This window comes from Rhodococcus sp. NCIMB 12038, assembly GCF_002165735.1.
GTDB lineage: Bacteria > Actinomycetota > Actinomycetes > Mycobacteriales > Mycobacteriaceae > Rhodococcus_F.
On the sequence record NZ_NHML01000012.1, the window covers coordinates 113,029 to 228,371 of the forward strand.

Annotated in this window: 89 protein-coding genes (2 of these 89 only partly in view); 19 read left to right on the forward strand and 70 right to left on the reverse strand. The window is 68.0% G+C overall.

Annotated features, from left to right (window positions below):
- From CA951_RS19705 to ddaH, 8 genes are all read right to left on the reverse strand, one after another.
- Window positions 1-33, reverse strand: partial view of a hypothetical protein gene (locus tag CA951_RS19705; protein WP_087558445.1) — the 5' portion only. It extends 186 nt beyond the left edge of the window; the window shows 33 of its 219 coding nt (coding positions 1-33); it begins with the start codon at window positions 31-33; its stop codon lies beyond the left edge, outside the window.
- Complete coding sequence (locus CA951_RS19710; protein ID WP_256973997.1) at window positions 30-2,183, reverse strand: hypothetical protein; 2,154 nt, start codon at window positions 2,181-2,183, stop codon at window positions 30-32. The genes CA951_RS19705 and CA951_RS19710 overlap by 4 nt, the downstream gene beginning before the upstream one ends.
- Window positions 2,180-2,488, reverse strand: coding sequence for a type VII secretion target (locus CA951_RS19715; protein ID WP_087558447.1), 309 nt, complete (start codon window positions 2,486-2,488; stop codon window positions 2,180-2,182). The genes CA951_RS19710 and CA951_RS19715 overlap by 4 nt, the downstream gene beginning before the upstream one ends.
- Before the next feature lie 86 nt (window positions 2,489-2,574).
- Window positions 2,575-3,912: a phosphoglucosamine mutase gene (glmM, locus tag CA951_RS19720; protein WP_087558448.1), complete on the reverse strand. Its 1,338-nt coding sequence runs from the start codon at window positions 3,910-3,912 to the stop codon at window positions 2,575-2,577.
- A gap of 137 nt (window positions 3,913-4,049) precedes the next feature.
- Entirely contained in the window at window positions 4,050-4,586 is a 537-nt protein-coding gene (gene rpsI, locus CA951_RS19725; protein ID WP_043825651.1) for a 30S ribosomal protein S9, read from the reverse strand.
- Window positions 4,583-5,026 (reverse strand): 50S ribosomal protein L13, encoded by a 444-nt coding sequence (gene rplM / locus CA951_RS19730; RefSeq protein WP_005239728.1) that lies wholly within the window; start codon window positions 5,024-5,026, stop codon window positions 4,583-4,585. Before rplM ends, rpsI begins: the two co-directional genes overlap by 4 nt.
- Before the next feature lie 168 nt (window positions 5,027-5,194).
- The gene (gene rocD, locus CA951_RS44360; RefSeq protein WP_087558449.1) at window positions 5,195-6,421 is read right to left on the reverse strand and encodes an ornithine--oxo-acid transaminase; all 1,227 of its coding nucleotides are present in this window, start codon (window positions 6,419-6,421) and stop codon (window positions 5,195-5,197) included.
- 6 nt (window positions 6,422-6,427) lie between these two features.
- Window positions 6,428-7,342, reverse strand: coding sequence for a dimethylargininase (ddaH, locus tag CA951_RS44365; protein WP_087558555.1), 915 nt, complete (start codon window positions 7,340-7,342; stop codon window positions 6,428-6,430).
- A gap of 81 nt (window positions 7,343-7,423) precedes the next feature.
- On the opposite strand from ddaH, the gene CA951_RS19745 reads away from it, so the two are divergent.
- On the forward strand, window positions 7,424-7,876 hold the full coding sequence (locus CA951_RS19745; protein WP_087558450.1) for an Lrp/AsnC family transcriptional regulator: 453 nt from the start codon (window positions 7,424-7,426) through the stop codon (window positions 7,874-7,876).
- A 77-nt stretch (window positions 7,877-7,953) separates the two neighbouring features.
- Here CA951_RS19745 and CA951_RS19750 read toward each other — a convergent pair whose 3' ends face one another.
- From CA951_RS19750 to eccCa, 4 genes are all read right to left on the reverse strand, one after another.
- Entirely contained in the window at window positions 7,954-8,235 is a 282-nt protein-coding gene (locus CA951_RS19750) for a WXG100 family type VII secretion target (RefSeq protein WP_087558451.1), read from the reverse strand.
- 43 nt (window positions 8,236-8,278) lie between these two features.
- Complete coding sequence (locus tag CA951_RS19755; protein WP_015889935.1) at window positions 8,279-8,596, reverse strand: WXG100 family type VII secretion target; 318 nt, start codon at window positions 8,594-8,596, stop codon at window positions 8,279-8,281.
- A 132-nt stretch (window positions 8,597-8,728) separates the two neighbouring features.
- Window positions 8,729-10,135 carry a type VII secretion-associated protein gene (locus tag CA951_RS19760; protein WP_256973998.1) on the reverse strand — a complete coding sequence of 469 codons (1,407 nt, stop codon included), beginning with the start codon at window positions 10,133-10,135 and terminating at the stop codon, window positions 8,729-8,731.
- Window positions 10,117-14,118: a type VII secretion protein EccCa gene (gene eccCa, locus CA951_RS19765; protein WP_087558453.1), complete on the reverse strand. Its 4,002-nt coding sequence runs from the start codon at window positions 14,116-14,118 to the stop codon at window positions 10,117-10,119. The genes CA951_RS19760 and eccCa overlap by 19 nt, the downstream gene beginning before the upstream one ends.
- Before the next feature lie 294 nt (window positions 14,119-14,412).
- Here eccCa and eccD point away from each other — a divergent pair, with 294 nt between their 5' ends.
- Both eccD and mycP read left to right on the forward strand, forming a co-directional pair.
- Window positions 14,413-15,885: a type VII secretion integral membrane protein EccD gene (gene eccD / locus CA951_RS19770; RefSeq protein ID WP_087558556.1), complete on the forward strand. Its 1,473-nt coding sequence runs from the start codon at window positions 14,413-14,415 to the stop codon at window positions 15,883-15,885.
- Window positions 15,882-17,273, forward strand: coding sequence for a type VII secretion-associated serine protease mycosin (mycP, locus tag CA951_RS19775; protein ID WP_087558454.1), 1,392 nt, complete (start codon window positions 15,882-15,884; stop codon window positions 17,271-17,273). Before eccD ends, mycP begins: the two co-directional genes overlap by 4 nt.
- A 66-nt stretch (window positions 17,274-17,339) precedes the next feature.
- Here the strand turns inward: mycP and eccB are convergent, their stop codons facing one another.
- Complete coding sequence (gene eccB / locus CA951_RS19780) at window positions 17,340-18,848, reverse strand: type VII secretion protein EccB (protein WP_087558455.1); 1,509 nt, start codon at window positions 18,846-18,848, stop codon at window positions 17,340-17,342.
- A gap of 112 nt (window positions 18,849-18,960) precedes the next feature.
- On the opposite strand from eccB, the gene eccE reads away from it, so the two are divergent.
- The gene (gene eccE, locus CA951_RS19785) at window positions 18,961-20,610 is read left to right on the forward strand and encodes a type VII secretion protein EccE (protein WP_087558456.1); all 1,650 of its coding nucleotides are present in this window, start codon (window positions 18,961-18,963) and stop codon (window positions 20,608-20,610) included.
- Here eccE and CA951_RS19790 read toward each other — a convergent pair.
- The 9 genes from CA951_RS19790 to infA all read right to left on the reverse strand — a co-directional run bounded on the left by CA951_RS19790 (window position 20,607) and on the right by infA (window position 25,955).
- Window positions 20,607-21,173 (reverse strand): NADPH-dependent FMN reductase, encoded by a 567-nt coding sequence (locus tag CA951_RS19790; RefSeq protein WP_087558457.1) that lies wholly within the window; start codon window positions 21,171-21,173, stop codon window positions 20,607-20,609. The genes eccE and CA951_RS19790 overlap by 4 nt on opposite strands.
- A gap of 49 nt (window positions 21,174-21,222) precedes the next feature.
- A complete protein-coding gene (gene truA / locus CA951_RS19795) occupies window positions 21,223-22,116 on the reverse strand; it encodes a tRNA pseudouridine(38-40) synthase TruA (RefSeq protein WP_179220249.1) in 894 nt (297 codons plus the stop codon).
- Between the two features lie 5 nt (window positions 22,117-22,121).
- Window positions 22,122-22,691, reverse strand: coding sequence for a 50S ribosomal protein L17 (gene rplQ, locus CA951_RS19800; RefSeq protein ID WP_087558459.1), 570 nt, complete (start codon window positions 22,689-22,691; stop codon window positions 22,122-22,124).
- Window positions 22,692-22,718: 27 nt separating this feature from the next.
- The gene (locus CA951_RS19805; protein WP_037244707.1) at window positions 22,719-23,780 is read right to left on the reverse strand and encodes a DNA-directed RNA polymerase subunit alpha; all 1,062 of its coding nucleotides are present in this window, start codon (window positions 23,778-23,780) and stop codon (window positions 22,719-22,721) included.
- Window positions 23,781-23,896: 116 nt separating this feature from the next.
- Entirely contained in the window at window positions 23,897-24,502 is a 606-nt protein-coding gene (gene rpsD / locus CA951_RS19810) for a 30S ribosomal protein S4 (RefSeq protein ID WP_005239683.1), read from the reverse strand.
- A gap of 22 nt (window positions 24,503-24,524) precedes the next feature.
- On the reverse strand, window positions 24,525-24,938 hold the full coding sequence (rpsK, locus tag CA951_RS19815) for a 30S ribosomal protein S11 (RefSeq protein WP_005239680.1): 414 nt from the start codon (window positions 24,936-24,938) through the stop codon (window positions 24,525-24,527).
- Window positions 24,938-25,312, reverse strand: a complete 375-nt coding sequence (gene rpsM, locus CA951_RS19820) for a 30S ribosomal protein S13 (RefSeq protein ID WP_005239677.1) — start codon at window positions 25,310-25,312, stop codon at window positions 24,938-24,940. Before rpsM ends, rpsK begins: the two co-directional genes overlap by 1 nt.
- A gap of 221 nt (window positions 25,313-25,533) precedes the next feature.
- A complete protein-coding gene (gene rpmJ, locus CA951_RS19825; RefSeq protein ID WP_003938068.1) occupies window positions 25,534-25,647 on the reverse strand; it encodes a 50S ribosomal protein L36 in 114 nt (37 codons plus the stop codon).
- An 86-nt stretch (window positions 25,648-25,733) separates the two neighbouring features.
- Window positions 25,734-25,955, reverse strand: a complete 222-nt coding sequence (gene infA, locus CA951_RS19830) for a translation initiation factor IF-1 (protein WP_003418601.1) — start codon at window positions 25,953-25,955, stop codon at window positions 25,734-25,736.
- 267 nt (window positions 25,956-26,222) lie between these two features.
- On the opposite strand from infA, the gene dtd reads away from it, so the two are divergent.
- Window positions 26,223-26,660, forward strand: a complete 438-nt coding sequence (dtd, locus tag CA951_RS19835) for a D-aminoacyl-tRNA deacylase (protein ID WP_072945822.1) — start codon at window positions 26,223-26,225, stop codon at window positions 26,658-26,660.
- 20 nt (window positions 26,661-26,680) lie between these two features.
- Here the strand turns inward: dtd and map are convergent, their stop codons facing one another.
- The 24 genes from map to rpsJ form a co-directional block, all read right to left on the reverse strand.
- The gene (map, locus tag CA951_RS19840) at window positions 26,681-27,478 is read right to left on the reverse strand and encodes a type I methionyl aminopeptidase (protein WP_072945709.1); all 798 of its coding nucleotides are present in this window, start codon (window positions 27,476-27,478) and stop codon (window positions 26,681-26,683) included.
- Entirely contained in the window at window positions 27,478-28,023 is a 546-nt protein-coding gene (locus CA951_RS19845; RefSeq protein WP_072945707.1) for an adenylate kinase, read from the reverse strand. The genes map and CA951_RS19845 overlap by 1 nt, the downstream gene beginning before the upstream one ends.
- Window positions 28,020-29,333 carry a preprotein translocase subunit SecY gene (gene secY / locus CA951_RS19850; RefSeq protein WP_087558460.1) on the reverse strand — a complete coding sequence of 438 codons (1,314 nt, stop codon included), beginning with the start codon at window positions 29,331-29,333 and terminating at the stop codon, window positions 28,020-28,022. Before secY ends, CA951_RS19845 begins: the two co-directional genes overlap by 4 nt.
- A gap of 191 nt (window positions 29,334-29,524) precedes the next feature.
- The gene (rplO, locus tag CA951_RS19855; RefSeq protein WP_005239667.1) at window positions 29,525-29,968 is read right to left on the reverse strand and encodes a 50S ribosomal protein L15; all 444 of its coding nucleotides are present in this window, start codon (window positions 29,966-29,968) and stop codon (window positions 29,525-29,527) included.
- A 2-nt stretch (window positions 29,969-29,970) separates the two neighbouring features.
- On the reverse strand, window positions 29,971-30,150 hold the full coding sequence (gene rpmD / locus CA951_RS19860) for a 50S ribosomal protein L30 (protein ID WP_005253859.1): 180 nt from the start codon (window positions 30,148-30,150) through the stop codon (window positions 29,971-29,973).
- Window positions 30,150-30,806, reverse strand: a complete 657-nt coding sequence (rpsE, locus tag CA951_RS19865) for a 30S ribosomal protein S5 (protein ID WP_072945703.1) — start codon at window positions 30,804-30,806, stop codon at window positions 30,150-30,152. The genes rpmD and rpsE overlap by 1 nt, the downstream gene beginning before the upstream one ends.
- 37 nt (window positions 30,807-30,843) lie before the next feature.
- Entirely contained in the window at window positions 30,844-31,251 is a 408-nt protein-coding gene (gene rplR, locus CA951_RS19870) for a 50S ribosomal protein L18 (protein ID WP_015889921.1), read from the reverse strand.
- A 1-nt stretch (window position 31,252) separates the two neighbouring features.
- On the reverse strand, window positions 31,253-31,792 hold the full coding sequence (gene rplF / locus CA951_RS19875) for a 50S ribosomal protein L6 (RefSeq protein ID WP_087558461.1): 540 nt from the start codon (window positions 31,790-31,792) through the stop codon (window positions 31,253-31,255).
- A 14-nt stretch (window positions 31,793-31,806) separates the two neighbouring features.
- On the reverse strand, window positions 31,807-32,205 hold the full coding sequence (gene rpsH, locus CA951_RS19880) for a 30S ribosomal protein S8 (RefSeq protein ID WP_005239657.1): 399 nt from the start codon (window positions 32,203-32,205) through the stop codon (window positions 31,807-31,809).
- A gap of 153 nt (window positions 32,206-32,358) precedes the next feature.
- Entirely contained in the window at window positions 32,359-32,544 is a 186-nt protein-coding gene (locus tag CA951_RS19885; protein WP_005239644.1) for a type Z 30S ribosomal protein S14, read from the reverse strand.
- Window positions 32,545-32,548: 4 nt separating this feature from the next.
- Window positions 32,549-33,115: a 50S ribosomal protein L5 gene (gene rplE / locus CA951_RS19890; protein WP_005239642.1), complete on the reverse strand. Its 567-nt coding sequence runs from the start codon at window positions 33,113-33,115 to the stop codon at window positions 32,549-32,551.
- A gap of 1 nt (window position 33,116) precedes the next feature.
- Window positions 33,117-33,434: a 50S ribosomal protein L24 gene (gene rplX, locus CA951_RS19895; protein ID WP_005239640.1), complete on the reverse strand. Its 318-nt coding sequence runs from the start codon at window positions 33,432-33,434 to the stop codon at window positions 33,117-33,119.
- A complete protein-coding gene (gene rplN, locus CA951_RS19900) occupies window positions 33,434-33,802 on the reverse strand; it encodes a 50S ribosomal protein L14 (protein WP_005239639.1) in 369 nt (122 codons plus the stop codon). Before rplN ends, rplX begins: the two co-directional genes overlap by 1 nt.
- Window positions 33,803-33,972: 170 nt before the next feature.
- The gene (gene rpsQ / locus CA951_RS19905) at window positions 33,973-34,254 is read right to left on the reverse strand and encodes a 30S ribosomal protein S17 (RefSeq protein WP_005239638.1); all 282 of its coding nucleotides are present in this window, start codon (window positions 34,252-34,254) and stop codon (window positions 33,973-33,975) included.
- Window positions 34,251-34,487 carry a 50S ribosomal protein L29 gene (gene rpmC / locus CA951_RS19910; protein WP_005239637.1) on the reverse strand — a complete coding sequence of 79 codons (237 nt, stop codon included), beginning with the start codon at window positions 34,485-34,487 and terminating at the stop codon, window positions 34,251-34,253. The genes rpsQ and rpmC overlap by 4 nt, the downstream gene beginning before the upstream one ends.
- Window positions 34,487-34,903, reverse strand: a complete 417-nt coding sequence (gene rplP, locus CA951_RS19915) for a 50S ribosomal protein L16 (protein ID WP_005239636.1) — start codon at window positions 34,901-34,903, stop codon at window positions 34,487-34,489. The genes rpmC and rplP overlap by 1 nt, the downstream gene beginning before the upstream one ends.
- A 3-nt stretch (window positions 34,904-34,906) precedes the next feature.
- Entirely contained in the window at window positions 34,907-35,713 is an 807-nt protein-coding gene (gene rpsC, locus CA951_RS19920; protein WP_005239635.1) for a 30S ribosomal protein S3, read from the reverse strand.
- The gene (rplV, locus tag CA951_RS19925; protein ID WP_005239634.1) at window positions 35,713-36,117 is read right to left on the reverse strand and encodes a 50S ribosomal protein L22; all 405 of its coding nucleotides are present in this window, start codon (window positions 36,115-36,117) and stop codon (window positions 35,713-35,715) included. Before rplV ends, rpsC begins: the two co-directional genes overlap by 1 nt.
- Window positions 36,114-36,395, reverse strand: coding sequence for a 30S ribosomal protein S19 (rpsS, locus tag CA951_RS19930; protein ID WP_003940820.1), 282 nt, complete (start codon window positions 36,393-36,395; stop codon window positions 36,114-36,116). Before rpsS ends, rplV begins: the two co-directional genes overlap by 4 nt.
- 13 nt (window positions 36,396-36,408) lie before the next feature.
- The gene (rplB, locus tag CA951_RS19935) at window positions 36,409-37,245 is read right to left on the reverse strand and encodes a 50S ribosomal protein L2 (RefSeq protein ID WP_015889918.1); all 837 of its coding nucleotides are present in this window, start codon (window positions 37,243-37,245) and stop codon (window positions 36,409-36,411) included.
- A 39-nt stretch (window positions 37,246-37,284) separates the two neighbouring features.
- On the reverse strand, window positions 37,285-37,590 hold the full coding sequence (gene rplW / locus CA951_RS19940; protein ID WP_005239632.1) for a 50S ribosomal protein L23: 306 nt from the start codon (window positions 37,588-37,590) through the stop codon (window positions 37,285-37,287).
- Window positions 37,587-38,276, reverse strand: a complete 690-nt coding sequence (rplD, locus tag CA951_RS19945; protein ID WP_087558462.1) for a 50S ribosomal protein L4 — start codon at window positions 38,274-38,276, stop codon at window positions 37,587-37,589. Before rplD ends, rplW begins: the two co-directional genes overlap by 4 nt.
- Entirely contained in the window at window positions 38,273-38,929 is a 657-nt protein-coding gene (rplC, locus tag CA951_RS19950; protein WP_087558463.1) for a 50S ribosomal protein L3, read from the reverse strand. Before rplC ends, rplD begins: the two co-directional genes overlap by 4 nt.
- 20 nt (window positions 38,930-38,949) lie before the next feature.
- Window positions 38,950-39,255, reverse strand: coding sequence for a 30S ribosomal protein S10 (rpsJ, locus tag CA951_RS19955; RefSeq protein WP_003938093.1), 306 nt, complete (start codon window positions 39,253-39,255; stop codon window positions 38,950-38,952).
- 465 nt (window positions 39,256-39,720) lie between these two features.
- On the opposite strand from rpsJ, the gene CA951_RS19960 reads away from it, so the two are divergent.
- The 4 genes from CA951_RS19960 (at window position 39,721) to CA951_RS19975 (ending at window position 43,171) form a co-directional block, all read left to right on the forward strand.
- A complete protein-coding gene (locus CA951_RS19960; RefSeq protein ID WP_087558464.1) occupies window positions 39,721-40,197 on the forward strand; it encodes a hotdog fold domain-containing protein in 477 nt (158 codons plus the stop codon).
- A 348-nt stretch (window positions 40,198-40,545) separates the two neighbouring features.
- Window positions 40,546-41,514 carry an ATP-binding cassette domain-containing protein gene (locus tag CA951_RS19965; protein ID WP_087558465.1) on the forward strand — a complete coding sequence of 323 codons (969 nt, stop codon included), beginning with the start codon at window positions 40,546-40,548 and terminating at the stop codon, window positions 41,512-41,514.
- Window positions 41,511-42,326, forward strand: a complete 816-nt coding sequence (locus tag CA951_RS19970; protein WP_087558466.1) for an ABC transporter permease — start codon at window positions 41,511-41,513, stop codon at window positions 42,324-42,326. The genes CA951_RS19965 and CA951_RS19970 overlap by 4 nt, the downstream gene beginning before the upstream one ends.
- Window positions 42,323-43,171 (forward strand): ABC transporter permease, encoded by an 849-nt coding sequence (locus CA951_RS19975; protein WP_087558467.1) that lies wholly within the window; start codon window positions 42,323-42,325, stop codon window positions 43,169-43,171. The genes CA951_RS19970 and CA951_RS19975 overlap by 4 nt, the downstream gene beginning before the upstream one ends.
- Before the next feature lie 54 nt (window positions 43,172-43,225).
- Here the strand turns inward: CA951_RS19975 and CA951_RS19980 are convergent, their stop codons facing one another.
- The 10 genes from CA951_RS19980 to CA951_RS20025 all read right to left on the reverse strand — a co-directional run bounded on the left by CA951_RS19980 (window position 43,226) and on the right by CA951_RS20025 (window position 53,912).
- Window positions 43,226-44,413, reverse strand: coding sequence for an MlaD family protein (locus tag CA951_RS19980; RefSeq protein ID WP_087558468.1), 1,188 nt, complete (start codon window positions 44,411-44,413; stop codon window positions 43,226-43,228).
- Window positions 44,410-45,459, reverse strand: a complete 1,050-nt coding sequence (locus CA951_RS19985) for an MCE family protein (protein ID WP_087558469.1) — start codon at window positions 45,457-45,459, stop codon at window positions 44,410-44,412. Before CA951_RS19985 ends, CA951_RS19980 begins: the two co-directional genes overlap by 4 nt.
- On the reverse strand, window positions 45,456-46,547 hold the full coding sequence (locus tag CA951_RS19990; RefSeq protein WP_256973999.1) for an MCE family protein: 1,092 nt from the start codon (window positions 46,545-46,547) through the stop codon (window positions 45,456-45,458). Before CA951_RS19990 ends, CA951_RS19985 begins: the two co-directional genes overlap by 4 nt.
- A complete protein-coding gene (locus CA951_RS19995) occupies window positions 46,544-47,584 on the reverse strand; it encodes an MCE family protein (protein WP_087558471.1) in 1,041 nt (346 codons plus the stop codon). The genes CA951_RS19990 and CA951_RS19995 overlap by 4 nt, the downstream gene beginning before the upstream one ends.
- Complete coding sequence (locus CA951_RS20000; RefSeq protein ID WP_087558472.1) at window positions 47,581-48,600, reverse strand: MCE family protein; 1,020 nt, start codon at window positions 48,598-48,600, stop codon at window positions 47,581-47,583. The genes CA951_RS19995 and CA951_RS20000 overlap by 4 nt, the downstream gene beginning before the upstream one ends.
- Window positions 48,597-49,598: an MCE family protein gene (locus CA951_RS20005; protein WP_256974000.1), complete on the reverse strand. Its 1,002-nt coding sequence runs from the start codon at window positions 49,596-49,598 to the stop codon at window positions 48,597-48,599. Before CA951_RS20005 ends, CA951_RS20000 begins: the two co-directional genes overlap by 4 nt.
- 50 nt (window positions 49,599-49,648) lie before the next feature.
- Entirely contained in the window at window positions 49,649-50,509 is an 861-nt protein-coding gene (locus tag CA951_RS20010) for an ABC transporter permease (protein WP_087558474.1), read from the reverse strand.
- Entirely contained in the window at window positions 50,509-51,318 is an 810-nt protein-coding gene (locus CA951_RS20015; protein WP_087558475.1) for an ABC transporter permease, read from the reverse strand. Before CA951_RS20015 ends, CA951_RS20010 begins: the two co-directional genes overlap by 1 nt.
- A gap of 66 nt (window positions 51,319-51,384) precedes the next feature.
- Window positions 51,385-52,977 (reverse strand): fatty-acid--CoA ligase FadD5, encoded by a 1,593-nt coding sequence (gene fadD5 / locus CA951_RS20020; protein ID WP_087558476.1) that lies wholly within the window; start codon window positions 52,975-52,977, stop codon window positions 51,385-51,387.
- 116 nt (window positions 52,978-53,093) lie between these two features.
- On the reverse strand, window positions 53,094-53,912 hold the full coding sequence (locus CA951_RS20025) for an enoyl-CoA hydratase (protein ID WP_087558477.1): 819 nt from the start codon (window positions 53,910-53,912) through the stop codon (window positions 53,094-53,096).
- A gap of 274 nt (window positions 53,913-54,186) precedes the next feature.
- On the opposite strand from CA951_RS20025, the gene CA951_RS20030 reads away from it, so the two are divergent.
- Complete coding sequence (locus CA951_RS20030; RefSeq protein WP_087558478.1) at window positions 54,187-55,425, forward strand: TetR/AcrR family transcriptional regulator; 1,239 nt, start codon at window positions 54,187-54,189, stop codon at window positions 55,423-55,425.
- A gap of 109 nt (window positions 55,426-55,534) precedes the next feature.
- On the opposite strand, the gene CA951_RS20035 is transcribed toward CA951_RS20030, so the two are convergent.
- The gene (locus tag CA951_RS20035) at window positions 55,535-56,449 is read right to left on the reverse strand and encodes an oxygenase MpaB family protein (RefSeq protein WP_087558479.1); all 915 of its coding nucleotides are present in this window, start codon (window positions 56,447-56,449) and stop codon (window positions 55,535-55,537) included.
- Between the two features lie 18 nt (window positions 56,450-56,467).
- Window positions 56,468-58,000 (reverse strand): aldehyde dehydrogenase family protein, encoded by a 1,533-nt coding sequence (locus tag CA951_RS20040; RefSeq protein WP_087558480.1) that lies wholly within the window; start codon window positions 57,998-58,000, stop codon window positions 56,468-56,470.
- 157 nt (window positions 58,001-58,157) lie between these two features.
- On the opposite strand from CA951_RS20040, the gene CA951_RS20045 reads away from it, so the two are divergent.
- Both CA951_RS20045 and CA951_RS20050 read left to right on the forward strand, forming a co-directional pair.
- Window positions 58,158-59,300 carry an acyl-CoA dehydrogenase family protein gene (locus tag CA951_RS20045; protein ID WP_087558481.1) on the forward strand — a complete coding sequence of 381 codons (1,143 nt, stop codon included), beginning with the start codon at window positions 58,158-58,160 and terminating at the stop codon, window positions 59,298-59,300.
- A 47-nt stretch (window positions 59,301-59,347) separates the two neighbouring features.
- Window positions 59,348-60,043 (forward strand): GntR family transcriptional regulator, encoded by a 696-nt coding sequence (locus CA951_RS20050; protein ID WP_087558482.1) that lies wholly within the window; start codon window positions 59,348-59,350, stop codon window positions 60,041-60,043.
- A 27-nt stretch (window positions 60,044-60,070) separates the two neighbouring features.
- Here CA951_RS20050 and CA951_RS20055 read toward each other — a convergent pair whose 3' ends face one another.
- A complete protein-coding gene (locus CA951_RS20055; protein WP_087558483.1) occupies window positions 60,071-61,006 on the reverse strand; it encodes a triacylglycerol lipase in 936 nt (311 codons plus the stop codon).
- Window positions 61,007-61,238: 232 nt separating this feature from the next.
- Between CA951_RS20055 and CA951_RS20060 the strand changes: the two genes are divergently transcribed.
- From CA951_RS20060 to CA951_RS20080, 5 genes are all read left to right on the forward strand, one after another.
- Window positions 61,239-61,688, forward strand: coding sequence for a chorismate mutase family protein (locus CA951_RS20060; RefSeq protein ID WP_087558484.1), 450 nt, complete (start codon window positions 61,239-61,241; stop codon window positions 61,686-61,688).
- On the forward strand, window positions 61,688-63,760 hold the full coding sequence (gene pabB / locus CA951_RS20065) for an aminodeoxychorismate synthase component I (protein WP_087558485.1): 2,073 nt from the start codon (window positions 61,688-61,690) through the stop codon (window positions 63,758-63,760). Before CA951_RS20060 ends, pabB begins: the two co-directional genes overlap by 1 nt.
- Complete coding sequence (locus CA951_RS20070; protein ID WP_087558486.1) at window positions 63,757-64,677, forward strand: prephenate dehydrogenase/arogenate dehydrogenase family protein; 921 nt, start codon at window positions 63,757-63,759, stop codon at window positions 64,675-64,677. The genes pabB and CA951_RS20070 overlap by 4 nt, the downstream gene beginning before the upstream one ends.
- A complete protein-coding gene (locus CA951_RS20075) occupies window positions 64,674-65,633 on the forward strand; it encodes a diiron oxygenase (RefSeq protein ID WP_087558487.1) in 960 nt (319 codons plus the stop codon). The genes CA951_RS20070 and CA951_RS20075 overlap by 4 nt, the downstream gene beginning before the upstream one ends.
- Before the next feature lie 139 nt (window positions 65,634-65,772).
- Window positions 65,773-66,708, forward strand: a complete 936-nt coding sequence (locus tag CA951_RS20080; protein WP_087558488.1) for an RNA polymerase sigma-70 factor — start codon at window positions 65,773-65,775, stop codon at window positions 66,706-66,708.
- Window positions 66,709-66,779: 71 nt separating this feature from the next.
- Here CA951_RS20080 and CA951_RS20085 read toward each other — a convergent pair whose 3' ends face one another.
- The 7 genes from CA951_RS20085 to CA951_RS20120 all read right to left on the reverse strand — a co-directional run bounded on the left by CA951_RS20085 (window position 66,780) and on the right by CA951_RS20120 (window position 109,994).
- On the reverse strand, window positions 66,780-100,577 hold the full coding sequence (locus tag CA951_RS20085) for a non-ribosomal peptide synthase/polyketide synthase (protein WP_373414047.1): 33,798 nt from the start codon (window positions 100,575-100,577) through the stop codon (window positions 66,780-66,782).
- A 1,303-nt stretch (window positions 100,578-101,880) separates the two neighbouring features.
- A complete protein-coding gene (locus CA951_RS20095) occupies window positions 101,881-103,821 on the reverse strand; it encodes an acetoacetate--CoA ligase (protein WP_087558490.1) in 1,941 nt (646 codons plus the stop codon).
- Window positions 103,822-103,881: 60 nt separating this feature from the next.
- A complete protein-coding gene (locus tag CA951_RS20100) occupies window positions 103,882-104,715 on the reverse strand; it encodes a CoA ester lyase (protein WP_087558491.1) in 834 nt (277 codons plus the stop codon).
- The gene (locus tag CA951_RS20105; protein WP_087558492.1) at window positions 104,712-105,227 is read right to left on the reverse strand and encodes a MaoC family dehydratase; all 516 of its coding nucleotides are present in this window, start codon (window positions 105,225-105,227) and stop codon (window positions 104,712-104,714) included. Before CA951_RS20105 ends, CA951_RS20100 begins: the two co-directional genes overlap by 4 nt.
- Window positions 105,224-106,384, reverse strand: coding sequence for an acyl-CoA dehydrogenase family protein (locus CA951_RS20110; RefSeq protein WP_072945639.1), 1,161 nt, complete (start codon window positions 106,382-106,384; stop codon window positions 105,224-105,226). Before CA951_RS20110 ends, CA951_RS20105 begins: the two co-directional genes overlap by 4 nt.
- A complete protein-coding gene (locus CA951_RS20115) occupies window positions 106,381-108,390 on the reverse strand; it encodes an acetyl/propionyl/methylcrotonyl-CoA carboxylase subunit alpha (protein WP_087558493.1) in 2,010 nt (669 codons plus the stop codon). The genes CA951_RS20110 and CA951_RS20115 overlap by 4 nt, the downstream gene beginning before the upstream one ends.
- A 14-nt stretch (window positions 108,391-108,404) precedes the next feature.
- A complete protein-coding gene (locus CA951_RS20120; protein WP_087558494.1) occupies window positions 108,405-109,994 on the reverse strand; it encodes a carboxyl transferase domain-containing protein in 1,590 nt (529 codons plus the stop codon).
- Window positions 109,995-110,140: 146 nt separating this feature from the next.
- Here CA951_RS20120 and CA951_RS20125 point away from each other — a divergent pair, with 146 nt between their 5' ends.
- Window positions 110,141-110,758, forward strand: coding sequence for a TetR/AcrR family transcriptional regulator (locus CA951_RS20125; protein WP_373414049.1), 618 nt, complete (start codon window positions 110,141-110,143; stop codon window positions 110,756-110,758).
- A 49-nt stretch (window positions 110,759-110,807) separates the two neighbouring features.
- On the opposite strand, the gene CA951_RS20130 is transcribed toward CA951_RS20125, so the two are convergent.
- The 3 genes from CA951_RS20130 to CA951_RS20140 all read right to left on the reverse strand — a co-directional run bounded on the left by CA951_RS20130 (window position 110,808) and on the right by CA951_RS20140 (window position 113,051).
- Window positions 110,808-111,077: a GlsB/YeaQ/YmgE family stress response membrane protein gene (locus tag CA951_RS20130; protein WP_072945630.1), complete on the reverse strand. Its 270-nt coding sequence runs from the start codon at window positions 111,075-111,077 to the stop codon at window positions 110,808-110,810.
- A gap of 148 nt (window positions 111,078-111,225) precedes the next feature.
- Entirely contained in the window at window positions 111,226-111,852 is a 627-nt protein-coding gene (locus tag CA951_RS20135; RefSeq protein WP_087558496.1) for a response regulator transcription factor, read from the reverse strand.
- The gene (locus CA951_RS20140) at window positions 111,849-113,051 is read right to left on the reverse strand and encodes a sensor histidine kinase (RefSeq protein ID WP_087558558.1); all 1,203 of its coding nucleotides are present in this window, start codon (window positions 113,049-113,051) and stop codon (window positions 111,849-111,851) included. The genes CA951_RS20135 and CA951_RS20140 overlap by 4 nt, the downstream gene beginning before the upstream one ends.
- Before the next feature lie 164 nt (window positions 113,052-113,215).
- Between CA951_RS20140 and CA951_RS20145 the strand changes: the two genes are divergently transcribed.
- Complete coding sequence (locus CA951_RS20145) at window positions 113,216-113,794, forward strand: heme-binding protein (protein WP_087558497.1); 579 nt, start codon at window positions 113,216-113,218, stop codon at window positions 113,792-113,794.
- A 35-nt stretch (window positions 113,795-113,829) separates the two neighbouring features.
- Here CA951_RS20145 and CA951_RS20150 read toward each other — a convergent pair whose 3' ends face one another.
- Window positions 113,830-115,343, reverse strand: the 3' portion of a protein-coding gene (locus tag CA951_RS20150; RefSeq protein ID WP_087558498.1) for an AMP-binding protein. Its footprint extends 124 nt past the window's final position; the window shows 1,514 of its 1,638 coding nt (coding positions 125-1,638); its start codon lies off the right edge, out of view; the stop codon is at window positions 113,830-113,832.

A 115,343-nucleotide genomic window follows, 5' to 3' on the forward strand; every position in this document is an offset into this window, starting at 1 on the left:
TTGTGCCCGCAACTGGGCGGCGCGGTGGCTCACAGCGGACCGGCCTCGGCCAGCTCGGCGCCGCTGTCGAGTCCGGCGACCGGTCCGGTCGCGAGTTCGGGTACAGACGGCGGCTCCTGCGGTGGTGCCGGTTCATGGGGCACCGCGGGGGCAGGTTCCTCCTGCAAGGTCACGACCTGCGGTGGCGGGACGGTCGCGGCGTCCCCGGCAGGTACGGGCGCCGGTGCGTCCTCGCGGTTCGGCACGGCGTCCCCGGCAGGCGGCCCGTCTTCGCTGGTCGTTGCCGATGGGTCCTCTGCTCCAGCGTCGACGTGCGATTCCGGGTCTGGCTCGGCGGGCGCGCAGTCGGCACCGCCGGGGTCTCCGTCGCCGGCAGCGGTTTCGGCGAGGATCTGCGGCAGGCCGTCCGGTCCGATCTCGACCCCGAACCTGGCTGTCCCGCCCTGTCCGTCGCTCATCTCGAGATGAATCCCCTGCCCGTCCGCATCGACGGCGATCGTCCACGATTTTCCGTCGAGGTCCAGTTCGAGACTCTTGCCGTGAGCAGGCTCGCCTTCGTCCGCACGCGGATCGTCGACTTCGTCACGGAGGTCGTCGGGGGTGCCGTCCTCGTCGGCCCGGTCGGTGAGGCCCGAGAGGGTGTCCTCGATCAACGGGCGGAGGATCGACCCGAGATCCTCCAGACCGCCCGAAAGGCCTTGACGCATAAGATCACCCAGTCCGGCAAGGTTTCCCGTGCCCGGGACAGCGCCCGGCGCCGGCACGAGCGACCCGGGAATCCCGGGCATCGCGGGCACGACCGGGGCAGTAGTCATGGGCGCCGTGGCAGTCGGAGGTGCCACGGACGCCGGCGGTGCGGCCCCGATCGGAGCCGCGGCGAGTGGCGGTGCGGCGGCGAGTGGTGGTGCGGCGGCCGCCGGACTGGTGGTCGCGTCGCCGCCACCGGATCGAGGCGGGAGGTACGCGGGGCCGTCGTTCGCGGGCGCCGCGGCCGGTCCGGTCGGCGCGGCAGGTGCGGGAGCAGGTCCCGGTGCGGCGGTCGGAACGGTGCCGGCGTTCTGCACCTCGGGTGCACTCGGTGCGGGCGCCGGTTCGGGGGTGTCTTCGGGACGGAATCCGGGCGGAACCTCGATCGACCGCGCCTCGGTGACGACGGCGTCGTAGGCGGCGTGCACCGCTTCGGCGCAGTCCGCGCAGGCGGCGGTGAACTCCTGCTGCTTCTCCTCGTACACGCGCCGGAAGTTCGCGTCGAGCCAGTCCTTGGTGATTCCGGCGGCCCGCCGCACCACGTCGTCGCGGTCGAGGTGGCGGAGGGCACCGGCGCCCCCATCCTTGTACAGGCCGTTCACGTGCCGGTAGTCGTCGTCGGCGAGTTCGGGGAACCAGTAGGACGCGTCTTCCATGCAATCCTTCGCGACGGAATTGTCGCCGTCCTTGCCCTCGGCGTAGATCTGCGCGAGGACGTCGATCTGCGCGGCGCTGTAGCCCCCGACCGTCGGCTGGTGCAACGACACCACCTTGTACGCCTTGTTCGTCACGGCGGCGCTCAGGGTGAGGTTCGCTTCGAACAGCACCTCGGCGAGGTCGCGGAGCCGATCGACGGTGGCGGCGGACTCGACGTTCCGGCGGTCGGCGGCGTCGATCGCGGCGGCGGCGGCGATTCCGCTCCACCCGGTTCGCACCGCGGTGACGCATTTCTCGTTGTCGTCGAGTTCCGTGCGGGCCGCGTCGACGCTGCGTCCGAGGGTGTCGACGTCGCGGGCGAGCGCGTGCAGGCGCATCCCCCGCTCGGCGTCGAACCGCACGTAGTAGTCGGTGAGTTCGAGGGATTCGTATCCCAGTCTTCTTGCGGCGGGCAGGAACAACTCGAAGAATTCGAGTCCGCGAGCGCCGAGATCGAGCATGTCCTCGGGATCGTTGAGCGAATCCGGGCGCAGGTGCTCGCCCAGCGCGAGCCGGGATGCGTTGGCGGCCTGGGTGTCGCTGCCCTGCTCGAGCAGTGTCGTGTACCGCTGGTCGGCGGACGGCGTCCGGTCGCGTGTGCCGAGTCCGTACTCGTCGAAGTACGGCTGCCACGACGGCTTGTCTTCCTCCCGGGAGGCGGCCCACGCCTGGAGGAGTTGCTCCTTGAATTCGCGGCTCAGGTTCGGGTCTTCGATCAGCGTTCTGGGATCGGTGGTCACCACTGCACCCCGTTGATGTCGGCGGCCACGTCCGCATCCGTTCCGGAGTAGCGCGCCGCGGCGGCCCGGAACGCGTGACCGAACGATTCCGCGTCCGCGGCCCACTGCTCGAGCGCGACCCCGACGACACCGAGGGCATCGCGCACCGCGTCACCTTTCGCGGTGTAGTCGCGGCCCGCCTGCGCCCCGGCGAATTCCAGCCGGCCTGTCTCGACGGCCTGATGTCGCAGGACCTCCGCCGACCGCAGCAGCCTGGTGCCCGCGTCCGTCACCACCGCGACGTCCACCTCGAGTCCCTCGCCCATTGCCCCACCCTCTCTTCGCGACCTACTGCATTAGACGCGACAGCGCACCGATCGGTTCCCCCGGCCGATCGGTGCGCTGTGTCCGTTCACACGGAGGCGACGGTGCCCGCCAGTTCGTCGGCGAGCTTACGGGCCACTTCGAGATCGGAAGCCTCGACCATCACCCGCACGAGTTGCTCGGTGCCGGACGGCCGCAGGAGCACCCGGCCGTTCTCGCCGAGGCTGCGCTCCGCGGCCAGCACCGCGTCGAGCACGACCGGGGAGGCGGCGACGGCACGTTTGTCGGCGACCTTCACGTTGATCAGGACCTGCGGGAGCGTCGTCATCGCCGACGCCAGTTCCGCGATCGGCTGCCCGGTTTCCGCCATCCGGCCCATCAGCCGCAGTCCGGTCAGCACTCCGTCGCCGGTAGTGCCGAAGGCGGGGAACACGACGTGCCCGGACTGTTCGCCGCCCAGGCTGAAGCCGCCGGATCGCAGTCCCTCGAGGACGTAGCGATCACCGACCGCCGTCGTGACCAGCGAAATTCCTGCCTCGCGCATGGCGATGTGCAGGCCGAGATTGCTCATGACGGTCGCGACGAGGGTGTCGTCCACCAGTTCGCCTGCATCGCGCATGGCGAGGGCGAGCACGGTCATGATGGCGTCGCCGTCGATGAGGGAACCGCCCGCGTCGACGGCAAGGCATCGATCGGCGTCCCCGTCGTGCGCGAGACCCAGGTCGGCGCCGTGCTGGACGACGGCCTTCTGCAGGCCCTCGAGGTGCGTCGACCCGCAGTTCTCGTTGATGTTGAGCCCGTCGGGTTCGGCGTTGATCGCGACGACGGTGGCACCGGCGGCCCGGTAGGCGGCGGGTGCGACGTCCGACGCCGCGCCGTGCGCACAGTCCACCACGACGGTCAGTCCGTCGAGGCGGTTCGGGAGCGCGGTGGTCAGGTGCTGCAGGTACCGGTCCGCGGCGTCCGGCACCGTGCGGACACGTCCGATCCCGGCCCCGGTCGGCGCCCGCCGCGTCGCGGTGCCGGTGGCGACGGATTCGATCCGGTCTTCCACCTCGTCGTCGAGTTTGTGTCCGCCCGCCGCGAAGATCTTGATGCCGTTGTCGGGCATCGGATTGTGCGAGGCGGAGATCATGACACCGAGAGCCGCGTCCAACTCCGCGGTCAGGAACGCCACCGCGGGTGTCGGCAGCACCCCGACGTTCAGGACGTCGACACCGGCAGACGTCAGGCCCGCGACGACCGCCGCCTCGAGCATTTCGCCGCTGGCTCTCGGGTCACGGCCGACCACGGCCGTCTTGCGTCCGCCCGAACCCGGCGACGCCAGCACCGTCGCGGCGGCGGAGGCCACCTGCAACGCCAACTCGGCGGTCAGCTCGGTATTCGCGAGACCACGAACCCCATCCGTCCCGAACAATCGACCCATAGACCAGACCCCTCGCACCTAGAAAACCCATTACATCTCGGATAAAGCACGAGAGCAGGCGTCCGGTAACGATGGACGCCTGCTCTCGGGAAGAACAGGTGCCGAAGCCGACCCCGGAGGGCGGCTTCGGCGACACATCAGCGCTTCGAGTACTGAGATGCCTTGCGGGCCTTCTTCAGGCCGTACTTCTTGCGCTCGACGGCGCGGGCGTCACGCGTGAGGAAGCCGGCACTCTTCAGAGCCGGACGGTCCTCGGGGGTGACCTCGATGAGCGCGCGGGCGATGGCGAGACGCAGTGCGCCGGCCTGTCCGGACGGTCCGCCACCGTGCAGCAGCGCCACGATGTCGAAGGACTCGGCACGCTCGACCGTGACCAGCGGAGCCTTGATCAGCTGCTGGTGCACCTTGTTCGGGAAGTAGTCCTCGATGGTGCGGCCGTTGAGCTTGAAGTCGCCCGAACCGGGGGTCAGACGGACGCGGACAACCGCTTCCTTACGACGACCGACGGTCTGGATAGGGCGATCGATTACAATCGGGGCCTGCGGCGCAGCAGCGGCCTCGATGTCCTCGGCGACCTCGGGCTCTTCGACGGACACGTACTCGTCCGCCGCGACCTCGACAACCTCGGTGATCTCTTCGGGGTTGGACACGTTCTGCTCCTCCGGCGCCGTCACTGGGCCACCTGCTTGATCTCGAATGGCACCGGCTGCTGCGCGGCGTGGGGGTGGTTCGGGCCCGCGTAGACCTTCAGCTTGCTGCTGATGGCGCGACCCAGCTTGTTCTTGGGGAGCATGCCGACGATGGCCTTCTCCACGAGGCGGTCGGGGTTCTTGTCGAGAACCTCACCGACGGAGCGGGACTTCAGACCACCGGGGTGTCCGGAGTGGTGGTAGAGGAACTTGCCCTCGCGCTTGTTGCCGCTGATCGCGACCTTCTCGGCGTTGATGATGACGACGAAGTCGCCGCCGTCAACGTGCGGTGCAAAGGTGGGCTTGTGCTTGCCGCGCAGCAAGTTGGCTGCCTGGACGGCAAGGCGGCCGAGCACCACGTCAGTGGCGTCGATGACGTGCCACGTGCGGGTCACATCTCCGGCCTTCGGGGTGTACGTAGACACAGAACTTCCTCGTCTTGTTCAATCCGCTGCTGGCCATTGCGTATCGTCGAGCGATTCCCGGCGGCCAGTTGAGACCCGAGAACCGCCAGCCACTGCGACACGGAGACGCAGCGGCGCACGGCACGCCAACGGAGAACAATACCGGTCAGGGCGCCCCAGGGTCAAAACTCACTCGGCGAGCGCATCGGCGAGCTGTTCGACCGCCCACGTCAGCTCGTCGCGTTCGATCACCAGCGGCGGGGCGATGCGGATCGTGCCCTCGTGCGCGTCCTTCGCGAGGACCCGGCGCGCCAGGAGTCTTTCACAAATCGTGCGGGCGGCCGGCATACCGTCGGCGAGTTGGACGCCGGCCCACAGGCCGCGCCCCCGCACCTCCGACACGTGCTCGGGCGGCAACTGCGACAGCATCTCGTGCAGGTAGGCGCCCAGTTCACGGCTCCGCTGCTGATATTCGCCCGTCTCGAGCAGATCCACCACCGCACTGCCCACCGCGCAGGCGAGCGGGTTGCCCCCGAACGTGCTGCCGTGCTGCCCGGGGCCGATCGCCGCCATCACCGGCCAGTCGGCGACGACGGCGGAGACCGGCATCAGGCCGCCGCCGAGAGCCTTGCCCAGCACATACACGTCGGGGGTCACGTTCTCGTGGTCGCACGCGAACGTCTCGCCCGTCCGCCCGAGCCCGCTCTGGATCTCGTCGGCGATCATCAGGATTCCGCGCCGGGTGCAGATGTCCCGAACCGCCGCGAGGTAGCCCGAGGGCGGCACCAGGACTCCGGCCTCGCCCTGGATCGGCTCGAGGAGCACAGCCACCGTGTTCTCGGTGATCGCGGCCTCGAGCGCGTCCGCGTTCCCGTATTCGACGGACGCGAACCCTGCCGGGTACGGACCGAACCCCGTGTACGCGTCCGGATCGGACGAGAACCCGACGATCGAGATGGTGCGGCCGTGGAAGTTCCCGGCGCACGTGATCACCTCGGCGCGCCCCGGCGGCACACCCTTGACGTCATACCCCCACTTGCGGGCCAGTTTCAGCGCGGTTTCGACGGCCTCGGCGCCCGTGTTCATGGGCAGCACCGCTTCCTTGCGGCACAGCCGGCTCAGGTCCTCGCAGAAGGACGCGAAACGGTCGTGCTGGAAGGCGCGGCTGGTCAGGGTGAGCCGGCCGAGTTGTTCGCGCGCCACCCGCACGAGCGCGGGGTGTGCGTGGCCGAAGTTGAGCGCCGAGTATCCGGCGAGAACGTCCAGGTAGTCGACGCCGTCGATTCCCTTCACCCACGCGCCTGCACCCGATTCGATCACCACAGGAAGCGGCGAGTAGTTGTGGGCGCTGTGCTCCTCGGCCCTGCTCAGCTGCTCACGCGTGGCATCCGACACGGAAACGGCACCGTCCGACATTGCTGGTCACCCCTGACTTTCGTCCCGGATCCCGCGGAACCCGCGGAGCTCCAAAGTGCTGCACTTGATTCCGCCACCGGATTTGAGGAACTCCGAATAGTCGACCGGAACGGGCTCGTACCCGCGGTCCGACAACTGTTCGGCGAGGTGTGAAGCCTGCACGGGCAACACCACATTGGCGCCGTCGCTGACCAGGTTGAGTCCGAGCCAGTCGGTGTCCGTCTCCGCCGCGATCACCGCATCGGGGAACATCCGCTCGAGAACTGCGCGACTGTCGGGCGAAAACGCGGCGGGCAGGTACGCGATGGTGCTGTCGTCGAGCACGCCCAGCGCCGTGTTGAGGTGGTAGTAGCGGGGATTCACCAGGTTCAGGGTGATCACCGGACGACCGAGGTGCGCCGACGCCTCGGCGTGCGACCGTGGGTCGGACCGGAACCCCGTTCCGGCCAGGATCACGTCGCCGACGACGAGGAAGTCGCCCTCCCCCTCGTTGACGTACCGCGGCAGGGTGGGCCTGATCAGCCCGTTGTCCCGAAACCACCGGAACACGTGTTCAGCCTCGGCGCGACGCTCGGCGGTCCGGTACCGGGCGCCGAGAGCGACGCCGTCGACGACGAGTCCGCTGTCGGTGACGAACACCATGTCCGGGAGCCCCTCGACGGGATCGATCGTCAGCACCGCGTGGCCGAGTCGCCGGTAGGTGTCCGCCAGTGCACACCACTGCGACATCGCACGGTCCCGGTCCACGGGTTCGCCGGGGCGCATCCAGTCGTTGATGGCGTAGACGACGTCGAAATACGTGGGCGGGCACATCAGGTACGTCCGCGGGTGCGCCCGGCGGACGGCGCGGACGGCGTCGCCCGGCGCTACCGCCGGATCCTCGTACGGGTTCTCGGACTCGATACCAGCAGTGGGCGCCATCTCCACTCCCCCTCGATCGGTGTCGGTGACATCAGTATCCACCCACCAAAAGGCCTGATCAATGCGCTAGCGTTCCATCACATGGATGATTCGTTGCGTCTGGACGGGCTCGATCGGCGGATCGTTGCGCGTCTGGAGCGCAATGCACGGTCCAGCTTTGCCACGATCGGCGCCGAGGTCGGGCTGTCCGCACCCGCGGTGAAGCGTCGGGTCGATCGACTGGTCGAGTCCGGAGTGATCACCGGATTCCATGCGGTGCTCGATCCCCGCGCCCTCGGCCAGGGCGTCGAGGTGTTCGTCGAGTTGTACTGCAGCGGTCGCACGTCGGCCGTCGAGATCGCGCGGATCGTGTCCCGCCACACCGAAGTCCAGGAGGCGTACACCGTCACCGGCGACGCCAACGCCCTGCTCCGCGTCCGCACCACCGACACCGCGCACCTCGAACGAACGCTGGAGAACCTGCGGTCGGAGCCGGCCGTCCTCCAGACCAAGAGCAGTGTCGTCCTCAGCCGCCTGCTTCCGCCCGCCGACTGATTTCCCCACCAACCGCCGAGACGACAGTGCCCCAGCAACCGTGAATTGCTGGGGCACTCGGGTGTGTCACGCGAAGATCAGAGCCACGCCGTGGCGTTCCGGTCTTCCGCAGTCTGCATGTCGATGGCGCCGTCCTGGACGACCTTCGAGATCGTCTGCAGGACCTGGAGCAGATCCTCGTGAGAGCTGTCCCACTTGGCCTGCACAGCCTGGTAGTTGTCCCGCGCACCGCTCTCCCACTGCGACACGAGGCCGTTCACGTAGCCCTTGAGCTCGTCGTGAGTCTCGCGCAGCTTCGCTTCGTTCGACTTGATGTCGGCCGCCAGCGCCTGCAACTCGGCAAATCCGTACTTCAACATTCGGTGCTCCCCTCGAGCTTCGTAACTGTTCTCGGTGCCGGCGCTAGATGTCGAGCGATCCCGAGGCTCCCGCCGAATGGATCGCATCCTGGTTGGCCTGCTCGGCGGCGTCGTAACCCTTGCCGTTCTCGCGGATCTTCACCGCAATCTCGTCCAGCGACTCCTGCATACGGCGCGAAGCATCTCCGTACCGTGCCATCAGGTTCATGAACGCCGTCTGCGCGCCACCCTGCCACGCCGACGACGACTCCTCGCAACGGCCCTTGAGGCTGTTGATCGTGCCCTGCAGCTGGCTGTTCACCGTCTGCACGTGATTGGCCGCGACCTCCATCTGGCCGACATCGGTAACAACTCCCGCCATGTGTGACTCCTTCTGCTCTCGGTGCGGCGGCCCCCACTGGACTGCCCGAATTCACCCCTACACAAGATTGGACGCGTCATCCGCCCAATCGGTTCCACCTCAGTGGAAGATTTTTCGGCGAAGACAACGGGGTCACTGGACGATCATCAGCGACCGCACGACGTCTTCGCACACGCTCGCGATCGATTCCCATTCCTCGGCCAGGAACTGGCAGCCGACGCTCACCTGGAGGTCGCGTTCGACGAGTACGTGCCATCGCACGGCGGAGCTTTCGTCGGGGAACTCGCTGTACGCGATGCCGGGTCGGCCTCCGAACACGACGTCGCGCTCGAGTTCGCCGAACAGTTCGGGCCGGCCGCGCTGCGCAATCTTCGACGCGAGCGTCGCCGCCACCTCGTCGTATCCGGAACCTTCTCGAACCGCGTTCTGCGTGATGATGATTCGCCGGTCGGCTCCACCCGCCGGCACCAACTCCAGCCGGGGCACGGAGGAGGTCGACGCGCCGGGCGCCCGCTCCTTCCATCCGCTCGGCAGCGTCACGCGAATGCCTCCCACTTCGAGGTCCGCGTCGGCCGTGGTGGTGGTCGGCACCGCGGACCGGGTGAGCGTCGGGGTCGGAGCCGCGGGGGCCGCGCTCGCGTCGAGTGCGCGGACCGTTTCGGTGCCCGCATCGGGCTCCCGAAGTGTGAAGACGAGGACTGCTCCGAAGACCACCGCCAGCACCGCAGCCACCGCGAGGAATGTGGGCCGCACGTTCCGCCGATAGCCGCGATCCGATCCCTGCAGTGCCGGCTCGAGCCAGTTCGCCTGCGGTACAGCCATCGTCGGCGGCGCTTCATCGACGTCGACCACGCCGGCGGCGAGGGCCCGGGCAATCTCTTCGCCGGTGACGATCCGGACTTCGGTGTTCGGGGACGCCACCGCCGTCACGGCGTCCCGCATCGATGCGCGCTCCTGCGAATCTCCGACTCCCGTCAGGATCAGTCCGTCGACAGGGCGATCACCGCATGCCCGCGCGCCGAGTTCCACGATCGCCGCAGCCCATTCGTCGATCCCCTCGTCGGCGCAGAGCGTCGGGTCGTGCTCGCATGCGACGACCCGGTATCCGCCGACCTCGCCGACCACGTAACTGGCCGTGGCTCCCATGGTTCGGCTTTCGAGCACCAGCCATCGACCACCGGAAGAAGCGACACTCTCGGCCGCCGCGACAGCGACCGGAACCAGCACCGCGTCGGCGGCAATTCGCGAACCCGCGGCGGCGAGCACGTCCCGACGCGCGGAACCCCACTCCGTCGGGTGCGACAGTACCGCCGTCGCGACCGGCGACGCCTCCCCCGCACCACCGATCACAGACCGGAACACCGCGGTCAGTGCGTCGGACACCGCGAGAACACCACCGTCGACATCGACGTACTCGTCGTCGACGAAGCAGAGCGGCGTCGTCTCGTGGACCGCCCGCGTCACGCCCCGCACGCAGGACCACATGCCGGATTCAGTGAGATGAATCGCGACCGACGACATCACAGCGGGGGCATCCACGCGAGCTGGATCAGGCCGGTACCCGCACGGTTGACCAGCGTTCCGCGTCCTGGAGGCATCGCGCTCGGACGAACGGTGCCGATGAGATTGCCTTCCTCCCGGTTGCCGCTCATCACGAGGCCCGTGGATTGCAGATCGCGCAGGCGTGCGATGACCGGTTCGTACATCGCCCGTGCCGCACCGCCGGAGCGGCGCGCGATGATCAGGTGGAATCCGATGTCACGGGCGTGCGGCAGGAATTCGACGATCGCGGAGACGGGGTTGCCGCTCGAGGTCACGACGAGGTCGTAGTCGTCGAGGACGACGAAGATTTCGGGCCCCGACCACCAGGACCGGTCGCGCTGCTGCTGACGGCTGAAACCGGGGCCCGGCATGCGCTCCTTCAGTAGGAACGCGAGGTCCCTCATGTTCGTCCCCAGCACGTCCTCGGACGGTGCGTACGAGGCGAGGTGCTCCGTTTCGACGACACCGAGCATCGTGCGCCGGTAGTCGCCGAGAATGATCTTCGCCTGTTTGCTCGTGTTCGACGCCATGATGCCCTGGCAGATGTTCCGCAGGAGCGTCGTCTTACCGCATTCGGTGTCGCCGAACACCAGGAAGTGCGGCTGTTCGGCGAAGTTCAGGAACGTCGGAGCCAATTCGGCCTCGTCGAGGCCGATCGGAATCTGCAGACATGCCTGCGCGGGATCGAGGTAGGAGGGCCACCCGCCGGCGGCGTGAAGGAGGTCTTCGCGGGCGATCTGTGCCGGCAGCATGCGCACTGCCGGAGCGGGCCGGCCGTGCGTCGCAGCGGCGACGGCCGACACCGCGTGCGCCACCCCGGTTGCCAGGTCGGTCGGATCCGAGTTCCCGTCGAACCTCGGCAACCCGACCAGCAGGTGCAGGCTGTCGCGGGTCATGCCGCGTCCGGGCCTGCCTTCCGGAACGAGTGCCGCGGTCTTGCGACCGAGGTCGGAATCCGAGGGGTCACCGAGCCGCAGCTCGATGCGCGTGCCGAGCTGATCCTTGAGTGCGGGCCGGACCTCGCCCCATCGTGAAGCGGTGAGGACGACGTGCACGCCGTACGACAAGCCCTGGGACGCAAGGTTGGTGACCTGCTGTTCGAGAGCCTCGAAATCCTGACGGATGCTGCCGAACCCGTCGATCACCAGGAACACATCGCCGAACGGGTCCTGCGCGACCCCCGCGGCCGGGCCGCCGCTACCGGGGTCGGAGGCACGCAGACGGCGGAACTCCGCCATCGACTCGACTCCGAGGTCGCGGAAACGCTCCTCGCGTTGACGCACGATGGTGTTCATCTCGGCGATGGTGCGCCGCACCCGGTCCACGTCGAGGCGGTTGGCGACCGAGCCGACGTGCGGCAGTCCCGACAGTCCGGCGAGCGTGCCGCCACCGAAGTCGAGGCAGTAGAACTGCACCTGCTCCGCGGAATGGGTGGCGGCCAGCGACGTGATGAGTGTGCGGATGGCAGTGGACTTGCCCGACTGCGGTCCACCCACCACGGCCATGTTGCCGGTGGAGCCGGACAGGTCCACGACGAGCGGGTCGCGCCGCTGGTCGTAGGGCCTGTCGATGATCCCGATCGGTGCACGCAGCGAGCTCAGTGCGGGAACCGGTTCGGTGAGCACGGACCTCGGCAGCATCTGGTCGAGGGTCGGCGCGGCGTCGAGGGGCCGCAGCCACACCTCGTGGGCGCGCGGTCCGCGGTCCTTGATCCGTTCGACCACGACGTCGATGGTGGTGCGGGTTTCCGCAGCCTCCTCGGTCAGGTGGAGTGACTGTGGTTCGTCGAGGTTCTCGACGACGTCGACGGCGACGGGTGCGGCCGTGAAAATCTTCGGCCGCAGCTCGACCGCCGCCTCACCCGGCCGCCGCACGTTGTCGACCCGACTGCCCTCGTAGGTGCCGGACACGTACGAGGCCTGGAAGCGGACGATCTCCGCGGAATCGCATTTGAGGTATCCGGCGCCCGGGGTCGCGGGCAGGTGATAGGCATCCGGCACACCGAGCACGGTGCGCGATTCGTTGGCCGAGAACGTCTTGAGGCCGATCCGGTACGACAGGTGGCTGTCGAGGCCTCGCAGTTTGCCCTCTTCGAGCCTCTGACTCGCCAGAAGCAGGTGAATGTGCAGCGAGCGGCCGAGCCTGCCGATGGCGACGAAGAGGTCCGCGAACTCGGGCTGCTGACTGAGCAGTTCGGAGAATTCGTCGACGACGATGAACAGTGCGGGCAGCGGGTCGAGGTCGGCACCGGCCTGGCGGGCCTTCTCGTATTCGGTGACGTTCGCGAAGTTCCCGGAGGAGCGCAGGAGTTCCTGGCGTCGGTTCATCTCACCGGCGAGGGCGTCCCGCATCCGGTCGACCATCGCGAGTTCCTCGGCGAGGTTGGTGATCACCGCGGCGACGTGCGGCGCGTCCTCGAGACCGAGGAACGTGGCGCCGCCCTTGAAGTCGACGAGGACGAGGTTGAGCGCGTCGGGTGAATGCGTCGAGATCAGCCCGAGCACCAACGTTCGCAGGAACTCCGACTTACCGGAACCGGTGGCTCCGATGCACAGGCCGTGCGGCCCCATTCCGTTCTCGGCCGACTCCTTGAGGTCGATCTCGACCGGGTGACCGTCGACTCCCACACCGATCGGGACCCGCAGCCGGTCGCGGCCCTGGCGGGGCAGCCACGCGTGATCCGGGTTGAGACGGCCGACGTCGCCGATCCCCAGCATCTGGCTCCACGTCTGCACCGGCTGATCGTCGTCGCCGGCGTCCACCGCCGTCTGCGACGCCGTCCGGTACGGCGCGAGTCGGCGGGCCAGTGTTTCCGCCTGGTGAGCGCTGACGAGGTCCGCTGTCGCGAACATCTCGACTCCGGCTCCGCTGCGGGCGCCGAGGGATCCGTCTTGCGCGACGAGCTGGAGGCCACGCGTGGCCGTCAGTCGCGGGCAGAAGCCGCTGATGTCGAGAACGGAGACCGAGTCGACGCCGCCGTCGGTGATCATCCCCGATTCGCCCTCGAGGATCCCGCCGTCGACGACGATGACGAACTGCGGAACACCGGGCGCGGCGGGCGCATTGCGCGAGAACCGGTTTCGCATCGCCAGCTGCGGGCCGAGCGCGGATTCGAGTTCGAGGATCGAGCCGTAGATCATGCGGGACGAACCGACACCGTCGGACGAGTCCGGGTGCTGCGCGTGTGGCAGCCACTTCGCCCAGTCCCACTCGTGCTCCGTGTCGGGGCCGCACACGACGGCGACCAGGAGATTGTCCGGGCCGTGGAATGCGCACAACTGCATGAGCATCGACCGCACGAGGGACCGTGCCGTACCGCGGTCCCCTTCCACGGAGATGGCCGCGAATCCGCGCAGCGACACCGCGGTGGGCAGATCCTGAACGACGGAGTGGGCACGGACGAAGCGACGAAGCGACACCGCTGCAACCGGTTCCAGATCCTCCACCGGCCCGGTCTCCGGCGCGATCAGGCGGGTCGCGAGGCGCTGGCTACCCCGGCCGACGCGCACGTGGCAGTCGTCGGGGTCGGTGATGCGGCGCTCCCACATGCGCGCCGTGCCTGCGAGGGTCCAGAGCAGACCGGGTTCGGGGTGACTCCAATCGAGCGCTTTTCGCTGCTGCTCGCCGGTTTCGTTGACGTCGCGTCGCAGTTGATCGAGGTAGCGCAGGTAGTCCTTGCGGTCTTCGTTGGCCTCCGCCGCTTTCGGGCCGCCACGGCCACCGCCGGCCAACATGCCGAGCATCGACACCATCATCATGACGGGAAAGAGCATCGACATCGGATTGCGGGCCATGCCCGACGAGAACATCAGGGCCATCATCCCGACCATGGCGACGACCATGACCACGGGAAGTAGCTTGGTCAAAAGGTTTCCGGGAACCAGACGTGGAATCTCGGGCGGAGCCTGCAGGCTCACTTCGCCGCCCGGAATGCGTGGTACTTCCCGTCGCGCTTTGCGCACGAACCGAATAGTGCTCACTACTCGCCCCCCATGACTACAACCGCCCCGAAAAAACCGTGCAGCCGATCCGATCCCGAAAATCCGGGTCCGCCCCCCTGGGCTCGATCCGCGAAGTCAGACACTAACCCATGGAGGGCGATCGGGCATATAGTCGGGCATTAGGAGGTCGGCCCTGGTGGACACTGGAGGCGCCGCCTGCAGTGTCGTAAGGTCACCCGTGATCAAATCGGACGACGATCCGTGACCGGTCGTCGATCGGTGTCGAAACGGCGCAGATGGGGTTGTGCGTCGGAAGAGTTGGGGGAAATCGCAGTGTCCATCACCCATGACGAATCGCGGGGATCCGCCTCGTCCACCCGTCCCGGTGCCGCGGCCGATCTGTGCCGTATCACAGTCTTGTCGACGCATTCGCAGGTCGACATGGCCGTTCCGTTCGGTGTGCCGCTCGCCATCCTCGTCCCGGGGATCGTCGACACCATCCGCACCCATCGTAGTGCCAACGATTTCGACGACTCGCTCGAGCAGTACGAACCGAGCGAGTGGGTTCTCGCGAAGATCGGGCACTCGCCGCTCTCGACCACGTTGACGTTGCACGAGCACGGAATCCGCGACGGCGACCTCCTCGTGCTCCAGAGTGTGCACGCCAGCGCACCGCCGCCGCTGTTCGACGACATCATGTACAACGTCGCGATCGCCGACGCCGAGGGTGACCGCGAGTGGACCCGTGGTTCCGCGCGGGTCGTGGGTTCCGTCGCGGCCGTGCTCGGCACCGTCGTCGGTTCGTTCGCGCTGTTGTGGTCCGGAGCGGGGACAGAAGGATTTCTGGGGGCGGGTTGTGCCATCGCGACGGCTCTGCTGTTCCTGATCGCGGGCGCGGTCACCGGCCGTGTCTACGGCGACGCGCCCAGTTCCGTGGTCCTCAGCGGGTGCGCCGTTCCCCTCTCGTTCGCCGCGGGGATGCTGTTCGTGCCCGGCGATCTCGGCGCTGCACACCTGCTCCTCGGGCTCGCGCTGGCCGGCACCACCGCCGTTCTGGCGTTGCGGCTGGGCGGTGTCGGACTGCGACTGTTCACGGCGCTGTCGGTGACATCCCTGTTCGGATCGATCGCCGCGCTCGTCGCCGCGCTGTTCGGCAACCCGAGTGCCGCGGTCGGCGCGGGCGTCGTGGCGGCGGCGCTGATCGGACTGGCCTTCTCGGCCAGGGTGTCGATACTGCTGGCGAAGCTTCCGCTGCCCCCGGTCCCGGCGCCGGGTACATCGGTCGATCCGTCGGAGGACGACCCGGACGACGAGGTCACGATGCCCTCGTTCGACTCCCTCGCACAGCGAGCGGCACGTGCCCGCAAGTACCTCACGGGCCTGGTCGGCGCGATGACGGCACTCGCCGTGACCGGCGCACTCGTCGCGGCGCACCCCGGCGTGCACGGCGGAATCTTCTGGCCCGGGCTCTCTCTCGCCGTCGCCACCGCGACCGTCCTGATGTTCCGGGGACGCACGTACAGCAGCGCCGAGCAGGCCGTTCCGCTGATCGCGGGCGGGGTGACGATCCTGGTTCTGCTGCTCACCGCCGCGGCGGTCGCCCTGCCTGACTTCGCGATCGCGTCGTTCGCGGTCGCGATCCTGTTCGCCGTCGGTGGGCTGGTGCTGGGTATCCTCGCCCCCCGCCAGACGTTCTCGCCCGTGATGCGGCGGGTGGCCGAGCTCATCGATCTGGCGGTGATCGCGTCGATCGTCCCGCTGGTGTGCTGGGTGACCGATCTCTACTCGCTGATGCGTGGACTGTGAGGCGCCCGCTCACCCGCGTCGTCCTGGCCACCGCGATCGTGGCGGTCACCGCCGCCGTGGGTCAGGGCGGCGCCTCGGCCGCGGTGCCCGCTCCCGTGGACGTCGGACTTGTTCCACCGGCGGACCGCCAGAAGGCCGAGCTACGCCGCAATTGTAAAGATGCCGTGCGCGTGCCGGACGGCCCCGACGTCCCGGCGGCCCAGCGCGATCTCGACTTCCAGTCGGTCTGGCCGATCACCAGGGGCGCCGGTCAGCTCGTCGCGGTGATCGACACCGGCGTCTCGCCGCACCCCCGACTCCCCGGACTCATGGACGGCGGCGACCTCGTGGGGACGCAGACCGGAACGGTCGACTGCGACGCGCACGGCACGCTCGTCGCCGGGTTGATCGGAGCCTCGCAGGCGCCCGGCTCCGGTTTCTCCGGCGGCGCACCGGATTCGCGGATCCTGTCGATCCGGCAGACGAGTGCTGCGTACACCCCCGTCGGCCAGGCCGACGAGGTCGACAACGCGGGCAACTCGGTCGGCGGATACGGAAACGTCGTGACGATGGCGACGGCGATCCGGCGTGCGGCCGACCAGGGTGCGACGGTCATCAACATCTCCGAGGTCGCGTGCAAGACCGCTGCCGAGGGGATCGGCAGCGGCGACCGGTACGTGGGCGCTGCCGTGAAGTACGCCGTCACGGTGCACAACGCCGTGGTGGTCGCGGCGGCAGGCAACTTCGGTTCCGGGGACTGCAAGATTCAGAATCCACCGGTCGACCCCCTCCGGCCCGGCGCCGACCTGTCGGACTCCGTGGGCACGATTGCCAGTCCCGCGTGGTACGACGACTACGTGCTCACCGTCGGCTCCGTCGACGCGAACGGGTCGGCGAGCGACTTCAGCCTCGCCGGTCCGTGGGTCGACGTCGCAGCTCCCGGAACCGGTCTCACTTCGCTGCACCCGACCACCGGCGACCTGACGAACACGACGTACGGCCCCGAGGGCAACGCCGAGCCCGTGCAGGGAACGAGTTTCGCCGCCCCGTACGTCTCGGCGACCGTCGCCCTGGTCCGTTCGCGGTTCCCGCAACTGTCCGCACAACAGGTGATGGCCCGCATCGAGGCCACGGCGCATGCCCCGGCAGAGGGGTGGAATCCGTCGGTCGGGCACGGGATCATCGATCCGCTGGCAGCAGTCACCGCCGACGTACCGCTAGACGATGCCACCGTCGATCGGTCGAATTCCGTCGCGATCGAGGCGCTTCCGGCCGCTGCTCCCCCGGACCATCGGCCCCGCAACGTCGCGGTGACGGCCACCGGAACGCTGGGTGCACTGCTCGTGCTCGGCGTCCTGGCATCGTTTCCGCTCCGCCGCCGGTTCCGCTCGGCGACCGACCGGCACTGACGCGATCCGCTCCACGGGGGAGGATGCCGGCCGCCTGCGCGCGCCCGCATCCTCTCCCGCGAAGTCCTACTTGGATCCTGACGCGACAGCGGCAGGGTCGAGGTCCGGTGCGACACCGTCGTGTGCGACCAGCGCCGCCGACTTTCCGAGCGAGGGGCCCTGCGCCAGGAGGCCGAGTATCTGCCAGGGCGCGAGAGGCTGGGCGCCGTCGAGCCCCAAAGCCTTTGCAGAGTCCTTGTCCTTGTCCGCGTCCTTGTCTTCGTCCTTGTCCGGGATGCCGAACCGAACTCCCGTGTCCGCGACGAAGAACCAGCTGTCGCGTCGTGTGCTCGTGGGCTCGATGCCGGTGGACTGCACGAAACCGCTGGTTCCCGGTTGTACGTAGACCGTGTCGGCGTTGTCGCCCGCGTCGTCCGCCTGGGCCAGTTCGACCGCGCGGGCGTCGCCGGGGATCGGGAGGGCGCGGCCCGCGACCAACGACAGTTCGGCCGCCGGCCCACTCGAGCCGGTCTCGTCCGGCGCACGGAGAGGCTTCCAGGTCAGGCAGCTCACGGGACTGTCGGAGGCATCGACGATCGTGGGCGCCGACTCGGGGAAACTGTCCACCGAAATCTGTTCCACGGAGGGGATCCGCTTGGTGGCGTCCGGCGGGACGCTCGACATCTCCGTGTCGCCGTGCGAGTCCGACAGGAAGATCAGGTTCGCGACGGCCGAGCTGATCTTCTGGATTCCGTCGCGAAGAACCACGTAATGGGTGGTCTCGGAGCCGATGAGCGCCGTGAACACCGATCCCACGACCTTGTCCTGCAACGGATACCGGGGGCTGCTCCCGGCCCCCGGGATGACGGGAGCCGTGAGTGGCGGCACTTCGGGGACGGCGTTGACAAGACCCTTGCTCACCGGTCGCGGCCGGGCGCCTTCGAGGCCCAGCGCACGGGTGACCGCAGGGTCGTCCAGGTCGACCCGGGCCCGCTTGCCGCCGTAGATCAGGTACGACGCGTCGGAAGTCGACGCGAGCAGTGCCTGATCTCCCGTGAGGGTCCCGCCGCCGTCGGAGCTCTTCGTGTTGCCGACGATGACCGATGTTGTGACGGAATGATTTCCGTCGGCTGCGATCGAATCGCACACGGTCCACGGGGTCTTCGCCGCGGGATCTCCGGTCGGCAGCGCCGACGGCGCACCGGGAATTCCGACGAGGGCACCGCGTGGACGGGTGTCGATTTCGGATTCCTTGACGATCACCGGATTCTCGGACTTTCCGACGATGAGCCGGGCGGACGCGAGATTCAAAACGGGACGGAGCGTTTCGCCCATGACGACGAACATCGCGCCCGAATCCTTGCCGACGACGATCGACGCGTCGCCGATCCTGTCCTGCGGACGGAACAGCGCCAGCGCGGCGCACCCGGCGAGGCCGAGCGACGCGATCACGACCCCCACCGCGAGTGCGCGCGACTGCGACCGCATGGGGTCGTGCAACATTCGGACGTCGCGGCGCACCAGGGCGTGCTCCATCCTTCTGACCAGAAAGCGATACCCGTTGACCTGCCACCGGGTGGTGGGTGTTACAGCCATTGTTCCTCCCCCGTGCTGCACAGCGCTCGGGGTGACACAGTACAGTTCCATCGACAATCTTCACGGCGGACGGGTACGGGTCTGCTGGGTTCAGGTATTCGGGGGAGGAACCATGGACCGCTCACGTGTCACACGTCGGCCGTCGTCTCTTCGGTTTTCGGCGACCGAGGTGATCGTCGCGCAACTTCTGGGGGTGACCGGCGGGGTCGTGGCCTCGCTGTGCGGGCTGGTCTGGTGGGGCGCCGTCGCAGTTGCCGTCGTCCTCGTCGTCGCCGCGCTCGTCCGGGTGGGCGGCTGGTCGAACCTGGACTGGGCGCGGACGTATTGGCGGTACTGCACCGAACCCGGCCGGGCGGAGTCCCGCACCGTCGGCTTCCAGGCGCCGACCGGTCAGTCCGTCGGGCTCCGCTGGGACGGGGGGAACGTGGTCGCCGTCGTCGAGGTCCTTCCTCCCGCGGGCAGTCTCACCCAGATCACCCGCGAGGGCTTCCAGACGACACACGAACTCCCTACCGACGCGCTCGCCGCATGCCTCGTGCAGCACGACATCTCGCTCACCGGAATCGACATCGTCAGCCACGGCTATCGCGCCGCGGCGGGCACGCCCGCAACCGATGTGTACGACAGGCTGGTCGGCCCGCTCCCGGCGACGGCGACCCGGATGGTGTGGCTCGCTCTGCGATTCGACGCCACCGAGAGCGTCGCCGCTGTCGCGCGGCGAGGCGGCGGCGAGGAAGGCGCCTCCCGAGCGATCACGATCGCCGCCGGCCGGGTAGTGCGCGCACTCGCCGATTCCGGCTGCCGCGCGCGGATTCTCACCGCCCCGGAGATCGACTCCGCCACGCTGCAGATCAGCCGCGGCGTCGACCCGAAGACCTTCACGCAGACATGGAAGCAGACGCCGCTGCCCGGGGTGTGCAACACCGGCTACGGCGTCGATCCGCGGTACCTGACGCGAGATCTGCTCGCAAAGCTGTGGGTCCCGTCGAGCCTCGGCACCACCGTGACGATCCGTCTCCGCCCCAGCGGGCACGACGGCCAGGTGAAGATCGGTGCCGCCTGCCGGATAACGACCCGGACGATGCCCGAGCCGCTCGCGATTCCCGGGCTCGTCTCGATGCAGGGCAGACACAAGGACGGGCTGCTGTCCAATCTCCCCGTCGCAATGTCGGACCTCGACGACCTGATGCCGTTGACCGACATGTCCGTCGAGGATCTGCGCGGCCTGCAGTTGCCCCCGGCGGGGTGCGGCCAGCTCATCGGCTCCGACGACTACGGCCACGGAATCACCGCCCGCATCGCAGGTCCCGGCGTCGGCATGGTCTACGTGGCGGGCGAACTGTACCTCGCCCAGCAACTCGTGTTCCGTGCCGTCGCAACGGGTGCCCGGGTACTCATCCACACCGATCGGCCCGACGCGTGGTCGTCGTTGATCGACTCCATCGCCACACCCGACCGGTTGCGCATCGCGGGCCACAACCCGCAGTCCGACAACAGGTTCAACACGGTGGTGTTCGACGGCGTCAACGCGCTGCCGCCCCGCGCCGGGGTCACGGCGATCTACCTGTACGGGGACCCCAGTCAGTGGCCCGGCGCCGAACCGGACCTGTCCATCGTCCAGCCGAATGCGCTCGGCGACCGGATTCTCCTGTCGACGGGAGGGACGAGCATCGAACTGATGCTGGTCACCATCTCGTCCGAGACGGCGTTCATCGGCCGCCCGCGCGCGGCGGAGGAGTACTCGCCCGCCTACCAGTATTAGCCGGGGTACGGCGTGGTCTCGCGCTGAACCCGGACCGCGTCGGCCCACCACACCAGCTGGGCCAGCATGCGGTCCGCCGAGTCGATGGCGGCGCCGTCGGTGGTCTGCCCCTGCTCGTCGAATCTCTTGCGCACCCGGTGGAAGCTCACGCTCTGCCGGACCGACACCATGTGGAGTTCCGCCACCACCTGACGTAGCTGTTCGGTTGCCCGGAGTCCGCCGGCCAGCCCGCCGTACGACACGAAACCGATGGGCTTCGAACGCCATTCGTGTTTGAGACTGTCGAACGCGGTCTTCAGCGCCGCAGGGTAGCCGTGGTTGTACTCGGAGGTGACGGCCACGAATCCGTCGGCTCGGCCCACCCGCTCACGGAATTCGTCGGTCACCGGGGATTCGCCGAGATCCTGCGGCAACGGCGTGTCGGCGAGGTCGACGACCCCCACGTCCAGCCCCGGGTAGGCGCGCGCACGTTCGGCGAACCAGCCGGCGACGACGGGAGCGATCCGGCCGACCCTGACGGACCCGATGATGATCTCGATCCGGACGGGCTCGACTGCGGTCATGAACTCGCTCCTTCTTTCCGGGGCAATCCTGGAGGTCGACGATCGGGCTTCAGTCGCCGCAGCAGCCGTCGGGCACGGTCCGAACGTCCCGGGTGATCTGGTTGCGTGCCGCCAGATCCGCGTCTTCGGGGTAGTCGACCCGCACCAGGGACAGTCCGTGCGCGGGGGCCACCAGAATCGAACTCGACCGCGACTTCTCGCGGAGGAGACCCTCGATCCAGTCCAGATCGCGCCTGCCCTCCCCCACGGCGAGGACCGCACCGACGAGACTGCGCACCATCGACCAGCAGAACGCGTCGGCGCTGACGAAGGCGGTGAACACGTCGCCGTCGCGTTTCCAGTCGAAACGCTGCAGATCGCGGACCGTGGTGGCGCCCTCCCGGCGTTTGCAGAACGCCGCGAAGTCGTGCAACCCCAGCAGCGTCGCGGACGCCGAGCGCATGAGTTCGAGGTCGAGGACCTTCGGATACGACACGGTGTCCCGGGCTCGGAGCGGGTCGGCACCGTAGACCGCCGATGTCAGGCGGTACTCGTAGTGCCGCCGCATCGCGGAGAACCGTGCGTCGAAGTGTCCGGGCGCGAAGGAGATCTGCTTGATCCGCACATCCTTCGGCAGAAACCGCGCGAGTCTGCGGACCAGCCGAGACGGGTCCTCCGGGATCGCGTCGAGCGGAACGTCGACGTGTGCGACCTGACCCGAGGCATGGACGCCGGCGTCGGTCCGCCCCGCGACCGTGAGCTGCAACGGCGTGCGCAGGACGGCGCCGAGCTTCTCCTCGATCTCCCCGCACACGGTGCGCAGGCCGTTCTGGCGGGCCCACCCGGAGAAGTCCGTTCCGTCGTACGCGATGTCGAGTCGCAAGCGACGGGTCTCATACGAAACGGGCCCGCCGTCCCTCGGGGGGACGACGGGCTCGTTCGATTCAGCGTGTGCCGAAACCAAGTGGACTAGTCCTTCTTGGCCTCTTCGGCCTCGGGAGCGTCGGCCGCGGTGGCGGACTCGTCCTCGATGGCCTCGACGACGGCGTCAGCATTCTCGACCTCGGCGTCGGTTGCCTCGGCCTCGACGGCCTCGACGACGTTCTCCTCGGCGGGAGCAGCAGCCGGCGCATCCTTCGATGCCTTCACGCGACGAGCGCGGTCGGCCTCGGAGGTGACGGTCTTCTCCTTGACGAGCTCGATGATCGCCATCGGCGCGTTGTCACCCTTACGGGGGACCGTCTTGATGATGCGGGTGTAGCCGCCGTCACGATCGGCGTAGAACGGGCCGATCTCCGCGAACAAGGTGTGCACGACATCCTTGTTGCGGATGACCTTCAGAACCTCGCGACGGTGAGCCAGGGTTCCGGCCTTGGCGTGCGTGACGAGCTTCTCGGCGTACGGGCGCAGGGCCTTGGCCTTGGACTCCGTGGTGGTGATGCGGCCGTGCTCGAAGAGCGCGGTAGCCAGATTGGCGAAGATCGCCTTCTGGTGCGAAGCCGACCCGCCGAAGCGGGCACCCTTCTTGGGCTTGGGCATGATGATCTCCTAGTAAAGGACCGTGAGCTACAGCTGTTCGGTCTCGGCGTAGTCCTCGGTGCCCTCGGCATCACCGAAGGAACCGGCGTCCGTGTCGCTCCACGTTCCGGTGGCGGCGTCGTAGCCGGCAACGGTGGTGGGATCGAAGGACGCGGGGCTGTCCTTGAGGGCCAGGCCGAGCGAATGCAGCTTGACCTTCACCTCGTCGATGGACTTCTGTCCGAAGTTGCGGATGTCGAGCAGATCGGACTCGGTACGGCCGACAAGCTCACCGACGGTGTGAACACCTTCGCGCTTGAGGCAGTTGTAGGAACGGACCGTCAGGTCCAGGTCCTCGATGGGCAGTCCGAACGAAGCAATGTGATCGGCCTCGGCGGGCGAGGGTCCGATCTCGATGCCTTCTGCTTCGACGTTCAGCTCACGGGCCAGGCCGAAGAGCTCAACCAGGGTCTTGCCCGCAGAAGCGAGCGCGTCCCGAGCGGTGATGGAGTTCTTGGTTTCCACATCGAGCACGAGCCGATCGAAGTCGGTGCGCTGCTCGACACGGGTGGCCTCCACCTTGTAGGTGACCTTGAGCACCGGCGAGTAGATCGAGTCGACCGGGATACGGCCGATCTCGGCGCCGGACGCCTTGTTCTGGACGGCGGGGACGTAGCCGCGACCGCGCTCGACGACGAGCTCGATCTCCAGCTTTCCCTTGTCGTTCAGGGTGGCGATGTGCAGATCCGGGTTGTTCACGGTGACGCCGGCCGGGGGCACGATGTCGCCTGCGGTCACAGCGCCGGGGCCCTGCTTGCGGACGTACATGGTGACCGGCTCGTCCTCTTCGGAGCTCACCACGAGGCCCTTGAGGTTCAGAATGACGTCGGTGACGTCTTCCTTCACACCGGGAACTGTGGTGAACTCGTGCAGAACGCCGTCGATGCGGATGCTGGTGACAGCAGCGCCGGGGATCGACGAGAGCAGCGTACGGCGGAGCGAATTGCCGAGGGTGTACCCGAAGCCTGGCTCGAGGGGCTCGATGACGAACTTCGAGCGGTTGTCAGCGATGACCTCTTCGGTCAGCGTGGGTCGCTGAGAAATGAGCATTGGATTTCCTCCTGTACGGGCGTCCGCTATTTGACGCCCACGATGGGAAAGGCACTTCGTGCCCGTGCGCCTTTCCGGTAGTCGGAACTACCGGAAAGGCGCACGAGCCGTCAGGCCTACTTCGAGTAGTACTCGACGATGAGCTGTTCCTGCAGAGGAACGTCGATCTGCGCACGCTCGGGAAGCTGGTGAACGAGAACCCGGAGACGTCCACCGACAACCTGCAGCCAACCCGGGATCGGGCGATCGCCCTGGGTCTCGCGCGCAACCTGGAAGGGAAGCGTGGACAGCGACTTGTCCTTGACATCGATGATGTCGTACTGGGAGACGCGGTAGCTGGGGATGTCGACCTTCTTGTTGTTCACGAGAAGGTGACCGTGCGTGACCAGCTGACGGGCCTGGCGGCGGGTGCGTGCCAGTCCGGCGCGGTACACGACGTTGTCGAGACGCGACTCCAGGATGCGGAGCAGGTTCTCACCGGTCTTACCGGGGCGGTTGTTCGCCTCCTTGTAGTACAGGCGGAACTGCTTCTCCATGACGCCGTAGGTGAAGCGAGCCTTCTGCTTCTCCTGCAGCTGGAGCAGGTACTCGCTCTCCTTGATCCGCGCGCGGCCGTGCTGGCCCGGCGGGTAGGGACGACGCTCGAACGCCTGGTCGCCTCCAACGAGGTCGACGCGCAGACGACGCGACTTGCGGGTGATGGGTCCGGTATAACGTGCCATTTTTTTCTACCTATCCTTCCCGCTAGACCCGACGCCGCTTGGGCGGACGGCAGCCGTTGTGCGGCTGGGGGGTGACATCGGAAATGGTGCCGACCTCGAGGCCTGCAGCCTGAAGCGAGCGGATCGCGGTCTCACGGCCGGAGCCGGGGCCCTTGACGAAGACGTCGACCTTCTTGACACCGTGCTCCTGCGCCTTGCGGGCTGCATTCTCTGCGGCCAGCTGGGCGGCGAACGGGGTCGACTTACGCGAACCCTTGAAGCCGACGTGTCCCGAGGACGCCCAGGAAATCACGTTTCCGGCGGGGTCCGTGATGGACACGATGGTGTTGTTGAACGTGCTCTTGATGTGGGCGGCGCCGTGCGGGACGTTCTTCTTGTCCCTGCGACGCGCCTTCTGGGTCTTCTTCGGACCGGTGCTACGTGACTTGGGGGGCATTACTTCGCCTTCTTCTTGCCTGCAATGGTGCGCTTCGGACCCTTACGGGTACGGGCGTTGGTCTTGGTGCGCTGACCACGCACGGGCAGACCACGACGGTGGCGCAGGCCCTGGTAGCAGCCGATCTCGATCTTGCGTCGGATGTCGGCCTGGACCTCGCGGCGAAGGTCACCCTCGACCTTCAGCGACTCCTCGATGTACTCGCGGAGCTTGGCCAGATCCTCGTCCGAGAGATCCTTGCTCCGCAGATCCGGGCTGACGCCGGTGGCGTCCAGGATCTCCTTGGAGCGGGTACGGCCGATGCCGTAGATGTAAGTAAGTGCGATCTCCATCCGCTTTTCACGGGGAAGATCGACACCTGCGAGACGTGCCATGTCGGCATTTCCTATCGGTGTGCGGAGGTCTGCTCCCAGTCCATCCCCTGTGCCTCTTCAAACGTCGGCGGTCTCGCGACCGACAATGCTTCAACTAACTCAGTGGGGCCCCGGCCTCCGTGCCGGGGGTGAACCAATACCTGCTCGAGAGCCGTGAGTACTGGCTGGTGCTGGGAGGTCATCTTTGCTTGTTGCCAAGCAGATCCTCGAAAAGCGGAGATCTAGCCCTGACGCTGCTTGTGGCGCAGGTTCTCGCAGATCACCATGACCCGGCCGTTACGACGGATCACCTTGCACTTTTCGCAGATCTTCTTGACGCTCGGCTGAACCTTCACGTCTTCTGATCTCCTGTTTTGTGGCAGCCCACTACGCAGATCCGCAGCGGACGTACTTCTCCCCGACCTGGTCGGGCGGGGAAGCTTTACTTGTACCGGTAAACGATGCGTCCGCGCGACAGGTCGTAGGGCGACAGCTCCACGACAACGCGATCTTCCGGGAGGATGCGAATGTAGTGCTGACGCATCTTTCCGCTGATGTGGGCGAGAACCTTGTGGCCGTTCTCGAGCTCAATGCGGAACATCGCATTGGGCAGCGGCTCGACTACTCGTCCCTCGACCTCGATGGCCCCGTCTTTCTTAGCCATATCCTCCGCGATCCATGTGGTTTGGCGTGCTTATTGCATCTGTTTCCGTTACCGTGGCGCCCAATGGGATCTTCACCGGCCGAAACATGAACAATCCGGATCGAATCCGGCACTGGGCACGCAGACAACCGGCACGCATAGCGCACCGTTGATCCATGTTACGGGAAATTGCTCACCAGGCCAAATGCGGTCCTCGGACGACCCGCGCGCCTGGCGAGAATTCCGCTTCCGAACCCCACCGGACACGACTCTCGAAGGATGGTGTGCGTGCGCGCCCTGGTACAGCGAGTGACGTCCGCGTCGGTACGGGTGGACGGCGACGAGGTGGGACGGATCACTCCCCCGGCCGGCGGCCACGGGCTGCTCGTCCTGGTTGGCGTCACCCACACTGACGACGCGGCGAAGGCGGCGCTGCTCGCGAAGAAGGTGTGGACCATGCGCATCCTGGAGAACGAGCAGTCCGCTGCCGACCTCGACGCCCCGGTGCTCGTCGCCAGTCAGTTCACGCTGATGGCGGACACCCGGCGGGGCAGGCGACCGTCCTGGTCCGCCGCGGCGCCGAGGCCCGTGGCGGAACCACTGGTGGACGAGTTCACCGGTGCCCTCCGCGAACTGGGCGCAACCGTCGAGACGGGTGTGTTCGGCGAACACATGGAGATCAGCCTCGTCAACGACGGCCCGGTGACGCTGCTGATCGACGTGTAGCCCGCACCCGCAGGTGGCCGCTACTCCGGACGCAGGGTCAGGATGCGCGGTCCGTCCTCGGTGACGGCGACCGTGTGCTCCCAGTGCGCGGCACGAGTGCCGTCCGTGGTGACGACAGTCCAATCATCCTCGAGGACAACCGTATCCGTGGTGCCGAGGGTCAGCATCGGCTCGATGGCCAGAACGGAACCGACCACCAGTTGAGGCCCCTTGCCCGGGGCTCCCTCGTTGGCGAGGAACGGCTCCATGTGCATTTCCCGGCCGATTCCGTGACCGCCGTAGCCGTCGACGATGCCGTACTTGCGGTCGTGCGCGACCTCGGCGGCGCGGGTGCCGAGTTCGATGGCGTGCGAGATGTCGGTGAGCCGGTTGCCCGCCAACATGGCCGCGATCCCCGCCTCCATCGACAGCCGGGTGGCCTCACTGAGCTGCTGGTCAGCTTCGATGATGTCGCCGACACCGAAGGTCCACGCAGAGTCGCCGTGCCAGCCGTCGAGAATGGCGCCGCAGTCGATCGAGACGAGGTCTCCCTCGGCGAGAATGTCTTCTGCCGAGGGGATCCCGTGTACCACGCGATCGTTCACGGACGAACAGATCGACCCGCTGAACCCGTGGTAGCCCTTGAACGACGGCACGGCGCCGGCGCCGCGGATGACCGACTCGGCCACCTCGTCGAGTTCGAGCGTGCTCACGCCCGGCTTCGCCGCTTCGCGGACCGCGACGAGAGCCGCACCGACGATGGCACCGGCGGCCGCCATCGCGTCCAGCTCGCCCGCGGTCCGGAACGGAACGACCTTGCGCTTACGCCCGAAGCCCATTACTTGCCCAGCGCTGCCAGTGCGCGAGCGTTGACCTCGTCGACCTCACCGAGGGCGTCGACGGTCACGAGCTGCTCCTTGTAGTAGTCGAGCAGCGGCGCGGTCTCCTCGCGGTACACCCGGAGCCGGTTGCGGATGACGTCTTCCTTGTCGTCGGCGCGGCCACGGGCCAGCATTCGCTCGACCACGACGTCCTCGTCGACGATGAACGACAGCACGGCGTCGAGCTTGGTGTTCAGCTCGGCCAGGATCGCCTCGAGCGCCTGAGCCTGGTCGACGGTCCGGGGGAAGCCGTCGAGGAGGAACCCGTTGGCGGCATCCGGCTCGCCGACGCGGGCCTTCACCATGTTGTTGGTGATCTCGCTGGGAACCAGGTCCCCGGCGTCCAGGTACTTCTTCGCCTCGAGGCCGAGAGGGGTGGCCTGGCCGATGTTCGCGCGGAACAGGTCGCCCGTGGAGATGTGCGGGACGCCGAGCTTCTCGGACAGGATCGCGGCCTGGGTGCCCTTGCCTGCACCGGGAGGACCAAGGAGGACAAGTCTCACTTGAGGAACCCTTCGTAGTTACGTTGCATCAATTGACTTTCGATCTGCTTGACCGTGTCCAGGGCGACGCTGACGAGAATCAGCACGGCCGCACCACCGAAGATGCTGCTGGAGGTCTGGCTTCCGGACAGGAAGAAGTGGGGCAGCACCGCGATCAGGCCGAGGTAGATCGAGCCGGGAACGGTGATGCGGTTGAGCACGTAATTCAGGTAGTCCGCGGTGGGGCGACCCGGGCGGATACCGGGGATGAAGCCGCCGAACTTCTTCATCTCGTCCGCGCGCTCTTCCGGATTGAACGTGATCGCGACGTAGAAGAACACGAAGAATACGATCAACGCGAAGTAGATGACGATGTACACCGGGTTGTTCGGATTCACCAGGTACTCGTTGATGATCCGCTGCCACCAGCTGGGGTCGGCGGCCGACGTGGCACCGGTGAGCTGCGCGATGAGGTTCGGCAGGTACAGCAGCGACGACGCGAAGATGACCGGGATGATGCCCGCCTGGTTGACCTTGAGCGGCAGGTACGTCGACGAACCGCCGTACATCTTGCGGCCGACCATGCGCTTGGCGTACTGCACCGGGATACGCCGCTGGCCCTGCTCGACGAAGACCACGCCGGCGATGATGGCGAGCGCCGCGACGCAGATGATCGCGAAGATCAGTCCACCGCGGCTGTCCAGGATGGCCTTGCCCTCGGACGGCAGGCGGGACGCGATACCCGAGAAGATCAGCAGCGACATGCCGTTGCCGACACCGCGCTCGGTGATGACCTCGCCGAACCACATGACGAGTGCAGCACCCGCGGTCATGACCAGCACGATGATGACGAGACCGAAGATGCTCTTGTCGGCGATGATCTCTTCCTGGCATCCCTGCAGCAGCTGGCCGCGGGACGCGAGCGCCACGATGCCGGTGGCCTGCAGGATCGCCAGGGCGATCGACAGATAGCGCGTGTACTGCGTCATCTTCGCCTGGCCGGACTGGCCTTCCTTCCGGAGTTCCTCGAACTTCGGAATGACGACCGTCAACAGCTGGACGATGATGCTGGCCGTGATGTACGGCATGATGCCGATCGCGAAGATCGACAGCTGCAGCAGTGCACCGCCGGAGAACAGGTTGATCAGCGAGTAGATGCCCGCGGTATCGCCGCCCGACAGCTGATCGACACACGATCGGACGTTGGCGTAGTCGACGCCCGGCGACGGGATCACGGCACCGATGCGATACAGCGCAACGAGACCGAGCGCGATGAGGATCTTCCGCCTCAGGTCCGGGGTCCTGAGGGCCGAGACGAAGGCGGAAAGCAAAGATCCTCCTGGCACGACGGTGGGGAGACGAAGTCGTAAGCAGACTTGTCCGTGAATGAACTCTAGAACTCTAACAGTGGCAACTGAACGCACAGTTGGGAGACCTGCGGCAGTGCTGCCCGTACAGCCGCAAATGGCCGCAGTACAGCGCGAGGCTGTACTGCGGCCATCTACTGGCTAGCGGTGATAGCTCACAGCTCGGTGGCGGTACCACCGGCAGCAGCGATCTTCTCCTTGGCGGAGCCGGTGAACTTGTCGACCGTCACCTGGACGGCGACAGTCAGGTCGCCGTCGCCGAGAACCTTGACGAGCTGGTTCTTGCGAACGGCACCCTTGGCAACGAGGTCCTCGACCGTGACCTGTCCACCCTCGGGGAACAGACGGGCGATGTCGCCGACGTTGACGACCTGGTACTCGGTGCGGAACGGGTTGGTGAAGCCCTTGAGCTTGGGCAGACGCATGTGCAGCGGCATCTGTCCACCCTCGAAGGCGGCGGGCACGTTCTTGCGGGCCTTGGTGCCCTTCGTGCCGCGGCCTGCGGTCTTGCCGCGCTTGCCGCCTTCACCACGACCGACGCGGATCTTGTCGGACTTGGCTCCCGGCGCGGGGCGCAGGTGATGCAGTTTGATGGTCATGGTTAGACCTCCTCAACTGTGACGAGGTGGCGCACCACGTTGATCAGACCGCGGTTCTGCGCATTGTCCTCGCGGACAACCGTCTGACGGATGCCCTTCAAGCCGAGGGTGCGCAGCGAGTTCCGCTGGTTCTGCTTGGTACCGATGGTGCTCTTGATCTGAGTGACCTTGAGTTCGGCCATTACTTCACGCTCCCAGCCTGTGCGCGCGCACGCAGCATGCCGGCAGGGGCAACGTCCTCGAGGGCGAGACCGCGGCGAGCGGCAACTTCCTCGGGGCGCTGCAGGCCCTTGAGCGCAGCGACGGTCGCATGCACAACATTGATGGCGTTGTCGCTACCGAGCGACTTCGACAGAATGTCGTGGATGCCGGCGCATTCCAGCACGGCACGCACCGCGCCACCGGCGATGACACCGGTACCGGGGCTTGCCGGACGCAGCATGACGACGCCTGCTGCGGCCTCACCCTGAATCGGGTGCGTGATGGTGCTGCCGATCATCGGAACGCGGAAGAAGCTCTTGCGAGCCTCCTCGACGCCCTTCTGGATGGCCGCAGGAACTTCCTTGGCCTTGCCGTAGCCGACGCCGACCAGTCCGTTGCCGTCGCCCACGATCACCAGAGCGGTGAAGCTGAAGCGACGACCACCCTTGACGACCTTCGACACGCGGTTGATCGTGACAACGCGCTCGATGTGGTTCGACTTCTCGGCCGACTGTCCGCCGCGACGATCGTCGCGACCGCCACCGCGACGGTCGCCGCCGCCGCGGTTGTCCCCGGTGTTGGGGCCATTCTGTCCGGCGGGTCCGCTTCCGCCGTCACGCCTCTGACGTCCCGGCATCAGGCTGTCCTTCCGTTCATGTACTCGGTCTTGGTCATCAGAACTTCAACCCGCCTTCGCGAGCTGCGTCCGCAAGGGCCGCGATGCGACCGTGGTAGCCGTGTCCGCCGTGGTCGAACACGACGGTCTCGACACCGGCTGCCTTCGCGCGCTCGGCGATCAGCTGACCGACCTTCGCACTGAGGGCCTTCTTGTCGCCGTCCGCTGCACGCACGTCGGCCTCGGTGGTCGACGCCGCGGCCAGGGTGTGGCCTGCGAGGTCGTCCACGAGCTGGACGTGGATGTGGCGCGAGGACCGGTTGACGACCAAGCGGGGACGCTCGGGCGTGCCGGAGACCTTCTTGCGGAGACGGAAGTGACGACGCACCTTCGACAGGCGACGCTTCGTGGACGCATCCTTGCCGAGCGGAATCCGCTTGGCTTTCTGGTTTGCAGTCTGGCTCATATCACTTACCCGTCTTTCCGACCTTGCGGCGGATCTGCTCACCCTCGTAACGCACGCCCTTGCCCTTGTACGGGTCCGGACGACGGAGACGACGGATGTTGGCCGAGATCTGCCCGACCTTCTGCTTGTCGATGCCCGACACCGAGAACCTGGTGGGCGACTCGACCGCGAAGGTGATGCCTTCCGGAGCCTCGATCGGGACCGGGTGGCTGTAGCCGAGTGCGAACTCGAGGTCCTTGCCCTTGAGCGCGACGCGGTAACCGACGCCGTGAATCTCCATCTTGGTGGTGTAACCGTCGGTGACACCGGTGATGAGGTTCTGAACCAGGGTGCGAGACAGACCGTGCAGCGCGCGGCTGCGACGCTCGTCGTCCGGACGGGTCACGCTGAGCGTGCCGTCGTCGTTCTTCGCAATGGCAATCGGCTCGGAGATCGTCAGGGCCAGCGAGCCCTTGGGTCCCTTGACCGTGACGTCCTGGCCGTCGATCGAGACGTCGACGCCGCCGGGGACGGTGACGGGAATCTTTCCAATACGCGACATTGTGGTGGCCTCCCTTACCAGACGTAGGCGAGGACTTCCCCGCCCACTCCTTGATTGGCCGCCTGGCGATCGGTGAGCAGGCCGGTGGACGTGGAAATGATCGCCACGCCGAGGCCGCCCAGAACCTTGGGCAGGTTGGTGGACTTCGCGTACACACGCAGACCCGGCTTGGAGACGCGGCGCACGCCGGCGAGGCTGCGCTCACGGCTCGGGCCGTACTTCAGGTCGACGATGAGGGTCTTGCCGACCTCGGCGTCTTCGGTGCGGTAGTCGGCGATGTAACCCTCGCGCTTGAGGATCTCGGCGATGTTCGCCTTGATCTTCGAGTGGGGCAACTTCACCTCATCGTGGTACGCCGTGTTGGCGTTGCGCAGACGCGTCAAGAAGTCTGCGATGGGGTCGGTCATGGTCATGAGGTTGACCTCTACCTTTCTCACAACGGTTCCCTCTGCCGTTTCCGGCGCAGGCCTATCGCGAAGTAGGTCTTACGTTTCCCGGTCCGAGGTTACGAACCGGAAGTCTGTGGGGGGTGACGCCGTCGCCGGGGAGGCGACGGCGTCACCGGCTCACCAGGAGCTCTTGTGAACGCCGGGCAGCTCGCCGGCGTGCGCCATCTCACGGACGCAGATTCGGCACAGGCCGAACTTGCGGAACACCGAGTGCGGACGGCCGCAGCGCTGGCAGCGGGTGTAGGCGCGCACCGCGAACTTGGGCTTCTTGTTGGCCTTGTTGACCAATGCCTTCTTAGCCATTAGCTCAGTTCTCCTTGAACGGGAAGCCGAGGTGCTTCAGCAGGGCACGGCCTTCTTCGTTGTTGGTCGCGGTGGTCACCACGGTGATGTCCATGCCGCGCGGGCGGTCGATCTTGTCCACGTCGATCTCGTGGAACATCGACTGCTCGTTCAGGCCGAACGTGTAGTTGCCGTTGCCGTCGAACTGGTTGCCCGACAGGCCGCGGAAGTCCCTGATGCGGGGAAGCGCGACGGACACGAGACGGTCCAGGAACTCCCACATGCGGTCGCCACGCAGCGTGACGCGGGCACCGATCGGCATTCCCTCGCGGAGCTTGAACTGCGCGATGGACTTGCGTGCCTTGCGGATCTCGGGCTTCTGACCGGTGATCAGAGCGAGATCGTTGACGGCACCGTTGATCAGCTTGGCGTCGCGCGCGGCGTCACCGACACCCATGTTGACGACGACCTTGACGACGCCGGGGATCTGCATCACGTTGGCGTAGTCGAACTCGGTGTTCAGCGCAGCCTTGATCTCCTCGCGGTAGCGAGTCTTCAGGCGCGGCTGGATCTTGTTCTCAGTGGAGGTCATGTCAGATGTCCTTCCCGTTCTTCCGGGAAATCCGAACGCGCTTGCCGGACTCTTCGTCGGTCCGGTAGCCCACGCGAGTGGGGTTGCCGTCCGAGTCGACGACCGCGACGTTGGAAACGTGGATCGGGGCTTCCTGCGTGACGATGCCGCCGGAGGAAGCTCCGCGCTCGTTCGCGGAAACCGCGGTGTGCTTCTTGATGCGGTTCACGCCTTCGACGAGGACCTTGTTGGTCGCGGGGTAGGCCTGGATGACCTTGCCCTTCGCGCCCTTGTCCTTGCCGGCGATGACCAGCACGGTGTCACCCTTGTGCACCTTCATCACAGCACCTCCGGGGCGAGCGAGACGATCTTCATGAACTTCTTCTCACGCAGCTCGCGGCCGACGGGGCCGAAGATGCGGGTGCCACGGGGATCGTTGTCCGGCTTGATGAGGACGGCGGCGTTCTCGTCGAACTTGATGTACGACCCGTCCGGACGGCGGCGTTCCTTGGTGGTGCGGACGATGACGGCCTTGACGACCTCGCCCTTCTTGATGTTTCCACCCGGGATGGCGTCCTTGACGGTGGCGACGATGATGTCACCGATCCCGGCGTAGCGGCGAGACGAACCACCGAGAACGCGGATGCAGAGAATCTCCTTGGCACCCGTGTTGTCGGCGACGCGCAGCCGCGACTCCTGCTGAATCACTTACTTCTCCTTGACCTGGACTGTTGCACGGCAGATTTCCGACCCGACGTGCGCGGTCTGCACCCGTGCCCTGCGAGAGGGGCCGCCCGGGTGGGCGGCACAACGGTGGGGTTGCCGTGCGTCTGCCGCAAGGCAACCCCACCATCGTACTGGATGCATTATTCGGTTTCTTACTTGGCCTTCTCGAGGACCTCGACGAGACGCCAGTGCTTGGTCGCGGACAGCGGACGGGTCTCCATCAGCTGCACGCGGTCACCGATGCCTGCGACGCCGTTCTCGTCGTGCGCCTTCACCTTGCTGGTGCGCCGGATGATCTTGCCGTAGAGCGGGTGCTTGACCCGGTCCTCGAGCTCGACCACGATCGTCTTCTCCATCTTGTCGGAGACGACGTATCCGGTGCGGACCTTACGGCTGCCGCGCTCTTCAGTGCTCACTGCTTTTTCCTCACTCATGCCGCGTCACCTGCGTCCGGACCGACGGCCAGCCCGAGCTCACGCTCACGCAGAACGGTGTAGATGCGCGCGATCTCGTGACGAACGGTACGCAGTCGACGGTTGTTGTCCATCTGACCCGTGGCCATCTGGAAACGAAGGTTGAACAGCTCTTCCTTCGACTCACGAAGCCGGGTGACCAGCTCTTCTTCGGTGAGCTCGCGGAGCTCTGCGGCTGGGGTTCCAGTAGCCATCAGAACTGCTCCTCCCTTGTCACGATCCGGCACTTGCACGGGAGCTTGTGCATCGCGCGACGCAGGGCCTCACGAGCGATCTCCTCATTGGGGTAGCTCATTTCGAACATCACGCGACCGGGCTTGACGTTCGCGATCCACCACTCGGGCGAACCCTTACCGGAACCCATGCGGGTTTCGGCCGGCTTCTTGGTGAGGGGGCGATCCGGGAAGATGTTGATCCAGATCTTGCCGCCACGCTTGATGTGCCGGGTCATGGCGATACGAGCGGACTCGATCTGCCGGTTGGTGATGTAGGCGGGCTCGAGAGCCTGGATGCCGTAGTCACCGAAGGTCACCTGGGTTCCACCCTTGGCGGCACCCGAACGGCTCGGATGGTGCTGTTTGCGGTGCTTGACCCGCCGTGGGATCAACATGCGTCAGCCCTCCTTCTGTTCAGTCGTAGCGGGTGCATCGGCGGTGGCGGTCGCTGCGCGGCCGGCCTCGGTGCTGGTCGCGGTGGTGCCGGTGGCACCGGAGCGACGGGGACGGCTCGGACGCTCACGCCGCGGGCGGTCGCCTGCGGGAGCAGCCACGTTGGCGGCGAGCTCACGCTTGCCACCGACGATGTCGCCCTTGTAGATCCAGACCTTCACGCCGATGCGGCCGAAGGTGGTCTTGGCCTCGTAGAGGCCGTAGTCGATGTCCGCGCGAAGCGTGTGCAGCGGCACACGGCCTTCGCGGTAGAACTCCGACCGGGACATCTCGGCGCCGCCGAGACGACCGGAGCACTGAACGCGGATTCCCTTGACGTTGGGCTGACGCATGGCCGACTGGATGGCCTTGCGCATCGCGCGACGGAAAGCGACACGGTTCGAGAGCTGCTCGGCCACACCCTGTGCGACGAGCTGAGCCTCGGCCTCGGCGTTCTTGACCTCGAGGATGTTCAGCTGGACCTGCTTGCCGGTCAGCTTCTCGAGCTCGGAACGGATGCGATCGGCTTCGGCGCCGCGGCGGCCGATGACGATGCCCGGGCGGGCGGTGTGGATGTCGACACGAACACGGTCACGCGTGCGCTCGATCTCGACCTTCGCGATGCCCGCGCGCTCCATGCCGGTGGCGAGGAGCTTACGGATGGCGACGTCTTCCTTGACGTACTCCGCGTACTGCTTGTCTGCGTACCAGCGAGACTTCCAGTCGGTGGTGATGCCGAGGCGGAAGCCGTGCGGGTTGATTTTCTGGCCCACTACTGAGCACTTCCCTTCCGGCGATTACGGGTCGATGTTCCGGTCTTCGGCAGGCTCTCCACGATCACGGTGATGTGACTGGTGCGCTTGCGGATACGGAACGCACGTCCCTGTGCACGCGGCTGGAACCGCTTGAGGGTCGCGCCCTCGTCCACGAACGCCGTGGCGACGACAAGCGTGCTCGGGTCGAGGTCGAGGTTGTTCTCGGCGTTGGCTGCTGCGGAGGCGATCACCTTGGCGACCGGCTCGCTCGCTGCCTGCGGCGCGAACTTCAGGATGTTCAGGGCGTCTTCAACCGAACGCCCGCGGACCAGGTCCACAACGCGACGCGCCTTCATCGGCGTGACGCGCACGTGGCGCGCTACTGCCTTGGCGGTCGGGTTGGCGGTTTCGGTGTTGCTCATCGCCTCTTCGCCTTCCGATCATCCTTGATGTGACCCTTGAACGTGCGGGTCGGTGCAAACTCTCCGAGCTTGTGTCCGACCATCGAGTCGGAAACGAACACGGGGACGTGCTTGCGGCCGTCGTGAACCGCAAACGTGTGGCCGATGAAGTCCGGGATGATCGTGGAACGACGGGACCAGGTCTTGATGACCTGCTTGGTTCCCTTTTCGTTCTGCACGTCCACCTTCGCGAGGAGGTGGTCATCGACGAACGGGCCCTTCTTGAGGCTGCGTGGCATCCTTCACTCCCTCCTAGCGCTTGTTCTTGCCGGTACGGCGACGACGGACAATGAGCTTGTCGCTCGCCTTGTTCTTGCGGGTGCGGCCCTCGGGCTTGCCCCACGGGCTGACCGGGTGGCGACCACCGGAGGTCTTACCCTCACCACCACCGTGCGGGTGGTCGACCGGGTTCATCACGACACCACGGACGGTCGGGCGCTTGCCCTTCCAGCGCATGCGGCCGGCCTTGCCCCAGTTGATGTTCGACTGTTCGGCGTTGCCGACCTCACCGATCGAGGCGCGGCAGCGAACGTCGACGCGACGGATTTCGCCGGACGGCATACGCAGCGTGGCGTAGGTGCCTTCCTTACCGAGCAGCTGGATGCTGGATCCGGCCGAGCGGGCCATCTTCGCGCCGCCACCCGGGCGGAGTTCCACCGCGTGGATGGTGGTACCCGTCGGGATGTTGCGCAGGGGCAGGTTGTTGCCGGGCTTGATGTCGGCGCCTGCACCGGACTCGACCGGTGCACCCTGGAACAGGCCCTTGGGGGCGATGATGTAGCGCTTCTCGCCGTCCGCGTAGTGCAGCAGGGCGATACGCGCGGTGCGGTTGGGGTCGTACTCGATGTGAGCGACCTTGGCCGGCACGCCGTCCTTGTCGTTGCGACGGAAATCGATCAGCCGGTAGGCGCGCTTGTGTCCGCCACCCTTGTGACGGGTAGTGATACGACCGTGTGCGTTACGTCCACCGCGTCCGTGGAGCGGGCGAACCAGCGACTTCTCGGGGGTCGACCGAGTGATCTCGGCGAAGTCCGAGACGCTCGAGCCACGACGGCCCGGGGTAGTCGGCTTGTACTTACGGATTGCCATGAGTCTTCTCGTCCTCTATGTCTCGTCAAGTCCCGGCGCTTACGCGACCGGTCCTCCGAAGATCTCGATGGGCTTGCTGTCGGCCGAGAGGGTCACGAGCGCGCGCTTGGTGTCCTTGCGCTTGCCGTAACCGAACCGGGTCCGCTTGCGCTTGCCCTGACGGTTGGCGGTGTTGACGCTGGTCACGGTGACGCCGAAGATCTTCTCGACGGCAATCTTGATCTGCGTCTTGTTCGAGTCCGGGTGCACCAGGAAGGTGTAGGTGCCTTCCTCGATCAGTCCGTAGGACTTCTCGGAGATGACCGGGGCGAGCAGGATGTCGCGGGGATCGGCGATGGTGCTCACTTGCCCTCCTCCTTGTTCTCTGCCTGGGCGGTCTCGGCGGGCCCGTGGATGAACGCGTTGAGCGCCTCGACGCTGAACACGACGTCATCGCTGTTGAGCACGTCGTAGGTGTTGAGCTGGTCGGGTGCAATGGGGTGCACGCCGTCCAGGTTCTGCACGCTCTTCCAGGCCGCGATGTCCGCGCGTCCGACGACGAGCAGGACCTTCTTGCGATCCGAGATCTCGCCGAGGAAGGTGCGGGCGGACTTCGTGGACGGAGTCTGACCGGCGACCAGTTCGGTGATCACGTGGATGCGCTCGTTGCGGGCCCGGTCGGAGAGGGCTCCGCGCAGTGCGGCGGCCTTCATCTTCTTGGGAGTCCGCTGGCTGTAGTCGCGCGGCTGCGGGCCGTGGACGGTGCCACCACCGGCGAACTGCGGTGCACGGGTCGAGCCCTGACGGGCGCGGCCGGTGCCCTTCTGGCGGTACGGCTTCTTGCCACCGCCGCGAACCTCGCCGCGGGTCTTGGTGGAGTGGGTGCCCTGGCGTGCAGCGGCGAGCTGCGCGACGACAACCTGGTGGAGAAGCGCGATGTTGGCAGGCGCGTCGAAGATCTCCGCGGGGAGATCGACGGTGCCGTTGGTCTTGCCGCCGGCGACCTTGACGTCCAGCGTCAGCTTGGTCGTCGATGTCTCGGTGCTGGTCATGCTCGTGCACCACCCTTCACTGCACTCTTGACGATCACGAGGCCACCCTTGCGGCCGGGGATCGCACCCTTGATCAGCAGCAGGCCGTTCTCGGCGTCCACCTTGTGAACGGAGAGGTTCTGCGTCGTGATGCGGTCGCTACCCATGCGGCCGGACATGCGCATTCCCTTGAACACGCGGCCCGGAGTGGCGCAACCACCGATGGAACCGGGGCGACGGTGAACGGCCTGTGCACCGTGCGATGCACCCTGACCGGAGAAGCCGTGGCGCTTCATGGTTCCGGCGAAGCCCTTACCCTTGCTGGTTCCGGTGACGTCGACGTAAGCGCCGTCCTCGAAGACCTCGGCGGTAAGTTCCTGGCCGACCTCGTACTCCGAGGTGTCGGCAACGCGGAGCTCCACAACGTGGCGGCGCGGGGTGACGCCGGCCTTGGCGAACTGGCCGGAAGTCGGCTTGTTCACCTTGCGCGGGTCGATGGCGCCGAACGCGAGCTGCACGGCGCTGTAGCCGTCACGCTCTTCGGTACGAATCTGGGTCACGACGTTCGGTCCGGCCTTCACGACGGTGACCGGAACGACCCGGTTGTTCTCGTCGAAGACCTGGGTCATGCCGAGCTTGGTGCCCAGGATTCCCTTGATCTTGGTATCAGTCATTGTTTTTGTCTCCGCCGCGCTCACTGAATGTTGACGTCGACGCTGGCCGGAAGGTCGATGCGCATGAGCGCGTCAACCGTCTTGGGCGTCGGGTCGAGGATGTCGATAAGCCGCTTGTGAGTACGCATCTCGAAGTGCTCGCGCGAGTCCTTGTACTTGTGCGGCGAGCGGATGACGCAGTACACGTTCTTTTCGGTCGGCAACGGCACGGGTCCAACGACGCGGGCCCCGGTACGGGTCACCGTCTCGACGATCTTGCGCGCTGACGCGTCGATCGCCTCATGGTCGTAGGCCTTGAGCCTGATGCGGATCTTCTGTCCCGCCACGCTTAGTGTCCTTTTCTTGCCGCGTTTCGTAGTCCCACCCGAGTCGGGCCGAACTACCTCGTCTGCACAGTCCCTTACCTGGGCCGCAACTGTCCGAACGCTAGGCGACCGGGACACACCCGATCCGCTGCCGCTGTTCATCTGTCATGGTTCTCCGGTACACGCGGTCGGGCGTGTCGCCCTCCCACTCATTCTCCGACCCGTAACTTTTCAGCTCTTCGGGCCGGGAACGCGTACCGGATGCACTCAATGCGAGTGCCAGTAGGTACTGCTTCCGTCTTGCATGTGGCCGCGAGCAGGTCATTCGATCTACACCGCGACGTTTCACCCCACCTGTTTCGGGCCGCAAACGATCGCGTCCCAGACAAGGCAACCCGACCAGTATGCCGTACCGCGCAGGAGAGATCAAACCGGGCTCGATCACACTCGCCGGGCCCCGAACTTACTTTGAAGTAATATCTGGGCATGACACCCTCGAGCCCCACCTACGCCGCCTGGCAGAAGCTCCCCGACAACGCGCTCGGACACGCGTTGTTCTCCGTCGGCATGTGCATCCGCGTCCCCTACTTCGGCTCGGTGCTCCCCCGCGTCGTCGAGATGCGGCCGGGCCGTTGCGAGGTGCGGGCACCGAAGTGGTGGGGCGTCCGCAACCACCTCGGCACGTTCCACGCGATCGCCGCGTGCAACCTCGCCGAGGCGGCCATGGGCATGCTGTCCGAGGCGACCGTGCCGCCGACGCACCGGTGGATCCCGAAATCGATGACCGTCGACTACCTCGCCAAGGCGAACGGGCCGCTGCGGGCCGTCGCGGAACTGACGGAATTGCCGGACTTCGGCGCGATGACCGCGGGCACCGACGTGGTCGTCCCCGTGCGCATCCTCGACCGCCGGGGAGCCGAGGTGGTCCACGCCGACATCACGACGTGGGTCACCCCCAAGTAATACGGACAGAAGAAGCAGCAGGGACGACCGCCGACCACGTCGGATACGAACGCCGACGCGGTCGCGAAAGGCGCATGTCGAAGCTCACATTCGGTCCGGCGCCCGTGGCGGCGACTCGAATTGCCCTGTGGCACTTCCCCGGAGCCGGAACGTCGCGGCGCAGCAGGAGCTTCGGGCCGGGCGGGATCGGTTGCACCGTGGTCGCCGGGGTCGAAGTGGTACAGACGTCCGGCATTTATCGCGGACGTCTCTCTACCCGTTACACAAGATTTCCGTCCGCGTTCCGAGGGCGGGGAGGTCTTCGCCGGTCTGCTTTGATCGCCCTCTTCGCGTGACATACTCGAGGACATGCCAGCACCTGACACCGCCGTTCTTGTCGAGGGAATCGAGAAATCCTTCGGTGACGTAGCAGCGTTGCGGGGTGTGAGCTTCGAGGTGCCCCGCGGCACGGTGCTGGGCATCCTGGGCCCCAACGGCGCAGGGAAGACCACCACCGTCAACGTGCTGTCGACCCTGCTGCGCCCCGATGCGGGCCGCGCATTCGTCGCCGGACACGACGTGGTCGAGGAAGCTGCCGACGTTCGTCGCAGCATCATGATGACGGGTCAGTACGCCGCGCTGGACGAGTCGCTGACCGGGCGCGAGAATCTCGTGCTGTTCGGCCGGCTGATGGGCCTGCCCAAGGCGTCCGCGAAATCACGCGCCGAGGATCTGCTGACGCAGTTCGATCTGCTCGACGCGGGTGACCGGAAGGTGTCCGGGTATTCGGGCGGTATGCGCCGGCGCGTCGACATCGCCTGTGGCCTCGTGATCCGTCCCGAGGTCGTGTTCCTCGACGAGCCGACGACCGGCCTCGACCCCCGCAGCCGCCAGGGCGTGTGGTCCCTCGTGTCCGCGCTCAAGGAGCAGGGCATCACGATCCTGTTGACGACGCAGTACCTCGAGGAGGCCGACCTCCTCAGTGACAACATCGTCGTGATCGACAAGGGCACCGTGATCGCCGAGGGCACCGCGGACGAGTTGAAGGCCCGGACCGGCGGAAGTTACTGCGAGGTCGTCCCGGTCAGCCTCGACGACCTGCCACGCGTCCGGGAGATCCTCACGAGCCTGTGCCCACCCGGCCGGGTCATCGAGGAAGGCACCGACCGGTTGTCGATTCCCGCCGAGCACGGCGCCCAGACCCTCGCCGAGGTTCTGCGCCGACTCGACCTCGCCGGGGTCACCCTCGCGGACATCGCCCTGCGGCGCCCGTCCCTCGACGACGTGTTCCTCTCACTCACCGGCCACGTCCGCGTCGACGAGAGCCTGCCGTCGTGACGGCGCCCGCCCAGCTCGGATTCGAGCGCACCCTCGAAGGCAAGCACCGGCGGCCGCATCCGTCGAGCGTCCAGCAGTGGATTGCGCTGTCCCAGCGGAATCTGCACACGATGTGGGTGTTCGGTCAGTTCTTCATCGCAGTGCTGGCGCCGTTGATCTTCACCATCGGGTTCTATCTGCCGCTGCGTCTGGTGATGAAGTTCCAGGGCATCGATTACGCGCAGTTCGTCATGCCGATCATCGTCCTGCAGGCCATGGCGTTCACCGCGATCTCGGCGGCACACCGCGCGGCCACCGAGGCGTCGAACGGCATGAATTCCCGGTTCCAGACGATGCCGGTCAAGGCGGCGGTCCCGCTGACGGCACGCATGACCGCATGCCTCGTGCATTCGACGATCTCACTCGTCGCCGCGATCGGCTACGGATACGCGATCGGCTTCCGGTTCTCCGGCGGACTCGGGCTGACCGCGGCGTTCTGCGGGCTGGCGATGCTGATCGGGTTCACGCTCACGACGGGCGCCGACGCCCTCGGCACCCTCACCCGCAGCCCCGAGGTCACCAGTCAGGCGCTGACGCTCCCCCAGCTGATCCTCGGCATGTTCTCCTCCGGTTTCGTTCCGGTGACACAGTTCCCCGAGTGGGCGCAGGGCTTCGTGCGCAATCAGCCCATCTCGCAGTTCTCCACGTCCATGCGTGCCATGACGGACGGCACGATCACGTTCCACCAACTGACACCCACTCTGCTGTGGTGCGGCGGGCTGGCGCTGGTCTTCATTCCGTTGTCGATCTGGTCGAATGTGAGGCGCGGATGACCACCGAGTACCGATCCGACACACCGGCGACGGTGACGTTTCCCGAGGTGATCGAACCCCACCCGGAGAACTCCCTCGCCGCGCTGTTCTCGCACAGCCTGCTGCAGACCAAGCGCCTTCTGCTTCGCTGGGCCCGGGACCCGTACACGATGCTGCAGGCGATCGTGTACCCGTCGCTGATGCTGCTGATGTTCTGGGCGGTGCTCGGGATCTCGATCACCAAGGCCACCGGCGTCAACAGCGTTTTCGGGACCGTTCCGATGATCACGCTCGTCGGCGCGATGTTCGGTTCCATCGCGGGCGGCCTGTCGTTGAAGAAGGAATGGGCGGACGGGCTCCTGAGCCGGTTCTGGGTACTGCCCGTGCACCGCGCGTCGGGCCTGCTCAGTCGTCTCATGGCCGAGTCCGTGCGGATCGTGCTCACCACCGTGCTGATCATCGCGGTCGGTTTCGCCATCGGATTCCGTTTCAACCAGGGCATTCTCGCCGGGATCGCCCTGATGCTGCTCCCGCTGCTGTTCGGCGTGAGTTTCGCGACGATGGTGACGGCCCTTGCCGTCAACGCGGCGAAGGCACCGCTCGTCGAAATCCTGTCGCTGTTGTGCACTCTGCTGCTGTTCTTCAACTCCGGATTCGTGCCCACCGGCGCCTACCCCACATGGCTCCAGCCGTTCGTGGAGAACCAGCCGATGTCCTGCGCGATCGACGCGATGAAGGGACTGTCGATGGGCGGTCCCGTCGCGGAACCTCTGCTGAAGACGATCGCGTGGTCGGTCGCCGGGTTGCTGATCTTCACCTACCCCGCCGTGCGCGGCTATCGCCGGGCCGCCGGCACCCCGGCGTAGCACCCCGCCCGTCGGTTTGCTCATCGGTGTTCTCTCCTCGGCTCGTGCACGGACCTAGCGTGGGGTGTGCCCCGTCAACGGGGGTTCGATGACCAATGGATCGTCTGCCGCGGGTGGGCCGTAGACACCGCCGTTCCTGGTCGCGTTCTCCTGACCGAGGTCGTCAGGTCGTGGGACGTTCACGGCGCCGCGCTGCTCGAGGTACTGCTGCGACTGGCAGGTCCAGTCCAGGGCAGGCTCAGTCGGTTCCGCCTCGGTCACCAGACGGCGTGGGGCGTCGTACACGCACATCGGCCCCTGCGTTCCGACGAGGAGCAGGTCGGCGAGCCCACCCTTCTCGATCGACGCGATCTTCGGTAGAGCGCCGGGCATGATGGTCAGGCCGTACTCGAGGGAGGGGGTCCGGTCGCCGAGGATCTCGGTGGGGAGAACCAGATTCGCCATCAGGGTGCCCAGGGAGTCGCGGTTTCCCGACAGCAGTGCGTCGAGGCTCGCCATCGTCTGCGGCGACCGTCCGAGCAGGTCCACGAGCGCGGAGTCGTGGGCGCGCAACTGTTCGAGCACGCTGCGGGCGGTGCTCACCGATTCCGGCAGGGCGGCGGTGAGACCGTCCACCGTGTCCAGGAGCGGCAAGCCCTTGTTCACGATGGTCGACAGTGCGTCGGTGCGGGTTTCGAGGGTCCGGGCGATCTCGGCGGAACCGTCGAGCATGTTCTGCAGGTCGGGTCCCGTGCCTCCGAAGGCGGTGCCGAACGTGTCCGCGAGCGAGGACAGGGCGGTGACGTCCATCGAGTTCACGAGGTCCGTCGTCTGGACGAGCGTCGCGTCGAGCGATCGCGGAATCCCCTCCTGCGGCACGTCGATGAGGTCGCCGTCCGCGAGGTACGGCGGGTCCGCGCTGTCGGGCATGATGTCGAGCGCCTGGATACCGATCGCGTTCTCGGTGGTGATCTTCGCGGTCGACCCGGCGGACACCTGTGTGCCAGGTTGCAGCTCGATGCCGAGGACGATGCCCGTCCCCTCCTCGTTCACGTCGACGGAGCTGATCTTTCCCACCCCGACTCCCCGGTAGTTGACGGATGCACCCTGGGCGAGACCGGTGGCGTGGTCGAGGCGGGCGGTCAGATGAATGGGGTCTCCGAACGTGTCCGGGCCGGTGACGTACCGCAGCCCGAAGAGGATCGCGACGACCGAGATGACGAGGAACAGCACCAGCTGCGCCACGACGTGGCGTGTCATCATCGGACGCCTCCGCCGAGTACCTCGGGCAGCGTGCGGGCTTCGGGCACCTCGAGCGGGGCCGATCCGGTGAGCAGTTTCGCGATGACGGCGGTGACGTCGAACGTTCCGTCGAATGTCGTGTAGTCACCGGGTGTGGCCGCGGCGAATCCGCCGAGGAACGTCGCCACCGAGTTCAGGGTCGGGGCGAGCTCCGACTCGAAGCCGTCGAGAGCGGCGAGCACGGTTCCGGCGTCGCTGATCTCGGTCGACAGTGTGGATCCGGCGCCGCCGAGGACACGCTCCGCCTCGCGGCTGAGCCGGGACGCCTCCCCCATGAGCGCGGTGATCTGATCTCGTTGCGACACCAGGAGATCCACCACCGGCGCCAGGTCGGTCATCGCCCGGTCGAGGACCGGTTGGCCGGCGGCGAGTTCCGCCGCGAACGCGTTGGACGCCACCATCGCCCGGTCGAGTTCGTCCCGGTGGTCGTCGACGACGCCCAGCGTGTCGTTCAGCATGTCCACCAGTTCCCGGATCTTGTCGGAGCGTCCGGTGAAGGCGACGGTCAATTCGTTCATGATGGCGTGTATCTGATCGATGCCGCTGCCGTTGAGCACCGTGGCCAGCGCAGCCAGTCCGCTCTCGATGTCGGGGCCGCGCGACGTCTGCGACAGCGGGAGCACGTCGCCCTCGCTCATCGGTCCGCCCGCCGCGTCGGCGACGTCGAGTCGGATGAAGGGATTGCCGAGGGCCGTGGGCAGTTCGATGCGTGCCTTCGCGTCCCGCGGAATCGGGACGTCGTCGCGGATCCGCATCTCGACCTCTGCGGTGAAATCCCGGGTCGACACATCCGAGACACGGCCCACCACCTCCTGCCCCACCCGGACCTCGGCGCCGGGCACGACGCGGTCGACGCCGTCGAACTGCGCGGTGATCTCGTAGGACGGACCGTCCGGTGAGCGGCCCACCGACAGTTCCTGCAGGCTCAGCGAACACCCGGCGGCGGGCAGCGTCGCGCCGACGATCAGCGCCGCCGTCAGAGACGTCGTTCTCGTGCGGATCGTCATCGTCCTCCGACCATGAGTTCGCGCAGCCCGAACGGGTCGGACATGCTGGGCGGAAACTGAATCGGGTTCGTGATTCCCGCTCCGCGGCAGAGGATCGGATCCATCACCGCGCAGAGCGGGGACGTCGGCTCGGCCTGCGCCAGGTTGGTGGAGATGTTCAACCGGATGCGGGCGCGCTGGTCCGGAGTGACCGCGCGCTGGATGTTGTCGATCAGCAGCGGCACCAGGTCCATGATCTCGGCGAGATCGGTGTCGTGTCTCTGCAGCACTTCGCTCACTCCCGCCAGATCGTCGATGCCTGCGGCGATGTCGCCGCCCCGGGCGGACACGAGTTGGTCGATCTGATTGAGCAACGCGGACAACTGGTTCACCGTGTCGCCGATCGCGAACTGCTGCCCGGCGAATTCGTCTCCGATGGCGGTGAGCGAACCGGCGAGGGAGTCGACCTGCGCCTGACGCGCCGAGATCGCGTTGACGAGAATCTCGAGGTTGTCGACGAGCGCTCCGACGTCCGCGCTGTTACCCGCGATCACCGAACTCGCCTGCGACAGTGTGCGGATGGCGTCGTTCATCGCGGGACCGAGCCCGTCGGTGGACGCCGCCGCGGCCGAGATCGCGGCGCCGGCGTCGCCGCCGTCGGGGCCGAGTGTCCTGACGACGGTGTCGACGCTGTCCATCAGCTGGTCCCAGGTGATGGGCGAATGACTGCGTTCGGGAGGAATGGTCTGCCCGCTCTCCAGCACCGGACCGCCGGTGTACGCGGGACCGAGTTCGACGAAGCGCTCCCCGATCGCGGAGGACACCAGCACGTACGCGTTCGCGTCGGCAGGCACCACGATGTTGGACGCGATCGACATCGTGACCGTCACCGTCGCGCCTCGCGGTTCGACGGACTCGACGGTGCCGACGGGCACGCCGAGCACGGTGACCTCGGTGCCGGGAAACACCCCGTTGACGTAGGCGAATTCGGAATGGATCACGGTGGAGGAGGTGCGGACGATCAGCAGCCACCCGGCCACGACGATCGCTGCCACGAGGGCGAGCACGCCGCCGATCCCGACGATCCGGCGTGCGGCGCCCGCGCTCACGAGCACCCCGTGATCAGTCCGACGACGCAGAGCAGGTTGTCGGCGATCACGGCCGACGGCGCCGACACGTCAGCCCAGTCGCCGTTGCCGGTCGCGTTCACGAGCGCCCTCGCGGCCGGCGCACCCATGGTGAGCAGCGCGTCGAGGTTGGCGAGGTTCGCGTCGAGTCGATCCGTCACCTTCCGCGCGTTCGCGAGCAGTGAGTCGAGTTCGACGGTGTTCTCGCCGAGGAACTGCGACGCCTGCGCGATCAGGGCCCGGAGATCGTCGACCATCCGGTGGATGGCCTCCCGCCGGGTGGCGAGCGTGGTCATCACGACGTCGGCGTTGCCGAGCAGGGTGGTCAGCTGATCCTGCTGACCGACCAGCACGTCGGTGAGGGTTCGCGAGCTGTCGAGCAGTTGCGTGACCTGATCCGCGTTCTTCGCCAGGATCGCGGACGCCGCACTCACCCCGGACAGTGCCTCCCGGTTGAGGGTCGCGTCCTGCGGCACCGTGTCCGTCACGACGGTGAGCATCTTCTGCAGTCCACCGAGGTCGAGGTCGTCCGCCGTCTCGATCGCGGACGAGCCGATGTCGTCGAGCGAGTACGGAACACTGGTGCGGCTCAGGGGTATCACCCCGTCGTCGCTCAGGTCGCCGGGTCCCGACGGTGACACGTCCAGGTACCGCTTGCCGAGGATGGTCGACAGCTTGACGCCCGCGGACGTCGTCGACCCGAGGTGACGCGCGCCGTCCAGCCGGAAATGCACGACCACGTGATCGCCTGCCAGGTCCACCGCGGTCACCCGGCCGGCGGGCACCCCGGCGACGTACACGTAGTCGGAATCGGTCAGGCCTGCGGCGTTCGCGAGTTCGGCGGTGTAACCGTCGGTTCGCACGCTGAAACTCACGCGCGGGATCACGAGAACCAGGGCCAGCGCCAGCGTCGCGGCGAGGATTCCCACGATGCCGACGATCAGCGGATTGACGGGCCGCACCCGCTGGTTTCCGGCCAGCGCGTCCCAGACGTCGCGCGCCTTCGCGGTGACACTCATTGGCAGTACCTCGAATGCAGGTCGGGACCGAGGGCGCCTTCACGACCGTCGACGTTGACGATGAAGGTGCACAGGTAGATGTTGAGCCAGGAACCGTAGGAACCCGAGCGGTCGACGGAGGAGAAAAATTGCGGCATGGCCACCATCAGGTGATCGAATTCCGGGTCGGCACCTACCATCGCCCCCGTCAGGGATTCGAGTCGGTTCACCGTGCGGCCGAGTTCCGGGACCCGTCCGTCCACGATCTGCAGGGCCGAACGGCTCACCGCCGCACTCTGATCGAGGGTGTCCATGAGAACCTCGTTGTCCTCGGCGAGCATCCCGGTGAACTGGGTCAGGCTGTCGACGAGGTGGGACAGTTCCGGACCGCGGGCCGCCGCCGTTCCCACCACCACGTCGAGGTTCGTGATGAGATCCCCGATCAGCTGATCGTGATTCGCGAGGTTGCCGGTGACGTCCGCGACCCTGCGCAGCAGCGTTTCCATGCTCGTCTTCCGGCCGTCGAACACGGCGACGACCTCGGTGGCGAGTTCGTTGACCTGTTTCGGGTCGATCGCGTCGAACAACGGCTTGAATCCGTTGAAGAGACTGGTGAGATCGAGTGCGGGCGACGTCCGGTCGAGCGGAATCGTGTCGCCCTCCGCGAGGGTGCCCTCGTCGCCCGACGGACCGGCCGCGAGATCGAGATACCGTATCCCGAGCAGGTCGCCGTACCGGATCGCGACGGTCGTGTCGGCGGGCAGAGCCTGATCGCGCTGCACCTCGAAGTTCACCAGGGCGGTGGCGCTTCCGGCGTCGCCGTCGACGATGTCGACCGAAGCCACGCGTCCCACCCGCACACCGGCGATGGTGACGTCGCTGCCGGGAGTCACCCCCTGGGCGTCGGTGAACAACGCCTTGTACGCGACGGTCGGTCCCTCCACCGGCACCCGCAGTGTATTCACCACGAGGACCGCGGAGAGAATCCCGAAGACGGCGAAGACCACCAGTTTGATTGCCGAGTTCCGGACGCTCATCCTCCGCCACCGCTCCCGCAGTTCGGTCCGTTCAGGCCGGGGTACCGCGGGCAGTCGGACGAGGTGTAGGGCCGCGGGTTGGACAGGTCGGCGGCGACCCGCACCGCGAACTTGCCGGTGGAGAAGACAGCGGCGCCGGCGTCACCGAACGGGCCCGCCTCGTCCAGGGTCGCCCGCAGCAGGTCGGACTTGCCGGCCAAGGTGCCCAGGGTCGGTGAGACGTTCAGCGCCACCGCGATCATGTTGTCCGCGTTCTGCTCCAGGACGTCGCCGGAGTTCCTCGACACGACGAGGGAGGCGGCGAGGAAACCGGTGAAGCTGCCGGTGTTCTCGACGAGAGTGTTGGACAGCGACACCGCCGCGTCCATGGCCGCGAGGACGTCGGGTGCGGCCGTGGCCAGCTGTTCGCTGATCCGGGCGATCTGCGGCGCGCGCTCCGCGACGGAGTCGACGAGAGGAGCGGTCGACTGCGCCACCGTGTGGAGGCTGTCGATTGTCTGCCCCAATTGTTCGCCGCGCCCGCGCAACGCGTCGGCGACGGCGCTCAGCGCGGCCTGCATCTGCTCGGGCTTCACCCGGGACACCAGGTCGTAGACCTTCGAGTACAAGTCGTACATCTGGACGGTCTCGGCCGATGTGTCGGGCTGCAGCCGGGCACCGGCCTCGAGCCGCGCACCGCCGGTTCCCGCAGTGGACACCAGCTCGACGGTCTGGTCGCCGAACAATGTGCGCGGCACCACCCGCACCTGGACGGACGCCGGGATGTGCTGCATCTGTTCGGGGCGGAGACTGATGTTCATGCCCGTCTCGTCCTGTCCGGGGTCGACGCTCGACACGGTGCCGACGGTCGCGCCTTTGTACGACACAGTGGTGTGCGCCTTCACCGCACCGGCGTCCGCCGGAAGCGTCGCCGTCACGACGGGGTCGGTGACGATTGCACCGGTGCCGAAACCGACCAGCAGCGCCGATCCGAGGGCCAGGACCGCCACTCCGATCACCCCCCGCACCGCGAGGGACCCGCTCCCCGGACCTCCCGGGCGGCCGCGCATCACGGCAACCCCAGGGCGGGGGCGGACGGGACGAGGCCCCACAGGGTGAGGGTCAGCAGCAGGTCGACGATGCCGATGGCGAGAATGCTCGTGCGCAACGCGCGCCCGGCCGCCCGGCCGACCCCCTCGGGCCCGCCGTACGCGTGGTACCCGTACGAGCAGTGCACGAGCGCGATGATCGTCGCGAACACGATCGCCTTCACGAACGAGTACGCGACGTCGGTGGGGGTGAGCATGAGATGGAAGTAGTAGTCGTAGGTTCCGGCCGACTGCCCGCTGAACGTGACGATCACCAGTCGCGAAGCCAGATAGGACGACAGCAGCCCCACGACGTACAGCGGCACCACACAGATCAGGCACGAGACCAGCCTGGTGCTCGCGAGGAACGGCAGCGACGGGATCGCCATCGCGTCCAGCGCGCTGATCTCCTCCGAGATGCGCATGGCGCCGAGCTGTGCAGTGAACCCCGTGCCGACCTTCGCCGCGAGCGCGATGTTGGCGATCACGGGCGCGAGTTCGCGAGTGTTGAGGATCGCGGACAGGAGCCCGGACAGCGAACCCATGCCGAGCAGGTCCAGCCCGCGCAACCCCTCGATGCCCACCTGCGTCGCCGCGACCGCGGACATCGCGAAGACGACACCGATCGCTCCGCCGCCGGCGAGCAGGGTCGCACCACCGAAACTGATGTCGCCGATCTGCCGCATGATGTGCCGCCAGTACTTCACGACCGCGAGGGGGACGCCGGCGATCACGCTGCCGTAGAACGTGAATTCCCGGCCCAGTCCCGTCATCAGTCCGAGCGGTTGACGGACCCTGGCCCGCACCCAGTGCGCTGCGGGCCATCGGGTACTCACGACCATCAGTAACCACCTACCGGGACGACGAGAACGGAATAGAGCTGACTGAGCACGGTATTGACGATGAAAACGAGGATGAAGGCCAGCACCACGGCCTCGTTGACGGCGTCGGCGACACCGCTGGGTCCGCCCTTCGCGTGCAGGCCTTTGAAACTGGCGACGAGCGCCGACGTCACCGCGAACGCCATCGACTTGACGAGGGCGACCACGAAGTCCGACAGTCGCGTGTACTGGGACAGTGCCGCGAGAAAGCTTCCCGCCGAACTGTTCTGGACGACCACCTGGAAGAGGAAGCATGCCGACACCCCGACGGCGGTGACCATGGCGCACAGTGCGACGCCGACGAGCACCGCCGCGAGCACTCGCGGAACCACGAGCCGCTCGATCACATCGAGTCCGAGGACCTCCATGGCCTCGACCTCTTCGCGGATCGTGCGCGAGCCGAGGTCCGCGCAGATCGCGGACCCGCCGACCCCGGCCAGCATCAGCGCACAGACCAGCGCGGACGCCTGCCCGACGATCACGAACCCGACGACCGCCCCCGTATACCCCTCGGCGCCGAGCTGACCGGCGAGGCTGCCGATCGTGACGGCGATGAGGACTCCGATGGGGATCATCAGCAGCAGGGCAGGCGCCGACGTGACCGAGGCGATCCGCCAGGCCTGGTCCAGCAGTTCCCGCCAGGCCAGTCTGCGCCGCACCAGAACTCGTACGGCGGCCACCGTGGTCGCGATCGAGAACCCGATGAGCGCACCGACTTCGTTGGCGAAATGGCTGACGGGCCCTTTGGCGGGTGGCAGCTGGAATGTCACGCGGTCCTCCCCCGGTGCCGGTCACCCACGATCGGCGACCGGCGTCGAGCTGTATGGGAATCGGGGTCAGACGACCGCGACGTCGTTCGCGCCGTAAGCTTTTCGAAGCTCACCCTTGACGACCTTCCCGCTGGCGTTCCGCGGGAGGGCGTCGACGACGACGACGTCCTTCGGATGCTTGTAACGGGCCAGTTTGTCTTCGAGCCACGCGGCGAGTTCGTCGACCGTCAGATCGTCTCCGTCGTCGTCGAGCGCCACGATCGCGACGGGCACCTCGGTCCACTTGGGGTGTGGCCTGCCGACCACGGCGGCTTCCCGGATCCTCGGATGCCCGAACAGGACGTTCTCCACCTCGGCGCAGTAGATGTTCTCGCCCCCGGAGATGATCATGTCCTTCTTGCGATCCACCACGTAGACGAAGCCTTCCTCGTCCTGCCGCACCAGATCGCCCGAGTGGAACCACCCGCCGGCGAACGCGTCCGCCGTCGCGGCCGGGTTCTGCCAGTAGCCCTGCATCATGGTCGGGCCGCGGTAGACGATCTCGCCGACCGTGCCGGGGGCGACGTCGTTCATCTCGTCGTCGACGATCCGCGTCTGGATGGTCGGGACGGGCTTGCCCACCGAGCCCAGCTTGTGGATCGCGTCGTCGCCGTCGAGCACGCACGTGATCGGGGACATCTCGGTCTGTCCGAACACCGCCACGACGAGAGCGTTCGGGAAAGTCTCCGCCATGGCGCGCAGCACGGTGTCCGATGCGGGTGCGGCGCCCCAACTGATGACGCGGAGGGCGAGGTCGCGGCGCGCGGCGGTGGGATCGGCGCAGACTGCCTGCCACTGCACCGGAACGAGGAACACCGTCGTGATGCGCTCGCGCTCCCACACGTCGAGCATCTCGGTGGGGTCGAACGCCTTGAGGGGGTGGATCACGGTCGTGGCGCCGAGCATCAGCATCGGGGCCACCGAACCGAGAGCGGCGACGTGGAACACCGGGGACGCGAGGAACCCGACGTCGTCGCCCCTGTCGTAGCGCATCGCCCGGATGCAGGTGATGGACTGCCCGACCATGTTCGAGTGCGACAGCACCGCACCCTTCGGCGTTCCGGTGGTGCCGGAGGTGTAGAGGATGAGCGACGGGGTGTCCTCCGGCAGGTCGACGGGGGCGAAGGCCGGACCGTCTTCCGCGACGAGGTCCTCGTAACCGAGAGCGTCGCCCTCGGTGTCCGCGCCCATGACGATCGCGAGGCCGAGATCGGGAACATCCTGCCGCACAGCGGAAACGAGGGGCGCCAGCGCCGGCTCGGTGAAGACGGCTCGTGCACCCGAGTCCCGGGCGATGAAGGCGACCTCGGGCGGTGTCAGCCGGAAGTTGACCGGGACCGCGATCGCGCCGAGCGCGTTGATCGCGAGCACCGCCTCGAAGAACTCGGTCCGGTTGAGTGTGAGAAGCAGGACGCGGTCGCCGAAGTTCACCCCGCGCCGCGACAGCGCTCCCGCGAGGGCCTGCGAACGCTCGTGCAGTTTCCGCCACGAGGTGCTCTGCCCGAGATGGCGGAACGCGGGATGGTCGGGCTTCGTCTGCGCGTGGGTGGCAACCCAGTTGTTCCAGTGGTTGCGGCGGGATTGCAGTGGCTGCGTGAGCGGCTCGCTACGTGATGACATGTGGTGGTGGTCCCTTCGCTGTACTCGCGTTCGCCCCTCGGGCCCCGCACGGAGGCTGTGACGAGTATTACAGATGTCGACGTCGATCGGAACAGTCTTGTTAACCACAATTCGCATCAGCTCCGGAAGTTCGGAGCACGTTTCGTGAGCATGGCCGTGACTCCTTCGGCGAAGTCCGGCGACCGGAGCAATTCGATCTGTCCGGCCTTCTCGCGGCCCAGCGCCCGGTCCAATTCCGTCAGCGTGGTCGCGGTGAGAGCCTGCTTGGTCAGCGCGACGGCCCGCCTCGGACCACGGGCCAGCCTCGCCGCGACGGCGTCGACGTGGGCCGGGAGGTCGTCGGCCGCGAGCACGCCGGCGATCAGACCCTCGTTCGCCGCCCGGTCGGCGGGCAGCCGTTCGCCGAGCAGCGCCATCCGGGTGGCCCGCGCCCTGCCGATCGACGCGGCGATCAACGCACTGGATCCGCCGTCGGGCATGAGTCCGACGTTGACAAATGCGAGGAGTAGGTACGCGCCCTCGGCGGCGTACGTCAGGTCCGCCGCCAGGGCGATGGACGCCCCGACCCCGACAGCCGCGCCGCCGACCTGCGCGATCACCGGGATCGGGAGGTCGACGATCGCGCGGATCACGCGATTGGCGGAATCCATCACCACCTCCGGCGGCGCCTCCCGGCCGCCCGCGGTGGCCGCCGCGGCGAGATCCGCGCCGGTGCAGAATGCCGCGCCCGCACCCGAGAGGACGACGACGCGGACGACAGGATCCGCCGCCGCGGCGGTGAGCACGTCGCCGAGTGCGGTCATGTGAGCCAGATCGAGCGCATTCATCCGGTCGGGCCGGTCGATCGTGATCCGGAGGATCCCGCCGTCCACGACCACCCGGAGACCGCCGGCTGCGACGGCGGGGATGGTCGACAGTTGCCGTGGTGCACTCATCAAGCCAGTTACCTCCGAGGGAATCGGCCTGCGGGGCCGGGAAGGCGGGACGATGGAAGAAGCCACCGCCGAACGCGAATTGCAGTTAACTTATTGGTGTCGCTCGGTACGTGTCAATACCTCTCGGAACACATTTCGCACTGTTTTGCTGGCGATTCACCGAGACCCCGGGCGAACGCTCCAGCGCACGGGGACCATCCGAGGCTCGTCGTCGCGGGAGTCTCGGTTAAGATGACCGGCAGAGGAACTGGCAGACGACTGCCCACTACTGGAGGTGACCGTGGCCCGGACCAGCACGGCGGCCGGTGCCGCCACCGACCGGCCGATCCGCCGCCGCCCCAAGAATCGCAAGGCCCAGATCGCGAACGTCGCGGCCGAAGCATTCAGCGAGCGCGGCTATCATGCGGTCGGTGTCGACGAGATCGCTGCCACCATCGGCATTTCCGGCCCCGCCCTGTACCGGCACTATCCCAACAAGTACGCCCTGTTCGTCCACGCGGCGACGACGACGGCCGACGCGCTCCAGGCCACCGCGGACGGCGCACTCGATGTCGTCGCCGAACTCGAACCCGGCGATCGCCTCGAACACCTGATCGCCGCCATCGTCGCCAACAGCATCGAGAACCGTAAGATCGCCGGGCTCTACCGCTGGGAGGGCCGGTACCTCGAGGCCGAGGACCGTAAGCGGATTCGCGCCGTGTTCGTGCACGTCACGCAGTGCGTTGCCGCGCCGCTGCGCGAGATCCGCCCCGAACTCACCGCAGTCGACGCGACGACGCTGGGGGCGTCGACGTTGAGCGTGATCGGCAGCATCAGCGCGCACCGGACCACCCTCGCCACCCGCCGACTCGACACGCTCCTGAAGTCGGCGTGCGGGTCGATCCTGAACGCGACGCTCCCGCCCGCCGTCCCGAACGCGGGCGGGGGCGCCCCCGCCGGCGCGGTGCGGGGACTGGCCGTGACGTCCAAGCGCGAATTGCTGATCAACGAGGCTGTCAAGATCTTCGATCGGCACGGCTACCACGACTCGAGCATCGAGGAGATCGGCGCCGCCGCCGGCATCAACGCGTCGAGCGTGTACCGCCATTTCCCCAGCAAGGCAGACCTTCTGGCGGCGGTGTTCTACCGCGCGTCCGACCGGCTGGCCGTGGCCACATCGGCGGCGCTGTCCACCGCCACCGACCCCGAGGACGCCCTCCGCAAGCTCGCCGAGTCGTACCTGGAACTGTCGTTCGGGAACCCGGAAGTGCTGTCGGTCTACTTCGCGGAGATCGGGAACCTCCCGAAGAACGAGCGGACCAATCTCCGTAACGTGCAGCGCCTGCACGTCGAGGAGTGGGTCCACCTGGTGACCGCCGCGCGGTCCGAACTCTCGGCGCCGGAGGCACGGTTCCTGGTGCACGCGGCACTGGGGCTGGTTCTCGACATCGGCCGACTGGTCCACTTCGACACCCGCGAGGAGTCGCGTGCCCGTCTGCACACCCTGATGACGGCGGTACTGCTGGGACATTGAGCCCGGCCCGGGCGGTGACATTGAGCCGGGCCCGGGCGGTGACACTGAGCCCGGCCCGGGCGGTGACACTGAGCCCGTGTCCCTGGGCGATTCGTCCGGGGGCCAGTTCTCATGCGGCCCGCCGGCGACCTCCTCGTTGCTTGTCGTTGTCCGCGCCGAGGTCACGGGGTCGGTAGCCCACCGGGTATCCGGGGTAGCTCCGGTTGCGCGGATCCCGTGCGGCCTTCGATTCCCGCCGGGGCGGCAGGAGGCGCACGAACCGGGCCCGGATCCGCAGCGCACGACGGGACGCGTTCTGCAGCCAATGCGGGGCGGCGGGAAATCCGAACGCCGACAGCATCATCGGGTCGAGGAGGGCGTAGACCCCCTGCGCGACGAGCGGCCGCAGTGGTGCCGGGAACCAGGAGCAGAACAGATTCAGCGTGTAGGTGCCGACCCGATGGTTGTCGTCGGTGTACCGGAAGTGCGTCCGCTCGTACTCTGCCTTGAACCGGTAGAAGTCCTCGAAGGTCTCGGGAATGTTCCTGATCCCCATGCGAACACCCACCTGACGGTAGAAGTGGAAGCACGCGAGACGCTCGTTCGGGGTGAGCCGCCGCCACCCGAAGCGGTCGATCCAGTCAATCGGCTCGTAGATGAAGGTGGTCAGCACGTACAGCATGTCGTCGTTGTCGATGTCGTACTTACCGTGCATGCGGTTCACGACGCGCAGCGACTCGATGCCACGTTCGGAGTCGTAGCCGTGCTCGACGAGTTCGGCCATCAGCAACGCGGTGTCGTCGTACCGCTTCTGCGGTCGCTTCTCGAACTCACCGGTGCGCTGCAGAAGTTCCGAAATCGTGGGGACGCAATACGTTCGGAACAGCGCGAACTCGAGGGACCGCTGGTAGTCCCACGGAAACTCGAAACCGGCCGTGATGCGATGGATCTCCTGGTGGTCCAGGACCGGGTCGAGTTCCTCGATCCGGCGCTGCCAGCCGTGCCTGCCCCGCGGAAAGCCGTCCGGCGTGGTCTTCATCAGCATGTAAATACCCTCCCGTGGTCAGCGTCCGTGCCGGTTCTTCAACATCCAGGCGGAAATCTTCATGTCCCGCGACTTACGCTGCATGGTCAGCAGATTCAGCGGCGCCGCGAACTTCTGCCGGGCGATGGACTTGACCCGGCTGAATTCCCGCAGCCCGTCCGCGCCGTGAATGCGGCCGAAGCCCGAGTCTCCGACACCGCCGAACGGTAACGACGGGACACCGGCGAATCCGAGCACCGACCCGATCGTCACGACGCCTGCCCTGAGCTTCTCGGCAGCCTGCATCGCCTTGGTCGCATCCTTGCTGAAGATGGACGCGCCGAGACCGAACGTGGTGCCGTTGGCCTTTGCGACCGCCTCGTCGAGGCTCGCGACCTTGTTGACGACGACCGTGGGGCCGAACGTCTCCTCGCGGATCGCGGTGCTGTCCTCGGGAACGCCGGTCAGCACGATGGGCCCGACGTACCCGTCCGCGATGGAGTCGAGTCCGCCGACCACCGCGGATCCACCCTTGTCGAGTGCGTCCCGGACGTGGCTGCGGATCACGTCGGACTGGCTGGTCATCGTCATGGGGCCGTACGCGGCGTCCCGCGGTCCCGGGCGCAGAACCTTCGACTTCTCGGCGAGCAGCCGGACGAACTCGTCGTAGACGGAGTCGACGACGTAGATGCGCTCGACGCCAGCGCACGTCTGTCCGGCGTTGCCCATCGCCCCGAACACGGCGAACCCCGCCGCCTCGTCCAGGTTCGCGTCGGCGTCGACGAGCATGGCGTCCTTGCCTCCCGCCTCGACGACCAACGGCGTGAGCGTCTCGGCACAGGCGGCCATGACGCGCTTGCCGGTGGCGGCGGACCCGGTGAAGGCGATCTTGTCGACGCCGGCGGAGACGAGGGCGGAACCCGTCGACCCGTCGCCGGTGACCACCTGCAGAACAGGCTGATTGGGGATGAGTGCCTTCCACTTGTCGGCGAGCCACACAGCGACCCCGGGCGTCAGCTCACTGGGTTTGAACACGACGGTGTTGCCCGCTGCGAGCGCGTAGGAGATGGAGCCCATCGGCGTGTACACGGGGTAGTTCCACGGCCCGATCACACCGACCACACCCATCGGCTCGTACCCGACGCTGCTGGCCTGGTTCGCGCTGACCAGACCGGAGGGCACCTTGCGCCGCTTCAGGACCTTGCCCGCGTTCTTCGCGGCCCAGTCGAGATGCTCGATGGCGAGCATCACTTCGAGGAGCGCGTCGTCGTAGGGCTTGCCGGTCTCGGCGGCGACGAGCGCGGCGAGTTGCTCGCCGTCCCGTGCCATCGACTTCTTCCAGTCCAGGAGCCATTGCTTGCGGCCGTCGAAGCCGAGAGCGTTCCACCACTGCGCGGCGGACCGGGCCGCGTCGACGGCGGCGCGCACCTCCCGCTCCCCCTGGATCGGGTACTCGGCCAGGACGGTGCCGTCGCGCGGGTCCAGCGACGCGAACGTCTTCGGCGCCGGGTTCGTCGGGGCCGGGGACTGCGCGCCTGCCGTCGTCTCGGTCGTCTCCGCCTGCTGTGGCATGGTCGATGTCCTCCCTCGAGATCACATCAAATATATGTGATGTGATGTAATGTAGTGGACATCACAGTATGCGGCCGACCCCATCGCGGCAAGCCCTACACAGTCACCCCGGCCGGCCTGTTCGCCGGCCGCACCACCCACGAGGAGTTCCCCGGACATGAGCGTCGAATTCACCAGTGAACAGAAGGACTTCGCGGCGGCGATCACCGATTTCTGCAAGCGCGAGAGCGGCACCCGCGAGCAGCGCGACAGGCTGACGAATCACGGCGAGCACAACCACAATCAGGACCTCTACGAGAAGATGGCGAAGCTGGGCTGGCTGGGCATCACCATCCCCGAGGAGTACGACGGCTCGGCCGCGAGCCACGTCGACATGTGCATCCTGCTCGAGGAGGCCGCCAAGGGCATGGCGCCCATCGGCGGGATCGGGCCCACCCTGATCACGGGCGGCGCGTACACGAAGTTCGGCACCGACGCACAGAAGGACGTCGTGCTGCGCGGCATCGTGGCAGGCCGGTCGCAGTCCATCTCGATGTCCGAGCCGGAGGCCGGTTCCGATGTCGGCAACCTCAGCACCCGCGCGGAGAAGACCGCCGACGGCTGGGTGATCAACGGCCAGAAGACGTGGTGCTCCAACGCGCACTTCGCCGACAACATCCTGCTCGTGGCCCGCACCGGGCGCGGCGACGGCAAACACGAAGGCCTCACGATGTTCCACGTCCCCGCGGACACCGCCGGACTGAAGATCAGCGGCATCGACACGATGGGCGGCAAAGAGGTCAACGACCTCTACTTCACCGACTGTGTCCTCCCCGAGGACGCGGTGGTCGGCGAGGTCGGCAACGGCTGGCGCCAGCTGATGACCGGACTGAACTTCGAACGCCTGATCCTCGCCGCCATGATGCTCGGCACCGCGCAGCGCGCGTTCGCCGACACCCTCGATTTCGTCACCCAGCGCAAGCAGTTCGGGCGTCCCGTCGGATCGTTCCAGGCGCTGCGCCACCGCATCGCCGATCTGGCGACGGAGATCGAGTGCTGCAAACTGCTCGTGTACAGCGTCGCCAAGGACGTCGACGCGAACCCCGACAAGATGCTGGCCCGCGAAGCGTCGATGGCCAAGCTGAAGGTCACGGAGACGGCGAAGAAGGTCGCGCTCGAGGGCATGCAGATGATGGGCGGGTACGGCTACGCCACCGAGTTCGACATGGAGAAGCACGTCCGCTCCACCATCGTCTCGAGCATCTACGGCGGTACCAACGAGATTCAGCGCGACATCATCGGCAAGACCTACGGCTTGTAAACATCCACTGCGGTTTATGCTGGTTTGCCGCATCGAAGGAGTTCTCCATGGCATCGCCCTCCGTGTCACGATCCCCAGCGGGCCGCACCCTGCGCCGCCGACCCCAGTTGTCGGACGACGTCGCCGTGCACGTCCGCAACCTGATCATGTCCGGGGGCGTTCGCCCGGGTGACTTCATCCGCCTCGACGAGACCGCGGCGGACCTGGGGGTCAGCGTCACACCCGTCCGCGAGGCGCTCCTGACCCTGCGCGGCGAGGGACTCGTCGAACTGGTTCCCCACCGCGGCTACGTGGTCGCCCCGCTCAGCCGGGACGACATCCACGACCTCTTCTGGTTGCAGGGCCAGATCGCCGAGGAACTCGCGGTCCGCGCGACGCGGTCCGTCACCCCGGAGGTCGTCGAGGAGCTGACCGCGATCAACGAGAAGCTGCGGCGGGCCGTCGAGGACGGCGAGGCCGACCGGATCGAGGATCTCGAGTTCTCGTTCCACCGGGTCATCAACCATCTCGCGAACGCGAGCAAGCTGTCGTGGTTCCTGCTCAGCGCCACCCGGTACACGCCGGTGCAGTTCTATTCGTCCGATCCGGCCTGGGGCGAGTCGGCGGTGGAGAGCCACCGGCGCCTCATCGCCGCGCTCGCCGACGGGAAGGCCGACGTGGTCGGAGCCGAGAACAAGGCCCACTTCATCGACGGCGCCCAGCGACTGGTCGCACACCTCGACGAGGTCGGCATCTGGGATTGACCGGCGCCGCGGATCACCCGCGCCGGGTCAGCACGGTGCGGGGTTGCGGTCTCCGTACGCGGGGTCCAGCGCCCGCTGGATGATGTACACGGCCCGCGGATCGGTGGTCAGCTGGCCGTGATCCGCGGTGTTCGTGCCGCAGCCGTCCTGAAGCCAGATGTTGTGCACGGTGGCCCACGGACCTGCCGTCAGGAACGTGTTCTCCGGTGGGGTCGACACGGTGTCGCTGCGACTGGCGACCACCGTGTAGTCGATGCCCGGGTCGGTGTCGCCGGCCGCGTTGAGGAGCTGCAGGAAGGGCGAGCCCACCATCTGCTGGATGTAGGACGGCCCGACCGCGACACCGGCGAGCGTCGTGACCGGCACACCCAGTGCCTGCGCGATCGCGCCGAGCGTCTGGACGTCCCCGAAGCTGGTGCCGTGGTTGGTGGCGCCGAGCGTGACGAGCGAGTGCACCTTGTTCAGCGCGGGGTTCGCCCGATCGGCGCCGCCTTCGAACCGCAGGTATTGGCGGGACACCGTGCCGCCGAGCGAATGCCCGATCATGTCGACCTGCGGAGCACCGGTGGCCGTGCGGACCAGCTCGACGAACCCGGCGAGTTGCCGGGCGGACTCCTCGATGTCGGCACCGCCGAACATGCGCATCATGTTGCCCTTGGTCAGACCGGCGGCCTGTCCGTAGTTGAGGGCGAAGACGCAGTACCCCTCCGCACTGAGCGCCGGAGCCAGGTCCTTCCACGTCGCCACCATGCCGGTCCAGGTGCCGTGCACCAGCACGACGGGACGGGGATGCGCCGCGGACGGCTTACAGCTCCAGTCGTTCGCCCCGGGAAGCACGGACGGATCGACCACGGGCGCGGGTTCCGCTTCCACGGGATCCGCTGCCGCCGGTGCCGCACTGCACAGCATCACGATGCCTGCCAGCACGTACAACAGAGCTCTAGTGGCCGACGATATGCGCATATTCCTCGTATCCTGAGTTTGCGGAAATAGACTTCAGGTTACGTTAGCCAACCGTCCATCAAAGTCTCAACCTGAGATCGAGACTCCCCGGGGGTGATAACCCACCAGGTTCGTTTTCGGCCGATCGACCACGGCCCTCCCGGCCATCCGGAAGGCTCATGGAAACGAACCACCAACGACACACGATAGTCGGGATGAGAAAGCTACTGCCGATCGAGTGAGTGGGGCGATTATGTACTTCTCCGTAGAACAGCGGAACGGCGACGATTCCGGAGAGCATTCTGACGCCTCGGCGCAGCACGCACTCGAGGGTCTGCGCGCGGAACTCGACGCCGTCGACGCGACCCTGCTCGAGACGGTCCGGCAGCGATTGGAAGTGTGCCTGCGGATCGGCGAACTGAAGGGCCGCGAGCACATCGCCATGATGCAGCCCGGACGGATCCACGTCGTCCACGAACGGGCGCGTCGGTTCGCCGACAGCCATTCCCTGTCCCCGGAGTTCTTCGACTCGCTCTACGACCTCATCATCGCCGAGACGTGCCGGCTCGAGGACCTCGTGATCAACGCGGAGGCCGTCGACGAGGGCCCCCGCCACAATGGCAATCACAACGGCAGCCACAACCACGGTGGCAACCATCAGGTTCGCCACAGTTCCGTGCCGTCTGCGAATGTCGAGTCGTGATGAGTACCCGGACGCTGCTGGTCGACAACTACGACTCCTTCACCTACAACCTGTTCACCCTGCTGGCCGAGGTGAACGGCGAACCGCCCACCGTCGTGCACAACGATGTGGAGTGGGGTTCGATCCCCTGGTCCGACTTCGACAACATCGTCATCTCCCCCGGCCCCGGCCGGCCCGACCGCAAACGCGACTTCGGGATCAGCGCCCGCATCATCAGGGAGACCGGACTCCCCGTGCTCGGCGTCTGCCTCGGCCACCAGGGACTGTGCCAGCTGTTCGGGGGCGAGGTGGTGCTCGCACCCGAACCGATGCACGGCCGGGTGTCCCTCGTCGACCACGACGGTTCCGAACTCTTCGCAGGCATTCCGTCACCGTTCCCGACGGTCCGTTACCACTCGCTGATCGTCGAGGATCTCCCCGGCGATCTCGAGGCCACCGCCTGGACGGCCGACGGTCTCCTGATGGGCGTCCGGCACCGCACTCGTCCGCTGTGGGGCGTCCAGTTCCACCCCGAATCGATCAGTACCGCGTTCGGCCACGAACTGCTTGCGAACTTCCGCGACCTCACGCAGACGCATTCCGGGACACCCACGCACGGATCCCTGCTCAGAATCCCGATCCCCCACGCGCCGTACGTGGTCCAGCAGGTGCGCGTCGACCACGAAGTCGACCCCCGCACCACGTTCGAGGATCTGTTCGCGTCCGGACCCAACGCGTTCTGGCTCGACGGGACGTCGGCGTCGGAACCGACTTCGCGATTCACGATCATGGGCAACTGTTCCGGCCCGCGCGCCGAATACATCACGTACGACGTCAGCGAGGCGATCGTCCGGATCACGCGGGAGGGGTTGCCGGTCGAACAGGTGCACGCACCGTTCTTCGACTATCTCGAACGGCAACTGCAGGCACGGTCCGTGCCCGGTCTCCCGGGTGTGCCGTTCGGCCTCGGCTACGTGGGATACCTCGGCTACGAATTGAAGGCCGAGACCGGTGGCACCGCGGCGCACAAGTCCCCCACCCCGGACGCCGCACTCGTATTCGCGGACCGCGCCGTGGTCATCGATCATTCGAACGAGCGCACGTACGCGCTGTGCCTGAGTGATCACCAGGACGATCCGGAGTTGCGCCGCTGGCTCGACGAGATGGAAGCGGCGCTGCACCGGCTGGCCGAGCCGGACCACCCGACGACCGCGGTGCCGCCGATCCGGAAACCGGAGGCCGCCGAACTCGCCCTGCGCCACGACCACGACAAGTACCTCGACCACATCGCGACGTCGCTCGGTGAGATCCGGACCGGCGAGTCCTACGAGGTGTGCCTGACCAACATGGCGACGGTGGACCAGTCGATCAACCCGCTGCACACGTTCGAACTGCTCCGCTCCATCAGTCCCACGCCGTACAGTGCCTACCTTCAGTTCGCCGGGCTGTCCGTTCTCAGCGCCTCTCCCGAACGGTTCCTGAGGATCGGCGCGGACCGGGTGGTCGAGTCCAAGCCGATCAAGGGGACCCGTCCGCGCGGCGCCACCCCCGCCAAGGATGCGGCGCTGCGGCAGGATCTGCTCGACAGCGAGAAGGACCGCGCCGAGAATCTGATGATCGTCGATCTGACGCGCAACGACCTGGCCCGGGTGTGCGTTCCCGGCTCGGTGCACGTTCCGAAGCTGTTCGACGTCGAAACGTATGCGGCCGTGCATCAACTCGTGTCGACCGTGCGCGGAACCCTCAGCGCCGACGCCTCCGTCGTCGAGTGCGTCCGTGCCGCCTTCCCCGGCGGATCGATGACGGGCGCCCCGAAGATCCGGACCATGGAGATCATCGACCGGCTCGAGTCCGGGCCGCGCGGCGTGTATTCCGGTTCGATCGGCTACTTCTCCCTGACGGGGACTGCCGACCTGTCCATCGTCATCCGCACGATCGTCGCCACGGACACCGAGGTGACATTCGGCATCGGCGGGGCGATCACTGCGCTGTCGGACCCGGAGGAGGAGTTCGACGAGGCAATGGTCAAGGCCGCCACCATGTTGCGGGCGCTGTCCGTGACGGCAGACCGGCCGAACGAGATCGGGCAGTGACCGTCCCGGCCGCATCCTCCCGGACCGTCGCACTGATCGGCGGTTCGGGCGATGTCGGCCGGATGCTCACCACTCGGCTGCGCGCCGACGGAAACACGGTGCGCACCGTCGACATCCGGTTCACCGACCGGTCCGAGTCGGATCAGGTGAAGGGCGACATCACCGACCCCTCGCCGGAGCTACGGGCGGTGGTGCAGGCCGCCGACGCGGTGATTCTGGCGATCCCCGAAAGCGTCGCACTGGAGTCGATTCCGTTCCTCGTCTCAGAGTTGCGCGAACACGCGCTGCTGGTCGACACGCTGTCCGTGAAGTCCCGATTCGATGGGGCCCTGCGGGAGAGCGCACTGCGCGGCGGCGCGGTGGGCATCAACCCGATGTTCGCCCCGTCCCTCGGACCGGAGGGCCGGCCCGTCGCGGCCGTGACCTACCGGGGCGGCCCCGGGGTGGAGTGGTTCCTGTCGGCACTGTCCGGCTGGGGATCGTCGGTGGTCCGCCTGGACGCCGAACACCACGACCGGCTCACCGCTGCGACCCAGGCACTGACGCACGCCGGCGTCCTCGCCTTCGGCCTCGCCCTCGCGGACCTCGGTGTCGACGGCGCCGAACTCACCGCGGTGGGCACCCCGCCGCATCTCGTCTCGCTCGCCCTCCTCGCGCGGGTCGGCGGCGGCGTCCCGGAGGTCTATCGGGACATCCAGGCAGGCAATCCCTACGCGGGCGACGCCCGCCGCGCGCTCGCCGCCGCGCTCGCCACTCTCACCGACACCGTCGAGCAGGGCTCCGAGGACGATTTCGCCGCGCTCATGTCCCGCGCGACGTCCCCGCTCGGCGACCGGAGCGAACCCCTCGCCCGGCTGTGCGCCGACCTTTTCACCGATCTCGTTCACCGACAGCCGCGGAACGGAGATACGTCATGACGACCCAGAAGATTCCCTCGCTCCCGGAGTACGACCCGTCCGATCCGGTGGAAAGTGCCGTCGTGACGCGACTCGCGCGCAACTGGGGGCAGCGGGCGACCGTGAAGAAGCCGGAACCGGACCTCGACGCGCTGTTCGACCTCGGCAAGCAGGACTACCCGAACGAATTGCTGCCGTTCGCCGATCACGACCGGTTCCTCCGCATGGGCGAGGAGCAAAGGAACCGGCTGCGGGCGTGGGCCTGGATCGCGTTCAACAAGAACGTCATGGACATCGAGCAGTACGTGGTCAATCCCGGGTTCGACCTCGTCGCGCACGACGCCCTGGACACCGGACTCGGAGACACCTTCGCCGTGGCCGTCCACCAGGCGATGGTGGACGAGCAGTACCACACCCTCATGCACCTGAACGCGAGCGCGGTCACCCGTCGGCAACGCGGTTGGGCGATGCCGAACAACGCCCTTCCCGACGTCCTGACGTTGCGCCGCCAGCGCGCGGCGACGGCCGAGGCCGCCGACCCGAGGCAGCGGGCGATCACGACATTCGCCTTCATGACGGTGGCGGAGATCTCGATCAGCTCCTACCTCGACCTGATCTCCGAGAACGACGTCATCCAGCCGGTCAACCGGGCGACGGTCCGGCTGCACAATCGCGACGAGTACTGTCACGCCTCGATCGCCGACGACATCGCGGGCGTCGTCTACGACACCCTGAACCCCGGCGACCGGCGGCTGTTCCTCGACGGGCTCGTCGACGCGATGACCGCTTTCAGCAGCAACGACTACTCGACCTGGCACACCATCGTCGACATCCTGGACCTCGACGGCGGTCAGGCGATGATCGACGACGCCGAACACGACACTCGCCGATCCGCGCTGGTCCAGGATTTCGGTGGCATCCACAAACTGTGCAAGCACCTCGGGGTCGCGGGCGAGATGTCCTACGAGTGGGCCTGACTCCGCGAGGAACCCGACTCCTGCCGATCAGCTCGACTTCAGCCCGAATTCTGTGACAACCGCTCCCGTCCGGTTGTCACAGAACGGCGGGTTCCGGTGTCTGGTGTGTGACACCGTCGAGAACGAACAGGAGCCACCCATGGCCGGCACGTCGCAGACCACACCCGACGATCGCGGCGGGAGCAGGGATGCCCGTTCGGATCCCGCCACCGAGGCGTTCGTCACGCACCGCAATCTGCTGTTCACCGTCGCCTACGAGATGCTCGGCTCGGCCGCCGACGCGGAGGACATCCTGCAGGAGACCTGGCTGCGGTGGGCGGGCGTCGATCTGGGCACGGTGCGGAATCAGCGGGCGTACCTGGTGCGGATCACCACCCGCCAGGCGCTGGTCCGGCTGCGCACGCTCGGCAGGCGCAGGGAGTCCTACGTCGGCCCCTGGCTACCGGAGCCGTTGCTGACCGCCCCTGATGTCGCCGAGGACGTCGAGTTGGCCGACAGCGTATCGATGGCGATGATGCTGGTGCTGGAGACGCTCGCACCCACCGAGCGGGCGGTGTTCGTGCTGCGCGAGGTGTTCGATCTGGAGTACGGGGAGATCGCGGCCGCCGTCGACAAGAGCACCGACGCCGTCCGTCAGATCGCGCACCGGGCACGGGCCCACGTCGCGGCGCGCCGGCCGCGGGGCGTCGTCACTCCGGCCGAGTCCCGGGATGCGCTCGACGCGTTCAAACGGGCGCTCGAGACGGGCGACCTGCAGAGCCTGCTCGACCAGCTCGCGCCGGACGTCGTCCTCCTCGGTGACGGCGGCGGAGTCAAGCAGGCCGTGCTGCGACCCATCGTCGGGGCCGACAAGGTGGGCCGCCTGCTGGCGGCCGGCCTGCCCCGGATCGGCGGCGACGTATCGGTCGAACCCGTGCAGATGAACGGCTCCCCCGCCCTGATCGTCCGGCTCGACGGGGAGATCGACGACGTCGTGGCCGTGCGGATGGACAACGGCATGATCACCGGGCTCTACATCGTGCGCAACCCCGAGAAGCTGTCGCGGGTCGAGCGGGAAACCGCGGTGAGCCGCTGAGTCGAACCCCCTGACCTGACGATGCCCGTGGTGGGAAGGCGCGGAGCCTTCCCACCACGGGCGCTCGGAAATCAGTGCCCGGACCGCTCCTCGGCCTGAGCCACGAGCGCGGTGAGCGCCTCCACCCAGAACTGCCCGAACCGGTCCACTTCCGGCGCCGAGAGGATGCCGGGCGGGAACGACATGAACGCCGACAACTGCAGGCCCTCAGCAGTTTCCGAGATCACCGACTGGATGTCGAGAACGGCCTGGGCGGGCATCGCGCTCTTCTCGAACCCACCCGTGACGGGAGATTCGAAGTCGGGCAGCCAGTCGAGTCCGCGGACCGCCTCGGGAACCTCGGCGGCGCTGACGCGTCCGATGTAGTTGAACACGATCTGCGGTTCCGGCCACTTCCTCATCACCGACGACGTGTCCGGGTTGAGGTACCGCAGCAGTCCGTATCCGATTCCCCGGTCCGGGATCGCACTCAGCTGATCCCGCACCGCGTGCACGGCGTCCGCGGCACTCACCCCGCCCTGCAGGGCGTCGGCGATGTCGACCCCGGCGAGATCGAGCCGTGCCGGGTACATCGTGGTGAACCAGCCGACCGTCCGCGACAGATCCGCACCCGGCACCGCGGACTCTTCACGTCCGTGACCCTCGAGCGTGACCACCGTCGACGACGCCTCGACTCCGCGATCGCGCCGCCATGCGGCCACCGCCAACGCGAGGGCCGCCGCGAGGACGTCGCCGATCTCACCGTCGAGCGCACCCGGCGTGCCGCCCAGCAACGCCTCGGTGACCGGTGCGGGCACGTCCACCCGGGTCCGTTCCAGCGTGCCGACCACATCGGTGCGCAGGTCCAGCTCACGCGATCCGAGCAGCGGATCCGGACCGGTCAGCATCCGTTCCCACACCGCGAGTTCGGCTACCCGCTCCGGTGTCGCCGCCGCCTCCAGCAGACCGTCGGTCCACCGCCGCAGCGACGTTCCGACCGGCTCGAGCGACGGCGTCGTGCCTGCGGCGATCTGGGCGCCTGCGGTCGCGAAGTCCGGCACCAGGATCCGCCACGACACGGAGTCGATGACGAGGTGGTGCGGCACGACGAGGAGGCGTCCGCGCCGATCCGCCTCGGAGGGGTCGAACCAGACGAACTGGAGCATCGACCCGGTGCGCGGATCGAGACGATCCAGCGCCGTGTCGAATGCCGCACCCGCCACCGCGTCGAACTCCGGCGAACCGGGCTCGGCGCCTGCCGCGATCTCCACCCGCTGCACGGTGGCGTCGATGTCGACGCTGCCCGCGGGCGCGATCTCGAGCGCGTCCCCGGCACCGCCCGTGACCAGTGTCGACCGCAGCACGTCGTGCTGATCGACCACAGCGGTGATCGTCGCGACGACCTGCTCGCGTTCGATCCCGGCCGGGAGTGTCAGCAACAACGGCATGACGAACCGGTCGAAGTCACCGCCGCGTTCGACCATCTTGCGGGCGACCGGGGTGAGCGGCACCGTTCCGACACCGCCCCCCTCGTACTCCGCCAGTACCGCCGCCGCGGACTCACCCGAATCGGCCACTGCTGCCAGCTCGGCAACGGTGCGCCGCTCGAACACATCTCGCGCGGTGAAGTGGATACCGGCCGAACGGGCCCGCGCCACCAACTGGATGGACACGATGCTGTCGCCGCCGAGTTCGAAGAACGAGTCGTCGATGCCGACACTCTCCCGGCCGAGCAGCTCCCCGAACACGGTCGCGAGTGCCCGTTCGGTGTCGGTGCGCGGCGCGCGGAACTCCGCCGCCGACGCGAAGTCCGGCACCGGCAGCGCGCGCCGGTCGAGCTTGCCGCTGGTGCCCAGCGGAAGTTCCGCGAGAACCATCACGGAATCCGGGATCATGTACTCGGGCAGCGATTCCGCGACGAACGCGTTCAGCGCCGCCTGGTCGATGGCCGCGCCGGGCCTCGGCACGACGTAGGCGACGAGCCGCGCCCCCACCTCACTGTTGTGCACGATCACCGCTGCCTGCGCCACGTCGGCGTGCCGGACGAATGCCTCCTCGACCTCGCCGAGCTCGATGCGCAGTCCGCGCACCTTCACCTGGAAGTCGGTGCGGCCCACGAACTCGAGGACACCGCCCTCGTTCCACCGGACGAGGTCACCGGTGCGGTACATCCGCACACCCGGATCGCCGAACGGATTCGCGACGAATCGTTCCGCACTCAGCGCGGCGCTGTTGACGTAGCCGCGCGCGAGTTGCGCGCCGTCGAGGTACAACTCGCCGGGCACACCGACCGGCGCCGGGTTCAGGTGGGCGTCGAGCACGTAGGCCCGCGTGTTCCAGGCAGGCGAACCGATCGGCGCGATCGTCGCCGTCCCCGACCGCTCCACCACGTGGGCCGTCGAGTTGATGGTCACCTCGGTCGGGCCGTACAGGTTCACCAGCTCCGCGGAGCCGAGTCCCGCGACCCGCTCGGCCGCCGACCGCGGCAGCGGCTCACCGCCCGCGAACACGAGCCGCAGCGAACCGCACCCGTCGGCGGTCGCGGCGTCGAGGAACATGGTGAGCACGGACGGGACGAACTGGATCACCGTCACCGATTCCGTGTCGACCGTCGCGGCCATGTACTCGGGATCGCGATGACCGTCCGGTGAGGCCACCACGAGGGTTCCGCCGACCACCAACGGCAGGAACAGCTCCCACACGGAGGCATCGAACGTGAACGGCGTCTTCTGCAGCACCACGTCGTGCGCATCGATGCCGTAGACGTCGCGCATCCACGCCAGCTGGTTGGCCAGCGCCGAGTGCGGAATCGCCACACCCTTCGGACGTCCCGTCGAACCCGACGTGTACAGCGCGTACGCCAGGTTGTCCGGGCGCAGGTCGCCGAGCCGTTCGGTGTCCTCGATCGGACCGTCGCCGTACCCGGACAGGTCGAAGTCCTCGACCAGGTACACCGGGACCTCCACGTCGAGGTTCGCGATGTCGTCGGCCGAACTCAGCACGCAGGCCGGCGTGGCGCTGTCCACCACGTACGACGTCCGGTCGGCGGGATGCTCGGGGTCGATCGGCACGTACGCGCCACCCGCCGCGTGGACGGCATAGAGGCTGGTCAGCATGTCGAGCGAGCGCCGCATCGCGATGCCCACCACCGTGTCCGGTCCCACACCCATCGCCATCAGGTGCCGCGCCAGGCGGTTGACCCTCGCGTCGAACTCGGCGTAGGTGAGCCGCACGTGGTCCGCCACCACGGCGGTCCGATCGGGTGTGCGCGCAACCTGGGCACCGAACATCGACACCACGGATTCTTCCGTGACGTCCCGGCGGGAATCGTTCCACCCGGACAGGACGAGGTCGCGTTCGTCTGCGGTGAGCAGGTCCAGATCGCCCACCAGAGTGGAACTTCCGGACGCGATGGTCTGCAGGATCCGGTTCAGCCGGGATCCGAGACGTTCGACGGCGTCGGCGCCGAACACGTCCGGAAGGTACTTCAGGACCAACTGCAGTTCGCTGTCCGACTGCGCCAGCAGGCTCAGCGGGTAGTGCGAGGCATCGCTGATCTGCACCCCGGCGACCCGGAGGCCGTCGATGTCGCTGTCCTCGGTGAGTCCCGCCCGGTCCACGGGGTACGACTCGAACACCGTCAACGTGTCGAACAGGCCGCCGATACCGGCGATCTGCTGGATCTCGGGGAGACCGATGTGGTGGTGGTCGAACAGAGCGGACTGTTCCGCCTGCAACCGTTCGAGCAGCCCGAGGATCGACTCGCGGGGATCGACCCGCACCCGGATCGGGATGGTGTTGATGAACAGACCCACCATCGACTCGATGCCCGCGACCTCCGGTGGGCGGCCCGACACGGTGGCGCCGAAGACGACGTCGTCGGACGCGGTCATCCGGGCCAGCAGCAGACCCCACGCCGCCTGGACGATCGTGTTCATCGTCAGGCCGCGATCCCGCGCGATGCGGGCCAGGTTCTCGCTCACCACCTCGCCGAGATGCAGTGCGAACTCGGCGGGCTCGGGCCGGTCCTCGCCGGCCGGTGCCGGGGCGAGGACCGTCGGCCCGTCCAACCCGGCCAGAGCGTGCGCCCAGGCGCTGCGCGAGGCGTTGGCGTCGCGTTCGGACAGCCAGCTGAGGAAGTCACGGTAGCCGCGGACACGCGGCAGCACCGAGCCGTCTCCGCGGGTCGCGTACAGCACCAGCAGATCCTTCATCAGCAGCGGCATCGACCATCCGTCGAGCAGGATGTGGTGGTTGCTGATGGAGAACCGGTAGCTGCTCTCCCCCGTGCGGATCAGCAGGAACCGCATGAGAGGCGGACGACCCATGTCGAACCGCGCCGAACGGTGTTCGCTCAGAACGGAACTGATCCGCTCCTCGCGGTCGGCCTCGGACAGCGCCGACAGGTCGAGCTCTTCCCACGGCAGTGCAACGTGGTCGACGACCACCTGGACCGCGGTCCCCGAATCGTCGGGGACGAACGCGGTGCGCAGGTTCGCGTGCCGGGCGATCAACGCTTCCGCCGCGCCGCGGAGGCGGCCGGTGTCGACGACGCCCCGGAAGTCGAGCACCACCTGAGCGGTGTAGACGTCCACCGCGTCCTCGGCGAGAACGGAATGGAAGAACATTCCGGACTGCAGCGGAGCGAGCGGCCACACGTCGGTCGCGGCGGGGTAGCGCCGTTCGAGCGCCTCGAGGTCGTCCTGCGTCACGGTCACGAGCGGGACGTCGGAAGGCGTGAGACCGCCGCTCTTCGGCCCGGACGCGTGCTCGGCGAGCGCGGTCGCCGCGGCGTGCCACAGCTCCGCGAACTCCCACACGTCCGCCTCGTCGAGAATCTCGGTGGCGAAGGCGATCTTGGCCTCGATCTGGGGGCCGGACGCCGTCTCCGACGTCACCGCGTTGATGCTGAGCACCGCGGGCGCCACCATCTCGTCATCCATGGCGCCGCCGAACTCACCGGAGTCGCTGTCCGGAATCCAGCCGAGATCCCGGATTTCGGCGGGCAGATCCACCGAACCGGCGCGACCGAGGTAGTTGAACCCGATCTGCGGAGTCGGCAGCGACGCCAAAGCCGGAGCCGTCTCGTCGTTGAGGTAGCGCAGCAGGCCGTAGCCGATGCCCTTGTCGGGCACGGCCAGCAACTGTTCCTTGACGGCCTTCAGCGCAGAACCCGCCGAGGTGCCGCCGTCGAACGCGTCGGCGAGATCGGCCCGCGACACGTCCAGCCGCACCGGATACAGGCTGGTGAACCAGCCCACCGTGCGGGCGAGGTCGGCACCGGGAACGGTCGACTCTTCGCGGCCGTGTCCCTCCAGGTTGATCAGCACCGAACGATCCGTGGTGCCGCCGCGGAGTTCGCGCCAGCGCGACACCGCGAGGGCGAGCGCCGCCAGCAGGCCGTCGTTGACGCCGCCGTTCACGGACTGCGGGATCGTGGTCAGCAGCGCCTGCGTCACCTGCGTCGAGAACGTCATGCTCAGGCGGTCCGTCCGGGCGATCACGTCGCGTTCCGGATCGAACGCGCGCCGCCCGATCAGCGGATCGGTTCCCGCGAGCATGCCGCGCCAGAAGTCGAGTTCGGCCACGCGGTGCGGAGACTTCGCCTCCTCCGCGAGTCCGTGCGCCCACGCCCGGACGGAGGATCCGACCGGTTCGAGCTGCGCGGGTGCTCCCGCCATGATCTGCGAACCCGCGGTCGCGAAGTCCGGCAACAGCACTCGCCACGACACCCCGTCGACGACGAGGTGGTGCGCGAGCACCAGCAGGCGTCCACTCTGACCCGGCAACGACTCTGCAGGTGCGAACCACACGAACTGCGTCATCCGGCCCGACGCCGGATCGAGGCGGTCGGCTGCACGACTGAGGGCCGCGCGGGCCAGCCGCTCGAACTCGTCCGTGCCCGGCTTGTCGGTGAACTCGATTTGCTCGATCAGCTCGTCCGCGTCGAACGCCCGTCGAACGGAGAGCGCCTCGAACGACCAGTCGTCCCCCGCCCGAGTGAGCCGGGAGCGGAGGATGTCGTGGCGCGCCAGGATCGCGTCCACCGTGTCCGCCAGCTGATCTCGCGTGACGGCGGGCGGGGTGGTCAGCAGGACGGCCTGTGAGAACTTCTCGAAGGTCCCAGCAGTTTCCACCAGCCAGTGCGCGATCGGGGTGAGCGGCATCGTTCCGACGCCGCCGCCCGGCAACTCCTCGAGATTCACCGAGTCGACCTCGGTGGCCCAGGCGGCCACCTCGGCCAGCGCCGCCACGGTCTTGCGTTCGAAGACGTCTCGCGCGGTGAACAGCACGCCGGCGTTCTTCGCCCGGGTCGTCAGCTGGATGGACACGATGCTGTCGCCGCCCAGAGCGAAGAACGAATCGTCGACGCTGACCCGGTCGACGCCGAGAACCTGCGCGTAGACGTCGGCGATGGCCTTCTCCATCGGCGTCGACGGCGCGGTGTACTCACTCGAGACGGACACGAACTGCGGCTCGGGAAGTGCCTTGCGGTCGAGCTTTCCCGCGGGTGTCAGCGGAACCGAGTCGATGGCCATGATCGACGACGGCACCATGTACCCGGGCAGGGTCTCGGAGACGAACGCGGACAGCTCGGCGACGTCGATCGACACACCCGCTGCGGGCATCACGTACGACACCAGCACGGTCTGCCCGGTCTGCTCGCGGTGGTGGCCGAGCGTGACCGCGAAGTCGACACTCGGGTGCCTGCCGAGTTCGGCGTCGATCTCACCGAGTTCGATGCGGAATCCGCGGACCTTCACCTGGAAGTCGGAACGGCCGACGTAGTCGAGGACGAGGTCGCCCGTCTCGCCGTCGTGCACCCATCGGACGACGTCGCCGGTGCGGTAGAGCCGCTCACCGGGACCGCCGAACGGGTTGGCGACGAATCGCTCCGCCGTCAGTGCGAACCGGTTGTGGTAGCCGCGGGCCACACTCGGACCCGCGACGTACAGCTCACCCGGGACACCCACCGGGACGGGCGTGAGACGGGAGTCGAGAACGACCACGTCGACGCCCCGGGTGGGACCGCCGATGGTGACGGGCCGGTCCGCCTTCATCGGGTTGCTCGACGTGCTCCAGATCGTCGCCTCGGACGGGCCGTACAGGTTGAACATGCGCCTGCCCGGTGCCCACTTCTGCATGAGTTCCGGCGGGCAGGCCTCGCCGGCCACCGAGAGCACCTCGATGCCTTCCAACCCGGCCGGGTCCACCGTGGTGAGCGCGGCGGGCGTGATGAAGGCGTGCGTGACCTTCTGCTTCTTGAGCAACCGCGCGAGTTCGTCTCCGCCGTACACGACACCGGACGCGATGACCATCGTCGATGCGGCGGCCACGGCGTGCAGCAACTCGAAGACCGATGCGTCGAAGCTGGGTGAGGCGAAGTGCAGCACCCGCGACTGCGGGGTGAGCCGGAGCCGCTCGACCTGCTCGGTCGTGACGTTCGCCAGACCCGTGTGGGTGACAACGACGCCCTTGGGCAGACCCGTCGATCCCGACGTGTAGATCACATACGCCGCGTCGTCGACCCGGGTCGGACGGATGCGGTCCGCGTCGGTGACGGCCTCGCCCGACACGGACGCGCACGCGTCGTCCATCTCGTCCGCGCCGAGCACGAGCCAGCGCACGGTATCCGGGAGTTCGGCGACGTGGGCGCCGGTGGTGAGACCGATCTCCACGCGGGAGTCCGTGACCATGTGCATGATCCGGTCGAACGGGTAGCTCGGATCGACCGGGACGAACGCCGCCCCGGTCTTCGCGACCGCCCAGATGGAGAGAATCGATTCGACGGAGCGGGTCAGCGCGAGGGCCACGAAATCGTCGGCCCCGATGCCTCTGCCGATAAGAACGCGGGCGAGGCGGTTCGAGCGCTCGTCGAGTTCGCGGTAGGTGACCTGGTCGTCGCCGCACACGACGGCGACGGCGTCGGGGTTCACTGCCGCGGCAGCGCCGAGGATGTCCGACAGCAGCTCGGGTGCGGCGGTGTCCGCACCGCGCACCGGTGCGAGCACGGCATGCTCGTTCTCGCTGAGGACATCGATGTCGCCGATCAGCACGGACGCGTCGGCGGTGATCGCCTCGAGGATGCGCTGGAAGCGGAACGCGAACGACGCGATGGTGCGCTCGTCGAACAGATCCGTCGCATAGGTGAACACGCCGCGCATCGGCGCGTCCCCGTCCGCGCCTGCCGCGTCGGCGAGCGTGAGCTGCAGATCGAACTTCGCGGCGTTGATCCCACCGTCGAGTCCCTCGACCGTCAGGCCGGGCAGTTCGAGGTGCGCCTGCTCGATGTTCTGGAACGCGAGAGCCACCTGGAACAGCGGCGAGAACGCGGTCGAGCGTTCCGGCTGCAGGATCTCGACCAGCCGCTCGAACGGCACGTCGGTGTGCGTGAACGCACCGAGGTCGTGCTGGCGCACCTGTGCGAGGAGGTCGGCGAACGTCGCGTCGACGTCGACCTGCGCGCGCAGCACCAGCGTGTTGACGAACATGCCGACCAGGTCGTCGAGTGCGGCCTCGCCGCGGCCCTCGATCGCGGTGCCCACCGCGATGTCGTCGGTGGCGCTGAGCCGCGCGAGCAGCACGGACAGCGCCGCGTGCGCGACCATGAACAGCGACGCGTTGTGTTCGCGGGCCAGCGCCCCGAGCCGGTCGCGCAGTTCCGCGTCGATCTCGAAGTCGAAGTTGGCGCCGCGCATCGACTGTGCGGGCGGCCGCGGCCGGTCCGTCGGCAACGGCAGCACGTCCGGTAGACCGCTCAGCGTGGTCCGCCAGTAGTCGATCTGCTGGGTGGCCAGCGAATCCGGGGCGTTCTCGTCTCCGAGCAACTCGTGCTGCCAGAGCGAGAAGTCCGCGTACTGGACGTCGAGCGGAGCCCAGGCGGGTTCCGAACCGGCGGCGCGGGCACTGTAGGCGATCACCACGTCGCGTGCCAGCGGTGCCGTCGAGGCGCCGTCGGACGAGATGTGGTGGACGACGATGACCAGCACGTGCTGTTCGGCGTCGATCCGCAGGAGGCGGGCCCGCACCGGAACCGCCGTCGCGACGTCGAAGCCGGCGGTGACGAGGGAGAACACGCGTTCGCGCAGCACGGTCTCGTCGGCGACGTCCTCGACGTCCAGTGCCGTGAAACTCCGGGCCCGCGACAGCACGACCTGGCCCGGTCCGTCACCGGTGTCGGGGTAGGTCGTGCGCAGCGTCTCGTGCCGCTCGACGACGTCGCCGAGTGCCTGCTCGAGCGCGGCGACGTCGAGGTGGCCGGTCAGCCTGATCGCCAGCGGAATGTTGTACGCCGCCGATGCGGTGTCGAACTGGTTGATGAACCACATGCGGGACTGCGCCGGGGACAGCGGAATCCGGGTGGGACGCGGCCGCGGCACCAGAGCCGGCCGGGTGGCGCCCGCCGAATCGGACTGCTCGGCGCGAGCCGACAGCGCGATCACCGTCGGCGCCTCGAACAGCTCCCGCACACCGATCGACGTGTCGAGGGCCGCGTTGAGCCGGGCGACCACTCGGGTCGCGACCAGCGAGTTGCCGCCGAGGTCGAAGAAACTCGTGTCGGCGCTGACCCGCTCGTGACCGAGGACGTCCGCGAAGACTCCCGCCACGATTTCCTCGACCGGGGTGCGCGGAGCCCGGTAATGGTCCGCGGCGCCGCCGAACTCGGGTTCGGGAAGGGCCTTGCGGTCGAGCTTGCCGTTGATGTTCAGCGGCAGCTCGTCGAGGACGATCAGCGCGGACGGCACCATGTAGCCGGGTACCGACCTACCCGCGAACGCGAGGACGTCGGCGTCGTCGACGGAATTGCCCGGCTCCGGCACGGAGTAACCGCGTGCCTCCGGCACGGAATAACTGCGTGCCTCCGGCACGGTGTAACCGCGTGCCTCCGGCACGACGTAACCGACGAGGCGGTCGCCGGTGTGCCGGTCGCTGTGCACCACGACGACGGCCTGCGCGACCGCCGGGTGCGCCACGAGCGCACGCTCGATCTCGCCGAGTTCGATGCGGAAACCGCGGACCTTCACCTGGAAGTCGCTGCGGCCGACGTAGTCGAGGTTGCCGTCGCGGTTCCACCGCACGAGGTCGCCGGTGCGGTACATCCGGACTCCGGCCTCGCCGAACGGGTTGGCGACGAATCGTTCCGCGGTGAGGTCGTGGCGGCCGAAGTACCCGCGGGCCAACTGCTCGCCCGCGAGATAGAGCTCACCCGTGACGCCGGCGGGAACGGGGTGCAGACGCGAATCGAGAACGTAGGTCTGCGTGTTCCATTCGGGCCTGCCGATCGGGACCGAACCGTCGCGCTCGTCGCCGCACCGGTAGTGGGTGACGCTGACGGCGGCCTCGGTGGGGCCGTACAGGTTGAAGATGTCCGCGTCGCAGACGTCCCGGAACCGGAGCACCGTGTCGGCGGGCAGGGCCTCACCGATGCACAGCACCCGGCGCAACGACACCAGCTGGGCGGGCTCCGCCACCGCGACGAACGCCGACAGCAACGAGGGCACGAAGTGCACTGTCGACACCTGCTGCTCGGCGACGAGTGCGGCGAGGTACGACGGGTCGCGGTGGCCGTCCGGTGCGGCGACGACGAGCCGTGCGCCCGCGGTCAGCGCCCACCAGAACTCCCACACCGACAGGTCGAACGTGGCCGCCGTCTTGAGCAGCACCGAGTCCTCGGCGGTGAGCGGGTATTCCGCCTGCTTCCACCGCAACTGGTTCGCGATCGCACGGTGCGCGATCGCCACGCCCTTGGGGCGGCCGGTCGAGCCGGACGTGTAGATCACGTACGCGGCGTTCTCCGGCCGCAGCGGTGCGGTCCGCTCCGAGTCGGTCAGCGGAGCCGGGTCGACATCGCCGAGATCCAGTTCGTCGAGCAGGAGGTAGTCGACACCGCCCGGCAGTCCCCCGACGACGTCGCGGGTCGCCAGGACACAGACGGGTTGCGCGCTCTCCAGCACGTATGCGGTGCGCTCGGCCGGATGGTCCGGGTCGATCGGCAGGTACGCGCCGCCTGCCGCGGCGATCGCGTACATGCCGACCAGCAGCTCCACCGAACGCGGAACGGCCAGGCCCACCACGGTTTCGGGGCCGACACCGCGGCCGACGAGATGCCGGGCGAGCCGGTTCACCCGCGCCGAGAACTCGGCGTACGTGAGCGATTCGCCGTCGAACACGAGAGCGGTGACGTCCGGGTTCTGCGCGGCGGCGGCCGCGAACATGTCCGCCAGCGTCGTCGCCGGCAGTGCCTGCGCGGTGTCGTTCCATCCGGACACCACGAGTGCGCGCTCGTCGCTGCCTGCGAGCGGCAGGTCGCCGACCGCTGTCTGCGGCGAATCCACCGCGGCGGCCAGCACGCGGCGGAAAATGTCCGCGAAGCGCTGGACGGTGGCGGCGTCGAACAGGTCGGTGGCGAACGTGAACACACCCGACATCTGCTCGCCCTCGGGGCTGTCCCCCAGGATCAGATGCAGATCGAACTGCGCCGTGTCGCCGTCGACGTCGAGCGGCGCGACGGTGAGGTCGGGCAGTTCCAGCTCGGCCTTCGTCGTGTTCTGGAACGAGTAGCCCACCTGGAAGATCGGGTGGTGTGCCATCGAGCGTGCCGGGTTCAGGACCTCGACGAGGCGCTCGAACGGGACGTCGGCGTGCGAGAACGCCTCGAGGTCGGCCTCACGGGCACGATCGAGGATCTCGTCGAACGTCTGCCGCCCGTCGACCTGCACCCGCAGTGCGAGCGTGTTGACGAACATGCCGACGACGTCGTCGAGTTCGCGCTCACCGCGGCCGGCGATCGGGGTGCCCACCGCGATGTCCTCGGTGCCGGACAGCCGGCTGAGCAGCACCGCGAACGCGGCGTGCACGGCCATGAACACGCTGGCGTTGTGCCTTCGGGCCAGTGCTGCCAGCCCGCGGTGCACCTCGGCGTCGAGGGTGAAGTCGATCCGCGACCCGCGCAGCGACTGCACGGGCGGGCGCGGCCGGTCCACCGGCAGCTCGAGGAGGTCCGGCACGCCCGCGAGGGTCTTCGTCCAGAAGCCCAGCTGAGCGGCGATCAGGCTGTCCGGGTCGTCCTCGCTGCCGAGGAGTTCCCGCTGCCAGATCGCGTAGTCCGCGTACTGCACCGGAAGCGGCGCGAAGGCGGGTTCCCGGCCTGCCGCCCGGGATGCGTACGCCACCATGACGTCACGCACGAACGGGGCGGTGGATTCGCCGTCGGTCGACACGTGGTGCACGACGAGGGCCAGCACGTAGTCCTGCGGGCCGACCTCGAACAGTCGCACCCGGATCGGCGGCACATCGGCGGTGACGTCGAATCCGGTGGACACCATCTCCACCAACTGCTCGCGCAGTTCGGTCTCGGTGACCTTGACGGGCGCCACGTCGATCGGCGCCTGCGCGGCGGGGAGGATCACCTGGTGCGGGCCGTCGGCCGAATCCGGGTAGATCGTGCGCAGCGACTCGTGCCGCTCGAGCACGTCGAACACCGCGGATTGCAGTGCGTCGACGTCCAGCGCGCCGGTCAACCGGACCGCGAGCGGAATGTTGTAGGCGGGCGAGTCCGGGTCGAAGCGGTTGATGAACCACATCCGGGACTGCGCCAGCGACAGCGGGACGAAGGCAGACCTCTCCCGTGGTGCGAGGACGGGCCGCGGCCGGACGTTCTCGTCCGGGGTGGCGATGCGGGCGGCCAGGCCCGCGACCGTCGGAGCCTCGAACAGTTCCCGCACGCCGATGCGGAGGCCGAGGACCTGTCCGGCCCGCGACACGACCCGGGTGGCGCTCAGCGAGTTTCCGCCGAGGTCGAAGAAACTGTCGTCGACGCTGACCTGCTCGAGTCCGAGCACGTCGGCGAAGATGCCTGCGATCGTCTCTTCGGCGGGTGTCGTCGGGGCACGGAACTCCGCACCCGCGGACACGAACTCGGGCTCGGGCAGGCGCGCGCGGTCCAGCTTGCCGATGCCGGTCAGCGGGATCTCGTCGAGAACGATCACGACGGACGGCACCATGTACGGCGGAAGCGTTTCGCCGACAACCGACTTCAGCGATTCCGGATCGACCGCCGCGCCGTCGACGGGCAGAACGTACGACACGAGGGTCGTCAGTCCGGCGGGGTTCTCGCGACCCACCGTCACCGCGAACTCGATGTCCGGCTGCGCGGTCAGGGCGGCGTCGATCTCACCGAGTTCGACGCGGAACCCGCGGACCTTCACCTGGAAGTCGGACCGGCCGACGTATTCCACCCGATGTCCGTCCGCCCAGCGCACGACGTCGCCGGTGCGGTACATGCGGGCGCCGGGCTCGCCGAACGGGTTGGCCACGAACCGTTCCGCCGTGACGGACGGACGGTTGTGGTAGCCGCGGGTCACCGACGGACCGCAGATGTACAGCTCCCCGGGCACTCCCTCCGGCACCGGACGCAACCGCGAATCGAGGATGAGGGATTCGACGCCGCGCAGCGGCGAACCGATCGTGACGCGTTCACCGGCCACCATCGGTTCGGTGATGGTGACGATGACCGTCGTCTCGGTCGGACCGTACGCGTTGCGCATCTCGCGGCCGGGAGCCCACCGCGCCACGAGTTCCGGCGTGCAGGTGTCGCCGCCGACCACGACGGACGTGACGGAGTCGAGGCCGTCGGGGTCGACGGTCATCAGCGCGGTCGGCGTCATGACGACGTTGTTGACCTGTTCGCGGCGGATCAGGTCGGCGAGTTCGTCGCCGCCGTAGACGTCCGCGGGCGAGATCACCAGGGTGGCGCCCGCGCTGAACGCGGCGAGCATCTCCCCGACCGACGTGTCGAAGCTCGGCGACGCCACGTGCAGGAACCGGGAATCCGGTGACACGACGTAGTGCTCGCGCACCTCGCGGGTGAGGTTGGCCAGACCGCGGTGGGTGACCACCACGCCCTTCGGCTTGCCCGTCGAACCCGACGTGTAGATGAGGTACGCCGGGTGATCGACCGTCAACGCGCGGCGCAGATCGGCGTCCTCCACCGCGGCCGCACTGCGGGCTGCGATCTCCTCGGCGGCTTCCGCCTCGTCGAGGACGATCCACGGCACAGTGTCCGGAAGGTCGGTGTGATGGCGGGCGACCGTCAGCCCGTGGACCGCTCCCGAATCGGCCAGCATCTCGCCGATCCGCTCGAACGGAAGCTTCGGATCGACGGGCAGGTAGGCGCCGCCGGCCTTGGCGATCGACCAGATCCCGAGGATGGATTCGACGGAGCGCGTAATTGCCAGCGCGACATAGTTCTCCGGCCCGACACCCCGATCGATCAGGACGCGCGCCAGCCGGTTCGACTGCTCGTCGAGTTCGCGGTACGTGAGCTGACGGCCCTCGAAGGACACCGCGACCGACTCCGGCGAGATCTCGACGCCCGAACGCAGAAGTTCCGGCAGCGTGCTCGGCTCGACCGACTTCGGCCCGCGGACCGGGGCGATCGCGGCCTTCTCCGCGGCGTCGAGGATCTCGATGTCGCCGAGGACCACGTCGCGGTCGGACGACACGGCACCGAGGATCCGGACGAACCGGTCCGCGAAGCTCAGGACGGTCTGCTCGTCGAAGATGTCGGTCGAGTAGTTGAACGTCGCGGCGATCCCCGCGGCGGCCCCGTCTGTGTAGCGCTCACCGACACTGAGCTGGAGGTCGAACTTGGCGACCTCGAGCGGGGCGTCGAGCGCGGAGATCTCGAGGCCCGGGAACTCCATCCGCACCGACTCGTTGTTGTCGAACGACAACGCCACCTGGAACAGCGGCTGGTGCGCCGTCGACCGCGGGACGTCGAGGACCTCGACGAGGCGTTCGAACGGAACGTCGCTGTGGCTGAACGCATTCAGATCGGTGGCGCGCACCTGTGCGAGCAGGTCGGCGAAGGTGTCGTCGGGACGCACCGACGCGCGGAGCACGAGGGTGTTGACGAACATGCCGACGAGCCTGTCGAGTTCCTGCTCACCGCGGCCGGCGACCGGCGTGCCGATCGCGACGTCCGTCTGCGAAGACAGCCGCTCGAGCAGGACCGCGAGCGCGGCGTGCACGACCATGAAGAGGGTCGAGTTCGTTTCCTGGGCGATCGCGAGCAGCCCGCGGTGCGTCTGCGCGTCGATCTCGAACCGCGCCGACGCTCCGCGCAGCGACTGCACGGGCGGCCGGGGCCGGTCGGTCGGCAGTTCGAGCACCTCGGGGAGACCGCCGAGCGCCTGCTGCCAGTATCCGAGTTGGCGGGCGACCAGCGATTCGGGGTCGGACTCGTCACCGAGCGACTCACGCTGCCACAGCGCGTAATCGGCGTACTGGACGGGCAGCGGTTCCCAGCCTGGCGCGCTGCCGGCGGCACGCGCCGCGTAGGCGGTCATGACGTCCGTGAACAGCGGCGCCAGCGACGCACCGTCGGCCGAGATGTGGTGCACGACCATCATCAGGATGTGGTCGGTGGGGTTCACCTCGAAGCAGGCGACCCGCACCGGGACCGTCTCGGTGACGTCGAATCCGGTGGCACCGAGTTCACGCAGGCGCGCGAACAGGTCCTGCTCGTCCGCGACCGGGGTCGGGGTCAGGTCGGACACCACGTCCGCTGCGGGCAGCACGACCTGGTGCGCGTCGTCGTCGCCGACCGGGAAGACGGTGCGCAGCGACTCGTGCCGCTCTACGACGTCCGCCCACGCCGCATTCAGCGCCGCCGCGTCGATCGAGCCGGTCAACCGCACCGCCAGCGGCAGGTTGTACGCCGGGGAGGTCGGATCGAACTGGTTGACGAACCACATCCGCTGCTGGGCCAGCGACAGCGGGATGCGGTCGGGCCGCGGGCGGGCGACGAGCGCGGGACGCTGTTCGGCGGTCCCCGACGTCGCCTCGAGCAGTGCCGCGAGTTCCGCGACGGTCGGATTTTCGAAGCACTCCCGCACCGAGAGGTGCGCGCCGACTGCCGCCCTGAGGCGGGCGGTGAGCCTCGTCGCGCTGATGGAGTTTCCGCCGAGGTCGAAGAACGAGTCGGTGGACCCGACCCGTTCGGCACCGAGGACGTCGGCGAACACGCTCGCCACGACGGTCTCCATCGGCGTGCGGGGAGCCACGTACTCCACCGCGACGGTGGTGAACTCGGGCTCCGGCAACGCCTTCCGGTCCAGCTTCCCGCTGGCACCGAGAGGGAAACTGTCCAGGACGACGACGCGTGCGGGCACCATGTACGCGGGCAGGATTTGCGCCGCCGCATCCTGCACCGACTTCGTGTCGACCCGGGCGCCGGACCGCGGCACCACATAGGCCACGAGATTCTCGCCGGTCGACTCGCTTCGGTGGATCGTCACCGCTGCCTGCGCCAAGGATTCGTGTGTCAGCAACGCGGCCTCGACCTCGCCGAGTTCGATCCGCAATCCACGCAGCTTGACCTGGAAGTCGCTGCGTCCGATGTACTCGAGGTTCCCGTCGGCGCGCCGGCGAACGACGTCGCCCGTGCGGTACATCCGCTGCCCGGACCCGCCGAACGGGTTGGCCACGAACCGATCGGAGGTCAGGTCGCTGCGTCCGACGTATCCGCGAGCCAGCTGTGTTCCCGCGAGGTACAACTCGCCGGGAACCCCGGCCGGCACCGGGCGCAGGCGCGAATCCAGCACGTGGAGATCGGTGTTCCGCACCGCACCGCCGATGGGCACGGTACCGCGAACGTCCCGGTCGACCTGCCCGGCGGTCGCGTGCACGGTGAATTCCGTCGGACCGTACAGGTTGTGCAGTTCGGCATCCGACAGTCCACGGAACGCCTCGGCGGTCGCGGGCGGGAACGCCTCACCCGCGACGAGCACCACTCGAAGGCTGAGAAGGTCGTCTCGTTCGGCCTCGCCGACGAACACCGACAGCATCGACGGCACGAACGAGGTCGCCGTGACGCCCTCGCGCGCGATCAACGCCGCGAGATACTCGGGGTCACCGTGACCGTCGGGTGTCGCGATCACCAGGCGGGCACCCGCGACGAGCGTGCCGAACAATTCCCAGACCGACACGTCGAACGTCGCCGGAGTCTTCTGCAGCACGACATCGTGTGCGCCGAGGCCGTACTGGTCCACGATCCACGAGATCTGGTTCAGGACCGCCGCGTGGCTCACCGCGACGCCCTTCGGCCGTCCCGTCGAACCGGACGTGTAGATGACGTACGCGGGGTTCGACGGCCGGAGGGTCCCCCGGCGCTCCTCGTCGCGCACCGGCTCGGCCTGCGCGTCGACGGACAGCCGGTCGATCTCCACCACGCTGTGTCCGCCGGGAAGGTCGAGTGCATCTCGCGCGACCGTCAGGATGCAGAGCGGCGAGGCGCTGTCGAGGACGTAGGCCGTGCGGTCGGCCGGATGGTCGGGGTCGAGCGGAACGTACGCCCCACCCGCCTTCACGATCGCGTACATCGCCACCATCGAGTCGATCGACCGCCGGATCGCGAGAGCGACCCGGACCTCCGGCCCGACACCCATCTCGATCAGGGTTCGGGCGAGTCCGTTGACACGCTTGTCGAACTCGGCGTAGGTCAGCGACTCGTCGCCCGACACCAGGGCCACGGCGTCCGGCGTCCGCGCCACCTGCTCGTCGAACAGGTCTACGACGGTCCGCGCCTCCGCGTCGGTCGCGGCGGTCGCCGACGTCGCGTCGGCGATCACGCCGGCGAGGACACCGGCGAACGTGTCGGCGAAGCCTTCGCCCGACGATCCGTCGAGCAGTCCGGGCAGCAGGGTGGACAGAGCCACCGTGACCGCGGCCTCCGGGCCGACGCCCACACCGGCGAGCGTGCGCGCGAGTTCCGCGGACTTGTCCCGCAACTGCACGTACGTGACATCGGTGCCGTTGTGCGACAGCGCGATTCCGTCCGGGTTGATCGACGCGGCACCGTCGAGAAGTTCGGGCAGCGACTTGGTGGCCGCCAGCTCCTGCGAGATCGAGTGCGACAACAGGGACTGCCCGCCCTCGTCCGGTACGGCGAGCCCGGCCTTCTCGTCCTCGGTCAGGATGTCGATGTCGCCGACGACGGCGTCCGCGTCGGCCGTGACGGCCTCCAGCACACGGACGAAACGGTCGGCGAAACCGCGGACCGTCGCCTCGTCGAAGAGATCGGTGGCGTAGGAGAACCAGCCCCGCATGCCGTTCGCGACGGAATCGTCGTCGAACCGTTCCTCGACGGCGACACCGAGATCGGTCTTGCTCGTGGTGAGTCCGCTCTCGAGGATCTCGACGGTCAGCCCGGCGAGTTCGAGCTTCGGCCTTTCGAGGTTCTGGAAGCTCAGCATCACCTGCGCGAGCGGCGCGTATGCGGCGGTGCGCGACGGCCGGAGCACCTCGACGATCTGCTCGAACGGCACATCGGCGTTGCCGAACGCGTTGAGATCGACCTCGCGGGCCTGCGTGAGCAACGTGCTGAAGCGGGCGTTCTGGTCGACCTCGGTGCGCAGCACCAGAGTGTTGACGAACATCCCGACGAGGTCGTCGAGCGCGCGGTCACCGCGGCCCGCGACCGGGGTGCTGACGGAGATGTCGCTGGTGCTGCTCAGTCGACCAAGCAGTACGGCGAGCGCGGTGTGCACCACCATGAACAGCGACGCCTGGTGGGTCTGCGCGAGTTCGTTCAGGGACCGGTGCACGTCCTGCTCGATCTCGAACTCGATCAGACCACCCTGCGGGTTCCGGACCGCCGGGCGCGGCCGGTCGGCCGGGAGGTCGAGGACCTCCGGCGCATCGCCGAGGACGTGCGTCCAGTAGGCGATCTGCTTGCCCGCAAGCGACTCCGGGTCGTCCTCGGAACCGAGGAGATTGCGCTGCCACAGGGCGAAGTCGGGGTACTGCACGGGCAGCGGCGAGAAGCCGGGCTCCTCCCCCTGCACGCGTGCACCGTACGCGCCGAACAGGTCCCGCGCGAGCGGGGCCATCGACGAACCGTCGGCCGAGATGTGGTGGACGACGACGAGAAGGACGTGGTCGCGTTCCCCGAGTTCGAACAGGGCGGCGCGCACCGGGACGTCGGCGGTGACGTCGAAGCCTGCCGACGCCAGCGTGACGACCCGCTCCCGCAGTTCCTGCTCGTCGGCCACACGGACCACGTCGAGCGCGGACTGCGTGTCGGACGCGGACAGGACGACCTGGTAGGGGCCGTCGACGGAATCCGGGTACACCGTGCGCAGCGATTCGTGCCGGGCCACGACGTCGGCGATCGCCGACTGCAACGCGTCGACGTCCAGTGCGCCGGTGAGCCGGAGCGCCAACGGGATGTTGTATTCCGCCGATTCGGGGTCGAATCGGTTGGCGTACCACATCCGCTGCTGCGCCAGTGACAGCGGCAGCCGGTCCGGGCGCGGTCCGGCGGTGACGGGCGGACGGGCGCCGCCGTCCACGCCGAGCGCTTCCAGCCTGCGAGCCAACTGCTCCACCGTGGGCGCCTCGAAGATCTCGCGGACCGGAGCGTCGATTCCGACGGCCTCGTTGATTCGCGCCATCACGCGGGTGGCGGCGAGCGAGTTTCCGCCGAGCGTGAAGAAGGAGTCGTCGGCGCCGACCTGGTCGACACCGAGTACCTCCGCGAACACCGCGGCGACCCGCTGTTCGAGAGCGGTACCCGCGGCACGGAACTCGCGGTCCTCCGCCAGGAACTCGGGCTCGGGCAGCGCCCGGCGGTCGAGTTTGCCCACCGGGGTGAGCGGGATCGCGTCGAGTGCCACGATCGTCGACGGCACCATGTACGTGGGGACGAACTCGCCCACGAAGTCCAGCACCGCGGTCACGTCCACCTCGGCGCCCGGCGCCGGGAGCACGTACGACACGAGGACCGAGTCCCCGGACGGTCCGGGCAGCACCGACGTCGTCGCGAAGTCGACGGCGGGATGCTTCGCCAGCACCGCGTCGATCTCGCCGAGCTCGATGCGGAACCCGCGGACCTTCACCTGCTGGTCCGAGCGCCCCACGTAGTCGACCGTCAGCGCGCCGTCCGCGTCCTTCTTCCAGCGCACGACGTCGCCGGTGCGGTACATCCGATCGCCCGGCTCACCGTAGGGGTTCGCCACGAAGCGCCCCGCGGTCAGCGGCGTGCGCCGGTGGTAGCCGCGGGCCAGTCCGAGGCCCGACAGATAGAGGTCACCTGCGATACCGACCGGGACGGGCCGGAGGCGGTCGTCGAGGACCAGTGCGCTGGTGCCGCGGATCGGACCACCGATCGTGACCGGGCCGTCGGCGGCCATCGGGTCGCTGATGTTGGTCATGATCGTGGTCTCGGTGGGACCGTAGCCGTTGAACAACGATCGTCCGGGCGCCCAGCGGGCCGCGAGTTCGGCCGGGACGGCCTCGCCGCCGGCGACGACGAACTGGAAGTCGTCGAGCCCGGACGGATCCACAGAGGCCAGCGCCGACGGCGTGACGAAGCCGTGCGTGACGCGGTGCTCGCGCAGGAACTTCGCGAACTCGGGTCCGCCGTACACGTCGGTGGGAGCGATCACCATGGTGGCGCCGGCGCCGACCGCGAGCAGCAGTTCGAGGACGGACGCGTCGAAACTCGGCGACGCAAAATGCAGTGTCCGCGAGTCGGTCGTCACCCGGTAACGCTCCCGCTGTTCGGCGGCGAAGTTGGCGAGACCCCGGTGCGTGACGACGACGCCCTTGGGCTGCCCGGTGGTGCCGGACGTGTAGATCACGTAGGCACTGTTGGCCGGGGTGACCGCCGTCCGGCGCTCCGCCTCCGCGACGGGAGCCGTGGAGTAGCGCGCCGAGGCGTCTGCGAACTCGTCGCTGTCGAGGACCAGCCAGTCGACGTCCTGCGGAAGCCGGCCGACCTCGGAGCTCACGGAAAGGCCGAGCGTCACACCGGAATCGGTGACCATGTGGGCGATGCGCTCGTCCGGGTACCCGGGGTCGATCGGCACGTACGCGCCGCCGCTCTTGGCGACGGCCCAGATGCCGACGATGGACGGGATCGAGCGGGTGATACCGAGCCCGACGAACGTCTCCGCACCGACCCCGCGTTCGATCAGGACGCGCGCCACCCGGTTCGAGCGCTCGTCCAGTTCGCGGTAGGTGATGCTGTCGCCGCCCGAGACGATCGCGTCCCCGTCCGGGTTCGCGGCGACCGCGGCCTCGAGCAGTTCGACGAGCGTGGTGGGCGCGACGCCCTCGAGACCGCGGACCGGTGTCAGTTCCTCGGTCTCCGCGGCGTCGAGAATGGGGATGTCCCCCACCGCGACGTCGGTCCCGCCGGCCGCGACGGCCGCGAGGATCCGCACGAAGCGGTCCGCGAAGCCCTGAACGGTATCGGTGTCGAAGATCTCGGTGGCGAACCCGAGAACACCGGTGATCCCGGTGGGCGCACCCTCGTCCGACCACAGTTCGCGCAGGTCGACGGTGAGGTCGAACTTGCTGAACTCGACGTCCACGGCACCGGGTGTCGCCTCGAGTCCGGCGAACTCGAGCGACGGGATGCCGTTGACCTGATGGGTCAGCACGACCTGGAACAGCGGCGAATACGCCGTGGACCGGGTCGGCTTCAGGGCGTCCACCAGCTGCTCGAACGGAACGTCCTGGTTGCTGAACGCGGCGAGGTCCTGGGTGCGGACCTGCTCGAGCAGTTCGGCGAAGGAGGTTCCGGGCTCGACCTCGGTCCGCAGCACCAGCGTGTTGACGAACATGCCGACAAGGTTCTCGAGCGCCTCGTCGCCGCGACCGGCCACCGCGGCGCCGATGGCGATGTCGGTGCTCGAACTGAGCCGCGCCAGCAGCACGGACAGCGAGGCGTGCAGCACCATGAACAGCGACACGTTGTGCGCCCGCGCGACCTCGCCGAGACGACGGTGCACGTCCGCGTCGACGGAGAAGCCGACGGAGGCGCCTGCCATCGACCGCACCGTCGGGCGGGGACGGTCGGTGGGGAGAGCCAGGACGTCGGGCACACCCGCGAGGGTCTTCGACCAGAAGTCGATCTGCGCGGCGGCCAGGGAATCGGGGTCGTCCTCGGAACCGAGCACGTCCCGCTGCCACAGCGCGTAGTCGGCGTACTGGACGGGCAGCACCGGCCAGGCGGGCTCCGTGCCCTCCCGGTGGGCCGCGTATGCCGTCATGACGTCGCGGGCCAGCGGCAGCGTGGAGGCGCCGTCGGACGCGATGTGGTGCATGACGAGCACGAGGACGTGGTCGTTCGCGCCGAGCCGGAACAGGCGGGTCCGGACCGGGATCGTGTCGGTGACGTCGAAGCCGGTGGACCCGAACTCGAACATCCGGTCCCGCAGGTCCTCTTCGCGGACGTCGACCGGTTCGAGCGTGAGGTCGACGTCGGCGGCGGGCAGGATCACCTGGTGCGCACCGGAATCGGAGTCCGGGAACACGGTCCGCAGCACCTCGTGCCGCGCGACCACGTCGGACAGGGCCGCGGCCAGGGCGTCGACGTCCAGTTCGCCGCGCAGCCGCACGGTGAGCGGAACGTTGTACGCGGGTGAGGACGGATCGAAACGGTTGAGGAACCACATCCGCTGCTGCGCGAGCGACAGCGGCAGCGACTCGGGGCGCGGGCCGGCGACGAGCGCGGGGCGGCGGGAGCCGTTGTGGGCCCGGTCCTCGACGAGCGTCGCGAGGGTCGCGACCGTGGGCGCCTCGAACAGGTCACGGATGCCGACCTCGGTGCCGGTCGCGGACGTGACGCGGGCAGCCACCCGGGTCGCGCTGAGCGAGTTGCCACCCAGGTCGAAGAACGACTCGTCGACGCTCACCCGCGGCGCGGAGATCACGTCACCGAAGATGCCGGCGAGGACCTCCTCGAGCGGTGTGCGCGGTGCGACGAACTCGGCGGTGCCCGTGGTGAAGACCGGCTCCGGAAGAGCCTTGCGGTCGACCTTGAGATTCGCGTTGAGTGGCATCTCGTCGAGGACCATCACCGTGTCCGGGATCATGTGCGAGGGCAGCACGTCACGCAGTGCGTCCACGGTCGCGTCGACGTCGAGTTCGGTCCCCGCGGTCGCGGTGACGTACGCGACGAGCCGGGGCCCCTGCTCGCTCTCGTGGACGACGACGACCGACTTCTGCACCGCGCTGTGCGCGGTGAGGGCGGCCTCGATCTCGCCGAGTTCGATCCGGAGACCGCGGATCTTGACCTGGAAGTCGCTGCGGCCCACGAACACGAGCCCACCGTGGTCGAGTTCGCGGACACGGTCACCGGTCCGGTACATGCGGGCGCCGGGCCCCTCGAACGGGTTCGCCACGAAACGCGACGCGGTGGTGCCGAACATGTTGCCGTAGCCGCGGGCCAAAACCTGGCCACCGATGTACAGGTCACCGGTCACTCCCGGCGGCACGGGACGCATCCGGCCGTCGAGCACGTGGTACCGGACACCGCGGAACGCGGTGCCGAACGGGACCGGCCACTTCTCGGCGTCCGCGGTGGAGAGGTCCAGTTCGTACGAGGAGCACGTGACCGAGGCCTCGGTCGGACCGTAATTGTTGAGCAGGCGCGAGTCCGTGCCGATCAGCGCCGTGCAGGCTGCCGGCCGCAGCATCTCACCGCCGAGGAGAATGACCTTCAGGTTGGGCAGGACACCCTCGGTGTCCAGTTCGGTGAGGACCTCGAACGCACTCGGCGCCAGGTTGGTGATCTGAACGTCGCCGGTGCCGATCATGCGGAGAATCGGTCCCGGATCGAAGCCGTCGTCGGCGAGGTGGAGCACACCGCCGTACGCGAGCCCGACCCAGATGTTCTTCTGCGTCTGGTCGAACAGCGGCGAGTTCGCGATCAGCAGTCCGGTGCCGTCCTTCACCCGGAGGTCGCCCTGGTACGACTGATAGTTGTTGGACAGACCCAGCATCGGCACCATCGTCGGCTTGGGCCGTCCGGTCGAGCCGGACGTCGAAATGACATGCCCCAGGCGCTTGCCCGCGTGCTCGTCGGACCACGGGTCGTGCGGGAAATCGGTGTCGTCGAGTGAAGCGAGGTGTTGCACCGTCTCGGGATCGTCGAGCACGATCGGATCGTCGAGCGCCGCGTTCCCGGTGGGTGCGCCGGTGAGCCCGCTCCAGGACCGGGTGGCCACCACGGCCCGCGTTCCACTGTCTTCGACGAGTCCCGTGATCCGCTCGATCCCCCACTTCTGGTCGAACGGCGAGTAGGCCGCGCCGACCTTCCATGCGGCGATCATCCCGATCACCCATTCCAGCGAGCGCGGGACGATCAGCGCCACGACGTCGTCGGGGCGAATACCGCGCGAGACCAGTTCGCGCGCGAGTTGGTTGGCGCGACGGTTCAGTTCACCGCGGGTGGTCGAGACACCCCCGGCGACGACAGCGGGCGCCTGCGGATCGCGCTCGACCCACTCCTGCCAGCGGGTGACGAACAGTTCGAGCGGCCAGCCCTCCGTCTCCGCGGATTCCGCCTCGGGTGCGGCGACGATCTCCGGTGCGGGCGCCACGATCTCGATGTCACCGACCAGGGCGTGCGCGTCCGCGATGACCTGGTCGAGGATCGTGCCGAAGCCGTCCTTCCCGTCCTCCGACGGCGGGGCCATCATGATGGTGGGAACCAGACCGGACAGCACCACGGACACGATCGCGTCGGGGCCCATGCCCCGCTCGGACAGCGGAGCCGACATCAGGCGCAGGCGCTCGTCGAACTCGCGGTACGTCACCTGCATGCCGTCGTGGGCGACGGCCACGGCGTCGGGGGCGACGTCGACCGCAGCGGCCAGAAGCTGCGGCAGCTCGCGAACTGTCATCGTGCGGGCAGGTCGCGCTTGGCTCAACTTTGCTCTCTCGTGTTCGGTGAGAATGTCGATGTCGCCTACAGCGACACCGGGATCGGTGACGACGGCCTCGAGGATCCTGATGAACCGTTCGGCGATACGTTCGGCGGTGCCGCGCTCGAACAGGTCGGTGGCGAACGTGAACCGCCCGCCCAGACCCGCGGGCCGACCCGACTCGTCGGCCTTCTCGGTGATCGTCAGCGTGAGGTCGTACTTGGCGCCCTGCGCCATGTCGTCGATCACGCGCACGGTCAGCCCGGGCAGTTCGAGCGCGTCCATCCGATTGTTCTGGAACGACAGCATCACCTGGAACAGCGGCGAGTAGGCCGCCGAGCGCCGGATCCGCAGCGCCTCCACGATCTTCTCGAACGGCACGTCGGAATTGCCGAATGCCGCCAGGTCACCTTCACGGACCCGGTCGACGAGACCGGAGAACGAATCTCCGGGCCGCACGTGGGTGCGCAGGACGAGGGTGTTGACGAACATGCCGACCAGGTCGTCGAGCGCCTGGTCACCGCGTGAAGCGAGCGGGGTGCCGACGGTGATGTCGTCACTGTTGCTCAGCCGCGACAGCAGCGTCGTCAGCGCCGCGTGCGTCACCATGAAGAGGGACGCGCCGCGGTCCTTGCCGACCGCTTCGAGGCCGCGCCGCAACTCGGGGGTGATCGCGAAGTCGATCGAGTCGCCCCGCATCGACTGCCTGGCCGGGCGTACGTGGTCCAGAGGAAGGTCGATCAGCTCGGGTGACCCCGCGAGAGTGTCCGCCCATTGGGCGATCTGCTTGCCCGCGAGCGACCGTGTGTCGGCGGGGTCGCCGAGGACCTCACGCTGCCAGAGCGCGAAGTCGGGGTACTGCACCGGAAGCGGCTGCCACAGCGGGGCCGCGCCCGCGGTGCGCGCGCTGTAGGCCACCATGACGTCCCGTGCGAGCGGCGCCATCGAGGCGCCGTCGGCGCAGATGTGGTGCACCACGAGGACGAGCAGGAATTCGCTGTCGCTCGTGGCGAACAGCCGGATCCGCAGCGGGGGCGCGACCGTGACGTCGAATCCCTCGGTGGCGAATTCGGTGAGGGCCGTATGGAGTTCGGCCTCGGGCACCCGCACCGGCGTGAGGTCGAACGGAACCTGTGCGACGTCGACGACCTGCTGGTACGGCCCGTCGGCGGAGTCCGGGAACACCGTCCGCAGCGACTCGTGCCGCGCGAGCACGTCGGAGACGGCCGACGACATCGCGTCGATGTCGAGTGCACCGGACAGCCGAACGGCGAGCGGGATGTTGTACGCCGAGGACGCCGTGTCGAACCGGTTCATCAGCCACATGCTCTGCTGCGCCATCGACAGCGGAACGCGCGCGGGGCGCGGCCGCGCGACGAGCGCCGGGCGGTCCGAGACGGTGCCTGCCTGCTCGGCGACCTTGACGGCGAGCCGTTCCACGGTCGGCGCCTCGAACAACTCGCGCACACCCAGTCGGGTGCCTGCGGCGGCGTTGAGCCGCGCGACCGCCTTCGTCGCGACGAGCGAGTTGCCGCCGAGGTCGAAGAACGACTCGGCGACGCTGATCTTCGCGAGCCCGAGCACGTCCGCGAGGACACCGGCGACCAGTTCCTCGGTCGGTGTGCGCGGTTCGACCATCTCGCCCTGGAGGGCGTCGAAATCGGGCTCGGGCAGAGCCTTCCGATCGAGTTTGCCTGCGGTGGTGAGCGGGATCTCGTCGAGGACGACGATCGCGCTGGGCACCATGTGCGCCGGCAGCGTGTCGCCGGCGAAGTGCGTCACCTCGGCGACGTCGACGGTGGCGCCCGCGGTCGGCAGCACGTACGAGACGAGGGCGGTCGATCCCGACGGCAGCGACGTGCCGACGGTGACCGCGAACTCGAGATTCGGGTGCGCCACCAGCGCCGCGTCGATCTCGCCGAGTTCGATGCGGAAGCCGCGGACCTTCACCTGGAAGTCGCTGCGGCCCACGTACTCCACCCCGTAACCGGCGCGGTGCCCGGGATCGACGACGAACCGGACGATGTCGCCCGTGCGGTACATCCGGCTGCCGTTCTCGCCGAACGGGTTCGCGACGAACCGTTCGGAGGTGAGGCCGAGACGGTCGTGGTAGCCACGGGCGAGACCGGGGCCCGCGATGTACAACTCCCCTGCCACGCCGACAGGTACCGGGCGCAGCAGTGCGTCGAGAACGTAGACGGTGACGGCGCAGACGGGACCGCCGATCTCGATCCGTTTCCCGGGCACCAGCATGTTGCTGACGTTGCTCATGACGGTGGCCTCGGTGGGACCGTAGCCGTTGTACATCCGGCGGCCCGGTGCCCAGCGTTCCACCAGTTCCGGCGGGCACGCCTCGCCGCCGACGACGACGACCTCGAGCCGGTCGAGTCCGGCCGGCTCCACCGACGCGAGCGCGGCGGGCGTGACGAAGGCGTGGGTGACCTCGTTGTCCGCGAGGAACTGTCGCAGTTCCTCGCCGCCGTACAGGTCGGCGGGGGCGACGACCATCGTCGCGCCGCAACCGAACGCGAGCAGCAGTTCGAGGACGGACGCGTCGAAACTCGGGGACGCGAAGTGCAGGGTCCGCGCCGACGGGCTCACCCCGTAGTGGGTCCGCTGTTCGGCGGAGAAGTTGGCCAGACCCGTGTGGGTGACGACGACGCCCTTCGGCAGACCTGTGGTGCCAGACGTGTAGATCATGTAGGCCGCGTGCTCGAGCCGCACCGACGTGGTCCGCTCGGAATCCGTCACCGGCTCCGGTGACTGCGTGGCGCACAGCGACTGGCACTCGGACGAGTCCAACGCGAGCCAGTCGACACCGGACGGAAGGCCGTCCCGCTGAGCGGACACGGTCAGGCCGAGGACGGCGCCGGAATCTGCGACCATGTGCGCGATGCGCTCGGACGGGTAGCGGGGGTCGACGGGCACGAACGTGCCGCCTGCCTTGGCCACCGCCCACGTTCCGATCACCGAGTGCTGCGAGCGCGTCATCCCGAGCGCCACAGATGTTTCCGGTCCGACTCCGCGGTCGATGAGCACCCGCGCGAGCCGGCTCGAGCGCGCGTCCAGTTCCGCGTACGTCATCGATTCGCCGTCCGCGACGAGCGCGATGCGCTCGCCGTTCTCCGCGGCGGTCGCGGCGAGGATCTCCGGCAGCGACAGCGGCGCGGCGGCCTCGGTGCCGTGCGCCGCCAGCAGCGACGCACGCTCGTCGGGCGCGAGGATGTCGATGTCCGCGACGCGCGTCTCGACGTCCCCGGACAACGCCCCGAGCACGCGGACGACCCGCGCCATGATCTCCTCGACCTCGGCGGCCTCGAACAGCTCGGGAAGGAACTTGGCGGTCAGGTGCAGCCGCGGGTCGGTCATCGCGACGATCGCCAGTGGGTAGTGCGTGGCGTCGTTGGACGTCACGTCGAGAACGCGGAGACCCTCGATGTCGCTGTTCTTCGTCAGGGCGTCACGGTCGAGCGGGTAGGACTCGTAGACCATCAGGGTGTCGAACAGCGCTCCGAGGCCGAGCCCCTGCTGGATGTCGGTGAGCCCGACGTGATGGTGGTCGAGCAACTCGGTCTGCTCGTGCTGGATGCGGTCGAGCAGGGTGCGCACGGCGTCGCCCGCCTGCACGCGGACCCGCACCGGCAGGGTGTTGATGAAGAGCCCGAGCATCGACTCGATGCCGGGCACCTGCGGTGGACGGCCCGACACGGTGGTGCCGAACACCACGTCGTCGCGTCCGGTCAGCCTGCCCAGCACGATTCCCCATGCGGCCTGGACGAGCGTGTTCATGGTGACGCCGAGTTCGCGTGAGCGCGCGGTCATGTCGGCGAGCAGGTCGTCCGGCAGATCGATCACGAGCTCACCGGGGGTGAGCGCCGGGGCCGTCTCCGTGTGCGCCGGCGCGAGGAGGGTGGGCTCCTCGATACCGCCGAGTGCCTTCGCCCACGCGTCCACCGACACCTGCGGATCCTGTGCCGACAGCCACTCGAGGTAGCTGCGGTACGGACGCGGCTGCGGCAGTGCCAAAGCGTCGCCGTCCACCGCGTACAGGGTCAGCAGATCCTGGATGAGGATCGGCAGCGACCAGCCGTCCAGCAGGATGTGGTGGTTGGTGACGGCGAACCGGTAACGGTCCGCACCCGTCTCGACCAGCAGGAACCGGACCAGCGGCGGGGCCGTCATGTCGAACCGGTCCGTCCGGTTCGCGAGCATCAGCGCGTCGAGTTCGGCGTCCCGATCGTGCTGGGACGCGGCCGAGAGGTCGACGTGCGTCCACGGCACGTCCACCCGGTCGACGACCACCTGCATGCCGGTGCCGTCGTCGCCCGCGACGAACGCGGTGCGCAGGTTGGGGTGCCGGGCGACGAGGGATTCCGCGGCGCGGCGGAGTCGGTCGGTGTCGACGGATCCGCCCAGGTCCATGACCAGCTGGGTGGTGTACACGTCGGTGGTGGCACCGGCCAGCGACGCGTGGAACAGCAGGCCCACCTGCAGCGGGGCCAGCGACCAGACGTCGGCGAGCGCCGGGTAGTCGCTCTCGAGGGTGTCGATCCGGCTCTGGCTCAGCGGAACGAGGTCGAGGTCCGACGGCGTCCGGCCGCCGGCTCCGGGCCGCCTCGTGTGCTCGACGAGCCCTTCGAGCGCGCGCGTCCACAGGCCCGTGAGCTCAACCACCTCGGCCTCCGTGAGGACACCCTGCGGGAAGTCGACGGTGGCCGAAAGTCGTTGCTCACCTTCGACGTCCACGATCATCGCGTTGATGTCGAGGGCGAAGTGCACCGGCATCTCACTGTTGCGGGTGCCGGTCAACTCCATGGTGTCGGTGTCGGGAACCCACCCCGCCGCCCGGAACGCGGCGGGAATCTCGCCGACCGACACGCGGCCCAGATAGTTGAAGCTGATCTGGGGGCTCGGCAGCGCCGCGAGAACCGCGCGGGTCTCGGCGTTGAGGAACCGCAGCATTCCGTAGCCGATGCCGTGCTCGGGTACGCGCGCGAGTTGTTCCTTCACCGACTTGACGGCCTGACCTGCGGCCGCCCCGCCGGCGAGGGCGTCGCGGACGTCGATCCCGGGCGCCGACAACCGGACCGGGTACATGCTGGTGAACCAGCCCACCGTGCGGGACAGGTCGGCGCCGGGCAGCACCGTCTCCTCGCGGCCGTGCCCTTCGAGGTGCACGAGCGTGGAGGACTCGGTGGTCCCGCGTTCCGCGCGCCACGCCGCAACGGCGAGCGCGAGGGCGGTGAGAAGGCCGTCGTTCACGCCACCGTGGAAGGCGCGCGGCACGTCGGTCAGCAGACCGTCGGTGACGTCCGCCGAAACCTCGAGGCGGATACGGCCGGTGGTCGAGACCGTGTCGCGACCATCCAGGGCCCGCGAACCGATCAGCGGGTCCGCACCGTCCAGCGTGGTGCGCCAGTAGTCGAGTTCGCCCACGCGCCGGGCACTGCGCGCGTTGTCGGCGAGGCCGTGCGCCCAGCGGCGGACCGAGGTTCCGACGGCCGGGAGCAGCGGGTCGGCACCGGCGGCGATCTGTCCCCACGCGGACGCGAAATCGGGCACCAGCACTCGCCAGGACACACCGTCCACCGCGAGGTGGTGGATCACGACGAGCAGACGTCCCGTGCGCGGGGCGCTCTCCGCTTCCGCGGTGTCGCCGTCCGAGGCGTCCCGGGGTGCCGGTTCGGCGGTGTCCTCGGTGGGCGCGAACCAGACGAACCGCACCACGCTGCCGGTCGCCGGGTCCAGCCTGTCCACGGTGCGATCGAGGGCGTGCGCTGCCAGCGCCTCGAACGTGCCGGTGCCGGGACCGTCGGCGAACTCGATGCGGTCGACGAGGCGGTCGACGTCGACCGAGCCGATCGGAGCGACCTCCAGCGACCACCCGGTCGGAGAGTCGTTGCGCCGCAACGACGAACGCAGGGCGTCGTGGCGGTCGACGACGGCCGCCAGCGTGCGCACCAGGCGCTCGCGCTCCACCTTCGGCGGGAGCGCGAGGAGAATGGACTGGGAGAACCGGTGGAAGTCGCCGCCCAGCTCCGTCATCCAGTGCACGACCGGTGTGAGCGGCATCGTGCCGATACCGGCGCCCGGCAGTTCCTCGAGGACGTGCACCGTCGCCGATTCGGATGCGGACTTCGCGACCTCGGCGAGCGAGGCAACGGTCTTGCGTTCGAAGACGTCCCGGGCCGTGAACAGGACGCCGGCTTCCTTCGCGCGGGACACCAGCTGGATCGAGACGATGCTGTCGCCGCCGAGCGCAAAGAACGAGTCGCCGACACTGACGCGGGGCAGACCGAGGACCTCGGCGAACAGGCCGGCTATCGACTCCTCCATGGTGCTGCGGGGAGCCACGTACTCACTGGCCTCCGCCGCGAACGTGGGTTCGGGCAGCGCCTTCCGGTCGAGCTTGCCGCTCGCACCGACCGGCATCTCGGCGAGCACCATGACGGCGTCGGGAACCATGTACGAGGGCACCGCGCGGCCGACGTGGACCGTCAGATCGTCGACGTCCAGCGCCGAACCCGGCTCGGGAACGACGTAACCGACGAGCCGCTGCCCGAGGGAACTGTCGTGCACGACCACAACCGACTGCGCCACATGGGGATACGAGGACATCGCGGACTCGATCTCGCCGAGCTCGATCCGCAGGCCGCGCACCTTCACCTGGAAGTCGGTGCGGCCGAGGTACTCGATGCTGCCGTCGACGCGCCACTTGACGAGGTCGCCGGTGCGGTACAGGCGGGTACCGGCGGCACCGAAAGGATTGGCCACGAAGCGTTCCGCCGTCAGTTCCGGCCTGCCCTCATAGCCGCGGGCCACCTGTGCGCCCGCGAGATAGAGCTCTCCCGCGGATCCGATGGGTGCGGGCCGGAGGTGGCCGTCGAGCACGTACGCCTCGGTGTTCCACACCGGGGTGCCGATGGGGATCGTGTGGACGGACTCCCGATCCACCTCACCCGCGGTGGCGTGCACGGTGAACTCGGTGGGGCCGTACAGGTTGTGCAACTCGGCACCGGACTTCGCCCGGAACGATGCTGCGACGGCAGGCGGAAATGCCTCTCCCGCAACGAGAACGAAGCGCAGGCTGACGAGTTGATCGCGAGCGGCCTCGGAGACGAACACCGACAGCATCGACGGGACGAACGACGTGGCCGTGACCTTCTCGCGCGCGATCACGTCGGCGAGGTAGGCGGGGTCGCGATGCCCCTCGGGCGCGGCGATCACCAGGCGCGAGCCGGAGGCGAGTGCGGAGAACAGTTCCCACACCGACACGTCGAACGTCGTCGGCGTCTTCTGCAGCACTACGTCGTTCGCATCGAGCCCGTAACGCGACGCGATCCACGTGACCTGGTTCAGGACCGCGGCGTGGCTGACCGCCACGCCCTTCGGACGTCCGGTGGACCCGGACGTGTAGATGACGTACGCCGGGTTGGCGGCCCGCAGGTCCGCAGTCCGCTCCTCGTCGCGGATCGGGCCCGCCGGAACGCCGCTCGAATCGACGGCGTCGATCTCCACGACGTCGTGATCGGCGGGGAAGACGAGTCCGTCCCGCGCGACCGTGAGGATGCACAGCGGGCGGGCGCTCGCCAGCACGTACGCCGTGCGCTCGGCGGGGTGGTCGGGGTCGAGGGGCACGTATGCGGCGCCCGCCTTGACGACGGCGTACATCGCGACCATGGAGTCGATCGAGCGGCGGATCGCGAGGGCGACCTTCGTCTCCGGACCCACACCCCGGCCGATCAGCGTCCGGGCGAGACGGTTCACCCGCGCGTCGAACTCGGCGTAGGTGAGCTCCTCGCCCTCGAAGACGAGTGCCGTCGCGTCGGGCGTGCGCACGACCTGGGCGTCGAACAGGTCGACGACGGTGCCCGCGGGCGGGGCCACGACGTCGCCGTTCCACCTCGTCACGACCTGCTCGTATTCCTCACCGCTCATTGTGGCCAGGTCGGACACCGAGGCGTCGTCGCCGGCGCCGAGGAAGCGCTCGAAGAAGTCGAAGAAGCGACTGTGGTGCCGGTCCAGCTCGTCCGCGGAGTACAGGTTGGGGTTGGCCTCGAAGTCGATGTGGATCTTGCTGCCTGCCACACCCTGGTAGATGTTCAGCGAGAGGTCCTCCACCGGCCCGGTGGTGAGGACGTTCTGGTGTCCGGTGACCGTTCCCAGCTTGATCTCGCTGTGGAACATCATGATGTTGATCGAGGGCCCGAAGAAGCCGCGCTGCCCCTGGGGCGCGCCGGCGTCGCGGCGGATGTCCTCGTGGCGGTAGCGCTGGCGGCGCAGGGCACCGGTGAGTTCGATCTGTACGCTCTTGACCAGCTCGGGGACGGTCATCTCCGGGGTGATCTGGAGCCTGAGCGGAACGATGTTGGACACCATTCCGCCGGAGCGACGCAACGTGGCGGTGGTGCGGGCCGACACCGGCAGGCTGAGGACGACGTCCGTCCGGTCCGTCATGTGCGCCAGGTACGCGGCGAACGCGGCCACCACGATGGGCGCGGAACTGGCGTTGCTGCCACCCAGCGCCTCGTCGAGAAGGGCGGCGGTGGACTCGGGCAGCGCCTCGGAGGAGAGCCGCGCGAACTTGCCGACCATCGCGGCACGACCGGCCAGGCTCGGGGCCTCGGGCAGGTGCGCGGTGCGTTCGGCCCAGTATTCGCGGTCCTTCGCGAACCGGTCGGAATTGCGGTACCGCTGCTCGTCCTCCACGATCCGGACCAGGTCCTCGGCGCGGCAGGCCGGCGGCTCGGCGCCCTCGACCAGCGCGGTGTAGATCTCGGCGATGCGCGCGATCAGCGCCATCGCGCCGAAGCCGTCGAGCGCGATGTGGTGGATACGGCAGAACCAGAAGTAGTGGTTCTCTCCGACGTGGAGCAGGTAGACCACGACGAGGCGGTCCTCGAGAAGGTCGACGGGGGCGCTGTAGTTGGCCCGCATCCACTTCTCGGCGGCGTCGACGGAATCGTCCTCGCCGCGCAGGTCGACGTAGGTGATGGCGTCGTCTAGCGCCTTGTCGACGTACTGGTACGGAACACCGTCGATCTCGACGAGGCGGAGGAAGCCGGAGCCGAACTCCCGGCCGGTGCGCTTGCTGGCCTCGGTGAGGAGGTCGAGGTCGATGTCGCCGCGAAGTTCGATGTACTGGGCGATAGTGAGGGGAACGTCGCCCATCGCGTGTTGCGCGAACCAGATGCCACGCTGCGCAGCCGACAGCGGAAACGCTCCTTCCGGAGCACCGCTACTACCCGCTGCATGTCCCGACCCCAAGGGTTACTCCGTTCTCGAACGCGTGGCGACTGCCGCCTGTGTCTTTGGTGATTCGTAGCTCTCGGTCCCACGGACTGCGCCGCGGGCCGGTCTTCCGATGAACGCCATCACATGAACAGGCCTTGCCGGTTCGAAGCTTCTCGCGGAACAGGGACGTGCCGAGCGCGGGACGACCCGCGCTGATCGAAGAGTTCCACCACACCCGGAGTCGATGTCAGACGATCGTCCGAAACCCGATTGCCTGCGACGCTGAACACTCCAAGGCCCTTACATCCCGAACTACTCGCGGTGAGCGGGTTCATACGTGGCTCCGTTCTCTCATCGATCCAACAAGCGGCCACCCAATCGGTGCTCGTCATCCTCCGAGTCGAGAGCCGAGTCTACGGCGCTGGTGAGGGAACGAAACATCGTCACGATCATCGCTTCGGCCTCCTCTCGATCGGTGGTGACATTCTCGGTTCGTACGGTCCCGCGGTAACACCGGGAATTACATCGGTGTCAGATCCAGTACCGTTACCGGCGCCGCTGTGACGTACCCAACCCTCGATACTTCCAGAACCGAGCCTGAATTCGATCTTCGACGCGCTCATATTCAACAGGCAGAACCACATCCCGGGCGTCGCGTCCAACCAGAACACGGATACCGTACCGAGAGTCGGAATTTCGCTAGGTGTACAACTGTCGTATCCAGTTTCATGTTCCGCCTCCCGACTCTTCCCATGCACGGTGCGGCCGATCCGGTGATCGACCGCGGCGTTGAACACCCACTGCCCCCCGTGACCGCAGTTTTTGCCAACCACCGTGTCTACCAAAGCCCCGCGCAGGTCTCAAAACGGCAAACACCCGAGGTTGCGCGCAGGGAATAACCGACCAGGCCCGTTACCCACCCGCACCGAGCGGAATACTGGACGCCCGCTCAGCGACGGGCGAGCCTCCGGATCATGTCAGATCGCCCGCTGACCTGCCATGAGGATGCGGAGGCGCGACCGCGACAAGGGAGCCCGAACCGACGACATCGCGGCCGCGTCCCAGTATCTGGAACACCCTCCCGAAACGGGACGCTCCCGGTGTCCGATTGGTCGGATTTCCCGCGGCGCGACCGGCCGGAGGGGAGCGGGAGATATCTCACACCTCGGCGCGCGCAACAAAGGTAAGGCTAACAAAATCGTTGGTGCCCGACGACGCTGCTACTCGGCGGAGCCGCTGCTCAGCGTCCGTGCCGCGCGAACCAGTCGAGCAGGCCGGGGTCGTCGACGGCGCTGCGGTCCACCGTCCGCCCCGCGTCCGCACCCTGGAAGATCCGTTTGAGCGGCACCTCGAGTTTCTTGCCGGTACGGGTGTGCGGGATGCCGGGCGCCTCGATGATGTCGTCGGGCACGTGCCGCGGAGAGGCCTGCTCCCGGATCGCTCCGCGGATCCGCTGCTTCAGCGCGTCGTCGAGTACGGCGCCCTCCGCGAGGACCACGAACAGCGGCATCCAGTATCCGCCGTCCGCCTGATCGACTCCGACGACGAGCGCCTCGGCAACTTCCGGGAGTTTCTCGACCACCTGGTAGATGTCGGCGCTGCCCATCCGGATTCCGTTGCGGTTCAACGTGGAATCGGACCGTCCGTGCATGAGGACGGTCCCGCGATCGGTGATCGTGATCCAGTCGCCGTGTCGCCACACTCCGGGGAACACCTCGAAATAGGCTTCGCGGTAACGCTTTCCGTCCGGATCGTTCCAGAACAACACCGGCATGGACGGCATCGGTGCGGTGACAACTAGTTCACCCACCTCGTCTCGCACCGGCCGCCCCGCTTCGTCGAACGCCTCGACGGCAACCCCGAGACAGGGGGCGGACAGCTCCCCCGGCCAGACCGGGACGGTGCGCGCTCCCCCGATGAACGCCGACACCACGTCGGTCCCCCCGGTGATCGACACGACGGGTACGCCGCGACCGACGTTCTCCGACAGCCACAGCGACGACGCCGCCGGCAACGTCGATCCCGTGACTCCCACCGCGCGGAGCGCGCTCAGATCGTGGTCGCGGACGGGGATCACCCCTGCCTTGTCGCACGCGAGAACGTAGCCGGGACTGGTGCCGAGCACTGTCACACCCAGTCGTGACGCCAAGGCCCACAACGCATCCGGAGTCGGATACGACGGACTTCCGTCGTAGCAGACGATCGTGGCTCCCACCAGCAGGCCCGCTGTCTGGAAGTTCCACATCATCCAGCTGGGACTCGTGTACCAGAAAAATATGTCCTCGCGGCCGAGGTCGAGGTGGAGCGCCAGCGACTTCACGTGCTCGAGGAGAACGCCGCCGTGACCGTGCACGATGCCCTTCGGCAGGCCGGTGGTACCCGAGGAGAACACCACCCACAACGGGTGGTCGAACGGGACGGGAACGGGTTCGAGTGCGCTGCCCCCGGCGGTGGCCTCCGCCCAGGTGAGAGCACCGTCGACGGCGGCGTCCGCATCGAGGTGGGGCACCACCACCGTGAGGGCCGGCGACAATCCGGCCCGCAACTCGGCCACTGCCCCCAGCCTGTCGTGTTCCTTGCCCGCGAACCGGTACCCGTCCGCAGTGATCAGCGCTGCCGGTTCCAGTTGACCCAGCCGATCGAGCGCGGCCGGCGCGGAATAGTCCTGCCCGCACGCGGCCCACACGGCGCCGAGCGACGCCGTGGCGAGGAACGCGACGACCGCCTCGGGGATGTTCGGAAGGTAGCCGACCACACGATCACCGACCCCGACCCCGTGCTCGCGGAGCGTCGCGGCGAGACCCGCCACCGCAGAACGCAACTCGTCCCACCCGACGGAGACGTCGGGAAATCCCTCACCCGCGTACAGGATCGCCGGGGTGCCGGGCCGGGCGTTCCGGAAGACGTGGTCGACGTAGTTGAGCGTCGCCCCCGGAAACCAGACGGCGCCCGGCATCGCGGCGTCGGCGAGGGCGGGCCCGGGATCGGTGGCGGACCGGAACTCGAAGTAGTCCCACACGTCCTGCCAGAACTCCCCCGGCGCCGCCACCGACCAGCGCCACAGCGACCGGTAGTCGTCGACCGTGACACTGTGGCGCCGTGCGACGAACGCGGCGAAATCGGTGATCACCGCGTCGCGCACGTCGGCTTCGGAGGGAACCCATTGCGGATCGGCAGCCATGGGGACCATCTTCCCCGAGAGCGCGGCCGTTCCGCTCTCTTTCGCCGCCTACCGCCGGCCTCAGGCCTGCTTGCCCCTTGCCGACTCGACCTGTGAGCGGCGCAGGATCGCCTCTGCGTGACGCAGGACCGGCGCGTCCACCATCTTTCCCTCGAACGCGAACACCCCGCGCTGGTCGGCGACGGCGGCGAGAACCCGCGTCGCCCAGTCGACGTCCTCGTCGGACGGTGCGTACGCCTCGCGGATCACCGCGACCTGACTCGGGTGGATGGCGACCTTGACGTCGAATCCGACGGCGACGGCGTCGAGGGCCTCGGCGCGCAACCCGTCCAGGTCCTTGATGTCGAGGTAGACGGAGTCCAGCGCGAGCCGGTGATAACCCTTGGCCGCCAGCAGCGTCGACGACCGCACCTGGGTGGCGACGTCGCGGTAGCTGCCGTCCTCGCGGCGGCTGGAGTTACCACCCATCGCGGCGACGAGGTCCTCGGCCCCCCACATCACGCCGATGGTGCTGGCCGCCAACGCGATCTCGGTGACGGCGAGGGCGCCGAGCGGTGACTCGACCAGGGCGATCACCTCGCGCGGAGCCAGCGACAGCACCTGGTCGGCCGACTCGCACTTGGCCAGCATGAGCCGGGTGTAGCGGGTGCCGTCGAGCGCAAGCAGGTCGCGTTCGTGGTCTTCGGTGCCGACCGGGTTGACCCGCACGACGGTCCGATCGGGATCCAGCGGGGTGTCGATGAGGGCGACCCGGGCCGCCTCCTTGTCGCCGGGCGCCACCCCGTCCTCGAGGTCGAGGATCACGACGTCGGCGGCCGCCGCCGCTTTCGCATACCGTTCGGGCCGGTCCGCCGGGCAGAACAACCAGGCGGGACCGGGCAGTTCCCAGCTCACGACGGCTTCTTCTGGACGAGGGTCTTGCGGACCGCGATGGCCACCACGTCGCCGTTCTGGTTGCGGCCGGTGTGCTCGAGAGTCACGATGCCCTCGCCGGGACGGCTCTTCGATTCGCGCTTGTCCACGATCTTCGTCTCCGCGTACAGCGTGTCCCCGTGGAACATCGGCTTCGGGAAGCTGATCTCCGAGAACCCCAGGTTCGCGACGATGGTCCCCTGCGTCAGCTGCGCCACCGACAGTCCGACCAGCGTCGAGAGGGTGAACATCGAGTTGACGAGTCGCACGCCGAACTGGGTGCCCTCGCTGTACGCCGCGTCCAGGTGCAGGGCCTGGGTGTTCATCGTCTGCGTCGTGAACAGGACGTTGTCGGCCTCGGTGACGGTCCGGCCGGGACGGTGCTCGTACACCGCGCCCAGCTCGAACTCCTCGAACCACAGGCCACGCTGGACGATTCGCCTGGGCTCCGTCGTCGCAGATTCGGTATCGGTGGTGCTCTCCGCGGAGGTCACAGTCCCGCCTCCCGCGCGATCAGCATCAACTGCACCTCGGTAGTGCCTTCACCGATCTCCAGAATCTTGCTGTCGCGGTAGTGCCGCGCCACGGTGTACTCGTTCATGAACCCGTAGCCGCCGTGGATCTGGGTGGCGTCCCGGGCGTTGTCCATCGCGGCCTCGGAGGCGACGAGCTTGGCGATGGCGGCCTGCTTCTTGAACGGCTTGCCGGACAGCATCCGGGCGGCGGCGTCGTAGTACGCCGTGCGCGCGGTGTGGGCGCGCGCCTCCATGCGGGCGATCTTGAAGGCGATGGCCTGGTTGTGCCCGATCGGCCGCCCGAACGCCTCACGTTCCTTGGCGTACTTGACCGACTCGTCGACGCATCCCTGGGCGGCGCCGACGCTGAGGGCGGCGATGGCGATGCGCCCCTCGTCGAGGATCCGGAGGAAGTTCGCGTACCCGCGACCGCGCTCGCCGAGCAGGTTCTCCTCCGGGACGCGCACATCGGCGAACGTGAGCGGGTGGGTGTCGGAGGCGTTCCAGCCGACCTTGTTGTACGCCGGTTCGGCGGTGAAGCCGGGTGTCGACGTCGGCACGAGGATGGTGGAGATCTCCTTCTTGCCGTCCTTCGTCCCGGTCACCGCGGTGACGGTAACGAGCTTGGTGATGTCGGTTCCGGAGTTCGTGATGAACTGCTTGTTGCCGTTGATGATCCATTCACCGCTGTCGAACTTCGCGGTGGTCTTCGTGCCGCCGGCGTCGCTTCCGGCGCCCGGCTCGGTGAGCCCGAACGCGGCCAGGCTCTTGCCGCTCGTCAGCTGCGGCAGCCACTCCTGCTTCTGCTCCTCGTTGCCGAACCGGTAGATCGGCATCGCACCCAGCGACACTCCGGCTTCCAGCGTGATCGCGACGCTCTGGTCGACCTTGCCGAGTTCTTCGAGTGCCAGGCAGAGGGCGAAGTAGTCGCCGCCCATTCCGCCGTACTCCTCGGGGAAGGGCAGGCCGAACAGGCCCATGTCGGCCATCCCCGACACCACCTCGTACGGGAACGTGTGGTTGGCGTCGTGCTCAGCCGCGACCGGTGCCACCACGTTCTTGGCGAAGTCCGCGACGGTCTTCGCCAACTGCTGGTACTCGTCCGGAAGCTGGCCGGTGGCAAGGAATTCAGTCATGACGCGTCTTCTTTCGTGTCGGTGGTGTCGGTGTGCGGGGTGACTCGTGCGAGCAGTTGGTCGACCATCACCTGGTCACCGGGCGCGACGAGGACGTCGACGACGCCGTCGACGGGCGCGGTGAGCGCATGCTCCATCTTCATCGCCTCGACTACGACGAGTGTCTGGCCGGCGGTGACGTGGGCGCCCGCCTCGGCGCCGACCGCGATGACGGATCCGGGCATGGGGCTGGTGATCTCCGCCTCGCCCGCGTGGACGTCGCCGGTGCGGACACTGAGTTCACGGACCTCACGCAGCATCGTCGTGCCGTCGGACCCCGCGAGCCAGATGTGCCCGTCGGTCTGGGCGACCCGGTAGGTCTCGCGCCTGCCGTCGATCACGACCGACAGCGTGGACCCGTCGAGCGCCGCCGTCAGCGACAGGGTGTCGCCGTCCTCGACCTGCGCGGTGGCCTCGGACGGGCTGCCCGTGATGCGCACGTGGTCGGTGCGGGTGGGCGAGGACAACCGGATGCTGGTGGGTGCCGGCGTCCCGACCCGCCAGCCGCTCGGAACGTCCCACGGGTCGGCCTGCGCACGCTCGGGCCAGCGCTGCAACCAGCGGAACGACGCCGCGGCGATCAGGGCGGCATCGGTGGCCTCCGCGGCGACGAAGTCCTCGAGCCGCCGGTCGAGCAGGCCCGTGTCGAGGGTGCCCGCCACCACGTCCGGGTCGGCGAGCAGGAAGCGCGCGAACTCGATGTTGGTGACCACTCCCAGCACACCGGTCCCGGCCAGGGCGCGGTCCAGTTTCCGCAGCGCGCCGGCGCGGTCGTCGGCGTGGGCGATGACCTTCGCCAGCATCGGGTCGTAATCGCTGCCCACGACCGTGCCGGGCTGCAGCCCGGAATCGACCCGGACACCGGGGCCTGCGGGTTCGACGACGTCGGCGACGAGTCCGCCGGTGGGGAGGAAGCCGCGACTGGGGTCCTCGGCGTAGACGCGGGCTTCGATGGCGTGCCCGGTGAGGGTGACGTCGTCCTGGGTGAACCCGAGTGGCTCACCGGCGGCGACCCGCACCTGCCACTCGACGAGGTCGAGGCCCGTGACGAGTTCGGTGACCGGGTGCTCGACCTGCAAACGGGTGTTCATCTCCATGAAGAAGAACTCGTCGGGCTTGTCGGCGGAGACGATGAACTCGACGGTTCCCGCACCGGAGTAGTCGACGCTGCGCGCCGTGTTGCAGGCGGCCTCGCCGATCCGGGCGCGCGTCGCCTCGTCCAGCAGCGGCGACGGCGCCTCCTCGATGACCTTCTGGTGGCGGCGCTGCAGACTGCATTCGCGCTCACCGAGATGGACCACGTTCCCGTGTCCGTCCGCGAGGATCTGCACCTCGATGTGCCGGGGGCGCAGCACGAACCGCTCGAGGAAGAGCGTGTCGTCGCCGAACGCCGACGCCGCTTCACGCCGCGCGCTGCGCAGCGCCTCGGCCAGTGCGCCCGGCTCCTCCACCAGGCGCATGCCCTTGCCGCCGCCACCAGCCGAGGGCTTGACGAGCACCGGGTATCCAATATCGCCCGCGGCCGCGATCAGTTCGTCGTCGGACAGGCCGGGCCGGGCGATGCCGGGAACGACCGGCACGTCGAACTTCGCCACCGCGTTCTTCGCGGTGATCTTGTCGCCCATCACCTCGATGGCGTGCGCGGACGGGCCGAGGAACGCGATCCCCGCATCGGCGCACGCGCCGGCGAACTTGGAGTTCTCCGACAGGAACCCGTAACCGGGATGGATCCCCTGCGCACCGGTCGCCTGCGCCGCCGCGATCACCTTCTCGATGACGAGGTAACTCTCCCGGGCCGCGGCCGGGCCGAGCAGGACCGCGGTGTCGGCCTCGCGGACGTGCCGGGCGTCCCGATCCGCCTCGCTGAAGACGGCGACGGAGCGGATTCCCATGGCCCGCAGCGTGCGGATCACGCGCACCGCGATCTCGCCGCGGTTGGCCACCAGGACGGTATCTATCCGAGTCATTTCAGTCATTCCACTCACATCCGGAAAACGCCGTAGGAGACCGGCTCGACCGGTGCGTTCGCACACACCGAGAGCGCCAGTCCGAGAACAGTTCTGGTATCGGCGGGGTCGATGATGCCGTCGTCCCACAGCCTGGCCGTCGAGTAGTACGGGTTGCCCTGCGCCTCGTACTGCTCGCGGATCGGCGCCTTGAACGCCTCCTCGTCGTCGGCCGACCACGGGTTGCCCGCGCTGTCGAGTTGCTCGCTGCGCACCGTCGACAGCACCGAGGCCGCCTGCTCCCCGCCCATCACGGAGATCCGGGCGTTCGGCCACATCCACAGGAACCGCGGCGAGTACGCCCGCCCGCACATCGAGTAGTTTCCCGCCCCGTAGGAGCCGCCGATCACGACGGTCAGCTTCGGCACCCGCGCACACGCCACCGCGGTGACCATCTTCGCGCCGTGCTTGGCGATGCCGCCCGCCTCGTAGTCGCGGCCGACCATGAAGCCGGCGATGTTCTGCAGGAACAACAGCGGAATCTTGCGCTTGTCGCACAGTTCGATGAAATGCGCGCCCTTCATCGCGGACTCGGCGAACAGCACACCGTTGTTGGCGACGATGCCGACCGGGTGGCCCTCGATGTGCGCGAAACCGGTGACCAGGGTCTTGCCGTACTCGGCCTTGAACTCCTGGAATTCACCACCGTCGACCATGCGGTCGATGACCTCGTGGACGTCGTAGGGGGTGCGCGGGTCGGTGGGGACCACGTCGTAGAGGTCGGTCTGCTGCGCCGTCGCGGGGACTGCGGAGATCACGTCCCACGGACGTTCGGCGCGCGGACCGAAGGTCGCGACGATGTTCCGCACGATCCGCAGCGCGTCCTGGTCGTCTTCCGCGAGGTGGTCGGTGACACCCGAGACCTTGGAGTGCAGGTCGCCGCCGCCGAGTTCCTCGGCGGTCACGACCTCACCGGTGGCCGCCTTCACCAGCGGCGGGCCGCCCAGGAAGATGGTGCCCTGGTTGCGGACGATGACCGCCTCGTCGCTCATGGCGGGCACGTAGGCGCCGCCCGCGGTGCAAGAGCCGAGGACCGCCGCGATCTGTGGGATGCCCTGCGCGCTCATCGTCGCCTGGTTGTAGAAGATGCGCCCGAAGTGCTCGCGGTCGGGAAACACCTCGTCCTGCCTGGGGAGGAACGCGCCGCCGGAGTCGACGAGGTAGATGCACGGAAGCTGGTTCTGCAGCGCGATCTCCTGCGCCCGCAGGTGCTTCTTCACCGTCATCGGGTAATAGGTGCCGCCCTTGACGGTCGCGTCGTTGGCGACGATCACGCATTCGCGTCCGGACACCCGGCCGATGCCGGCGATGACACCCGCGCCGGGGCTTTCGTCGTCGTACAGACCGTTCGCCGCGAGCGGCGAGATCTCGAGGAACGGGCTGCCGGGGTCGAGCAGCGTGTCGACCCGATCACGGGGCAGCAGCTTGCCTCGGCTCACATGCCGCTCGCGCGACTTCTCGCTGCCGCCGAGCGCGGCCACGGCCAGCCGCGACTTCAACTCGTCCACCAACTTCGTGTGCTCTGCCCGGTAGACCTCCCGTGCAGTTGTTCCGCCCAGTGTCATCCTGCCGCCTTCTTTTCTTGACGCCCGTGCCTAGTGAGTTAATGCTCGATAACTGAAACTAAGATAACTGTGATTAACTGAGTTGTCCAGACCACACCGCGGAAAAGAGCAAGGCGATGACTACAGACGTCGACGGCACCGAAGCGATGACCCCGACCAGCGACGGCGCCGGGGCCCCGATCACGCGCCGCGAGCAGATGAAGGCGGACCGCCGCCGCCAACTGCTCGACGCCGCCGCCCGCCTCATCGCCGAACGGGGCTTCCTCGGAGTCCGCCTCGAGGACCTCGGTTCCGCGGCGGGAATCAGCGGTCCCGCCGTGTACCGGCACTTCCCCAACAAGGACGCCGTCCTCGTCGAACTGCTCGTCGGGATCAGCACGCGACTGTTCGAAGGCGGGTCTCTCGTCGCGGCGGAGGCAACGTCCCCGGACGCGGCGCTGGAAGGTCTGGTCGACTTCCACCTCGACTTCGCACTGGGGGAACCCGACCTCATTCGCATCCAGGACCGAGACCTGGAGAGCCTGCCCGCCGACGCGCGCCGGGAGGTCCGGCAGAAGCAGCGGCGTTACGTGGAGATCTGGGTGAAGGTGCTTCTACAGGTGGATCCGGCACTGGACGAGACGGATGCCCGCACCAAGGCGCACGCCACGTTCGGGCTCATCAACTCGACCCCGCACAGCGCCGACCCCACCACCCCGTCGCGCACCCGGAAAGTGCTGCGCGACATGACGTTCTCATGCCTGCGGCCCGTGAGTACTTCTTAACCGCGGGCGGTTACTAAGTACTCACGGGCCGCAAGGCACTCCCGGGTGGTTACACCCTGTTCTTACTCGTCATCGCGGTGTACCCCAGCGACAGCACGGCCGCAGCGGCGATGCTGATGATCCACCGGATCCAGTCGATCCCTCCGGTGTTTCCCTTGCCGAGGAGCCCCTCCCACACCCAGTACCCGATCAGCGCGCCGATGATGCCGAGGACGACGGTGATGACCCACCCCATCGCCTGCTTTCCCGGAATCACGAGACGCGCCAGAACGCCGATGACCGCACCGAAGATGATGGTGCCGATGATGTTGCCGACCATGGCCCTTGTCCTCTCAACACGCAATTCATGGTGCGAGCGGAAGGTCACCGCTCATTTCGAACATAACCACCTGGACAGCTGTTCGACAGGGCTTCGGCAAATCGTTGCCAAAAGGTTCACGCGGTGGACCACCGTGAATCCCCCCGGTTCAGCGGATGCCCTGCCGCCGCAGCGCGACGGACACGGCTGCGGCCCGGGTGTCGACGCCGAGCTTCGAGTAGATGTGGGCGAGGTGTGTCTTGACCGTCGCCTCGCTGATGAACAGGGCCTTGCCGAGTTCCTTGTTGGTCATCCCCTTGGCCAGCAGGGTCAGCAATTCGGCCTCCCGCGGCGTGAGAGCCTCCTCGGGGCGCTGCATCTGCTGCAGCAGTCGCGACGCGACGGGCGGCGACAGCACACTCTGGCCGGCCGCCGCACCGCGGACGGCAGCGAAGATCTCCTGGGGCGTCGAATCCTTCAGAAGGTATCCGATGGCACCGGCGTCGATGGCGCGGACGACGTCGGCGTCCGTGTCGTACGTCGTGAACACCAGCACCGGCAGGTCCCGGTCGACCTGCCGGATCCGGCGGATGGCCTCCACCCCGTCGATGCCGGACCCGAGGGCCAGATCCATCGTCACGAGCCGCGGACGGTGGGTGATCACGGCGTCGACCGCCTCCTCCCCCGTGCCCGCCTCGGCGATGACCTCGATGTCGGGCTGCGAGTCGAGCAGCGCCCGCAGTCCCGCGCGCACGACCGCGTGATCGTCGACCAGCAACACGGTCACGGTCGTCATGTCGAGGCTCCTCTCGCGCACGGTATCTGCGCGGCCACCACGGTGCCCTCGCCCGGTGCGCTCTCGACGGTGAACGTGCCGCCCAGTTGCTCGACGCGACTGCGCATCGCACGCAGGCCGTACCCGCCGCGGTCCGAGGGAGGTCCGGCGGGTGCGGGGTCGAAACCGGCGCCGTCGTCGTAGATGTCGAGTGCGACGGCGTCCGGAAGATACGTCAGGGTGACACCGACGGTCTCGGCCCGTGCGTGCCGGGTGATGTTGGAGACCGCGCTCTGGGTGATCCGCAGCAGCGCGTGCGCCACCTCCGCCGGTATCGCGATCGGAGTGCCCACGATCCGGAGTTCCGCCCGCGGGTGATGGGAACGGGCGGCGGCGAGCAGTGCCGCGTCGATCGGCTGGGATTCCAGGTTGGGCGGCGCGAGATGGTGCACGAGACTGCGGGTTTCCGCCAGGTTCTCGCGCAGCGTTCCGGTCGCCACACGGACGTCCTCGCGGGCCCGTGCCTCCGCCCGCGGATCGGCCTGCGCCCAGATCTGCTCGGCCGCCTCGAGCCGGAGGAGGCTGCTCGTCAGTCCCTGCGTCACGGTGTCGTGGATCTCGCGAGCCAGTCGTTCGCGTTCGGCGAGGACGCCCGCCTCCCGCTCGGTCTCCGCGAGCCGGGACCGCGTCTCCGCGACCTGACGGAGCAGCCGCACCCGCTCCCGCCCGTCCCGCTCGATCTGGCTGTACGCCATGACGATCAGTGCCCCGGTGCACAGCGGTCCCACCAGCACCGCCCACTCGGTGCGCCCGGAGAACGTGAAGAACGCCAGCGACGTGAGGACGGCGAGAACACCGACGACGGGATATGCGATACGGCTCGGGTAGGCCCTCGTGCACAGGAAGAACATGGGAAACGCGCACCAGGCGAAACTCGGCGCGAGCCAGACGAGTACCGCCCAGGTCGTCAGGACCGGCCACACCCACGGTTCCCACGCACCGTCCCGTCGCGCCACCACCACGGTCGACGTGTACAGCGCGGCGAGCCCAGCGATCAACGCGACCACGACGACGAACTGACCGCTGACACCGTGGTAAGTGAGATATCGCGCCGTCGACGTCGCGAGGAGAACGTAGAAGGAGACGTGGATGGCCGTGCCGAGCGGGCCGCGCAGACTCTCGCCGGCCGACCTGTCCACTCCGTCCACGGGTCCAGTCACGTCTGTGGATCCTACGGACGTGCGGAAGGTCGCGGATCCACCGTTCGGATGATCTGCCGGCGCCGGACGGATGAGTCCGGGAGCACCGTCGGCCCGATGCGGTGACCGGTGCCTGCGAGCCAGGCTGGTCACGTCACCTCGTCACTTCCCCGAAAGGTCCTCCGATGCGCACCTTCCACCGCCTCCCCCGCATTCTGGCGATCATCGTCCCGCTGGCCGCGATCGTCGCGACCGCGGCGTGCGGATCGTCCGCGACGGACGGCGCGACGGCGGCGACCACTCCGGTCGCGACCGCACCCGCCCCGGTCGATGGCGCGGACGGTCTGGTCAGCCAGAACCGTCTCGGTGTCGGGGCCGCGCAGACCGCCGCGCAGGCGGCGCTCGCAAAGTGCCAGGCCGACGGGCTCGGCTTCGTCACCGTGTCGGTGGTCGACCGCAACGGCAACGTGCAGGCCATGCTGCGGGGGGACAACGCCGCGCAGCACACCGTGGAGGCGGCCCGGCAGAAGGCGTACACCGCCGCCGCGTTCGGCGCGAACACCAGCGACCTGAGCGACCGCGCCAAGGGTGACGGCGCGACGGTCGCCGACCTGCCCGGCACGTTGTTCCTCGCGGGCGGCGTGAGTGTGAAATCCGCGAGCGGGTCGATCGCGGGTATCGGCGTCGGCGGCGCCCCCGACGGTATGCGGGATCAGGCCTGCGCGGCGGCCGGTCTCGACGCGATCGCCGGCAACCTGGGTTGAAGAACCGCTGCTGCGGACCGGGTGACAGGGGCGGGTCAGGTGCGCCCGATCAGGTCGAGGGACTGCTCCCGCATCTCGACCTTGCGCACCTTGCCCGTCACGGTCATCGGGAACTCGTCGACGACGTGCACGTACTTCGGAATCTTGTAGTGAGCGAGCTTGCCGGTGCAGAATTCGCGCACCTTCGCCGCGTCCAGGGGTTCGGTGTCCTCCTTCATCCGCACCCACACCATCAGTTCCTCGCCGTACTTCGCGTCCGGGACGCCGATCACCTGGGCGTCGAGGACGTCGGGATGGGTGTACAGGAACTCCTCGATCTCCCGGGGGTAGACGTTCTCGCCGCCGCGGATCACCATGTCCTTGATCCGCCCGGTGATCGCGACGTACCCGTCGGAATCCATCACACCGATGTCGCCGGTGTGCATCCACCGTCCGGCGTCGATCGCTTCCGCGGTCTTCTCCGGATTGTTCCAGTACCCGAGCATCACCGAGTAGCCGCGGGTGCACAGCTCCCCCGGCTCACCCCGCGGAACGGTCAATCCTGTTGCCGGATCGACGATCTTGACCTCGAGGTGCGGGCCGACCCGGCCGACGGTCGACACCTTCTGGTCGATGGTGTCGTCGGACCGCGTCTGCAGCGACACCGGCGACGTCTCGGTCATGCCGTAGCAGATGGAGACCTCGGCCATCCCCATCAGTTCGATGACGTGCTTCATCACCTCGACCGGGCAGGGCGATCCGGCCATGATCCCGGTCCGCAGACTGGACAGGTCGAAGGACTCGAAGTCGTGGTCGGCGAGTTCGGCGATGAACATCGTCGGCACCCCGTACAGCGACGTGCACTTCTCCGCCTCGACGGCCTGCAGCGTCGCCCTCGGGTCGAACGACGGTCCCGGAATCACCATGGTGGCACCGTGACTCGTGCACGCGAGGTTGCCCATGACCATGCCGAAGCAGTGGTAGAACGGCACCGGGATGCAGACGCGGTCGTTCTCGGTGTAGTGGCACAGCTCGCCGACGAAATACCCGTTGTTGAGGATGTTGTGGTGACTGAGCGTCGCGCCCTTCGGGAAACCGGTTGTCCCCGAGGTGTATTGGATGTTGATCGGGTCGTCGGGAGACAGCGCGGCCTGTGCCGCAGGCAGCCGGGCCGGGTCCGCGGCGTGCGCGGCCATGCCGTCCGACGCCAGCCTGCTCCACTCGGCACTCCCGAGCAGCACGACCATCTCGAGGTCGCCGCACTCGGGGCGGACCTCCTCGATCATCGCCGCGTAGTCGGAGGACTTGAACTGCGGGGCCGACACCAGCAGCCGGATACCGGCCTGGTCGAGCACGTACTTCAATTCGTGCGCCCGGTACGCGGGGTTGATGTTGACGAGGATCGCGCCGATCTTCGCGGTCGCGTACTGGATCAACGTCCACTCCGGGCAGTTCGGCGCCCAGATCCCGACCCGGTCGCCCTTCGCGATGCCCTGCTTCAGCAACCCCGCCGCCACGGCGTCGACGTCCCGCTTCAGTTCGGCGTACGTCCACCGCCGCCCCGACGGCC

Bases quoted from the DNA above. Each gene is read 5' to 3' on its own strand.
- CA951_RS19715 (WP_087558447.1), bottom strand. From the start codon at position 2,488: ATGGGCGAGGGACTCGAGGTGGACGTCGCGGTGGTGACGGACGCGGGC.
- glmM (WP_087558448.1), bottom strand. From the start codon at position 3,912: ATGGGTCGATTGTTCGGGACGGATGGGGTTCGTGGTCTCGCGAATACC.
- rocD (WP_087558449.1), bottom strand. From the start codon at position 6,421: ATGTCGGACGGTGCCGTTTCCGTGTCGGATGCCACGCGTGAGCAGCTG.
- ddaH (WP_087558555.1), bottom strand. From the start codon at position 7,342: ATGGCGCCCACTGCTGGTATCGAGTCCGAGAACCCGTACGAGGATCCG.
- CA951_RS19745 (WP_087558450.1), top strand. From the start codon at position 7,424: ATGGATGATTCGTTGCGTCTGGACGGGCTCGATCGGCGGATCGTTGCG.
- CA951_RS19750 (WP_087558451.1), bottom strand. From the start codon at position 8,235: ATGTTGAAGTACGGATTTGCCGAGTTGCAGGCGCTGGCGGCCGACATC.
- CA951_RS19755 (WP_015889935.1), bottom strand. From the start codon at position 8,596: ATGGCGGGAGTTGTTACCGATGTCGGCCAGATGGAGGTCGCGGCCAAT.
- eccB (WP_087558455.1), bottom strand. From the start codon at position 18,848: ATGGCTGTAACACCCACCACCCGGTGGCAGGTCAACGGGTATCGCTTT.
- eccE (WP_087558456.1), top strand. From the start codon at position 18,961: ATGGACCGCTCACGTGTCACACGTCGGCCGTCGTCTCTTCGGTTTTCG.
- CA951_RS19790 (WP_087558457.1), bottom strand. From the start codon at position 21,173: ATGACCGCAGTCGAGCCCGTCCGGATCGAGATCATCATCGGGTCCGTC.
- rplQ (WP_087558459.1), bottom strand. From the start codon at position 22,691: ATGCCCAAGCCCAAGAAGGGTGCCCGCTTCGGCGGGTCGGCTTCGCAC.
- CA951_RS19805 (WP_037244707.1), bottom strand. From the start codon at position 23,780: ATGCTCATTTCTCAGCGACCCACGCTGACCGAAGAGGTCATCGCTGAC.
- rpsD (WP_005239683.1), bottom strand. From the start codon at position 24,502: ATGGCACGTTATACCGGACCCATCACCCGCAAGTCGCGTCGTCTGCGC.
- rpsK (WP_005239680.1), bottom strand. From the start codon at position 24,938: ATGCCCCCCAAGTCACGTAGCACCGGTCCGAAGAAGACCCAGAAGGCG.
- rpsM (WP_005239677.1), bottom strand. From the start codon at position 25,312: ATGGCACGTCTCGCAGGTGTCGATCTTCCCCGTGAAAAGCGGATGGAG.
- infA (WP_003418601.1), bottom strand. From the start codon at position 25,955: ATGGCTAAGAAAGACGGGGCCATCGAGGTCGAGGGACGAGTAGTCGAG.
- map (WP_072945709.1), bottom strand. From the start codon at position 27,478: ATGGGCTTCGGGCGTAAGCGCAAGGTCGTTCCGTTCCGGACCGCGGGC.
- rplO (WP_005239667.1), bottom strand. From the start codon at position 29,968: ATGACCATCAAACTGCATCACCTGCGCCCCGCGCCGGGAGCCAAGTCC.
- rpmD (WP_005253859.1), bottom strand. From the start codon at position 30,150: ATGGCCGAACTCAAGGTCACTCAGATCAAGAGCACCATCGGTACCAAG.
- rpsE (WP_072945703.1), bottom strand. From the start codon at position 30,806: ATGCCGGGACGTCAGAGGCGTGACGGCGGAAGCGGACCCGCCGGACAG.
- rplR (WP_015889921.1), bottom strand. From the start codon at position 31,251: ATGAGCCAGACTGCAAACCAGAAAGCCAAGCGGATTCCGCTCGGCAAG.
- rplF (WP_087558461.1), bottom strand. From the start codon at position 31,792: ATGTCGCGTATTGGAAAGATTCCCGTCACCGTCCCCGGCGGCGTCGAC.
- rpsH (WP_005239657.1), bottom strand. From the start codon at position 32,205: ATGACCATGACCGACCCCATCGCAGACTTCTTGACGCGTCTGCGCAAC.
- CA951_RS19885 (WP_005239644.1), bottom strand. From the start codon at position 32,544: ATGGCTAAGAAGGCATTGGTCAACAAGGCCAACAAGAAGCCCAAGTTC.
- rplE (WP_005239642.1), bottom strand. From the start codon at position 33,115: ATGACCTCCACTGAGAACAAGATCCAGCCGCGCCTGAAGACTCGCTAC.
- rplX (WP_005239640.1), bottom strand. From the start codon at position 33,434: ATGAAGGTGCACAAGGGTGACACCGTGCTGGTCATCGCCGGCAAGGAC.
- rpsQ (WP_005239638.1), bottom strand. From the start codon at position 34,254: ATGAGTGAGGAAAAAGCAGTGAGCACTGAAGAGCGCGGCAGCCGTAAG.
- rpmC (WP_005239637.1), bottom strand. From the start codon at position 34,487: ATGGCTACTGGAACCCCAGCCGCAGAGCTCCGCGAGCTCACCGAAGAA.
- rplP (WP_005239636.1), bottom strand. From the start codon at position 34,903: ATGTTGATCCCACGGCGGGTCAAGCACCGCAAACAGCACCATCCGAGC.
- rplV (WP_005239634.1), bottom strand. From the start codon at position 36,117: ATGAGCAACACCGAAACCGCCAACCCGACCGCCAAGGCAGTAGCGCGC.
- rpsS (WP_003940820.1), bottom strand. From the start codon at position 36,395: ATGCCACGCAGCCTCAAGAAGGGCCCGTTCGTCGATGACCACCTCCTC.
- rplB (WP_015889918.1), bottom strand. From the start codon at position 37,245: ATGGCAATCCGTAAGTACAAGCCGACTACCCCGGGCCGTCGTGGCTCG.
- rplD (WP_087558462.1), bottom strand. From the start codon at position 38,276: ATGACCAGCACCGAGACATCGACGACCAAGCTGACGCTGGACGTCAAG.
- rplC (WP_087558463.1), bottom strand. From the start codon at position 38,929: ATGACTGATACCAAGATCAAGGGAATCCTGGGCACCAAGCTCGGCATG.
- CA951_RS19960 (WP_087558464.1), top strand. From the start codon at position 39,721: ATGACACCCTCGAGCCCCACCTACGCCGCCTGGCAGAAGCTCCCCGAC.
- CA951_RS19965 (WP_087558465.1), top strand. From the start codon at position 40,546: ATGCCAGCACCTGACACCGCCGTTCTTGTCGAGGGAATCGAGAAATCC.
- CA951_RS19975 (WP_087558467.1), top strand. From the start codon at position 42,323: ATGACCACCGAGTACCGATCCGACACACCGGCGACGGTGACGTTTCCC.
- CA951_RS19980 (WP_087558468.1), bottom strand. From the start codon at position 44,413: ATGATGACACGCCACGTCGTGGCGCAGCTGGTGCTGTTCCTCGTCATC.
- CA951_RS19985 (WP_087558469.1), bottom strand. From the start codon at position 45,459: ATGACGATCCGCACGAGAACGACGTCTCTGACGGCGGCGCTGATCGTC.
- CA951_RS19995 (WP_087558471.1), bottom strand. From the start codon at position 47,584: ATGAGTGTCACCGCGAAGGCGCGCGACGTCTGGGACGCGCTGGCCGGA.
- CA951_RS20000 (WP_087558472.1), bottom strand. From the start codon at position 48,600: ATGAGCGTCCGGAACTCGGCAATCAAACTGGTGGTCTTCGCCGTCTTC.
- CA951_RS20010 (WP_087558474.1), bottom strand. From the start codon at position 50,509: ATGGTCGTGAGTACCCGATGGCCCGCAGCGCACTGGGTGCGGGCCAGG.
- fadD5 (WP_087558476.1), bottom strand. From the start codon at position 52,977: ATGTCATCACGTAGCGAGCCGCTCACGCAGCCACTGCAATCCCGCCGC.
- CA951_RS20025 (WP_087558477.1), bottom strand. From the start codon at position 53,912: ATGAGTGCACCACGGCAACTGTCGACCATCCCCGCCGTCGCAGCCGGC.
- CA951_RS20035 (WP_087558479.1), bottom strand. From the start codon at position 56,449: ATGCTGATGAAGACCACGCCGGACGGCTTTCCGCGGGGCAGGCACGGC.
- CA951_RS20040 (WP_087558480.1), bottom strand. From the start codon at position 58,000: ATGCCACAGCAGGCGGAGACGACCGAGACGACGGCAGGCGCGCAGTCC.
- CA951_RS20045 (WP_087558481.1), top strand. From the start codon at position 58,158: ATGAGCGTCGAATTCACCAGTGAACAGAAGGACTTCGCGGCGGCGATC.
- CA951_RS20050 (WP_087558482.1), top strand. From the start codon at position 59,348: ATGGCATCGCCCTCCGTGTCACGATCCCCAGCGGGCCGCACCCTGCGC.
- CA951_RS20055 (WP_087558483.1), bottom strand. From the start codon at position 61,006: ATGCGCATATCGTCGGCCACTAGAGCTCTGTTGTACGTGCTGGCAGGC.
- CA951_RS20060 (WP_087558484.1), top strand. From the start codon at position 61,239: ATGTACTTCTCCGTAGAACAGCGGAACGGCGACGATTCCGGAGAGCAT.
- pabB (WP_087558485.1), top strand. From the start codon at position 61,688: ATGAGTACCCGGACGCTGCTGGTCGACAACTACGACTCCTTCACCTAC.
- CA951_RS20075 (WP_087558487.1), top strand. From the start codon at position 64,674: ATGACGACCCAGAAGATTCCCTCGCTCCCGGAGTACGACCCGTCCGAT.
- CA951_RS20080 (WP_087558488.1), top strand. From the start codon at position 65,773: ATGGCCGGCACGTCGCAGACCACACCCGACGATCGCGGCGGGAGCAGG.
- CA951_RS20085 (WP_373414047.1), bottom strand. From the start codon at position 100,577: ATGGGCGACGTTCCCCTCACTATCGCCCAGTACATCGAACTTCGCGGC.
- CA951_RS20095 (WP_087558490.1), bottom strand. From the start codon at position 103,821: ATGGCTGCCGATCCGCAATGGGTTCCCTCCGAAGCCGACGTGCGCGAC.
- CA951_RS20110 (WP_072945639.1), bottom strand. From the start codon at position 106,384: ATGACTGAATTCCTTGCCACCGGCCAGCTTCCGGACGAGTACCAGCAG.
- CA951_RS20115 (WP_087558493.1), bottom strand. From the start codon at position 108,390: ATGACTCGGATAGATACCGTCCTGGTGGCCAACCGCGGCGAGATCGCG.
- CA951_RS20120 (WP_087558494.1), bottom strand. From the start codon at position 109,994: ATGACACTGGGCGGAACAACTGCACGGGAGGTCTACCGGGCAGAGCAC.
- CA951_RS20125 (WP_373414049.1), top strand. From the start codon at position 110,141: ATGACCCCGACCAGCGACGGCGCCGGGGCCCCGATCACGCGCCGCGAG.
- CA951_RS20130 (WP_072945630.1), bottom strand. From the start codon at position 111,077: ATGGTCGGCAACATCATCGGCACCATCATCTTCGGTGCGGTCATCGGC.
- CA951_RS20135 (WP_087558496.1), bottom strand. From the start codon at position 111,852: ATGACGACCGTGACCGTGTTGCTGGTCGACGATCACGCGGTCGTGCGC.
- CA951_RS20145 (WP_087558497.1), top strand. From the start codon at position 113,216: ATGCGCACCTTCCACCGCCTCCCCCGCATTCTGGCGATCATCGTCCCG.